Annotated in this window: 89 protein-coding genes and 1 pseudogene; 46 read left to right on the forward strand and 44 right to left on the reverse strand. The window is 71.6% G+C overall.

Features of this window, described 5'->3' with window-relative positions; translation table 11 throughout:
* Both OKJ99_RS16715 and rsgA read right to left on the reverse strand, forming a co-directional pair.
* The coding region (locus OKJ99_RS16715) for a bifunctional transcriptional activator/DNA repair enzyme AdaA (protein ID WP_326017037.1) at window positions 1-1142 on the reverse strand (1142 nt) is incomplete at its 3' end.
* 191 nt (window positions 1143-1333) lie between these two features.
* Window positions 1334-2461, reverse strand: a complete 1128-nt coding sequence (rsgA, locus tag OKJ99_RS16720) for a ribosome small subunit-dependent GTPase A (RefSeq protein WP_326017039.1) — start codon at window positions 2459-2461, stop codon at window positions 1334-1336.
* Between the two features lie 368 nt (window positions 2462-2829).
* Here rsgA and OKJ99_RS16725 point away from each other — a divergent pair, with 368 nt between their 5' ends.
* The 3 genes from OKJ99_RS16725 (at window position 2830) to OKJ99_RS16735 (ending at window position 5642) form a co-directional block, all read left to right on the forward strand.
* Window positions 2830-4767 carry a potassium channel family protein gene (locus OKJ99_RS16725; RefSeq protein WP_326017196.1) on the forward strand — a complete coding sequence of 646 codons (1938 nt, stop codon included), beginning with the start codon at window positions 2830-2832 and terminating at the stop codon, window positions 4765-4767.
* Window positions 4768-4869: 102 nt separating this feature from the next.
* Window positions 4870-5310, forward strand: coding sequence for a DUF6325 family protein (locus tag OKJ99_RS16730; protein WP_326017041.1), 441 nt, complete (start codon window positions 4870-4872; stop codon window positions 5308-5310).
* 38 nt (window positions 5311-5348) lie between these two features.
* Window positions 5349-5642 carry an SHOCT domain-containing protein gene (locus OKJ99_RS16735; RefSeq protein WP_326017043.1) on the forward strand — a complete coding sequence of 98 codons (294 nt, stop codon included), beginning with the start codon at window positions 5349-5351 and terminating at the stop codon, window positions 5640-5642.
* A 148-nt stretch (window positions 5643-5790) separates the two neighbouring features.
* On the opposite strand, the gene OKJ99_RS16740 is transcribed toward OKJ99_RS16735, so the two are convergent.
* From OKJ99_RS16740 to OKJ99_RS16760, 5 genes are all read right to left on the reverse strand, one after another.
* Window positions 5791-7506: an aldehyde dehydrogenase family protein gene (locus OKJ99_RS16740; protein ID WP_326017044.1), complete on the reverse strand. Its 1716-nt coding sequence runs from the start codon at window positions 7504-7506 to the stop codon at window positions 5791-5793.
* 102 nt (window positions 7507-7608) lie between these two features.
* Entirely contained in the window at window positions 7609-8907 is a 1299-nt protein-coding gene (locus tag OKJ99_RS16745) for an MFS transporter (RefSeq protein WP_326017045.1), read from the reverse strand.
* Window positions 8908-8989: 82 nt separating this feature from the next.
* A complete protein-coding gene (locus OKJ99_RS16750) occupies window positions 8990-9925 on the reverse strand; it encodes a TauD/TfdA dioxygenase family protein (RefSeq protein WP_326017046.1) in 936 nt (311 codons plus the stop codon).
* A gap of 219 nt (window positions 9926-10144) precedes the next feature.
* On the reverse strand, window positions 10145-10747 hold the full coding sequence (locus tag OKJ99_RS16755; RefSeq protein ID WP_326017047.1) for a TetR/AcrR family transcriptional regulator: 603 nt from the start codon (window positions 10745-10747) through the stop codon (window positions 10145-10147).
* Between the two features lie 24 nt (window positions 10748-10771).
* On the reverse strand, window positions 10772-12289 hold the full coding sequence (locus OKJ99_RS16760; protein ID WP_326017049.1) for a class I adenylate-forming enzyme family protein: 1518 nt from the start codon (window positions 12287-12289) through the stop codon (window positions 10772-10774).
* 88 nt (window positions 12290-12377) lie between these two features.
* Here OKJ99_RS16760 and OKJ99_RS16765 point away from each other — a divergent pair, with 88 nt between their 5' ends.
* Both OKJ99_RS16765 and OKJ99_RS16770 read left to right on the forward strand, forming a co-directional pair.
* Complete coding sequence (locus OKJ99_RS16765) at window positions 12378-12986, forward strand: TetR/AcrR family transcriptional regulator (RefSeq protein ID WP_326017051.1); 609 nt, start codon at window positions 12378-12380, stop codon at window positions 12984-12986.
* A gap of 26 nt (window positions 12987-13012) precedes the next feature.
* Window positions 13013-14650 carry an acyl-CoA dehydrogenase family protein gene (locus tag OKJ99_RS16770; protein WP_326017053.1) on the forward strand — a complete coding sequence of 546 codons (1638 nt, stop codon included), beginning with the start codon at window positions 13013-13015 and terminating at the stop codon, window positions 14648-14650.
* Window positions 14651-14756: 106 nt separating this feature from the next.
* On the opposite strand, the gene OKJ99_RS16775 is transcribed toward OKJ99_RS16770, so the two are convergent.
* Window positions 14757-15773 (reverse strand): TIGR00341 family protein, encoded by a 1017-nt coding sequence (locus tag OKJ99_RS16775; protein WP_326017055.1) that lies wholly within the window; start codon window positions 15771-15773, stop codon window positions 14757-14759.
* A 25-nt stretch (window positions 15774-15798) separates the two neighbouring features.
* On the reverse strand, window positions 15799-17106 hold the full coding sequence (locus tag OKJ99_RS16780; protein WP_326017057.1) for a hypothetical protein: 1308 nt from the start codon (window positions 17104-17106) through the stop codon (window positions 15799-15801).
* A 252-nt stretch (window positions 17107-17358) separates the two neighbouring features.
* Between OKJ99_RS16780 and OKJ99_RS16785 the strand changes: the two genes are divergently transcribed.
* Together OKJ99_RS16785 and OKJ99_RS16790 are read left to right on the forward strand one after the other, a co-directional pair.
* The gene (locus OKJ99_RS16785; RefSeq protein WP_326017058.1) at window positions 17359-17874 is read left to right on the forward strand and encodes a DUF6069 family protein; all 516 of its coding nucleotides are present in this window, start codon (window positions 17359-17361) and stop codon (window positions 17872-17874) included.
* A gap of 235 nt (window positions 17875-18109) precedes the next feature.
* Entirely contained in the window at window positions 18110-19276 is a 1167-nt protein-coding gene (locus OKJ99_RS16790) for an alanine--tRNA ligase-related protein (RefSeq protein ID WP_326017060.1), read from the forward strand.
* Between the two features lie 32 nt (window positions 19277-19308).
* On the opposite strand, the gene OKJ99_RS16795 is transcribed toward OKJ99_RS16790, so the two are convergent.
* Window positions 19309-19758, reverse strand: coding sequence for an Lrp/AsnC family transcriptional regulator (locus tag OKJ99_RS16795; RefSeq protein ID WP_326017062.1), 450 nt, complete (start codon window positions 19756-19758; stop codon window positions 19309-19311).
* Window positions 19759-19874: 116 nt separating this feature from the next.
* Between OKJ99_RS16795 and OKJ99_RS16800 the strand changes: the two genes are divergently transcribed.
* Window positions 19875-20915 (forward strand): asparaginase, encoded by a 1041-nt coding sequence (locus tag OKJ99_RS16800; protein ID WP_326017064.1) that lies wholly within the window; start codon window positions 19875-19877, stop codon window positions 20913-20915.
* 1 nt (window position 20916) lies between these two features.
* Here OKJ99_RS16800 and OKJ99_RS16805 read toward each other — a convergent pair whose 3' ends face one another.
* A complete protein-coding gene (locus OKJ99_RS16805) occupies window positions 20917-22239 on the reverse strand; it encodes a radical SAM protein (protein ID WP_326017066.1) in 1323 nt (440 codons plus the stop codon).
* Window positions 22240-22307: 68 nt separating this feature from the next.
* On the reverse strand, window positions 22308-22958 hold the full coding sequence (locus tag OKJ99_RS16810; RefSeq protein ID WP_326017068.1) for a pyridoxamine 5'-phosphate oxidase family protein: 651 nt from the start codon (window positions 22956-22958) through the stop codon (window positions 22308-22310).
* A 160-nt stretch (window positions 22959-23118) separates the two neighbouring features.
* On the opposite strand from OKJ99_RS16810, the gene OKJ99_RS16815 reads away from it, so the two are divergent.
* The 3 genes from OKJ99_RS16815 (at window position 23119) to OKJ99_RS16825 (ending at window position 28551) form a co-directional block, all read left to right on the forward strand.
* Window positions 23119-24369, forward strand: coding sequence for an FAD-binding protein (locus OKJ99_RS16815; protein ID WP_326017070.1), 1251 nt, complete (start codon window positions 23119-23121; stop codon window positions 24367-24369).
* 80 nt (window positions 24370-24449) lie between these two features.
* The gene (locus OKJ99_RS16820) at window positions 24450-25691 is read left to right on the forward strand and encodes an ROK family protein (RefSeq protein ID WP_326017072.1); all 1242 of its coding nucleotides are present in this window, start codon (window positions 24450-24452) and stop codon (window positions 25689-25691) included.
* A 28-nt stretch (window positions 25692-25719) separates the two neighbouring features.
* Entirely contained in the window at window positions 25720-28551 is a 2832-nt protein-coding gene (locus OKJ99_RS16825) for a glycoside hydrolase family 2 TIM barrel-domain containing protein (RefSeq protein ID WP_326017074.1), read from the forward strand.
* Between the two features lie 24 nt (window positions 28552-28575).
* Here OKJ99_RS16825 and OKJ99_RS16830 read toward each other — a convergent pair whose 3' ends face one another.
* Together OKJ99_RS16830 and OKJ99_RS16835 are read right to left on the reverse strand one after the other, a co-directional pair.
* Window positions 28576-30561: a caspase, EACC1-associated type gene (locus tag OKJ99_RS16830; protein WP_326017076.1), complete on the reverse strand. Its 1986-nt coding sequence runs from the start codon at window positions 30559-30561 to the stop codon at window positions 28576-28578.
* Window positions 30558-30932, reverse strand: coding sequence for an effector-associated constant component EACC1 (locus OKJ99_RS16835; RefSeq protein WP_326017078.1), 375 nt, complete (start codon window positions 30930-30932; stop codon window positions 30558-30560). Before OKJ99_RS16835 ends, OKJ99_RS16830 begins: the two co-directional genes overlap by 4 nt.
* A 188-nt stretch (window positions 30933-31120) precedes the next feature.
* Between OKJ99_RS16835 and OKJ99_RS16840 the strand changes: the two genes are divergently transcribed.
* Entirely contained in the window at window positions 31121-33166 is a 2046-nt protein-coding gene (locus OKJ99_RS16840) for an NAD(+) synthase (protein ID WP_326017080.1), read from the forward strand.
* Between the two features lie 96 nt (window positions 33167-33262).
* Here the strand turns inward: OKJ99_RS16840 and OKJ99_RS16845 are convergent, their stop codons facing one another.
* Complete coding sequence (locus OKJ99_RS16845) at window positions 33263-34240, reverse strand: GlxA family transcriptional regulator (RefSeq protein ID WP_326017082.1); 978 nt, start codon at window positions 34238-34240, stop codon at window positions 33263-33265.
* A gap of 70 nt (window positions 34241-34310) precedes the next feature.
* Between OKJ99_RS16845 and OKJ99_RS16850 the strand changes: the two genes are divergently transcribed.
* Window positions 34311-35303, forward strand: a complete 993-nt coding sequence (locus OKJ99_RS16850; RefSeq protein ID WP_326017084.1) for an NADP-dependent oxidoreductase — start codon at window positions 34311-34313, stop codon at window positions 35301-35303.
* Here OKJ99_RS16850 and OKJ99_RS16855 read toward each other — a convergent pair.
* Both OKJ99_RS16855 and OKJ99_RS16860 read right to left on the reverse strand, forming a co-directional pair.
* Window positions 35287-35907: a TetR/AcrR family transcriptional regulator gene (locus OKJ99_RS16855; protein ID WP_326017086.1), complete on the reverse strand. Its 621-nt coding sequence runs from the start codon at window positions 35905-35907 to the stop codon at window positions 35287-35289. The two genes, OKJ99_RS16850 and OKJ99_RS16855, sit on opposite strands and share 17 nt — an antisense overlap.
* Before the next feature lie 9 nt (window positions 35908-35916).
* Window positions 35917-37101 (reverse strand): Cmx/CmrA family chloramphenicol efflux MFS transporter, encoded by a 1185-nt coding sequence (locus OKJ99_RS16860; protein WP_326017088.1) that lies wholly within the window; start codon window positions 37099-37101, stop codon window positions 35917-35919.
* 211 nt (window positions 37102-37312) lie between these two features.
* On the opposite strand from OKJ99_RS16860, the gene mmuM reads away from it, so the two are divergent.
* Entirely contained in the window at window positions 37313-38212 is a 900-nt protein-coding gene (mmuM, locus tag OKJ99_RS16865; RefSeq protein ID WP_326017090.1) for a homocysteine S-methyltransferase, read from the forward strand.
* Here the strand turns inward: mmuM and OKJ99_RS16870 are convergent.
* Window positions 38209-38874 (reverse strand): ThuA domain-containing protein, encoded by a 666-nt coding sequence (locus OKJ99_RS16870; RefSeq protein ID WP_326017091.1) that lies wholly within the window; start codon window positions 38872-38874, stop codon window positions 38209-38211. The genes mmuM and OKJ99_RS16870 overlap by 4 nt on opposite strands.
* A 31-nt stretch (window positions 38875-38905) precedes the next feature.
* Entirely contained in the window at window positions 38906-39559 is a 654-nt protein-coding gene (locus tag OKJ99_RS16875; RefSeq protein WP_326017092.1) for a DUF4389 domain-containing protein, read from the reverse strand.
* A 98-nt stretch (window positions 39560-39657) separates the two neighbouring features.
* Between OKJ99_RS16875 and OKJ99_RS16880 the strand changes: the two genes are divergently transcribed.
* On the forward strand, window positions 39658-40035 hold the full coding sequence (locus OKJ99_RS16880; protein WP_326017093.1) for a VOC family protein: 378 nt from the start codon (window positions 39658-39660) through the stop codon (window positions 40033-40035).
* Between the two features lie 6 nt (window positions 40036-40041).
* Here the strand turns inward: OKJ99_RS16880 and OKJ99_RS16885 are convergent, their stop codons facing one another.
* Together OKJ99_RS16885 and OKJ99_RS16890 are read right to left on the reverse strand one after the other, a co-directional pair.
* Window positions 40042-40743, reverse strand: coding sequence for a helix-turn-helix transcriptional regulator (locus OKJ99_RS16885; RefSeq protein WP_326017094.1), 702 nt, complete (start codon window positions 40741-40743; stop codon window positions 40042-40044).
* The gene (locus tag OKJ99_RS16890; protein WP_326017096.1) at window positions 40740-41684 is read right to left on the reverse strand and encodes an AraC family transcriptional regulator; all 945 of its coding nucleotides are present in this window, start codon (window positions 41682-41684) and stop codon (window positions 40740-40742) included. The genes OKJ99_RS16885 and OKJ99_RS16890 overlap by 4 nt, the downstream gene beginning before the upstream one ends.
* An 80-nt stretch (window positions 41685-41764) precedes the next feature.
* On the opposite strand from OKJ99_RS16890, the gene OKJ99_RS16895 reads away from it, so the two are divergent.
* Window positions 41765-42604 (forward strand): NAD(P)H-binding protein, encoded by an 840-nt coding sequence (locus tag OKJ99_RS16895; RefSeq protein ID WP_326017097.1) that lies wholly within the window; start codon window positions 41765-41767, stop codon window positions 42602-42604.
* 9 nt (window positions 42605-42613) lie between these two features.
* Here OKJ99_RS16895 and OKJ99_RS16900 read toward each other — a convergent pair whose 3' ends face one another.
* Entirely contained in the window at window positions 42614-43780 is a 1167-nt protein-coding gene (locus OKJ99_RS16900; RefSeq protein WP_326017098.1) for a YihY/virulence factor BrkB family protein, read from the reverse strand.
* 411 nt (window positions 43781-44191) lie between these two features.
* Here OKJ99_RS16900 and OKJ99_RS16905 point away from each other — a divergent pair, with 411 nt between their 5' ends.
* The 7 genes from OKJ99_RS16905 to OKJ99_RS16935 all read left to right on the forward strand — a co-directional run bounded on the left by OKJ99_RS16905 (window position 44192) and on the right by OKJ99_RS16935 (window position 54984).
* Window positions 44192-46621 (forward strand): Pls/PosA family non-ribosomal peptide synthetase, encoded by a 2430-nt coding sequence (locus OKJ99_RS16905; protein WP_326017100.1) that lies wholly within the window; start codon window positions 44192-44194, stop codon window positions 46619-46621.
* The gene (locus OKJ99_RS16910) at window positions 46618-48693 is read left to right on the forward strand and encodes a non-ribosomal peptide synthetase (RefSeq protein WP_326017102.1); all 2076 of its coding nucleotides are present in this window, start codon (window positions 46618-46620) and stop codon (window positions 48691-48693) included. The genes OKJ99_RS16905 and OKJ99_RS16910 overlap by 4 nt, the downstream gene beginning before the upstream one ends.
* A gap of 34 nt (window positions 48694-48727) precedes the next feature.
* The gene (locus tag OKJ99_RS16915) at window positions 48728-49726 is read left to right on the forward strand and encodes a TauD/TfdA family dioxygenase (RefSeq protein ID WP_326017104.1); all 999 of its coding nucleotides are present in this window, start codon (window positions 48728-48730) and stop codon (window positions 49724-49726) included.
* Window positions 49723-50751, forward strand: a complete 1029-nt coding sequence (gene sbnB / locus OKJ99_RS16920) for a 2,3-diaminopropionate biosynthesis protein SbnB (protein WP_326017106.1) — start codon at window positions 49723-49725, stop codon at window positions 50749-50751. Before OKJ99_RS16915 ends, sbnB begins: the two co-directional genes overlap by 4 nt.
* 56 nt (window positions 50752-50807) lie before the next feature.
* On the forward strand, window positions 50808-51788 hold the full coding sequence (gene sbnA, locus OKJ99_RS16925; protein ID WP_326017108.1) for a 2,3-diaminopropionate biosynthesis protein SbnA: 981 nt from the start codon (window positions 50808-50810) through the stop codon (window positions 51786-51788).
* A 36-nt stretch (window positions 51789-51824) separates the two neighbouring features.
* Window positions 51825-53459 carry an acyl-CoA dehydrogenase family protein gene (locus OKJ99_RS16930; protein WP_326017110.1) on the forward strand — a complete coding sequence of 545 codons (1635 nt, stop codon included), beginning with the start codon at window positions 51825-51827 and terminating at the stop codon, window positions 53457-53459.
* A 232-nt stretch (window positions 53460-53691) separates the two neighbouring features.
* Window positions 53692-54984, forward strand: a complete 1293-nt coding sequence (locus OKJ99_RS16935; protein ID WP_326017112.1) for a GAF domain-containing protein — start codon at window positions 53692-53694, stop codon at window positions 54982-54984.
* A 48-nt stretch (window positions 54985-55032) separates the two neighbouring features.
* Here the strand turns inward: OKJ99_RS16935 and OKJ99_RS16940 are convergent, their stop codons facing one another.
* Both OKJ99_RS16940 and OKJ99_RS16945 read right to left on the reverse strand, forming a co-directional pair.
* A complete protein-coding gene (locus OKJ99_RS16940; protein ID WP_326017114.1) occupies window positions 55033-55758 on the reverse strand; it encodes a triose-phosphate isomerase in 726 nt (241 codons plus the stop codon).
* Between the two features lie 76 nt (window positions 55759-55834).
* Window positions 55835-56791: a sugar phosphate isomerase/epimerase family protein gene (locus OKJ99_RS16945; RefSeq protein WP_326017116.1), complete on the reverse strand. Its 957-nt coding sequence runs from the start codon at window positions 56789-56791 to the stop codon at window positions 55835-55837.
* A gap of 116 nt (window positions 56792-56907) precedes the next feature.
* Here OKJ99_RS16945 and OKJ99_RS16950 point away from each other — a divergent pair, with 116 nt between their 5' ends.
* The 8 genes from OKJ99_RS16950 to OKJ99_RS16985 all read left to right on the forward strand — a co-directional run bounded on the left by OKJ99_RS16950 (window position 56908) and on the right by OKJ99_RS16985 (window position 65289).
* Window positions 56908-57630 carry a GntR family transcriptional regulator gene (locus OKJ99_RS16950; protein ID WP_326017118.1) on the forward strand — a complete coding sequence of 241 codons (723 nt, stop codon included), beginning with the start codon at window positions 56908-56910 and terminating at the stop codon, window positions 57628-57630.
* 134 nt (window positions 57631-57764) lie between these two features.
* Window positions 57765-58739 (forward strand): tripartite tricarboxylate transporter substrate binding protein, encoded by a 975-nt coding sequence (locus OKJ99_RS16955; protein WP_326017120.1) that lies wholly within the window; start codon window positions 57765-57767, stop codon window positions 58737-58739.
* A complete protein-coding gene (locus OKJ99_RS16960; RefSeq protein WP_326017122.1) occupies window positions 58736-59278 on the forward strand; it encodes a tripartite tricarboxylate transporter TctB family protein in 543 nt (180 codons plus the stop codon). The genes OKJ99_RS16955 and OKJ99_RS16960 overlap by 4 nt, the downstream gene beginning before the upstream one ends.
* Window positions 59275-60804, forward strand: coding sequence for a tripartite tricarboxylate transporter permease (locus tag OKJ99_RS16965; RefSeq protein WP_326017124.1), 1530 nt, complete (start codon window positions 59275-59277; stop codon window positions 60802-60804). Before OKJ99_RS16960 ends, OKJ99_RS16965 begins: the two co-directional genes overlap by 4 nt.
* Window positions 60801-61787: a 4-hydroxythreonine-4-phosphate dehydrogenase PdxA gene (locus OKJ99_RS16970; protein ID WP_326017126.1), complete on the forward strand. Its 987-nt coding sequence runs from the start codon at window positions 60801-60803 to the stop codon at window positions 61785-61787. Before OKJ99_RS16965 ends, OKJ99_RS16970 begins: the two co-directional genes overlap by 4 nt.
* Before the next feature lie 106 nt (window positions 61788-61893).
* Window positions 61894-62508, forward strand: coding sequence for a DUF1266 domain-containing protein (locus tag OKJ99_RS16975; RefSeq protein ID WP_326017128.1), 615 nt, complete (start codon window positions 61894-61896; stop codon window positions 62506-62508).
* A 49-nt stretch (window positions 62509-62557) separates the two neighbouring features.
* A complete protein-coding gene (locus tag OKJ99_RS16980) occupies window positions 62558-63046 on the forward strand; it encodes a MarR family winged helix-turn-helix transcriptional regulator (protein WP_407700713.1) in 489 nt (162 codons plus the stop codon).
* A gap of 146 nt (window positions 63047-63192) precedes the next feature.
* Window positions 63193-65289 (forward strand): MMPL family transporter, encoded by a 2097-nt coding sequence (locus OKJ99_RS16985; RefSeq protein ID WP_326017131.1) that lies wholly within the window; start codon window positions 63193-63195, stop codon window positions 65287-65289.
* On the opposite strand, the gene OKJ99_RS16990 is transcribed toward OKJ99_RS16985, so the two are convergent.
* Window positions 65286-66317 carry a M4 family metallopeptidase gene (locus tag OKJ99_RS16990; RefSeq protein ID WP_326017133.1) on the reverse strand — a complete coding sequence of 344 codons (1032 nt, stop codon included), beginning with the start codon at window positions 66315-66317 and terminating at the stop codon, window positions 65286-65288. The genes OKJ99_RS16985 and OKJ99_RS16990 overlap by 4 nt on opposite strands.
* 121 nt (window positions 66318-66438) lie before the next feature.
* On the opposite strand from OKJ99_RS16990, the gene OKJ99_RS16995 reads away from it, so the two are divergent.
* From OKJ99_RS16995 to OKJ99_RS17030, 8 genes are all read left to right on the forward strand, one after another.
* Window positions 66439-67023 carry a GNAT family N-acetyltransferase gene (locus tag OKJ99_RS16995; protein WP_326017135.1) on the forward strand — a complete coding sequence of 195 codons (585 nt, stop codon included), beginning with the start codon at window positions 66439-66441 and terminating at the stop codon, window positions 67021-67023.
* Window positions 67024-67376: 353 nt separating this feature from the next.
* The gene (locus OKJ99_RS17000) at window positions 67377-69074 is read left to right on the forward strand and encodes a nitrite/sulfite reductase (RefSeq protein ID WP_326017137.1); all 1698 of its coding nucleotides are present in this window, start codon (window positions 67377-67379) and stop codon (window positions 69072-69074) included.
* A complete protein-coding gene (locus OKJ99_RS17005) occupies window positions 69071-69250 on the forward strand; it encodes a hypothetical protein (RefSeq protein ID WP_326017139.1) in 180 nt (59 codons plus the stop codon). The genes OKJ99_RS17000 and OKJ99_RS17005 overlap by 4 nt, the downstream gene beginning before the upstream one ends.
* Window positions 69247-69957, forward strand: a complete 711-nt coding sequence (locus OKJ99_RS17010; protein ID WP_326017140.1) for a phosphoadenylyl-sulfate reductase — start codon at window positions 69247-69249, stop codon at window positions 69955-69957. Before OKJ99_RS17005 ends, OKJ99_RS17010 begins: the two co-directional genes overlap by 4 nt.
* Before the next feature lie 14 nt (window positions 69958-69971).
* Window positions 69972-70538 carry an adenylyl-sulfate kinase gene (cysC, locus tag OKJ99_RS17015; protein WP_326017142.1) on the forward strand — a complete coding sequence of 189 codons (567 nt, stop codon included), beginning with the start codon at window positions 69972-69974 and terminating at the stop codon, window positions 70536-70538.
* Window positions 70535-71482, forward strand: coding sequence for a sulfate adenylyltransferase subunit CysD (cysD, locus tag OKJ99_RS17020; RefSeq protein WP_326017143.1), 948 nt, complete (start codon window positions 70535-70537; stop codon window positions 71480-71482). The genes cysC and cysD overlap by 4 nt, the downstream gene beginning before the upstream one ends.
* Window positions 71483-71484: 2 nt before the next feature.
* Window positions 71485-72837 carry a sulfate adenylyltransferase subunit 1 gene (locus OKJ99_RS17025; RefSeq protein WP_326017145.1) on the forward strand — a complete coding sequence of 451 codons (1353 nt, stop codon included), beginning with the start codon at window positions 71485-71487 and terminating at the stop codon, window positions 72835-72837.
* 69 nt (window positions 72838-72906) lie between these two features.
* Complete coding sequence (locus OKJ99_RS17030; protein WP_326017147.1) at window positions 72907-73647, forward strand: sirohydrochlorin chelatase; 741 nt, start codon at window positions 72907-72909, stop codon at window positions 73645-73647.
* A gap of 13 nt (window positions 73648-73660) precedes the next feature.
* Here OKJ99_RS17030 and OKJ99_RS17035 read toward each other — a convergent pair whose 3' ends face one another.
* Complete coding sequence (locus OKJ99_RS17035) at window positions 73661-74647, reverse strand: ArsR/SmtB family transcription factor (protein WP_326017149.1); 987 nt, start codon at window positions 74645-74647, stop codon at window positions 73661-73663.
* Between the two features lie 78 nt (window positions 74648-74725).
* Between OKJ99_RS17035 and OKJ99_RS17040 the strand changes: the two genes are divergently transcribed.
* Window positions 74726-75985 (forward strand): MFS transporter, encoded by a 1260-nt coding sequence (locus OKJ99_RS17040; protein ID WP_326017150.1) that lies wholly within the window; start codon window positions 74726-74728, stop codon window positions 75983-75985.
* A 9-nt stretch (window positions 75986-75994) separates the two neighbouring features.
* Here the strand turns inward: OKJ99_RS17040 and OKJ99_RS17045 are convergent, their stop codons facing one another.
* The 4 genes from OKJ99_RS17045 to OKJ99_RS17060 all read right to left on the reverse strand — a co-directional run bounded on the left by OKJ99_RS17045 (window position 75995) and on the right by OKJ99_RS17060 (window position 79581).
* Window positions 75995-76579 (reverse strand): TIGR03086 family metal-binding protein, encoded by a 585-nt coding sequence (locus tag OKJ99_RS17045; RefSeq protein ID WP_326017152.1) that lies wholly within the window; start codon window positions 76577-76579, stop codon window positions 75995-75997.
* A 106-nt stretch (window positions 76580-76685) separates the two neighbouring features.
* Entirely contained in the window at window positions 76686-77708 is a 1023-nt protein-coding gene (locus tag OKJ99_RS17050; RefSeq protein ID WP_326017154.1) for a ketopantoate reductase family protein, read from the reverse strand.
* 24 nt (window positions 77709-77732) lie between these two features.
* On the reverse strand, window positions 77733-78302 hold the full coding sequence (locus OKJ99_RS17055) for a DUF1697 domain-containing protein (RefSeq protein ID WP_326017156.1): 570 nt from the start codon (window positions 78300-78302) through the stop codon (window positions 77733-77735).
* Window positions 78303-78375: 73 nt separating this feature from the next.
* Entirely contained in the window at window positions 78376-79581 is a 1206-nt protein-coding gene (locus OKJ99_RS17060) for a S8 family peptidase (RefSeq protein ID WP_326017157.1), read from the reverse strand.
* 359 nt (window positions 79582-79940) lie between these two features.
* Here OKJ99_RS17060 and OKJ99_RS17065 point away from each other — a divergent pair, with 359 nt between their 5' ends.
* Window positions 79941-82214: an MMPL family transporter gene (locus OKJ99_RS17065; RefSeq protein ID WP_326017159.1), complete on the forward strand. Its 2274-nt coding sequence runs from the start codon at window positions 79941-79943 to the stop codon at window positions 82212-82214.
* 46 nt (window positions 82215-82260) lie between these two features.
* Here OKJ99_RS17065 and OKJ99_RS17070 read toward each other — a convergent pair whose 3' ends face one another.
* Window positions 82261-83337, reverse strand: coding sequence for a CDP-alcohol phosphatidyltransferase family protein (locus OKJ99_RS17070; protein ID WP_326017161.1), 1077 nt, complete (start codon window positions 83335-83337; stop codon window positions 82261-82263).
* Window positions 83338-83530: 193 nt separating this feature from the next.
* A pseudogene (gene mgt / locus OKJ99_RS17075) lies at window positions 83531-84794 on the reverse strand (macrolide-inactivating glycosyltransferase).
* 127 nt (window positions 84795-84921) lie between these two features.
* On the opposite strand from mgt, the gene OKJ99_RS17080 reads away from it, so the two are divergent.
* Entirely contained in the window at window positions 84922-85830 is a 909-nt protein-coding gene (locus tag OKJ99_RS17080) for a phosphotransferase enzyme family protein (RefSeq protein WP_326017165.1), read from the forward strand.
* A gap of 72 nt (window positions 85831-85902) precedes the next feature.
* On the opposite strand, the gene OKJ99_RS17085 is transcribed toward OKJ99_RS17080, so the two are convergent.
* The 4 genes from OKJ99_RS17085 to OKJ99_RS17100 form a co-directional block, all read right to left on the reverse strand.
* Window positions 85903-86625, reverse strand: a complete 723-nt coding sequence (locus OKJ99_RS17085) for a 3'-5' exonuclease (protein ID WP_326017167.1) — start codon at window positions 86623-86625, stop codon at window positions 85903-85905.
* Window positions 86626-86735: 110 nt separating this feature from the next.
* On the reverse strand, window positions 86736-88004 hold the full coding sequence (locus OKJ99_RS17090) for an SAV2148 family HEPN domain-containing protein (protein WP_326017169.1): 1269 nt from the start codon (window positions 88002-88004) through the stop codon (window positions 86736-86738).
* Between the two features lie 129 nt (window positions 88005-88133).
* Window positions 88134-89453, reverse strand: a complete 1320-nt coding sequence (locus tag OKJ99_RS17095; protein WP_326017171.1) for a copper amine oxidase — start codon at window positions 89451-89453, stop codon at window positions 88134-88136.
* Between the two features lie 40 nt (window positions 89454-89493).
* A complete protein-coding gene (locus tag OKJ99_RS17100) occupies window positions 89494-90279 on the reverse strand; it encodes a Tat pathway signal sequence domain protein (protein WP_326017173.1) in 786 nt (261 codons plus the stop codon).
* A 146-nt stretch (window positions 90280-90425) separates the two neighbouring features.
* Here OKJ99_RS17100 and glgX point away from each other — a divergent pair, with 146 nt between their 5' ends.
* The gene (gene glgX, locus OKJ99_RS17105) at window positions 90426-92543 is read left to right on the forward strand and encodes a glycogen debranching protein GlgX (RefSeq protein ID WP_326017175.1); all 2118 of its coding nucleotides are present in this window, start codon (window positions 90426-90428) and stop codon (window positions 92541-92543) included.
* Here the strand turns inward: glgX and OKJ99_RS17110 are convergent.
* Window positions 92518-93780, reverse strand: a complete 1263-nt coding sequence (locus OKJ99_RS17110) for an MFS transporter (protein WP_326017177.1) — start codon at window positions 93778-93780, stop codon at window positions 92518-92520. The genes glgX and OKJ99_RS17110 overlap by 26 nt on opposite strands.
* Before the next feature lie 81 nt (window positions 93781-93861).
* On the opposite strand from OKJ99_RS17110, the gene treY reads away from it, so the two are divergent.
* Window positions 93862-96333, forward strand: a complete 2472-nt coding sequence (treY, locus tag OKJ99_RS17115; protein WP_326017179.1) for a malto-oligosyltrehalose synthase — start codon at window positions 93862-93864, stop codon at window positions 96331-96333.
* Here treY and OKJ99_RS17120 read toward each other — a convergent pair.
* Window positions 96293-97543, reverse strand: a complete 1251-nt coding sequence (locus OKJ99_RS17120; protein ID WP_326017181.1) for a cytochrome P450 — start codon at window positions 97541-97543, stop codon at window positions 96293-96295. The two genes, treY and OKJ99_RS17120, sit on opposite strands and share 41 nt — an antisense overlap.
* 188 nt (window positions 97544-97731) lie before the next feature.
* On the opposite strand from OKJ99_RS17120, the gene OKJ99_RS17125 reads away from it, so the two are divergent.
* Complete coding sequence (locus tag OKJ99_RS17125) at window positions 97732-98973, forward strand: M14 family zinc carboxypeptidase (protein ID WP_326017183.1); 1242 nt, start codon at window positions 97732-97734, stop codon at window positions 98971-98973.
* A 15-nt stretch (window positions 98974-98988) separates the two neighbouring features.
* Here OKJ99_RS17125 and OKJ99_RS17130 read toward each other — a convergent pair whose 3' ends face one another.
* Entirely contained in the window at window positions 98989-99540 is a 552-nt protein-coding gene (locus OKJ99_RS17130) for a DUF1707 and FHA domain-containing protein (protein ID WP_326017185.1), read from the reverse strand.
* Between the two features lie 193 nt (window positions 99541-99733).
* Between OKJ99_RS17130 and treZ the strand changes: the two genes are divergently transcribed.
* Window positions 99734-101500 (forward strand): malto-oligosyltrehalose trehalohydrolase, encoded by a 1767-nt coding sequence (gene treZ, locus OKJ99_RS17135; protein WP_326017186.1) that lies wholly within the window; start codon window positions 99734-99736, stop codon window positions 101498-101500.
* A gap of 54 nt (window positions 101501-101554) precedes the next feature.
* Here the strand turns inward: treZ and OKJ99_RS17140 are convergent, their stop codons facing one another.
* The 5 genes from OKJ99_RS17140 to cyc2 form a co-directional block, all read right to left on the reverse strand.
* Window positions 101555-102460 (reverse strand): aminoglycoside phosphotransferase family protein, encoded by a 906-nt coding sequence (locus OKJ99_RS17140; protein ID WP_326017188.1) that lies wholly within the window; start codon window positions 102458-102460, stop codon window positions 101555-101557.
* Window positions 102461-102466: 6 nt separating this feature from the next.
* A complete protein-coding gene (locus OKJ99_RS17145; protein WP_326017189.1) occupies window positions 102467-103594 on the reverse strand; it encodes an aminopeptidase P family protein in 1128 nt (375 codons plus the stop codon).
* 144 nt (window positions 103595-103738) lie between these two features.
* Window positions 103739-104410 (reverse strand): PDZ domain-containing protein, encoded by a 672-nt coding sequence (locus tag OKJ99_RS17150; protein ID WP_326017191.1) that lies wholly within the window; start codon window positions 104408-104410, stop codon window positions 103739-103741.
* Between the two features lie 166 nt (window positions 104411-104576).
* Window positions 104577-106517, reverse strand: a complete 1941-nt coding sequence (phsA, locus tag OKJ99_RS17155) for an O-aminophenol oxidase PhsA (protein WP_326017192.1) — start codon at window positions 106515-106517, stop codon at window positions 104577-104579.
* Between the two features lie 89 nt (window positions 106518-106606).
* Window positions 106607-108847, reverse strand: coding sequence for a germacradienol/geosmin synthase Cyc2 (gene cyc2 / locus OKJ99_RS17160; RefSeq protein WP_326017194.1), 2241 nt, complete (start codon window positions 108845-108847; stop codon window positions 106607-106609).
* Window positions 108848-109112 lie beyond the last annotated feature (265 nt).

Below are 109112 nucleotides of genomic sequence, written 5' to 3' on the forward strand. Positions count from 1 at the left end.
CGCGTGGTGACGGGTGTGTCGAGGAGGTCGTCGGGGGCGGGGAACAGCCGGTCGACGGTGCCGCTGGGCGCGTCGAGCCGCTTGCCGTACCGCTCGACGAGCCGGGCGGCCTCCGCGGGCCCCGCGACCAGGCGCAGCGCCAGTTCGTCGGGGTCCGCGGCACCGGGCGAGCGCAGCCCCGGCCGGGCCGCGACCAGCGGCGCGAGCCGCGGGTCGAGGGCGAGCCGCTCGTCGATCGCGTAGGGGTCGGCGTCGAGGTCGAAGAGCCGGCGCAGCCGGCCGACGGCGGTGGTCAGATCGCGCAGATCGGTCAGCTGGAGCCGCGCGTCCAGCCACCCTCCCCGATGCTCGGCCTGCGCGCCGGGCTGGTCGTGCGTGGTCTCGTCGACGCGTACGACACCAGTGCCGTACGGGAGCCGCAGCGCGCGCCGGTAGCTGCGGGCGCCGGGCCGCCCGGTCAACTCCTCGACTCCGTCGAGGAGTTCGGAACCCAGCAGGTCGAAGACGGGGCCCGCCTGATAGGCGCCGCGATGGGCGAGGCGCAGCGGGATTCCGGCGGCCGGAGCCACGGCCCGGCGGTTGTCCGGCGCCTCGGCACGCAGCTGCGTAGGGGTGCGGGCGTACACCTCGCGGATCGTGTCGTTGAACTGCCGCACGCTCGCGAACCCCGCCGCGAACGCGATCTCCGTGACCGGCAGCGGGGTCGTCTGGAGCAGGACGCGCGCGGTGTGGGCGCGCTGGGCGCGGGCGAGTGCGACCGGGCCCGCGCCCAGCTCGGCGGTGAGCTGGCGCTGCACCTGGCGGGCGCTGTAGCCGAGCCGGGTGGCGAGCCCCCCGACGCCCTCGCGGTCGACGATGCCGTCGCCGATGAGCCGCATCGCTCGGCCCACGACGTCGGCCCGCACGTTCCAGTCGGCCGAGCCGGGTACCGCGTCTGGGCGGCAGCGGCGGCAGGCCCGGAAGCCCGAGCCCTGGGCCGCGGCGGCCGTGGCGTAGTAGCGGACGTTGTGCCGCTTCGGGGTGACCGCGGGGCAGCTCGGCCGGCAATAGATCCCGGTGGTCTCGACAGCGAAGAAGAACTCCCCGTCGAACCGCGCGTCACGGCTGCGGACGGCTTCATAACGCGTGTCTTCATCGGTCATCACGCCTCAAGTGTGCCGCGCCCCACCCCACCCAGCTGGCGGAAATCGGACGCGGCGATTCAAGCCCCCTGCGGCGAGTGAGCCAAATCAAGCCCCTGCGGCGGGTGAGCCAAATCAAGCCCCTGCGGCGATTGAGCAGCGGGGTCCGGGGCGGAGCCCCGAGACCGCAACCCCGGGGCAGGCCGAACGAGCTACCGGAGGCCACCCCGCTTAGCCTCCACCGCCGCCCGACCCTCCGCCCCCCGCTGCTTCCACACCTTCCGAATATCGGCCCGCAACCTCGCATCCGTCCGCGCCGCGAGCCGCTCGTTCTCACGCAGGAGCTTTCGGTAGCTGTCGAGACGGCGCTGGTGCAGCGAACCGTCCTCCAGCGCGGCCAGCACCGCGCACCCGGGCTCGACCGTGTGCGCGCAGTCCAGGAACCGGCAGTCCTCCGCCAGCTCCGAGATCTCCGCGAAGACCTGTCCGACGCCTGCCTCGGCGTCGTACAGGCCGACCCCACGCAGCCCCGGCGTATCGATGAGCACGCCGCCGCCCGGCAGGGCGAACAGGTTGCGGGTGGTCGTGGTGTGCCGGCCCTTGCCGTCCATGTCACGGACGGCCTGTACGTCCATCACCTCCGCGCCCATCAGCGCGTTGGCCAGCGTCGACTTCCCGGCCCCGGACTGGCCGAGCAGCACGGACGTGCCGTCGGCGACGACCGCCCGCAGCACCTCGGTGCCGTCCCCGTCGAGCGCGCTGACGGGCAGTACCTGCACGCCGGGCGCGGTCGTCTCGACGTCGGAGACGAGATACGACAGGCCGACCGGGTCCGGCACGAGGTCGGCCTTGGTGAGGACGACCAGCGGCTGCGCGCCCGATTCCCAGGCCAGGGCGAGGAACCGTTCGATCCGCCCGAGGTCGAGCTCGGCCGCGAGGGAGACCGCGATGATCGCGTGGTCCACGTTCGCGGCGAGGATCTGGCCCTCGGACCGCTTGGAGGACGTGGAGCGCACGAAGGCGGTCCGGCGCGGCAGATACGCCTGTACGTAGCGGGGGTCGGCGCCGGCCGGGTCGACGGCGGCCCAGTCGCCGGTGCAGATGACCTTCATCGGGTCGCGGGGCACGACGTACTCGGTGTCGGCGTGCACGACCCCTTCCGGTGTGACGAGGTCGCACCGCCCGCGGTCGACGCGCAGCACCCGGCCGGGCACGAGGCCGCGCTCGGCGTAGGAGGCGAACGCGTCCGCCCAGTCGGCATCCCAGCCGTAGGCATCGAGAGCGGAGGTGGTGGTGGAACCAGAAGTGGAACCAGAGGAACCAGAAGAAAGGGAAGACAAGGGGTGACCCTTCAAAGGGTGGCCCCGGCGCAGGAAGTGCGGAGAAAAGGGTGAGGTCAGCCGGTGGCCACAGAGGTGGACTTGATGAACTTCCGGATGCGGGCAGCGCCCGTCGTAACGACAGCCATCGGTCGACACCTCCTCGATCACGCACTCGGCGCACGCTCCACGGCGGCCTCGGCCACCCCTACGCCGACGACGATAACCACAGCACCCATGCACCCGCCACCGGTTTTTCACGTGGTCGACCCCGGTGTCGGTGGACGCCGCACACATCGAACACGCACCATGACACGGTGTCACTCCCCCACCAGCCCCAGCAGCCCGAACAGCCCGAGCAATCCCAACAGGCGCCCCTGCCCCGGCACATGGTCGTGTGCGGCGACGACGCGTTGGCCGAGCGGCTCGGCACCGAACTGCGCGAGCTGTACCGCACCCAGGTCACCATCGTCGTACCGTCGACGCGCGCCGCGGGCGAACCCGCGCAGGGCGGCGGCCGGATGCGGGCCGCCGCGCTGCTGAGCCGGGTGCAGGCCGCGATGGGCCGGCTCGCGCCGTCCGACGACGACTCGCTCGCCGGTCAGGCGCCACGCGTCATGGAGGCCGCGGTCCTCAGCGAGGACGTGTTGACGGAGGCGGGGGTGGCGCGGGCGGACGCGCTGGCCCTGGTGCACGACGACGACGAGACCAATATCCGCGCCGCGCTCGCGGCCCGCCGCCTCAATCCCCGCCTGCGCCTCGTCATCCGGCTCTTCGACCGGAAGCTCGGCCAGCACCTGGCCCAGCTCCTCGACCAGGCGGCGGCGCTCGCGCAGCCGGACCTCGCCGCGGAGAGCCTCGACACGTCCACCACCATCCTGTCCGACGCCGACACGGCGGCGCCCGCGCTCGCCGCGACCGCCGTGGCGGGCACCGGCAAGGTCGTGCAGGCCGACGGGCTGCTGCTGCGCGCGGTCGAGCGCGCCCCGCGCGGCCGGGGCCTGGCCCCCGCCACCCCCGGCCTGTGCACGCTCGCGATCCTCTCCTCGTCGAACAACGACCCGTCGGACACGGAGGGTTCGGACACCTCGGGCCAGGAGGAGCCGCTGCTGCTGCCGGACGACCAGGAGATCGCCGCGGCGGTCGGGCGCGGCAGCGTCGTCCTCGACACCGTCACACCGACGGAACGCGCACTGCCCCCGCGGCGCCTCGCCGCGCGGGCCCTGCCGCTCGGTTCGCTGTTCTCGCGCCGGGTGCGCTGGTCCCTGGCCGTGCTCGTCATCTGCGTACTCGGTCTCGCGCTCGCCACGTGGGCGACGACCGAGTCGAATCCGTGGCGGGCCGGCTATCTCACCATGCTCGACCTGTTCGCCATCGACGACCCGGCGATCGGCGAGCCCGCGGCCCGGCAGATCATCCAACTCCTCACCGGGTTCGCCGGGTTGCTGCTGCTGCCCGTACTCATGGCCGCGGTCCTGGAGGCGATGGGCACCTTCCGTACGGCCTCCGCGCTGCGCCGCCCGCCGCGCGGCCTGTCCGGGCACGTCGTCCTGCTCGGCCTCGGCAAGATCGGCACCCGCGTCCTGGCGCGGCTGCACGAACTCGGCGTCCCCGTCGTGTGCGTGGAGGAGAACCCGGAGGCCCGCGGCATCCCGCTCGCCCGCCGGCTGCGCGTGCCGACGGTCATCGGCGACGTACGCGACGAGGGCGTCCTGGAGGCCGCCAAGGTGTCGAGGTCGCACGCGTTCCTCGCCCTCACCAGCCTCGACACCACGAACCTGGAGGCCGCGCTCTACGCCCGCTCGGTCAAGCCGAACCTCCAGGTGAGCCTGCGCCTGTACGACGACGCCTTCGCCACCGCCGTCTACCGCACGCTGCGCGCCGCCCACCCGCGCGCCCTCACCCGCAGCCGCAGCGTCACGACCCTCGCCGCGCCCGCCTTCGCGGGGGCGATGATGGGCCGCCAGGTGCTCGGCGCGATCCCGGTCGAGCGCCGTGTGCTGCTGTTCGCCGCGCTGGACGTGGCGGGCCATCCGCACCTGGAGGGGCGTACGGTCGCCGCGTCGTTCCGGGCCGGTGCCTGGCGCGTGGTCGCCGTCGACTCCACCGCGCCCGGCGAACGGCGGACCGACCTCGGGACGGCCCCGGAGGAGGACGAGTCGGACCCGGCGCCCGGACCCGTCTGGGAGATGGACCCCGACTACGTGCTGCGGCCCACCGACCGCGTCGTCCTCGCCGCCACCCGCCGGGGCCTGGCCGAACTCCTGGACTCGCAGCCCCCGCACACCGCGTACTCCCCGCCCTCCACGTATGCGTCGCGTCAGTGAGCCGGGCCGCCGGGCCCGTTCTCGCTGTACCCTCGCCCTAGTGTCCGTTTCATCTGCTTCGTCTGTTTTATTCAGATAAGGCAATCCAGGGAAGGTACGCCCGTGGTCAGTGGCCTCAACGCCGACACCGTCGGCCCGGTGGACGTCGCCGTGCTCGCCTTCGACGGCAACCGCTTCAGCGGCGATGTCGCGCCCGCGCTGCGGGACCTGCAGAAGGACGGGACCGTACGGATCCTCGACCTGTGCTTCATCCGAAAGGCGGCCGACGGGTCCGTCGATGTCGTCGAGCTCGGCGACCCCGAGGTCACCGAGCTGTTCCAGCAGGTCGCCGACGTGCGGTTCGACCTGCTCAGCGACGAGGACCTGAAGACGGTCTCCGACAACCTTCCGGCCTCGTCCTCCGCGCTCGTCCTGGCCTGGGAGAACACCTGGGCCGCCCGCCTCGGCACGGCCGTGCGCGACTCGAACGGACAGGTGCTGATGCTGGAGCGGATCCCGAGAGAGTCCGTCGACGAGGCCATCGAAGCCCTCGCCACGGCCTGACGACACACCTACGTAAGAGAACGAAGAGGACGGTCAACATGCCGCAACGATTCGGACGACCCGGACTCCTTGGCACCATCGCCCGCACCGCGGTCATCTCCGGAACCGCCTCCGCGGTCTCGGGCCGGGTGAACCGCAGAATGGCCGATCGCGACATGCGTCGCGAGATGGACGAGCAGGCGCGGATGGCTCCGCCGATGCAGCAGGCTCCGCCGGTGGCCGGTGGGGGGGACCGGGTTTCCCAGCTTCAGGCGCTTGCGGAGTTGAAGGCGCAAGGGTTGCTCACGGATGCGGAGTTCGCGGCGGAGAAGGCGCGCGTTCTCAACGGTTGAGTGGCACCGGCCGGCCCACCGCCCCACACGGTGGACCGGCCGGAGTCTTGTTGCGGCGGTCCGCTCCTACGCCTCGGCGCTCCGCCCCGGACCCCGCTGCTCAATCGCCGCAGGGGCTTGAAATACCCGCCGCAGGGGCTTGATTTGGTCAGCCGCGCAGTGCTGACGCGAAGATGGGCGGGAGCTTGGTGAGGGACGGGGATGTCGTGTAGTCCGTGAGGCGCTTCATCGTGGTCAGGCCCGTGCGGTTCGTGACGTAGAACGGCGGGCGCGGGGAGAGCGAGGGCGAGCCGGTGAACAGGCCGCGCGGGGACGGCGCGAACGGGGCGCGCACCACCGTCTTCTCGATGTCCTCCAGCATGAACGCGTTGTGCACGAAGCCGATGCCGCTGCCGATGTCCTTGCGGGTGTTGCCGGGGAAGGCGCCCCACGGCGTGTACCCGAGCAGGAAGCCGAAGGCCGACCAGACGTTGACGCCCAGCGTGCCGTAGCGCAGCGCGGCGATCGCGTCGGCGACCGCGCCGGAGTGGGTGCGCTCCGTCTTCGGGTGGACGAGCAGCGTGGCGCCGAGGGTGCCGGGGAGCTTGTCGTTGGCGAACTCCGTGGCGGCGGCGAGGAAGTGCGGCGCGTCGGCGCCGGGGAGGCGGACCACGCCGAGGGCGCTGGCGAACACCTCGTCGGTGATCATGACGTCGTCCATGCCCTCGATCTCGGGCACGAGGACGCGGCAGGAGTCGTCGATGCCGAGCTTCTCGGCCTGCGGGTGGGCGGCCGTGACCTTGGCGACGCGGTCGGCCGCGCCCGGGTAGTAGTCGGGCCGCGGCGGCAGCTCGGCAAGGACCTTGCGGACCTCGGCGAGCAGCTTCTCCGTGCCGTCCCACTCGCGGGGCACGACGAGGAGCTGCGTGCCGATGCAGTTGTGGCCCGAGTTGTTGAGCTTGCTGGTGACGATGTGCTCGGCCTGGAAGCGGAAGTCGGCGTCGCTCCACGGGCCCGGCGTCACGATGCAGGGGCTGACGCCGCCCAGCTCGCTGGTGAACGGCTTGTCGTTGAGCGGGGTGTCCTCGGCGCGGCGCTGTTCGGCCTGCTCGTCGACGCCCCACACGATCGCGTCGTGGGTGCGCTCGCTGCCGGTGACGTGGATGGTGTCGATGTCCTCGTGCCCGGTGAGGTACGCGCCCTCGGCGGCGCCGCCGTCGACGAAGCGGACCCAGCCGCGGTCCACGTACTCGGCGAAGACCTTCTCGAAGTGCGGGCGCAGATAGGCGTTGACGGGGTTCATCTTGGCGATGACGACCTCGCCCTCCGCGTACAGCTTCTGGAGGATGTCGAGCGGGGTGATCGAGGCGACGTTGCCGGCGCCGAGCACCAGGGAGACGGTCGGCTCGGCGGCCCGCCCCCGGTACTCCCCCGCCGCGCGGTCCAGGACCTGTTCGCGGGTGGTGCCGGGCAGCGTCCACACCTGCGCGGTGAAGCCGTTGAGCAGCAGCCGGTCGGAGGTGAGGGTGGGGAAGACGTCGACGACGGTGCGGCCCTCGTGGCTGCGCACGGACTTGGGGTCGAGCGGCTCCTGCCCCGCGGCGAGGCGGCGCAGGACGTGCAGGTACGCGGTGATCGTCTGGGCCAGCGCCCACGGCGCGGTGATCCAGTCCTCGGCGGCCCACTCCGAGGTCTCGGCGTAGCCCTTGGCGGCGGACGCGTCGGCGACCATCGCGGCGGCGCCCTCGGAGATCCTCGGGAGCGTCCGCTCCAGGAGCGCTATGCGCTCGTCCAGCGGGGTCGCGGTCCAGGACGGTGCGTGCTCGCGCAGGTCGTGGACGGCCTGGTCCAGCGGTGAGGTGTCGAGTGCTGCTGCGGCGCTCACGGTCAACTCCTTGGAAACGCGGGGGGAATGGGGGGGTGGTCGTGCCGTCGATCATGTCATCCGGGGGTAACCACCGGTAAGGGCAGGCTGCGTGACGGATGCTCAGCCGGTCAACCGGGCGCGGTCGCGTTCCGGGTCGATCAGGGCGAAGGCGAGCACGGCGCCGATCGCGACGAGGACTCCCGTCACGAGCACGGCGTGCTGGTAGCCGGCGTCGCCCTGCGCGTCGACGAGGGCGCCGACGGCGGCGGGCGCGAGCAGGCCCGACACCGTGACGAGGGCGTTCATCAGGCCGAGCGCGCCGCCGCTGCGGGCGGCCGGGGCGAGTTCGGCGACGGTGGTCGCGGCCACGGTGGCGTACGAGCCGCTGAAGCCGAAGCCGAGGGCCACGAGCACCGTCTGCGCGGGCACCGAGTCGACGAACGGCGTCAGGAGGCAGCAGACGGCGCCGATCGCGAGCATGAATCCGCCGACCCAGCCGCGGGCCTTCCTGCTGACGACGCCGCGCCGCATGAGCCGGCCGGTGAGCGCGGCCTGCCCGAGCAGGACGACGGCGCCGACGGCCCAGGGCAGGACGACCAGCCTGCCCGCGGTGGACGCCGAGTAGTCCAGCGCGTTGCGCAGGTACGACGGCATCCACACCAGCATCAGCGCCACGGACCAGTAGCTCATGAAGTACGCGAGGGTCACGCCGATCCACGTACGGCTGGCGAAGATCTTCCGGTACGGGACCGTGGGCGCGGAGTCGGCGGCGGCCTTCGTGGTCGCCGTGGCGCGGGCCCGCGGGCTGTCCGCGCCGAACACCGACCACAGCACGGCCCACACCACGCCGATCCCGGCGAGCACCCACAGGGCCGAGCGCCAGCCGTGGTTCTGGATCACCCAGGACAGGCCCGGCGCGGAGATGATCACGCCGAGCGTGATGCCGATGGTGATCAGCGCGCCGGGCAGGTTCCGCTTGTCGTTGGGGAACCAGGAGAGCGTGGCCTGCTGGGCGACGGGGAAGGCCGGGCCCTCCGCGGCGCCCAGGAAGATCCGCGAGCCGATCAGGACGGCGAGTCCCCCGCCGATGGCCGCGGGCACCTGCGCCACGGACCAGAGCACGGCCATCACCAGGAGCAGCAGCTTGGGCGAGACCCGGTCCGCGGCCATCCCCACGACGATCGCGGCGACGGAGAAGAGCAGGAAGAACGCGCTGTTGGCGAGCCCGAACTGGGTGGCGCTCAGGTGCAGATCGGCGCGGATCTCGTCGGCGGCGAGGCCGAGCACGGACTTGTCCGCGAAGTTGACCATCATGAAGACCACGAGGAGCGCGGTCACCGTCCATGCGCGGGCACTGCTGCCACGTGTGACCTCGACGTCCCCAGCAGGCTGCTGGGGCAGGGTCGGTGCCGCGGTCATGGGGCCTCCAGGAGGAAAGGACAGGGGTGGTTGAGGGGCCGGCCCGCACCACAGCCGGCGGGCGGTGCGAGCCGGGACCGGCTCAGGAGAGCGGCACTCCGGCGATGGCGATGCGCTCCATGACGCGCTTGGCCGGGAAGTAGTCGTTGACCGCGTAGTGCTGGACGGCGATGTTGTCCCAGATCGCGATCGAGTCCGGCTCCCAGTGGAAGCGGATCTGGAACTCGGGGATGCGCGCCTGGAGCACGAGGATGTCGAGGAGCTCGCGGTTCTCCTCCTCGGACAAGCCCTTGATGTACCGGGTGAACGGCTCGTTCACGTACAGGGTCCTGCGGCCGCTGCGCGGGTGGCGCACCACGACGGGGTGCTCGACCTGCGGCCAGTTGGCGCGGAAGGCGGCCTTCTGCTCGTCGTTCATGAGCGCGCCCCAGCTGGCCTCCCAGTCGTGGACCGCGGTGAGGCTCTCGATCCGCTCCTTGAGGTCGTCGGGGAGGTTGTCGTACGCGGCGCCCATGTCGCACCACATCGTGTCGCCGCCCGCGGCGGGCACCTCGACGGCGCGCAGCACGGCGCCGAGCGAGGGGTTGACCATGAACGAGTGGTCGCTGTGCCAGATGTTCTTGTTGCCCGCGGCCTTGGCGTCCTTGGCGAGCCGGGACAGGCCCACGGTTCCGGTCTTCGGGAAGAACGGGTTGGGCTCCGGCTCGCCCCAGACGGCCGAGAGGGCCAGGTGGTTCTCGGCGGTGAAGCCGGCCTGCCCCCGGAAGAAGATCACCTTCCACTCCGGGAGCGCCCCGCGCAGCTCGTCGGCGAGCTCCTCGGTGATCGGCTTCGTCAGATCGACGCCGCTGAGCACGGCTCCGAAGTGCGGGGTGAGCGGTTCGACCTCGAACAGCTTGTAGGCCACCTGCTCCGCGCCCGGCGCGAGCCGGTCGAGGACGCGGCGCCCGTAGCGCATCAAGGGCTTGTCCAGGATCGGCTTGGGGTCCTCGACGGGGGCCGTCGCGACGTCGTGCATGGGGGGTCCCTCCCAACAGCGAACGCTTATTACGTAACCGGCAGTATCGATATTGAATCGCGGCGGTGCAAGGGGTCTGGGCCCATGGATTTCTGGAATGCCCCGCGGGGCTCGCGAGGCACCCGCGAGGCGCCCGCGGGCAGCGCAAAAGCCGCACCCGGCGACAACTCGCCGGGCACGTACGGGATGTGACGGAGGATCAGTGCACGCGGACGTCCGTCACGGCCGGACGTCGACCGCCCTGCCGATCAGGTCCACCACGGAATCGACCAGCTCCTTCTCCGGCGCCCGCTGCTCGGCGACGAGCCGGAAGACGAGGGACGACGCGATGAGCGTCGTGACATCGACGATCGGGACGTCGGGCCGTACGTCGCCGCGCGCGATGCCGCGCTCCAGCAGATGCCGCGTCTCGCTCGTCACCCGCGTCACGTACGCCCGGAACGCCTCGCGCCCCGCGCCCGCCTCCGCCGCCGCGCTGATCACACCGGCGAGCAGACGGCCGACGCCGGGCTGCCGGTAGGCACGCACACGTTCCATGAGGACCGCGCGCAGTTCGGCCCTGAAGTCCCCCATGTCGGGCACCGTCAGCGTCCCGACGCGGGACTCGGCGGCGGCGATGATCAGGTCCTGCTTGGTGGGCCAGCGCCGGTACATGGCCGGCTTGCTCACCCCCGCGCGGGTCGCGACGGCGTCCATGGTCAGCGCGCCCATGCCCTCCTCCGCCACCAGCTCGACGACGGCTTCGAGCACGGCCTTGGTGACATGCTCCTGGCGCGGCCGCCCCGGCCCCCTGCGCGCTTGCTGTACCTGCTCATCGGCCATGCCGAGACCCTACAGCCGCGCAGCTCAGGCCAGTTCGGCCCGCAGCACATGCTTGGTGATCTTCCCCGAGGGCGTACGCGGAAGGGCGTCACGCAGGAACAGCTCGCGCGGCACCTTGTAGCGGGCGATCCGCTCCTCCAGCCACGCGCGCATCCCGGCCTGATCGAGGCCCGCGCCCTCGCGCGGCACGACGAAGGCCACCACGGTCTCGCCCCACTGCGGGTGCGGCCGGCCGACGACGGCGACGTCGAGCACGTCCGGGTGGCCCCGCAGCGCGCCCTCGACCTCCTGCGACGCGACGTTCTCGCCGCCGGTGATGATCACGTCCTTCATCCGGTCGACGAGCGTGACATAGCCGTCGTCGTCGATCCGGCCCAGGTCACCGCTGCGGTACCAGTCCCCGGCGAACACCTCGGCGGTGGCCGCCTCGTCGTCCAGATAGCCGAGCATCCGGGTGTCGGTGCGCAGCCAGATCTCGCCGCTCTCGCCGGCCCCGGCGTCGCTCCCGTCGGGGCGTACGACGCGCAGGTCGACGCCCGGCATGCCGCCACGCCCGATCGCGCCCGCCTTGTCCGCGTGCTCGGCCGGGAGGAGCGAGGCGCCCGCGGGCCCGGTCTCGCTCATCCCGTACACCTGCTGGAAGTTCTCGGTGCCGTACGCCTTCATGAGGCGGCGCACGGTGTCCGCGTCGAGCGGGCCCGCGCCGTAGAGCCAGGCGCGGACGGACGACACGTCGTAGTCGGCGTGGTCCGGGACCGCCTGGAGCGGGGCGATGAGCGCGATGGGCGCGCCGAACAGCGCGGTGATCCGCTCGCGCTGGATGAGTTCGAGCATGCCGCGGGGCTCGTACTCGCGTTGCAGCACGACGGTGCCACCGGCGAACAGGGTGCCGAGCGTCATGTTGTTGAGCGGCGCCGCGTGCCAGATCGGCATGCAGATCAGGAAGCGCTCGTCACCGCGCATCGACATCGTCGCCGCGGAGTACGCGGCGGTCAGGGCGGCGGTGCGGTGCGAGTGGACGCAGCCTTTGGGCGTGCCCGAGGTGCCCGACGTGTAGAGGATCTCCGCCACGTCACTGTCCGGGCGCTCCTCGCCGGTCCACGGCCGCGCGGCGGCGAGCAGCGCCTCGAAGGAGTCCGCCGGCAGCTCGTCGGTCGGGGCGTCCGGGTGACTGACCAGCCATCGCACACCCGGGTCCGCGGCGGTCGCGCGCTCACCGATCTCCGCGTCGACGAGGGCGACGCGCGCACCGCAGTGCTTCAGCTGGCGCGCCACCTCGTCCGTCTGCAGCTTGTGGTTGACGGGCACGAGGGTCGCGCCCAGGGACCAGGCACCGAAGGCGGCGAAAAGGAAGGCCGGGGTGTTGTACGTCATCACGGCAAGACGGTCGCCGGGGCCGAGGCCCGCGTCGCGCAGCACGGTGGCGGCACGCCGCGCGGCGTCGCCCAACTCCCGGTAGTTCCAACGCTGTTCGCGGTAGACGACGGCTTCCTTGGTACTGCCCGAGCGAACAGCGCTGTCCAGCAGGGCACTGAGGTGCATCACGTTCTCCTGACGGCCTTGTCGATGCGGACCGAGCCGGTACGGATCGACCATGGCGGGAAACTCTGAATGATGGTTCACTGCTTGCATGGCCTACCGCAAGACCCCCGCCGAAATTCGTCGGCTCGAAGCAGCCCGCGAGCACCTGGTCGCGTGCGCCACCTCCGTCGTCGCCGAGGTGGGCTGGGCGCAGGCGTCGGTGACGGCGGTCGCCGACGCCGCCGGGATCGCGGCGGGCTCGGTCTACCAGCACTTTCCGTCGAAGGCGGCGCTCGCGGTCGAGGTGTTCCGGCGTGCCGCGGCGCGGGAGGTGACCGTGATCGGCGGGGTGCTGCAGGCGGAAGGCGACCCGGTCGGCCGCCTCCGGCGCGGGGTGGAGGTCTTCGCCCGGCGCGCCCTGGAGAACCGCGGCCTCGCGCACGCCCTGCTCGCCGCCCCCGCCGACCCCAAGGTCGCCGCCGAGCGCATCGACTACCGGCGCCGGTACCACACCCTGTTCGCCGAGGTCGTGCACGAGGGCATGGCGGCCGGCCTGCTGCCGAAGCAGAACGGCGAGATCACCGCGGCCGCGCTCACCGGCGCGATCGGCGAGGTGCTCGTCGGCCCGCTCGCCGCCCACGACGAGTCCGCCACCGGCGAGCTGATCGCCGAACTCACGGCCATGGCGCTGCGCTGCGCGGGCGCACCGGCCGCCTGAACCGCATCTCATTGGAGGAGTCCCTCATGCACTCGAATCCATCGGTGACGCACGAAGTGACCAACCAGGCACCGCCGTTGACCGGCCACGACGCCGCCGACGACGCGGTCCTCCTGGAGGGCGTCCGCCGCGAGGGCGCCGAGTGGCACATCGACGAGCTGCACCGCTTCGGCCGCTATGTGGGCAGCGAGGAGGCCCGCCTCTGGGCCGACCAGGCCAACCGGCACGAGCCCGAGCTGCGCACGCACGACCGCTACGGCAACCGCGTCGACGAGGTCGACTTCCACCCCTCGTACCACTCGCTGATGCGCGCCACGGTGGCCGCGGGCGCGGCGGGTTCGGCATGGGCGGACGAACGCCCCGGCGCGCACGTGGCCCGCGCGGGCACCTTCATGCTCGCCACGATGCTGGAGCAGGGCCACATGTGCCCGGTCTCCATGACGTACGCCGTCGTCCCCGCCCTGCGCCGCACACCCGAACTCGCCAAGGTCTACGAGCCGTTGCTGACGAGCACCGTCTACGAACCCGGCCTGCGCACCCCCGCCGACAAGCGCGGCCTGCTCGCCGGGATGGGCATGACGGAGAAGCAGGGCGGCACGGACGTGCGCGCGAACACGACGGCCGCCGTCGAGCAGCAGGACGGCACCTGGCGCCTGCGCGGCCACAAGTGGTTCACGTCGGCGCCGATGAACGACGTGTTCCTGGTCCTGGCCCAGGCCCCGGGCGGGCTGTCCTGCTTCCTGGTCCCCCGCGTCCTGCCCGACGGCTCCCGCAACACGTTCCGCATCCAGCGCCTCAAGGACAAGCTCGGCAACCGCTCGAACGCGTCCAGCGAGCCGGAGTTCGACGACACGGTGGCCTGGCTCGTCGGCGACGAGGGCAAGGGCGTGCGCACCATCATCGACATGGTGACGATGACACGCCTCGACTGCGTGCTGGGCTCGGCGGCGCACGTCCGCGAATCGCTCGCCCAGGCGGCACACCACAGCCGCCACCGCTCGGTGTTCGGCGCGAAGCTCATCGACCAGCCGTTGATGCGGAACGTCCTCGCGGACCTGGCCCTGGAGTCGGAGGCGGCGACGACGCTCGGGCTTCGCCTCGCGGGTGCCGCGGATCGCGCCCAGCGCGGGGACGCGGGCGAGCGGGCGTTCCTCCGCCTGGCCACGGCGGTGGGCAAGTACTGGGTGTGCAAGCGGCAGCCGGCGGCGGTCGCGGAAGCCCTGGAATGCCTGGGCGGCAATGGTTATGACGAGGCGTCAGGCATGCCGCGCCTCTACCGGGAGGCCCCGCTCAACGGCATCTGGGAGGGCTCAGGGAACGTCAACGCGCTCGACATGCTGCGGGCGCTGACCCGTGAGCCGGAGTCCTTGGAGGCGTTCCGGGCGGAGGTCGAGGCGGCGTCCGGTGCGGATGCCCGCCTGGACACCGCGTGGCGTGAACTCCAGGCCGAACTGGCCTCGCCCGAGGACGCGCAGCTTCGCGCTCGCCGCGTCATCGAGCGGGCGGCGCTGGTTCTTCAGGGCTCGCTTTTGGTGCGGCACGCTCCGGGCGCGGTGGCCGACGCGTTCTGTGCGAGCCGGCTGGCCGGGGACCGGGGGTTGGCCTTCGGCACGCTTCCGCCTGCGGCGGGCTTCGGGGCGATTCTGGAGCGGTTGCCGTCCTGACCACGGGCCCCGGGGTTGCGCCCCCGGGGCTCCGCCCCGGACCCCGCTGCTCAATCGCCGCAGGGGCTTGATTTGCCCACCCACCTTGAGCGTCAGGTGCGTATCGCTACGCCCCCTTCACCTCGCACGTCACGCCCCCGGCCGCACACCAATGCGTACGCCCGCCCACGAGGTGGAGCTCCAGGTCCGCGTCGGACATGCCGTTCCGGTCGAGCGCGGTGCGCAGCACCGTCGGCGCCGGCTGCGGCGGCAGGCCCAGGACGCCGATCACCACCACCCCTTGCCGCGCCTCCACGGACGCGATCTGCCACTTCCCCATCGCCGCCCACTGCTCGGCGACCGGCCGCGCGTCCGCCGCGAGGATCCGGTCCCGCCACACCGACACCGTTCCCGTGGTCAGCGGCACCGCGATCAGCACCAGGACCCCGACCACCGCCACCAACGTACGACCGTGGAACTCCCCCACGTACCGCTCGGACTCCCGGGCCGCGCCCCGGATCCCGTACACGAGGAACACCACCGTCCCGGTCGCCACGATCGCGGCGACGTTCGTGGCGAACAGCAGCCCCGCCTCGAACGCGTCGTGGAACCGGCCCACCGTGATCAGCAGCCCCGTGACGGCCAGCGGCGGCACCAGCGAGATGGCGATCGCGACGCCCGGCAGCGTGTCGGAGATGTCCGCGCGGACCAGCGCGAACGCGCCCACCGTGCCCGTGGCGAGCGCGGCCAGCAGGTCGATGAGGCGTGGGCTGATCCTCGACGACACCTGCGAGTTCGACGCGAATTCGTCGGGCGGCGCCGCGATCCACCCCAGCAGCATCCCGATCGCCACCACCGCGAGCGCCCCGCCGAGGACGAGCAGCACGCACCGTACGACCTGGGAGCGGTCCGCGAGGACCAGGGCGAGCGCGCTGCCGAGGATCGGCGTCATCAGCGGGGCGACGATCATCGCGCCGATCACCGTGGCCGTCGAGTCGCCCACCACGCCCGCGGCCGCGATCACCGAGGCCAGCACGAGCAGACCCCAGAACCGGGTCGAGCCGGGGCTCTTCCACGAGCGCTCGATGAACAGGGTGTCCGCCATGCGCCGGACCGTGGCCGCGTCGACCTTCCCCATCGTCATCGTCATCACCGTTCCCGTTCCCGCCTCAGACGGTGGTCGGCGTGGGCGGGCCGTCCCCGACCCCCTCCGCCGCCAGGAACTCCACCACCGCCAGCAGGAACAGCAGGCACAGGGCGATCCCGACGACCACCCACCCGGTCGGGTACGACCACAGCAGGTAGACGAGGAGCGCGCCCGCGAGCAGGATCCAGACGATCCACGTCCGGTAGTGCCGCACGAACGGCCCGACGGGCCCGGTGCGGAACCCGGCCCGGTCCGCGGTGAGCCGCGTGGCGTCGATGCCGGAGATCCACAGCCCGCGCACCACGCCTGCCCGCTTGCCGCGCCCGGTGAGCCACGCGGCGAGCGCGACGATCACGCCGAGCGCGACCACCATGCGGACCATGGTGAACAGGAAGTGCGTCATGGTGTCGTAGACCGCGGCGGCCGCGTCCTGCGAGACGCTCGCGGGCAGCCGGTCGAGGTAGACGACGCGGAAGACGCGGAGCCCGATGCCGAGCAGACCGCAGCTCACGGCGACCGCGAGCGCGGTGGCCACGAGCGACCTGCGGCGGCGTACGGAGAGCAGCACGCCCGCGGCGACGAGGACGAGGGCGATGACCGGCAACCAGTTGCCCATCACCTGGAGCAGCCGCAGATACGTCTTGGCCTTGCCGATGTTGTCGTTCGTGACGAGCGTGAAGTCGGTGTGGACCTCGGGGATCCGGCCCGCGACGGTGAGGCCCGAGTCGACGAGGCGCTGCTTCACCTGCTCGACGAGCGGCCCGAGATCGAGGGTGACGGTGTCGCCCTCGACCTTGACCGAACCGCCTCCGCTGCCGGTCAGCGCCTTCATCAGGGAGCTGTGGGCCGTGCGGTTGGTCTGCTTCCAGATGTTCTCGAAGGCGTCGGAGGCGACGACCGCCTGCGCCTTGTCCTGGACGAAGCTGCGAACCGCGCCCTCCAGGGAGTCACCCAGCTTGCCCAGGGACTTCTCGACGAGCGGCCGGTCCTTGGTGGGCACTTCGGACAGCAGGGACTGGAGGTCGATCCGGGTCATGATCTCGTTCGTGGCCCGGGTCGCGACGGCCTTCTGGATGTCGGGGTTCGACGCGAGCGGGGCGACGGTCGCCACATAGCGGTCGGTGTCGCCGACCGTGTCGGCGGCCCACGACGCGACGATGCCGAGCGGCGCGAGGATGCAGCCGATCACGATGAGCACGACGGCGAGGAACGACCGCCCCCGGTGGCGCCGGTCCCCTCCGCGCTCGGCCTCCAGCTCGGCCACCCGGCCCCGCAGTCGCGCGAGTTCGGCCTGCTCGGCAGGCCCCAAGGGCGCCGTGTCCTCCGCCACCGTTGCCTCCTTGTCGGCACGCCCGCGGCGCGCTGTGTCGAATGCCAGGGGAACCGCCGCGGCGCCGACGGGCGAGACGGACGACGCCAGACGGGTGATGAAGTCCCCCGCATTGCCGAGGACTTCGTGCCGGACGAGCGGAAGGCTGGACGAAATCAGCCGAAATGCGGGGAATGTGGGGTCGGGTGATACTGCACCGACAGCAACGGGCCAGGCAGGCCGCTCCCGGCAACCCGATCGGAAAGCCTCATCGTGGAACCACAGAACTCGCCCTACGGCCAGCAGTCCTACGGCCAGAACTACGGCCAGTCCTACGGCCCGCCCGAACCCGGCTACGCGCCCGAGCCGCAGCCCCGCCTCGACGCCGGAAAGCTGTGGGCTGGTGGGCTGATGACCGCCGTGATCGCCGCCCTCACGGCGGTGGTCGCGCTCCTCCTCGTACGGGGTGTGCTCGACGTCCCGGTGTTCGCGCCGGAGGGCGACGGCCTGATGGGCAACGCGACCACCGGGGCGCTCGCGGGCGGCGCCGCGGTGGCGGCGCTCGTCGCGACCGCGCTCCTCAACCTGCTGATCGTGGCGACCCCGCGGCCCGAGCGCTTCTTCGCCTGGATCATCGGTCTCGCGACGGCGGTCATGGTGCTGCTCCCGTTCACGACCGGCCTGACGTGGCAGGCGAAGCTCGGCACCGCGGGGGTGTACCTCGTGATCGGCATCGCCATCGGTTCCCTGCTGTCCTCCGTGGCGAGGGGCGCGGTGCGCCGCTACTGACCGGCCCCGGAAAATGCCTGGCCCCCGCGGGACGGGCCGCGTTATCCTCGGCCTCATGAACGTCATGGGGCACCGCACGACCACCGCGACCGCGCGAGCGACCAGCTCGCCGGTTGCCGCCGCCTGACGTACCCACCTCTTCCACCGGCGACCGGAAACGGCCGCCGGTTTTTCCGTTGTCACCCAGCGCTCCGCCCGGCCGCTTCCGGTGCCTCCCTCACCAAGGAGTCACCCCATGCGCACCGACGACGTCATCCGTACGTTCACCGAGTTCTACGAGGACCGCGGCCACCGCCGCATCACCGGTTCGACGCTGCTGCCGCCGCCCGGCGACCCGGTCCTGTTCACCACCTCCGGGATGCACCCGCTCACCCCGTACCTGGAGGGCCGCCCCCATCCGCTGGGCCGGCGGCTCGTCAACGTACAGCGGTGTCTGCGGACCACGGATCTGGAGGAGGTCGGCGACCCCACGCACCTGACGGTCTTCGAGATGCTCGGCACCTGGTCACTCGGTGACTACGAGGGGCCGCGGAGCCTGGAGTGGGGGTACGAGCTGCTCACCGAGGGCTTCGGCATCGACCCGCGGATGCTGTACGTGACCGTGTTCGGCGGCGACGAGCAGACCGGGCCCGACACGGGTTCCCGCGACATGTGGGAGCGGCTCGGGGTGCCGGTCGAGGAGACCGTCGAGGACAACTGGTGGTCCAACGGGCCGACCGGGCCGTGCGGTCCCGACTCGGAGATCTTCCTGTGGACCGGTGACACACCCCCGCAGTCGACGCCGACCAAGGACGAGCGCTGGGTGGAGGTGTGGAACCACGTGACGATGCGTTACCGGCGCCTCGACGACGGCTCGTTGGTGCCGCTCCCCCAGCGCAACGTCGACACCGGGCTCGGACTTGAGCGGCTTTCGTCGCTGTTGCAGGGGCGGTCGTCCGTCTTCGAGTGTGATGTGTTCGATCCTTGGCGGCGGCTGCTGCCGGGCCTGTGGCCGCTGGACGAGCCGTCGTTCCGGGTGGTCGGCGACCATCTGCGCTCGTCCGTCGTGGTCGTCGGCGACGGGGTGCGGCCGTCGAACACCGGGCGCGGGTACGTGCTGCGCCGGCTGATCCGGCGGGTGCTGACCGTGCTGCGCCGCGAGGAACCGACCCGCACGCTCGGGGACCTGCCGGTCGAGCTGATCCGGCACACCCTGGACCACTTCCGCCAGGACGTCGACCCGTCGTACGTCCGTCAGGTGCTGCTCGACGAGGAGCTGCGCTTCGACCGGCTCCTGGAGCGCGGCAGGAAGGTGCTGTCGCGGCCGCGCTTCTCGGGCCCGCTGGGCGAGGACGACCTGCACTATCTGCACGACACCCACGGGCTGCCGCGCGAGCTGGTGCTGAGCCTGCGGGAGCAGTAGGACCGAGCCGAAGGGGCTGTCTCCCGGATCGCCTAGACCGGCAGTCCCTTCGGTTCCTTGACGCGCTTCATGATGATCTGCGAGTTCACCTCGGTGACCCCGTCGAGCGCGGTGAGCCGCTCGATCCACAGGCGTTCGTACGCGGCGAGGTCGGCGACCGCGATGCGCAGCAGGCAGCCGGGGCTACCAAAGAGGCGGTAGGCCTCGACGACGTCGGGGATGTCCTGGAGCGCGTGCTCGAAGGCCTCGACGGAGGCGCGGTCGCGGCGCACCTCGATGGAGACGAGGACCTCGAAGCCGCGGCCGACGGCGTCCGGGTCGACGATCGCGCGATAGCCCTGGATGACGCCGTCCTTCTCCAGCTGACGCACGCGGCGCATGCACGGGGAGGCGCTGAGCCCGACGCGTGCGGCCAGGTCCTGATTGCTCAGGCGGCCGTCCTCCTGGAGCTCACGCAAGATATGCAGGTCGATCCGGTCCATGGCGCAATCATGCCCCACGGTTTCCGCGATCATCGGCCAGGATTCGCAATCCGATTGCGCAGATCACGATTTATCCTTGCTGTAGCTCGAACATACGCTCCCACAAGGCAGGTCACATGGCACGCATCACCCTCATCAGCACCGGCGGCACCATCGCCAGCCGTTGGCAGGGCACCGGCTACGCCGCCGACGCCGGTGGGGACACGGTGCTGGCGTCGGCCGCGCTGCCCGAGGGGGTCGAGGTGACCGTCGTCGACCTGTTCAACGTGAACAGCTCGCGGATGACGACGGAGCTCCAGCTGACACTGCTGCGCACGGTGCGCGAGGTCCTCGCCGACCCGGCCGTCGACGGCATCGTGGTCACGCACGGCACGGACACCCTGGAGGAGTCCGCGTTCCTGCTCGACCTGCACCACGACGACCCGCGCCCGGTCGTCTTCACCGGCGCCCAGAAGCCGCTCGGCCAGGCCGAGGGCGACGGCCCGGGGAACATGTACGACGCGCTCCAGGTCGCCGCGAACGTACGGGACCTGGGCGTGCTCATCGCCTTCGACGGGAAGGTGCACGCGGCCCGCGGCACCGTGAAGACGCAGACCCTCGCGGCCGACGCCTTCGCCGACCCGTCCGCGGGACCGCTCGGCCGGCTCGGCTTCGGCCGCGTCGACCTGCGCCACAAGCCGCGCCGCCCGGCCCCGCTGCCGCAGCCGGGGGCCGGCGCGGTGATATCTGAGGTCCCCCGCGTCGACATCGTCATGCACCACTCCGACGCCGACGCCACGCTCTTCGACGCCGCCGTCGCCGCGGGCGCGCGCGGCATCGTGCTCGTCGCCACGGGCGCGGGGAACGCGACGCCGGAACTGGTCGACGCGGTGTCCTCCGCCGTACGCCGCGGAGTCCTCGTCGCCGTTTCTACGCGCGTATCCGCGGGCCCGCTCGCCGAGATCTACACCGGTGGCGGCGCCGTGGACCTGGTCGCCGCGGGCGCCGTGCTCAGCGGCACGCTGCGCGCGGGCCAGACCCGGATCGCCGTCCTGGCCGCGCTGCTCGCGGACGTCTCCCCCGCCGCCCGTCCCGACCTGCTCGGCCGTCTGATCGACGCGCCGAGCGCGCTGCCCGCCGCCGGTACGGACACATCCGGCGAGCAGGCAGCCGCGTAACTCAGAACTCCATGGCCTCTTCGTTGGGCGCGAGGCTGTCCATGAACGAGCTGACCGAGAACACGGCCCGGCCCGCGCCGGCCGGACCGTATCCGGGAGGCGAGGAGAGCCCGTACTCGTCCATGGTCGAGCGGTAGGCGTCGAGCAGCCGGATGTGGTACTCCAGCGGCGCCCCGTTCGGGTTCTCCTTGCCGAGCGGCGTCGTCGGCTCGGGGCACCACGTGGTGAAGCGCGGCGTGATGCCGTTCGACATGAAGAAGCGCAGGCCCTCGGTGGTGGAGGCGATGGCCTCGTCGACGGTCTTGAAGCCGAACGGCTCGGCCATCTCGACGCCCGCGACGAAGTTCGGGATCACGTTGCGCGCGCCGAAGACGTCACGCGATTCGAGGATCCGCTTGTGCCACTCGTCGCGGCCGACGTAGCGCTCCTTGCCGGGGCAGTACATCTTGAACAGGTACTCGTCCCACACCTCGAAGTTGGGGTGGTAGATCTGCACGCCGTAGTCCTTGAAGCGCTGCACATCGTCCTTGGGCAGCGCCTGGGCGACGACCTTGCCGATCCAGCGGTCCGGGAAGTACTCCTCGATGGCCTTGGCGTACCGGCCGTAGAAGTCCGCCTCGTCCAGGCCCTGGACCTTCGTCGTGATCGCGCCGCCGGTGAGCGTGTACGCCTTGGACGCCTTCGCGGTGTCGTACTTGTCGATGATCTCCAGGGCCTCGAGGACCTCGTCGACGTCCTTCACGCCCGTGTACGGCCGCCCGGCCGCCTTGTGCTGGCGCCAGTTGTGGTTGATGTCGCAGTACTGGCACTCCTCCTTGGCGCCGAAGTACTGGCAGACCCGGAACGCGGTCAGGTAGATCAGGTAGCCCCACTGGATCGTGGGCGCCACCTCCATGACCGACTTCCCGTTGGAGAGCTTGTGCCGGTAGTACTCCGGCATCGGCGGCACGCCCACGTCGGAGATGCGCTTGCCGTCGAGGTACAGGCCGAGCATGCCGTCCTCGTTCGCGGCGACCCGGTACGGGGACTTCGGGTTCACGCGGACCGAGACGACCGTGCGGCGCAGGTCGTAGGGGCCGCCTGTGAGGACGATCTCCTCGGGCGGGCGGCGCAGCGCGGCCTCGCCCAGCTCGGGGAGCGTGCCGTGGTCGAACGAGAAGATGAAGTACGACTTCGGCTTGACCTCGCCGTCCTCGTTGTCACTGAGCGCGGACGCGTCGAAGGCGACGCCGCCACGCAGCAGGTCCTCCTTGAAGACAGCTTCCTTCGGAACGTGCGGGAAGCGCTCCATCAGGTCCTCTACCAGCGCCGTACGGCTCTGCATCCCGTTACTCCTCGACCTTCTGCTGTTCTACGGTTCCGACTCCTCACGGTACGCCCCGGCGTGGCCGGTCAGCCTTGCCGGGTCCCCGCTCGGGCCACGACATGGGCGGGCGCGGTGATGCCGGTGGGCAGCAGCGGATCGGCCGTGGGAGCGCCCCAGCGGGCGTTCAGCGGCAGGGTCCCGGCCCAGAGGCCGAGCTCCGCGTCCGCCGACGCCCCGTCGTCGGGCGCGCCGGACCGGATCTTCACGGAGGCCTCTTCGAGGGAGAGCGAGAGGAGCGTGGTGGCGGCGAGTTCCTTGCGGTTCGGCTGCCGCGCGTACGTCCACTGGCCGGGGGTCGCGTGCTCGGTGAGGCGGCGCAGGCCCTCCAGCTTCTCGGCCTCGTCGGTGATCATGCGCGGCACCCCGTGCACCATGGCGCTGCGGTAGTTCACACCGTGCTCGAAGACGGAGCGGGCGAGGACGAGACCGTCCACGTGGGTCACCGTCACGCACACCGCCGCGTTCGGGTCGGCCGCGAGGCTGCGGCTGGCCACGGACCCGTGCACGTACAGCCGCCGCTCGTCACGTCCGTAGACGGTCGGTACGACGACGGGGGCGCCGTCGACCATGACCCCGAGATGACACACGAAGCCCGCGTCGAGGATCGCTTCCAGGTCGGCGCGGGGGTGCTGCCGCAGGTGCCGGTGTGTGGTGCGGTGGTCGTCGGTGTACGTCATGCGCAGGCACGGTACTCCCGTGGGGTCACCCGTAGTTCGGCGGTACCCGTCAGGTTGCGGACTCGGGGCTCCGCCCCGGACCCCGCTGCTCAATCGCCGCAGGGGCTTGGATGGTCGTGGTCCAATTCTCGGCAATCCGCTCCTGAAGAGAGGCCTCCCCATGTCAGGTGTCACCAATTGGGCCCGCAACATCACCTTCGCCGCTGACCGGTTGCACCGGCCCGCCACCGTCGACGAGTTGCGCAAGGCCGTCGCCACGAGCGGGCACATACGGGTGCTCGGCAGCGGCCACTCGTTCAACCGGATCGCCGACGTGGACGCGGAGCGCGGCGGCGCGCTCGTGTCGCTCGGCGCGCTGCCGAGCCGGATCGACGTCGACACCGCGGAGCGCACCGTCCGGGTCGGCGGCGGTGTGCGCTACGCCGAGCTGGCCGCCGCGCTGCACGGGCACGGACTCGCGCTGCCCAATATGGCCTCGCTGCCGCACATCTCCGTCGCCGGCTCGGTGGCCACCGGCACGCACGGCTCGGGCAATGGCAACCGGTCACTGGCCGAGGCCGTGCGGGCCGTGGAGATCCTCACCGGGGACGGGGAACTGGTCACGCTCGCGCGCGGGGATGCCGGTTTCGAGGGCGCGGTCGTCTCGCTGGGCGCGCTCGGTGTGGTGCTGTCACTGACGCTGGACGTGGAGCCGTCCTTCGATGTCGCGCAGCACGTATTCCGTGAACTCCCCTTCCAGGGGCTCGACTTCGCGGCCGTGTCGTCCGCCGCGTACAGCGTGAGTCTGTTCACCGACTGGCGCGGGCCGCGCTTCGACCAGGTGTGGGTGAAGCGGCGGATGCCGGACGCGCTGGACTTCCCGTGGGCCGAGGCCGCCGTCGAGGCGCAGCACCCGGTGCCGGGGATGTCCGCCGTGCACTGCACCGAGCAGTTCGGGGTGCCGGGGCCCTGGCACGAGCGACTGCCGCACTTCCGGGCCGAGTTCACGCCCAGCAGCGGCGACGAGCTCCAGTCGGAGTATCTGCTGCCGCGCGAGCACACCGTGGCCGCCCTCGCCGCCCTCGACGCGGTGCGCGACCGGATCGCCCCGGTGGTCCAGGTCTGCGAGGTGCGCACGGTCGCCGCCGACACGCAGTGGCTGAGCCCCGCGTACGGCCGGGACACGGTCGCGTTCCACTTCACGTGGGTCGCGGACACGGAGCGGGTGCTCCCGGTCGTCTCGCTGGTGGAGGACCGACTGCGGGAGTTCGGGCCGCGGCCGCACTGGGGGAAGGTGTTCACGGCGGATCCGGCGCGCGTCGCCGAGCGGTATCCGCATGCGGCGGACTTCGTCGCACTGGCCGAACGTCTTGACCCGGAAGGGAAGTTCAGCAATGCGTTCGTGCGCGGGCTGCTGCCGCGCGGCGCGTGAGAAGGGTGCGTGACGCGACTTCGGAAGGCCCTTTCTCCAACCCCTTGTCGAAGTCCGTGCGGCGCTCCTAGCCTGACGGCATGAAGCGCATGTCCCGCGACATACGGACGGCGAACCGGTACGAGGTGCTGCGCCGCTGCCTCGACCGACCCGCCGTCTCCCGGCAGGAGTTGGCCGCGGAGACGGGCCTCAGCTCGGCCACCGTCGGCACGCTCGTCGGGGAACTGCTCGACCTGGGGATCCTGGTCACGGGCGGCTTCGTGGACTCGGCGGGCGGGCGGCCGCGCGGCCTCGTCTCGGTCGACGCGGGCCATGGCTCGCTCGTCGGCGTGGACGTCGCGGAGACGTACGTACACGCCGAGCGGTTCGATCTGAACCTGCGGGTCGTCGCCCGCGCCGACCGCGAACTGCGGCCCGGCGCGCACGAACCCGCGCACGTGGTCGCCGTGATCGCGGACACGGTCCGGGCCGTCCTCGACGCCGACACCGGCGGGCCCGTGCTCGGCGCCGGCGTCTGCATGCCGGGGCTCGTCGACCGGCAGGGCGGCATCAGCGTGTACGCCCCGAACTGGGGCTGGCACGAAGCGGTACCGCTGCGCGAACTCCTCGCCCAACACCTCGACGTGCCCCTGTACCTGGACAATCCGCTGCGCGCTTCCACCGTCGCCGAGCTGTGGTTCGGGGCGGCGCGCGGGCGGGACGACGCGGTCGTGGTCAACCTCGGCACCGGTGTCGGCGCCGGTCTCGCGCTCGGCGGCACGCTGCATCGGGGTGTCAGCAACAGCGCGGGCGAGTGGGGACACACCACGCTGGTTCTCGACGGGCGGCCGTGCCACTGCGGTGACCGGGGGTGCGTGGAGGCGTACGTGGGGGCGCCCGGCATCATGCGCAACTTGCGGGAGCTGCACCCCGGTTCGCCGCTCCTCCACCCCGACGACCAGACCGCCACCATCGAGGCGATCGGGCGGGCCGCCGCGGAGGGCTCCGCCGAGGCGCTCGATGTGGTGCGGGAGACCGCGCGGTATCTCGGGCCCGCCGTCGCCGATCTCGTCAATCTGCTCAACCCCGAAGTCGTCGTGCTCAGCAGTTGGGTCGCGGCGGCGTTGGGCGGTCCCCTGGTGAGCGAGGTACGCGGGGTGGTGGGGCGGCATGCGCTCGCGGGGCCGTTCGCCGCGGCGGAGATCGTTCTTTCGCCGGTTCCTACGGATCCGGTGAGTCTTGGCGCGGCGACGTTTGCGCTGGAGGGGTTCTTGGGCCGCAACGGGGTTGACGCCACGGGGCTCCGCCCCGGACCCCGCGCCTCAATCGCCGGCGGGGCTTGAATGTGCCGATTTCGACGTAAGGAGCTCCATGCCCACGTCCATCGACTACGTAACCGACCCCTCCCCCGGCCACGGCGCTCTCCCGCCCCGCGCCTGGTACGCCGACTCGTCCGCCAACTCGGTTTCCCTCAATGGGACTTGGGACTTCCGGTTGTCCGCGACGGCCGATGCGCACGACGATTCCTTCGCCTCCCCTGCGTACGACGCCGACGGCTGGAGCAGCGTCTCCGTGCCCGGGCACTGGGTGATGCAGGGGGACGGCGCGTTCGGGGCGCCGGCGTATACGAACGTCCTCTACCCGTTCCCCGTCGACCCGCCGCGCGTCCCCGACGAGAACCCGACCGGGGATCACCTGCGCGTCTTCGATCTGCCCGGTGACTGGCCCGGTGACGGCTCGGCCGTGGTCCGATTCGACGGGGTGGAGTCCTGCGCGAGGGTGTGGCTGAACGGCACGGAGCTCGGGGAGTTCAAGGGGAGCCGGCTGCCGCACGAGTTCGAGGTCGGCCATCTCCTCGCCCCCACCGGCAACGTGCTCGCGGTCCGTGTGCACCAGTGGTCCGCGGGGTCGTACCTGGAGGACCAGGACCAGTGGTGGCTGCCGGGCATCTTCCGCGACGTGACACTCCTGCACCGCCCCACCGGCGGCGTCCGGGACTTCTTCACCCACGCCTCGTACGAGCACACCACCGGGCTCGGCACACTCCGCGTCGACAGCGATGTGGCGGGACGGATCACCGTGCCCGAGCTGGGTGTTGACGTCCCGACCGGGGAGCCGGTGACGGTCGCCGTCGAGCCGTGGACGGCCGAGACGCCGCGGCTGTACGACGGCGAGCTCGCGACGGCCGGTGAGCGGGTGCCGCTGCGGATCGGCTTCCGTACCGTGGAGCTGTCCGACGGCCTCATCAAGGTCAACGGCACGCCGATCCTCTTCAAGGGCGTCAACCGGCACGAGTGGCACCCGGAGCACGGCCGCGCGCTCGACCTCGAAACCATGCGCCGCGACGTCGAGTTGATGAAGGCCCACAACATCAACGCCGTCCGCACCTCCCACTACCCGCCGCACCCGGCGTTCCTCGCCCTCTGCGACGAATACGGGCTGTGGGTCATCGACGAGTGCGACCTGGAGACCCACGGCTTCGTCGAGCAGGGCTGGCGCGACAACCCGGTCGACGACGAGCGCTGGACCCCGGCGCTGCTCGACCGGGCCGCCCGTACGGTCGAGCGCGACAAGAACCATCCGTCCATCGTTCTGTGGTCCCTCGGCAATGAGGCGGGCACCGGGCGCGGGCTCACCGCCATGGCCGAGTGGATCCGCGCGCGCGACCCCGAGCGCCTCGTGCACTACGAGGGCGACATCAACTGCCGTGACACCGACGTCTATTCACGCATGTACGCCGATCACGCCGAGGTCGAGCGGATCGGCCAGGGGGTCGACGGCGGCCCGGAGAAGCGACGCCGGCTGCCCTTCATCCAGTGCGAGTACGCGCACGCCATGGGCAACGGCCCCGGCGGACTCGCCGACTACCAGCGGCTGTTCGAGAAGTACGAGCGTCTCCAGGGCGGGTTCGTCTGGGAGTGGATCGACCACGGCGTCGCCGACGAGCGCCATGGGTACGCGTACGGCGGCGACTTCGGCGAGGAGCTGCACGACGGGAACTTCGTCTGCGACGGGCTGCTGTTCCCGGACCGGACGCCGTCGCCGGGGCTCATCGAGTTCAAGAAGGTGATCGAGCCCGTACGGATCGCCGTCGACGGGGCGGCCGGGACCGTGCAGGTCACCAACCGCTACGACTTCCGCGACCTGTCCCACCTGGCCTTCGACTGGACGTACGAGGTGGAGGGCGAGGCCGTGGAGCGCGGCACGCTCACCGTGCCCCCGCTCTCCCCCGGCGAGACCGCGGACGTGAAGCTGTCGGCGCCCGCCACGAGCGACGGGTACTGGACGGTCCGGGCGCTGGACGGCGACGGCCGGGAGGTGGCGTGGGGTCAGAATAGTGTCGCAGTTGTACGTAACACTGCGACACTTTTCGGAGGGCACACCTCGCCGGCCGACGGTGTGATCACGCTCGGCCCGGCCACCTTCGACGCCCGCACCGGGGACCTGCGCGCCATCGGCGACGTGACACTCGCCTCGGCTCCCCGCCTCGACGTATGGCGGGCCCCCACGGACAACGACGACGGCGCGAGCTGGCAGAGCGGCGAGCGGCTCGGCCTGCTGTGGCGGAAGTTCGGCCTGCACCGTATGCAACACCGCGTGGACGGCGTGGAGTTGGACGGCGCCGCGCTGACCGTCCGTACGCGGGTCGGCCCGGCCAGCCGTGACATCGGCCTGCGCGCGAACTACCGCTGGACGGCCGACGAGCGGCGGCTGCGGCTGACCGTGTCCGTCGCGCCGGAGGGCGACTGGCGGATCCCGCTGCCCCGGCTCGGCGTCCGACTCGGGCTCCCCGTCGGGGACTTGGGCGTGCGCTGGTTCGGCGGCGGCCCCGGCGAGGCGTACCCGGACACGCGCGATGCGGCGCGGCTCGGCCGCTGGGAGTCGGACGTGGCCGCCCTGCACACCCCGTACGTACGACCGCAGGAGAACGGGGCGCGGGCCGACGTCCGCTGGGCGGAGCTCGGCGGCCTGCGCATCGAGGGCGAGCCCGCCTACGCCCTCACGGCCCGCCGCTGGACGACACAGCAGCTCGACGCGGCCACCCACCGCACGGACCTGACGCCCGGCGACACCCTGTGGGTGCACCTCGACCACTCACAGCAGGGCATCGGCACGCAGTCGTGCGGCCCTGGCGTGCTCCCGCAGTACCGGCTGACGCCCGGCCCGGCCGAATTCTCGTTCACCTTCGAGCAGTTGGCGTAGTACGGCCCCGACCCCCGCCTCCTCTCACAGCTTGACGGCGAAGGAGTAGAGGCGGGTGGTCTGCTCCTTGTTGCGGTTGTCGTCCGACACGAGGAGCAGGTGCCTGCGGCCCTTGTAGTGGCCGGTGGTGATGGTGTCGCCGAGGGCCATGCCCTCGGCGTTGTCCAGGAGCGGGTTCGACTGGGTGTTCCCGTCGGCGTTCACCTCGCCCGGACTGCCCGCGGGGCACCGGGCGAGGTCGAAGAGGGCCCGGCTCGTGACGTAGACGTCGGCGGGCGCCCCGTACAGCTGCTTCGTGTCGGTCACGTTCTGGGCGTCGGCGAGTGCGAGGTCCTTGACGTGGATCGCGTTCCCCAGACCGCCCACGTACTGCCGTTCCAGGGCGAGCAGCCGGGTCTCGGACACGGCGACGAGGTCCGCGAGGCCGAGCCCCTCGTCGCCCCGGTAGGCGTACTGGACGTCGGGTTCGAAGCGGCCGTCGGCGTGCCGCTCGTAGCGCTGGATGCGCAGGAGGTTGCGGCCGCGTTCGTCACCGTCGGCGGCGAGCGGCGTCTCCAGCGCGACGAACAGGTACCTGTCGCCCGGCGACAGGGTCATGGACTCGATGGTGCGACCGGCCGTCGCGGAGCCCTTCGGGTAGATCTCGAACGCCTTGGGCAGCGGCAGCGGGTCACCCTTCTGGCGGCCCGTGCGCAGGTCGAAGCGGCGGATGGAGGGGCCCGTCTCGCCGGCGACGAGCGCCGTCCGCCCGCCCTTCTCCACGGCGATGGCCTCGGCGTCGAACCAGTCGCCGAGCGAGGCGCCCTCGGCCGTGCGCAGGGTGCGCGCCCGCTGCGCCCGCGGGGCCAGTTCACCGGGCGAGCGGAGTTCGATCGGGAAGATCCGCGTGGAGTCGTTGTCGGCCACCGCGTAGACCCGCTCCGGGTCGTCGGGCGCGTACGCGAGGCCGGAGAGACCCGCCACCGGCTCGTTGTCGACCTCGTCCTTGTCGAGCGCGTCCGAGTGGTCGAGCAGGGCCGCGCGGGGCGAGCACGCGCCGCGTGCCTCGTGGTGGGCGGGCTTGTCCAGCTTGTGCTCGACGTACGGGGCGCCGAATCCGGCGGTGAGCCCGAGCGCGAGGCCGACCGCGATGCCGATGGCCAGGGCGCGCCCCCTGTTCGGCGGCGGCGACGGGGCGGCGGGCGGGGCGGGGGCGGGCCTGCGGGCGGCGTTGCGTACGAAGGCGTACTCACCGAGCCCGTTCTCGTCCGTGGACAGCGGGGCCGACGCGTCGCTCCCCTCCTGCCGTGCCGCCCACTCCTCGACCCGCGTACGCACCCGCTCGAAGACGTCCTTCAGGCGCATCGACTCGCCCGCGTCGGCGTCGCCCTGCTCGAGTACCTCCACCAGAGCGCCCGTGAACACCGAGCAGTGTTCCGGGTCGGGGGCGTGCGAGGCGCGGTTGTGCGGCGACGAGGCCATCAGATAGAGGCCCTTGAGGTCGCGGACGGAACGGGCGGCGACCTCGCCTCCGCTCTCGCCCCCGGACATCGAGCCGTCGCGCGTCCACTGGGCGCTGTAGCAGCAGTCCAGGATGAGCACGGTCCTGGGCGCGGGCGAGCGGCTGATGGCCTTGCGTACGTACTTGGTGTCGACGCAGGTCTCCGGCTGCCCCCGCTCCGTGTCGGGCAGCGTCAGGAACAGCCGGTTGTCCTCGCCGTCGCGCATGCCGTGGCCCGCGTAGTAGACGATCAGCGTGTCCTCGGCCGCGAGCTTTCCCGCGGCCTCGATCGCGGCGGTCACCTGGCGGGCCGCGACCGGATTGTGGAGCACCTCGACCCGGTCGGTCTCGAAGCCGCCGATGTCCGGGTCGAGCAGCACCGCCTTCAGCTGCTCCAGGTTGCGCTCGACGCTGTCGAGGCGCTCCATCGTCGCGTGCCGGTAGTCGTTGACACCGATGAGCAGACACGCGGACTTCTTCGGGTCGACGCGATGCGGGTCGCCGCCCTCGCCGGGCACGACCTCCGTCATCGGGGGTCTCCGTCGTCACCCTCGTCCGCACGCCCGCCCTCACGCAGTCCGATGTCGCGCAGCAGCCCGCCGATCCGCTCGACGTCCTCGCCCCGCACGACGAACGTCAGCTCGCCCTCGTGCCCGCGGCTGCGCCACCAGCCGCGGACGCTGTGCGTCACCTCGATCGCCAGGGACGCCGCGCCGCACGCGACCCCGAACCATTCGAGCAGGTCACCCATCGCACCGGGCCGGTCCTGGTACGCGCCTTCAATGCGCACCCCCGCGGACCGCAGCTGGTCGTCCTCCTCCAGCCAGTCCCGCAGCAACCGCAACTCTTTGTCGCCCACTTCGCCCGCTTCGCCCTGCGGGGCCGAGAACCTGATCTCCACGCTTCCCCCTGTCCGCGTGCTCCCCGTGCACGTCGCGAAGACGCTCGCACAACTCCCGTAGCGCGTACGGGAATCACAGGGAAGTCTCCCCGAACGAGAACCCACCGGAACCACTTCGCTCACGCCACGATCGGAATGTGGCCAAGCCCCGCCGCGCATGCCCCCGCCCCGGTTGACATCATGGACAGGTGAACTTCCGGTCGATCTACAGTCACGGTTTCGCGCGGGTCGCCGCGTGCACCGGCCACGCCGCCATCGCCGACCCGCGCACCAACGCGGAGGCCGTCCTGCGCCAGGGCCGCCGCTGCGCGGAGGACGGTGTCGCCGTCGCCCTCTTCCCCGAGATGGCCCTGTGCGGCTACTCCATCGAGGACCTGGTGCTCCAGGACCCGGTCCTGGACGAGGTGGAGGGGGCGCTGGCCGACATCGTCACCGGCTCCGCGGACCTCCTCCCGGTCCTCGTCGTCGGCGCGCCGCTGCGCCACCGCAACCGCATCTACAACTGCGCGGTCGTGGTGCACCGCGGCCGCATCCTGGGTGTCGCCCCCAAGTCGTACCTCCCCACGTACCGCGAGTTCTACGAGAAGCGGCAGATCGCGGCGGGCGACGACGAGCGCGGCGGCACGATCCGGATCGGGGGCGCGGACATCCCCTTCGGCACGGACCTCCTCTTCGCGGCCGAGGACGTCGCAGGTCTTGTCCTGCACGCGGAGATCTGCGAGGACATGTGGGTCCCGGTGCCGCCCAGCGCGGAGGCCGCCCTCGCCGGCGCGACCGTCCTCCTCAACCTCTCCGGCAGCCCCATCACGGTCGGCCGCGCCGAGGACCGCAAGCTGCTGTGCCGCTCGGCCTCGGCCCGCTGCCTGAGCGCGTACGTCTACGCGGCGGCAGGAGCGGGAGAGTCGACGACCGACCTCTCGTGGGACGGCCAGACCATGATCTACGAGAACGGCACGCTGCTCGCCGAGACGGACCGCTTCCCGCTCGGTGACCAGCACGCCGTCGCCGACATCGACCTGGACCTGCTGCGCCAGGAGCGCCAGCGGATGGGCACGTTCGACGACAACCGCCGCACGCACGCGGGCCGGACCGCGGGCTTCCGCCGTGTGGACTTCCGCCTGGACCCGCCCACGAGCACCGACCTGGGGCTGCGCCGCCGCGTCGAGCGCTTCCCCTTCGTCCCGGCCGACGCCGAGCGCCTCGCCCAGGACTGCTACGAGGCGTACAACATCCAGGTCTCCGGCCTGATGCAGCGGCTCGGAGCGATCGGCGGCCCCAAGGTCGTCATCGGCGTCTCCGGCGGCCTCGACTCCACGCACGCCCTGATCGTCGCGGCCCGCGCGATGGACCGTGCGGGCCGCCCCCGCACCGACATCCTGGCCTTCACGATGCCGGGCTTCGCGACGGGCGACCACACCAAAAACAACGCGCACGCGCTCATGAAGTCCCTCGGCGTCACAGCCGCCGAACTGGACATCACTGACACCGCACGCCTGATGCTCCGCGAAATGAACCACCCCTTCGCGGACGGCGAGCCGGCGTACGACGTCACCTTCGAGAACGTCCAGGCGGGCCTGCGCACCGACTACCTGTTCCGGCTCGCCAACCAGCGCGGCGGCATCGTCCTCGGCACCGGCGACCTGTCCGAGCTGGCGCTCGGCTGGTGCACGTACGGCGTCGGCGACCAGATGAGCCACTACAACGTCAACGGCGGCGTGCCCAAGACGCTCATCCAGCACCTCATCCGCTGGGTCGTGAGCAGCGACCAGTTCGGCGACGAGGCCGGGCGGATCCTCACCGCGATCCTCGACACGGAGATCAGCCCCGAGCTGGTCCCCGGCGAGGAGCTGCAGTCCACCGAGTCGAAGATCGGCCCGTACGCGCTGCACGACTTCACGCTCTACTACGTGCTGCGGCACGGCTTCCGCCCCTCCAAGATCGCGTTCCTGGCGTGGCACGCCTGGCGCGACGTGGAGGCGGGCGCCTGGCCGCCCGGCTTCCCCGAGGACGAGCGCGGCGCGTACAGCCTCGGCGAGATCCGGCACTGGCTGGAGTACTTCTGCCGCCGCTTCTTCCAGTTCGCGCAGTTCAAGCGGTCCGCGATGCCGAACGGCCCGAAGGTGTCGGCCGGCGGTTCGCTCTCGCCGCGCGGCGACTGGCGCGCCCCGTCGGACGGCAACGCACGGGTGTGGCTGAGGGATCTGGAGCGGTGGGAGTGGCCGGAGGGGGCGTAGTCCCGGGGGACTCCTGGGGACTGTGACGTCTGACCACGGAAATATCGTGGCTGGGCGTCACAGTCCCCCGCTCACCCCGCCCCGCTCACCCACCCCTCACCCCACGCCCACCGGGCCCGCCCGGAATGTGCGGCGGTACGCCTGTGGCGTGACGCCGATCGTGGCGTGCAGGTGCTGGCGCAGGGACGTGCCGGTGGCGAAGCCGACCTCCGCCGCGATGCGGTCCACCGGGAGGTCCGTGGATTCCAGGAGGTGGCGGGCCCTGTGCACGCGCTGGAGGATCAGCCAGCGGCCGGGGCTCGTGCCCGTCTCCTCCTGGAAGCGGCGGGCGAACGTGCGCGGGCTCATCCGGGCGTGCGTGGCCCACTCCCGTAGCGCTAGCGGCTGGTCGAGGCGCTCCAGGGCCCAGGCGCGGGCGGGGGCGGTGCCGCTCTCGCCCTCCTCGGGGACGGGCTGCTCGATGTACTGGGCCTGGCCGCCCTCGCGCCACGGCGGGACGACGCAGCACTTGGCCACGAAGTTGGCGAGCGCGCTGCCGTGGTCGGAGCGCACCAGGTGCAGGCAGACGTCGAGGCCGGAGGCCGCGCCCGCGGACGTCAGTACGTCGCCGTCCTCGACGAACAGCACGTCCGGGTCCAGGGCGACGTGCGGGAACATCCGGCGGAAGCGGTCCGCGAGCGCCCAGTGCGTGGTGGCGCGCCGGCCGTCGAGCATCCCGGCCTCGGCGAGCGCGAAGGCGCCCGTGCAGATGGAGACGGTGCGGGTGCCGGGCCGGATCCGGGCGAGCGCGGCCCGTTCGGCGGCGGGCAGCGGGTCGGCGATGCGGGCCATGTCGTACGGCGGGACGATCACGGTGTCCGCGGTCTCCAGCGCCTCCGGGCCGTGCGCGACGGTGATCGTGAAGTCGGCGTCCGTGCGGACGGTGCGGTTCGGTGTCGCGGCGCAGGTCACGACCTCGTAGGCATCTCCCGCCGAGCCGAAGACGCGCTTCGGGATGCCGAGCTCGAAGGGGTAGACCCCGTCGAGCGCGAGCACGACCACGCGGTGCGGTGAGCTTTCGGGCATTCCCCTCATGGCACGATTCTATCGCCGGATGGCAATCTTGCCATTGTCCGTGTCGGTCCCGGGGGCGCAGGCTGGTCCCATGAGCGACGACAAGAGCACCGTGACCCCCACCGTGAACCCCACCGCGACCGCCACCATGAAGGCCATCAGCCAGGACACCCTCGGGGCGCCCGAGGTGCTCCAGGAGGTCGAGGTTCCGCGACCGAAGCCGGGCATCGGGCAGATCGTGGTCGCCGTGCACGCGGCGGGCCTCAACCCGACCGACTACAAGCACCGCGCATCCGGGATGTTCCTGGGCAAGCCGCCGTTCGTGCTCGGCTGGGACGTCTCCGGGGTCGTCGAGGAGGTGGGGCTCGGCGTCGCCCTGTTCCAGCCGGGCGACGAGGTGTTCGGCATGCTGCCGTATCCGTACGGGGCCGGTTCGCACGCCGAGTACGTGGCCGGGCCCGCCCGCGCCTTCGTACCGAAGCCCGCGGGGCTGAGCCATGTCGAGGCGGGTGCGCTGCCGCTCGTCGGACTCACCGCCTGGCAGGCCCTCGTCGACGTCGCCCAAGTGGGGCCGGGACAGCGGGTGTTGATCCAGGCTGCCGCTGGTGGCGTGGGGCATGTGGCGGTGCAGATCGCCAAGGCGCGCGGCGCGTACGTCATCGGGACGGCGTCGGCCGCCAAGCACGAGTTCGTACGGGGGCTGGGCGCCGACGAGGTCATCGACTACCGCACCGTCGATGTCGCGGCCGAGGTCCGCGACATCGACGTCGTCCTCGACACCCTCGGCGGCGAGGACCGGCTGCGCTCCCTTGACGTGCTGAAGCCGGGTGGCATTCTCGTCTCGCTGCTGCCGGTTCAGTTCGATGAAGTGACCGCGCGTGCCCGTGAGTTGGGAGTGCGGGCCATCGCCATGCTGGTCGAGCACGATCAGGCGGGGATGCGCGCCGTCGCCGAACTCGTCGAGTCGGGCGGGCTCACGGTGCACGTGGCGGACACGTACCCCCTGGCCGAGGCCGCCAAGGCGCACGCGGAGGGTGACACCGGGCGGGTGACAGGGAAGCTCGTGCTCACGGTGCGGCCGTAGCCTCGGTCCGCTCCACGGGTGCGCTCAGTGTGGCCAGCGTGGCCCGGATCGTCGACAGGAGGGTGCGGCGGTCCTGGGCCCGGCTGAGCACCCGTAGGCCGTAGTACGCGCTCTGCACCTGGCGGGCCAGGGTGCGCGTGTCGATGTCCGAGCGGAACTCGCCCGCGCCCTGCCCCGCCGCGACGACCGTACGGATCGCGCCTTCGACCCGGTCGAAGGTGCGGCGCACGACCTGCTTGACGTCGGGGTCGTGCGCCGCCGCCTCGATCGCGGCGTTGATAGCGAAGCAGCCGTGCGGATCCGCCTCTGCGGCCGCGAGGTCGGTGTCGACGGCGTGCACCATCAGGGCGCGCAGCCGCCGGCCCGCCGAACCGGGCCCGGCCAGGATCTCCATCTGCTCGGCGGTGGCGGTGTCGTGGTAGCGCTCCAGGGCGCGCAGGTACAGCTGCCGCTTGCCGCCGAAGGTGTTGTAGAGGCTGGAGGGGCCGAGCCCGGTGCTGTCGCACAGGTCGCGCGTGGACGTCCCCTCGTACCCGTGCCGCCAGAACGTGCCCATCGCCGCGCCGATGACCCGCTCCTCGTCGAACTGCCGTGGCCTCGCCATACCGCAAGACTACGAGTTTTGGAGTACTGGTACAAAACTCCGGGTGCGCTCAAGGCGCGCCGCCCACACCACGCCCAGCAGGCCCACCGCCGCGAGCGCCGCCCCCACCCACGCCACGGACGCGTAGCCGAGGCCCGCGTCGATCGCGAGCCCGCCGAGGAGCGGGGCGAGGGTGTTGCCCACGTTGAACGCCGCCGTGTTGGTGGCGCCGACGAGGGTGGGCGCGGCGGGCGCGAGCGTGAACACGCGGGACTGGAGGGCCGGATTGGTGACGTACCCGGCCACGCCGAGCGCGAAGACGAGGGCGACGACCACGACCGCCGTGTGCGCGGCCACCGCGAGCAGCGCCGAGATCACGGCGAGGGCGGCGAGCCCCCAGCCGAGCGTGGCCAGTGGGGCGGCGTGCGCGGTGCGGCCGCCGATAACGAGGCCGAGCAGTCCGCCCGCGCCGAAGAGCGCGAGCAGCACGGGCACCGCGGCGTCGCGGATCCCGGTGACGCCGGTGAGCAGGGACGCCAAGTAGCTGAAGGTCACGATGACCGCGCCGAAGGTGAAGGCGGTGATGGCGTAGGAGAGCCAGAGGGCGGGGCGGGCCATGCCGCGCAGTTCCGCCCGGACCGAGCGGGCCCCCTCGACGCCCTTCGCGCCCCGGTCGGCCGGCAGCGCGAGGAGCGTGCAGACCGCGCTGACCACGGTCGCGGCGGCCACCGCCCAGAACGCGGCGCGCCAACTGGCGTGCTGGCTCAGGACGGTTCCGGCGGGGACGCCCACGATCGTGGCGAGGGTGAGGCCGCCCGCGACCATGGCGACCGCGCGGCTCTTGGCGCTCGCGGGCACCAGGGTGACCGCGGTGGCGACGGCGACGGCCCAGAACCCGGCGTAGGCGAGGGCGCCGATCACCCGGGTCGCGAAGAGCAGGCCGTAGCCGGGGGCGAGCGCGCCGACGACATGTGCCGCCACGAACACCACCTGGAGCCCGACGAGTGTGGCACGGCGCGGCAGGCGCAGCGTCGCCACGGCGAGCAGCGGGGCACCGACGACCATGCCGAGCGCGAAGGCCGAGATGAGCAGCCCCGCGTCGGGGATGGAGACACCCAGGTCGGCGGCCATGCCAGGGAGCAGCCCGGAGAGCATGAACTCGGACGTGCCCTGCGTGAAGATGCCGAGGCCCAGGACGTAGACGGCGAGTGGCACGGGTCCCCTCCCCTTTCCGTTTCCGATTCCGTTTCGCTTCTTCGTGTGCGTGCGTTCCGAGGTTTTGGAGCGTGCGCTTCATAACTGGAGCGACGGCGACCCGTCGACTCCACCCGCATGACGCTAGCACGTTGTGAAGCGCACGCTCCAAAACCTTCCGCCGGGCCACGGCGCCCGCCCGGACGACCACTCGTCCATTACCGTCGGCACCATGTTCAGCAGCACAGACGCCCCCGCCGCCCGCCCCCTCGTCCTCGACGGCGGGCTGTCCAATCAGCTGGAGGCCGCCGGGCACGATCTGAGTGACGAGCTGTGGTCGGCCCGGTTGCTCGCCGAGGAGCCGGGGGCGATCGTCGCGGCGCATCGGGCGTACTACGAGGCGGGGGCGGATGTCGCCATCACGGCCAGCTATCAGGCCACCTTCGAGGGGTTCGCGCGGCACGGGATCGGGCGGGCGCGGGCTGCCGAACTCATGCGGTCGAGTGTGGAGTTGGCGCGGGAGGCGGGCCGGGAGGCCGACGTTCAGCGGCCGCTGTGGGTGGCCGCGTCTGCGGGGCCCTACGGGGCGATGCTCGCCGACGGGTCCGAGTACCGGGGGCGGTACGGGCTGAGCGAGGAGGAGTTGTACGCGTTTCATCGGCCGCGGCTTGAGGTGCTGGCTGGGGCCGTGCCCGATGTGTTCGCCCTGGAGACCGTGCCCGATGCGGACGAGGCGCGGGCGCTGGTGCGGGCCGTGCGGGGGCTCGGGGTGCCTGCCTGGCTCTCGTACAGCGTGGAGGGGGTACGTACGCGTGCGGGGCAGCCGCTGGAAGAGGCGTTCGAGGTGGCTGCCGGTGCCGAGGAGGTCGTCGCGGTCGGTGTCAACTGCTGTGCCCCGCGGGATGTTGAGGCCGCTGTGCGTCTCGCCGTCCGTGTCACCGGCAAGCCCGTCGTCGTCTATCCCAACAGCGGTGAGGAGTGGGACGCCGAGGCGCGCGCCTGGGCGGGCCGTGCCACGTTCACGCCGGACCAGGTGACCGCGTGGCGGGACGCCGGGGCGCGACTGATCGGCGGCTGCTGCCGCGTCGGGCCGGGGGCCGTGGCGGGGATCGCGGCGGCGCTCGGCCGTTAGGGACCCCGGCGCGCCGTCCAGTGGATGGCGCCGGACAGGTGTGCGCGGAAGGCCGGGGCGTCGTAGGCCTCGGTGGCGTGGCCCAGGGATGTGTAGAACATCCGGCCCGGTCCCGGTGTCGCCGGGTCCCTGCACCACACCAGTGGGTGGTCGCCGCCCATGGTCGCCCCCTCGTACGAGGATTCGTCGGCGTACGCGAGGAGCCGTACCGTCGGATCCTCGCGCGGGTCGGAGCGGAAGTCGTACCACTCGTCGGTGAACTCCCAGTGGGACGGCAGGTGTTGGGTCGCCGGGTGGTCGTGGTCGGCGATCCGGACGCGGCCCGGCTGGTACGCGGGGTGCCGGTCGAAGCGTGCTGCCAGCAGGTCCCCGTAGTACGGCCACCCGTACTCCGTGCACGCCGCCGCGTGTACGCCGACGAAGCCGCCGCCCCCGTCCACGTACGCCGCGAGCCGCTCGCGTCCGGCGGGGGTGAGGACGTCGCCGCTGGTGGAGAGGAAGACGACCGCGTCGGGGCGGGCGTCGAGGGCCCGTTCGAACTCGGCCGGGTCCTCGGTGTGCCGCACGGCGAAGCCGAGCGCGCGCAGGGTCCGGACGGCGCCCGGGATGGAGTCGTGGCGGTAGTCGGTGGTGCGGGTGTACACGAGCGTCGCGACGGGCATGCCCGGATGCTACGACGGGTGTCCCGGGAGGCTAGTAGGGCTCGCGCTCACCCTGGTCGAGGCGGAACGGCGGGTACGTGTCCGTCATCAGCCCTCCGTACGCCGCCACCCGCGCCGCCCAGCGGTGCAGGCCGATGTTGAGGTCGTACATGCCGCGCGGGTACGTACCGGTGAAGAGGACGGCGACGGCCGCGTAGAACGTGAGCAGTCCCGCGACGCCGCCCGTCGAGCCGGAGCCGCCCACGAGCAGCGACACGATCAGCCACTGGGGCAGCACGAGCAGCCACCACTTCACCAGGACCAGGCCGCGCGAGAGCCGCTCGGGGTAGGCGACGTCGAGGCGGGCCGGGTAGTCGGGGGCGGGGCCGAGCGTGAACGGCGGGTAGCGGTCGGTGCCGAGGGTTCCGTACGAGTAGTAGCCGACGCGCCAGGCCCAGCGCAGCACGCCGACGTTGAAGTCGAAGAGGAGCCGCGGGTAGCGGGTCGTGAACAGGATCGCGAACAGGGCGACGAGGGTGGTGAGGGCCGAGCCCACGAAGAGCAGGGCGAGGACGAGGTAGTGCGGCAGCGCGAGCAGCCACTTCACCAGCCACAGCCATCGGGAGACGGCGGGGTCGTAATCGGCTTCCAGAGTGACCGGGCTCGTGGGTCGCGCGGTCGCTACGAGGGTCTCGTTGTCGGCCATATGCCTCGTGTACGGCGGTTTCGGGCCGTCCGCAAGGAGGAGGGGCGGTGTCCGTTTCGTACAAGACCGGGACCTGCGCCGCTGCCTACCGTGAACCCATGAACGAGACCCGTATCCGTATGGACGCCATCGGCGTCGCCACCACCGACCTGGCCGCCACGCTGGCCTTCTACCGTCGCCTCGGCCTCACTTTCCCCGAGGGTGCCGAGCAACTCCCGCACGTGGAAGCGGAGTTGGCGGGCGGCATCCGGCTGATGTTCGACCCGGACCCCGGTGCGGGGGAGCGTGGCCGGGGCCGCGTGGGCCTCGCGTTCCACTGCGGGGACGCCGCGGGGGTCGACGCCGCGTACGAGGGGCTGACCGGGGCGGGGCACCGCGGCGAGGCGAAGCCGTGGGACGCGCCGTGGGGGCAGCGGTACGCCGTCGTGCTGGACCCGGACGGGAACCAGGTGGACCTGTTCGCGCCTCTCGCGTGAACCGTCCTACCTGAGTAGCAGTCGCCCGAGTGTCGTACCCGTCAACTCCCTTACGTCGCGCGCCAGATGGGCCTGGTCCGTGTATCCGGCGCGGGCCGCCGCCTCCGCGAACGGGACGTCGGCGCGGGCGAGCGCCAGGGCCCGTTGCAGGCGCAGGACGCGGGCCAGGGTCTTGGGACCGTAGCCGAACGCGGCCAGCGAGCGGCGGTGCAGGGTGCGGGCGCCGAGGCCCGTCTCTTCGGCGACGGCCGTGACGGTGCGGCCCGCGTCGAGCGCCTGTGCCACATGGGTGAGCAGCGGGTCGGGCGGGCCCGCGGCGTGGGCGAGGCGGGCCGCCAGGGCCTCCAGCTCGACCGCGGGGTCGGCCGCCGCGTCCAGGCGCTCGGTCAGCCGCCGGGCCTCGCCTCCGCGCCACAGGTCCGCCAATTCGGCGCGGGTGTCGCGGAGTTCGTGTGCCGGGACGCCGAGGTAGCCGGGTGCCGTGCCGGGCGCGAAGCGGATGCCCGCGTAGCGGCGGCCCGCGCCGGGGCCTGTGGGGTGGGCGCGGGTGTCGGGTCCTGCGACGAAGAGGCGGCCCTCGTTCCAGATCAGGTCCATGCAGCCGTCGGGCAGGACCGGGGCGGCCTCTCCCCCGTCGCGCGCCACCGTCCGGGTCCACACCGTCGCTCCGGGCACCCGCGCCGCCCGCTCCTCGTAGCTCCCGGTCATGCCCGGTACTCCTGCGGGCTCAGCCCGTACTCCCGCTTGAACGCGGTGGACAGGGCGAACGCACTGCCGTACCCGACGCGCCGGGCGATCGCCGCGACCGTCGCCCCGCCCTCGCGCAGCAGGTCCGCGGCGAGCGCGAGGCGCCAGCCGGTCAGGTACGCCATCGGGGGCTCGCCCACCAGCTCCGTGAAGCGGCGGGCGAGCGCGGCCCGCGAGACCCCGGCGCGCTCGGCGAGCCCGACGACGGTCCAGGGGTGGGCGGGGTCGTCCTGGATCAGCCGCAGCGCGCGGCCCACGACCGGGTCGCCCATCGCCCGGTACCAGGCGGGCGCGTCGGCCTCGGGCCGCGAGAACCAGGCGCGCAGCGAGGCGATCAGCAGCAGGTCGAGGAGGCGGTCGAGGACGACGTCCTGGCCGGGCTCGTCGCGCACGATCTCCTCGGCGAGCAGTGGGGTGAACGGGCAGCGCCACACCTCGGCGGGCAGCACGAGCAGCGCGGGCAGCGCGTCGAGCAGCCGCCCGGTCAGTTCGCCGCGCAGCTGGTACGTGCCGATGAGCATCTTGGCCGGGGCGTCCGGGGACTCGCCCCACTGCCGTACGCCGAGGTCCTTGTAGCGGCCGGCGTGCGCGGGGCCCAGCGGGCGGCACTCCTGCCCTGGCCCGATCTCGGCGCGCGGCTCGGTGGCCGGGTCGTCGCAGCACACGTACGGGTCCGGGCCGCGGGCGACGGCGATGTCGCCGGGCCGGATGTGCCGCGGCTTGTCCGCCCCACCGGTCCCGCCGCCCTCCGGCAGGATCCACGCCTCGCCCTCCACCATGACCATCACGGAGAGCGGTGCCCCGTCGGCGATCCGCACGGCCCACGGCGGCTCGAAGCAGGCCCGGATCATGAAGGCCCCGCGCGCCCTCGGCCCTTCGAGGAGCCCTGCGAGTACGTCCATGAAATCAGCGTAGACGGACGCGTATGGCGGTGAGCGGCTCGGCGATGTCGGTGGGTGGCGCGCGGCAGTTGAGTGGAGGGATGACACAGACGGAGCGGAACACAGGGACGGTGCTGGTGACCGGGGCCACCGGTCGTACGGGGCGTCGGGTCGCCGACGCGGCGCGTGCCGCAGGGCTGAGCGTGCGGGCGGCCTCCCGGTCGGGCGCGGTGCGGTTCGACTGGGAGGAGCCCGGGACCTGGGACGAGGCGCTGCGCGGCGCCGACGGGGCGTATCTGGCCTTCCCCACGGACATCGGGGCGCCGGACGCCGCGGACCTGGTGGGCGCGCTGGCGCGGCGGGCGGTGGAGCTGGGGGTGCGGCGGCTGGTGCTGCTGTCGGCGCGCGGCGAGGAACAGGCGCTGCCGGCCGAGGAGGCACTGCGGGGGTCGGGGGCGCAGTGGACCGTGCTGCGGTGCGCCTGGTTCCAGCAGAACTTCAGCGAGGGCCCGCTCGCGGACCAGGTGCGCGGCGGGGAACTGGCGTTCGCGGCGCCGGAGGCGCTGCGCGAGCCGTTCATCGACGCGACGGACATCGCGGAGGTCGCGGTGGCGGTGCTGCGCGAGCCGTCGGGGCGGTACGCGGGCGAGGTCCTGGATCTCACCGGGCCCGCGCTGCTGACGTGGGGCGAGGCGCTCGCGGCCGTCGCGGCGGCCACGGGGACCGAGAAGCGGTACGTGCCGTTGCCCGACTACGGGGCGACGCTGCGCGGGTTCGGGGTGCCGGAGGAGGAAGTGGCGTTCCTGGTGGAGCTGTTCGCGACGCTGCTCGACGGGCGGAACGCCTCGGTCACCGGTGACGTGCGGCGGGTGCTCGGGCGCGAACCGCGCACGTTCGCGGAGTTCGCGGAGCGGGAGGCGGCGGCCGGCGCCTGGAAGTGAGCGCCCCGGTCAGTCCTCCTCGTGCCCCGCCCCGTCCCCGTACTTGCGGGCGTGCGTGCGCAGCCGGGACGTGACGTCCTCCGGTGGCAGGAACTTCGACCAGCGCTCCGGGAATTCGGACGGCATGCCCGGGTCGTCGCCGTCGTCCGGGTCCTCGGGGTCCTCGTGGTCGTCCGGGAAGCCCAGTGCGGCCGCCCGCGCCAACTGCTCGGTGGCGGCCGCCCTGCGCACCCGCTCGTTCGCGGCGCGCGCCGCCGCCGTCGCGACCGACGGCCAGACGCGGTCGATCGCGGCGTTCACCGCGGCGCCGACGAGGACCGCGAACGCCGAGACGCCGATCCACAGCAGCACGGCGACGGGCGCGGCGAGGGAGCCGTAGATGGTCGGGCCCTCGATGGTGTTGGTGAGGTAGAGGCGCAGCAGGAAGCTGCCGGGGATCCACATCGCGAGCGACACGAGGGCGCCCGGCACGTCCTCGATCCACGGTGAGCGCACCGGCACGGACACGTGGTACAGCGTCGTGAGGAACGCGATGGACAGGACGAGGACCACGGGCCAGTAGAAGATCTCGACGAGGGACTGGGACCAGGGCACGAGGCCGATCACCGCGTCCGGCCCCGCGATCATCAGCGGCAGCGCTATCGCGCCGACGACGAGCCCCACCAGGAAGAGCAGGAAGGCGAGCAGCCGCGTCTTCACGATGCCGCGTACGCCGTCGAGGCCGTACATGACGGTCACCGTGTCGACGAACGTCGACACCGCGCGCGAGCCCGACCAGAGCGAGAGCAGGAAGCCGATGGAGATGACGTCGGGCCTGCCGCCCTTGATGACGTCGTCCAAAATCGGTTCTGCGATCTCCTTCACGCCCTGGTCGGTGAGGACCGTGCGGGAGGCCTCCAGGATGTTGTCGCGGACACCCGCGATGGTGTCGGCGCCCGTCCACGTGTCGACGTACGCGAGCAGGCCCACCAGGGACAGCAGCAGCGGCGGGACCGACAGGAGCGTGAAGAACGCCGCCTCGGCCGCGAGGCCCAGGATGCGGTACTCCATGCACGAGTTGACGGTGTCCTTCAGGAGCAGCCAGACCGTCTTCCGTTTTGAGACGTTGTGATAGAGAACACGCGCCCGGTGAAGACGTCCGGACGGCGGTCGGGGGGATTCACTTGCTGGCTGCACGCCCCCAAGGTATCCGTCACCTGCTCCGACACTCATCCCCGGCACCGGCACGGCCCCGCCGCCGAGGTGTCCGGCCCTCGATGGCCCGATTGGTTCGCGCCTCACCGTGGAACCGAACCGAGTAATTGAACCGTCTCTTGCTTGACTTCCCCGGCGAGCCGCACAAAAAGATCGGCCGACCGGCATGTGCGCGTCAGAAACAGGCAATCGGATATCGCCAATGCTTGACGTGCGCTTGAACCGTTCATGGAACTCTCGAAACAATGCCGAATTGTATGCGGTGCGCTCAGCGGGGGACAACAGAGCGCATGTGGCTAGGTGGAAACAGGGGGTCGCGGGCCATGCCCGTTCGCCAGAGAAACACCTTTCCCGTGCAGCGGAAACCATGCCAATAATTCACGAGGAGCTGCTGTGGCGAATGGCACGGAGGACGTACTTGCCGAGGTTCTGGCGGGTGTGGTCCGGGTGGAGCATGTACCCCCTGACAGTCATTTCTTCGACGATTTATGTGCCAACTCCCTCGTGATGGCGCACTTTTGCGCGCGGGTACGCAAACGGGAGGATCTCCCGTCCGTGTCCATGCGGGACGTCTACGGGTACCCGACGATCCGCTCGCTCGCCGCGGCGCTCGACGCCGCCCCGGTCGCCGCGGCGGCCCCGCCGAAGCCACCACCATCGGCGCCGCGGCCAGGCAGCACGCCCCGCTATCTCCTCTGCGGGGCACTGCAGTTCCTGGTGTTCGCCGCGTACTGCGCGGGCGTCGGGGTCGCCACCGCCCGCGGCTACGAGTGGGTGTCGACGGGCAGCGGCTTCCTTGAGGTGTACGCGCGTTCCGCGGTCTTCGGCGGCGCCGTGTTCGCGGGCGCGTGTGTCGTGCCCATCCTCGCCAAGTGGCTGCTCGTGGGCCGCTGGCGGGAGACCGAGTTCCCGGTGTGGAGCCTCGCCTACGTCCGCTTCTGGACCGTGAAGGCGCTGCTGCACGCCAACCCGATGGTGCTGTTCGTCGGCAGCCCGCTGTACGTGCAGTACTTGCGGCTGCTGGGCGCGCGCATCGGCCCGAACGTGACGATCCTGTCCCGAGTCGTGCCCGTCTGCACCGACCTGCTGACGATCGGCGCCGACACCGTGGTACGCAAGGAGGCCCACTTTCTGGGGTACCGGGCGGCGGCCGGGCGCATCCGCACCGGCCCGGTGACGCTCGGCCAAGGCGTCTTCGTGGGCGAGAAGACCGTCCTCGACATCGGCACCGCGCTGGGCGACGGCTCCCAACTCGGCCATGCCTCCGCCCTGTACGACGGAGCGTCCGTGCCGGCCGGGGAGCACTGGCACGGCTCCCCCGCCGAACCCACCGACGTCGAGTACGTCCGCGTGCCACCGGCCCGCACATCCGCGCCGCGCCGCGCCGCCTTCGGGCTCGCGGGGCTCGCCCAACTGCTCTTCGTATACACACCGCTCGCGGTGGGAGGCGGCTTTCTGGCGCTGACGGAACTGCCCGCGCTGGACGTCCTGTTGGCTCCGGACTCGCAGGATCTGGGCTCCGTCGCGTTCTACGGTGAGGCGCTCGGCCTGTCCCTCGCCGGGTTCCTGGCGTTCGTCGCGCTGGGGTTCGCCGCCGTGGCGCTGCTGCCGCGCGCGCTGTGGCCGCTGCTGCGCCCGGACCGCACGTATCCGCTGTACGGCTTCCACTACGGCGTGCAGCGCGCCGTCGCCCGGATGACCAACATCAAGTTCTTCAAGTGGCTGGCAGGCGACAGCTCGTACATCGTCGGCTATCTGCGGTCCATCGGCTACGACCTGTCGCACGTGGAGCAGACGGGCTCGAACTTCGGTACGGAGATGCAGCACGAGACCCCGTACCTGGCGACGGTGGGCAGCGGCACGATGGTCGCCGACGGGCTCTCGATCCTGAACGCGGAGTTCTCGGCGACCTCGTTCCGCCTGTCACGCGCGACGATCGGGGCACACAGCTTCCTCGGCAACCACATCGCCTACCCGGCCGGCGGCCGCACCGGCGAGAACGTGCTGCTCGCCACCAAGGTGATGGTGCCGCTCGACGGCGAGGTACGCAGCGGTGTCGGCCTGCTCGGCTCGCCGCCGTTCGAGATCCCGCGCTCGGTGGAGCGTGACAGCGGCTTCGACCACCTCAGGCAGGGCGCGGAGTTCCGACGCCGCCTCGCCGCGAAGAATCGCTACAACCTGCGCACGATGGCCCTGTTCCTGTTCGTGCGGTGGCTGCACTGGTTCCTGCTGTCGGTCATCGCGTTCGGCGCGCTCGACCTGTACGGCGGGGCGGGCGCGGTGGGCGGGCTGCTGATCGGGGCGGCGATGGTCGCCGGGCTCGCGTTCAGCACCTGCTACTACGTGTTCGTGGAGCGGCTGATCTGCCGCTTCCGGCCTCTCGCACCCCAGTTGTGCTCGATCTACGACCCGTACTTCCGGTGGCACGAGCGGCTGTGGAAGGTGCCGGACAACCATCTCGTGGTGCTCAACGGGACTCCGTTCAAGAACGTGGTGTGGCGGCTGCTCGGAGTGCGGCTCGGGCGCCGGGTCTTCGACGACGGGGCCAGCATCACCGAGCGCACGCTGACGACGATCGGCGACGACAGCACGCTCGGCGCGCACTCCAAGATCCAGGCCCATTCGCAGGAGGACGGCACCTTCAAGTCCGACCGGATCACGATCGGTTCCGGCTGCACGCTCGGCACCGGCGCCCTGGCGCACTACGGGGTCCAGATGGGCGACGGCGCCGTGCTCGCCCCGGACTCCTTCCTGATGAAGGGCGAACAGATGCCGGCGGGCGCCGCCTGGGGCGGCAATCCGGCGGTGGAGAGGCAGTCATGACGGACTTTCAATGGACCCGCACCCCTGTCCCCGGCACCGCGGTGCACGAAGTACCGCTCCCCGTGGGCCTGTCGGTGACCGAGACCGCGCTCGACGCGGCCCGCGCGCGTGTGCTCGACGCCCTGTCCGCCGGACCCGACGACTCGCCGTTCCAGGTGAGCCGCAAGGAGGAGCACGCCCTGCGGCTGCACTACCGCACCGATGCCCTCGACGCGGAGGCGGCGGCCCGCGTAGCGGGCTACCACCTTGCCGCTCTGACCGGGCCGCCACGCCGGAGCCTGCTCTCCGACGGCGAACTCCGTTACCAGTTCGAGGAGTTGGCGGGCCCCCGGCGCGCGCTGCCGGACCGGCGGGTGCACGAGCTGTTCGAGGAGCAAGTGGCCGCCCACCCGGACGCCCCGGCCATCGCGGACGAGCGTCAGGAGTGGACGTACGCCGAGCTCAACTCCCGGGCCAATCAGGTCGGCCGGGCGCTGCTCGCGCGCGGACTGGGAGCCGAGCAGGTGGTCGCCGTCGTCATGGAGCGCGGCCTCGACTGGGCGGCCGCCGTCCTCGGCGTCCTGAAGGCGGGCGGGGTGTATCTGCCGGTCGAGCCGCACTTCCCGGCCGAGCGCGTCGCGACCATGCTCACCCGGGCCGACTGCCGGCTCGTCGTCGCCGACCGGGACGGCAGCCTGTCCGTGGCGGACGCCTGTGCGCAGGGCCACCCGGACACCGACCTCGGCGTCCGGGTCACGGCGGACCAACTCGCCTACCTCTACTTCACATCGGGCTCCACCGGCGAGCCGAAGGGCGCCCTGTGCGAGCACGCCGGGTTCGTCAACCACGTGCTCGCCAAGGTCGACGACCTCGGGATCGGCGCGGGCGACGTGGTCGCGCAGACGGCGCCGCAGTGCTTCGACATCTCCCTGTGGCAGCTGGTGTCCGCCCTCACCGTCGGTGGCCGCACCCTCGTCGTCGGACAGGAGTCGATCCTCGACGTCGCCCGGTTCGTGGACACGATCGAGCGGGGGCGGGTGAACGTGCTCCAGGTGGTGCCGTCCTATCTGGAGGCCGTGCTCTCCGAGTTGGCGCGGCGGCCCCGCCCGCTGCCCGAGCTGCGCTGTGTGTCGGTGACCGGGGAGGCCGTGAAGGCGGAGCTGGTGCGCCGCTGGTTCGCGGCGCGGCCCGGGGTACGGCTGGTCAACGCGTACGGGCTCACGGAGACGTCCGACGACACCAACCACGAGGTGCTGGACCGCCCGCCGGACGGCGACCGGGTGCCGCTCGGTCCGCCGATCGCGAATGTGCGCGTCTATGTCGTCGACGAGGATCTGCTGCCGGTCCCGCTGGGCGCGCCCGGCGAGATCGTCTTCTCCGGGGTGTGCGTCGGGCGCGGTTACGTCAACGACCCGGAGCGCACGAAGGCCGCGTTCACCGAGGACCCGTACCGGCCCGGCGACCGCCTGTACCGCAGCGGCGACCACGGGCGCTGGCGGCCCGACGGAAAGCTGGAGTTCCTCGGGCGCAGGGACGGCCAGGTCAAGATCCGCGGCTTCCGCGTCGAGCTCGGCGAGGTCGAGAACGCGCTGCTGCGGGTGGCCGGGGTCCGGGACGCGGCGGTGGTCGTGGTGCGGGGCGCGCAGCTGGCGGCGTTCTGCACCGGGCCCAGGACCGTGGACGTACGGGAGCCGGCGGCCGCCGCGCTGCCCGCGTACATGGTGCCGTCGGTCGTGCACTGGCGCGAGCGGCTGCCGCTGACCGCCAACGGCAAGACGGACCGCCGCGCCCTGACCGCACTCGCCGAGCAGTTGGACGCGGGTACCGACCCTCCTCGTACGCAGGCCGAGCGCCGGCTCGCCGCGCTCTGGGCCGAGGTACTCGGCGTGCCGGCCGAACGCGTCGGCCGCCACGACCACTTCTTCGACCTCGGCGGCAGCTCACTGGCCGCCGTGAAGCTGGCGGTCGCCCTGGACCGGGCGGTCACCCTCAAGGACGTCACGCGCCGTCCGGTCCTCGCGGACCTGGCCGAGCTGCTCGACGACCGGGCCCAGGGAACCACCACAGCCACCACACCTACCAAAGCGACCTGAGTCACCGGACTCACAGGAAAGGAAGCGCACCCGCATGTCGCTCTCGACTCCGTCCCCTGACATCGAACTCTCCACCGACAGCCCGCCGTTGGTGTACGCCGACTGCGCGGGCGACCCGGAGGGCTGGACCGCACAGCACCGCGAGGCGGTGCACGCCGTCGTCGCCGAGCACGGCTGCGCCGTCGTACGCGGCCTCGGTCTCATGGATCCGGGCGTCACCGCCGCCGTCTTCAAGCAGGCGGCGGGCACCCTGATGCCCGACCGGGAACCGTTCGCGCCGCGCCGCACCTACCCGGACGGGGTGTACTCGGCCACCAAGTGGCCGCCCAACCAACTGATGTGCATGCACCACGAGTTGAGCTACTGCCTGGAGTTCCCTGGCCTGTTGCAGTTCGCCTGCCTGGAGGCCGCCGCGAGCGGTGGCGCGACCGGGCTCGCCGACGCGGGGGCCGTCCTGCGCGCGCTGCCCGAACCGCTCGCCGAGCGGTTCGGGCGGGAGGGCTGGATCCTCACCCGGACGTACCACGAGGAGATCGGCGCGTCCGTTGCCGAGGCGTTCGGTACCGACGACCGGGACGCCGTCGCCGCGTACTGCCGCGCCCACGCCATCGGCTTCAGTTGGCACGAGGACGGTTCGCTGCGCACCCGGCAGCGGCGCAGCGCCATCGTCCGCCACCCGCGCGACGGTTCCCCCACCTGGTTCAACCAGATCGCGTTCCTGAACGAATGGACGATGGAGCCGGAGGTCCGCGAGTACCTCGTCGACGAGTACGGGCCCGACGGACTGCCCTTCAACACCCTGCACGGCAACGGCGATCCGATCGACGAGGACGTGGTGCGCACCCTGAACGAGGTGTACGCGGCGCACACCGTACGCACCCGCTGGCACACGGGCGACCTGCTGCTCGTCGACAACATCCGCACCGCGCACAGCCGGGAGCCGTTCGAGGGGCCGCGCGAAATGCTCGTGGCGCTCGCAGGTCCGGTGCGCCTCGCCGACTGCGCCCCGACCGTCGAGGCGGCCGCCGGATGACCGCCACCGCGCCACGGTTCGCCGTAATCCCCGGCGAGCAGGTCGAACAGACACTACGGGGACGGGAGTTGGAGATCGGCGAGCTGATCGAGGCGGTGTACCGGCTGCACGGGGCGGGCGACACCGTGAACCCGCCCTCGTACTTCCTGCGGTTCCCGGACCGGCCGAACGCGCGGATCATCGCGCTGCCCGCCTCGCTCGGCGGCCCGCTGCGCACGGACGGCCTCAAGTGGATCTCCAGCTTCCCGGAGAACACCCGCTCGGGCCTGCCACGCGCCTCCGCCGTGCTGATCCTCAACGATCCGGACACCGGCTATCCGTATGCGTGCCTGGAGAGCTCACTGATCAGCGCCACGCGTACGGCGTCGTCCGCGGCCCTCGCGGCCGACCGGCTCAGCCAGGGCCGGGACCGTCCCCGGCGGGTCGGCTTCATCGGCACCGGACTGATCGCGCGGCACATTCACACCCATCTCGTCGCGACGGGCTGGGAGTTCGAGGCGACGGGTGTGCACGATGTGTCGGCGGACAGCGCCGCCGGGTTCCTCGGCTATCTGGAGCGGGCGGGCACCAAGGGCCCCATCACGGCGCACGACAGCGCCGAACGCCTCATCCGCACCAGCGACTTGGTGGTTTTCGCCACGGTCGCGGGGAAGCCACACGTCCACGACGCGTCCTGGTTCGAACACCATCCACTGGTGCTTCATGTGTCGCTGCGCGATCTCGCACCCGAGATCCTGCTCGACAGTGCGAACTATGTGGACGACATCGAGCACTGCCTCAAGGCGGACACGTCGCCGCATCTGGCCGAACAGCTCACCGGTGCACGGGACTTCATCGACGGCACGCTCGACGACGTACTGACCGGGCGGGTCGCCGTGCCGGACGACAGGACCGTGGTGTTCTCACCGTTCGGTCTCGGGGTACTCGATCTGGCCGTCGGGCGCCACGTCCACGACGAACTGGCCCGGCGCGGTCATCTGCGCGTCGTGGACGGCTTCTTCCACGAACTGCGAAGGCACGGCTGAAAGGGCGGGGGACATGGGGTACGGGGGACACAAGACGGAGGGGGGCGGCACACGTCATGCCAGTTATTGACGATCCCGCACAGTTCAACGAGGAGGGGCTCTACGTAGACCTGCGGACCGCGCTGGATCTGCCGCTCTTCCTCAAGTGCGAAGGGTTCAACTTCGCGGGGTCCATCAAGCTGAAGGCGGCCACCGAGATGGTCGACGCCGCCGAACGCGACGGTCTGCTGCGGCCCGGCAGCGTCCTCATCGAGTCGTCGTCGGGGAATCTGGGCCTCGCGCTCAGCATCATCGCCGCGCACCGCGGATACGGGTTCCTGTGCGTGACCGACGACCGCTGCAACCAGCCGACGATCCGGCTGATGGAGGCGCTCGGCAGCCGGGTGCACGTGGTGCGCGAACCGGCGGCGCACGGCGGTCTGCTGGCCGCGCGACTGGCGTATGTACGGGCACTGTGCGCGGCCGACGACCGGTACGTGTGGCTCGACCAGCACAGCAACCACCACAATTGGCGGGCCCATTTCCGCACCACGGCCCCGGCCATCGCCCACCGCTTCCCGCGCCTTGACGTGCTGTTCGTCGGGGCGGGGACGACGGGCACCCTGATGGGATGTGCCCGCTGGTTCTGGCAGTGGCGGCGCCCGGTGCGCATCGTCGCCGTCGACAGCGTCGGCTCGGTGAGCTTCGGCGGCCCCGCCGGGCGCCGGCTCATCCCGGGCCTCGGCGCCGGCGTGCGGCCACCGATGCTCGACACCTCGTACGTCGACGACGTGGTGCACGTCGAGGAGTCGGACGCGCTGCGGGTGTGCCGCACCCTCGCGAGCCGGGGCTTCCTGTTCGGCGGGTCGACCGGCACGGTGGTCAGCGGGGCGGGGCAGTGGCTGGCGCGGCACGGGCGGCGCGGACTCACGGCGGTGGCGATCGCCCCTGACCTCGGCGAACGCTACCTCGACACCGTGTACCGTCCGGGCTGGCCACCCGAGGACCCCGCGCGGGCGGAACGCGACCACGGAGCCGCCATGGCGCGCAGCGGGTGACGCACCCCGTCGCCTTCGCGGGTAGGTTCGGCAGACATGGCAGGCAGCACGCACAGCGTCACCAACCAGGTCCCTCCGCTCGTCGGATACGACGTCTTCTCCGCCGACCAGGCCCTGACACAGGGCCTGAAGCGGCATCTGGACCCGGGGCTTCTGGACGAGACCCTCGCGGACCTCACCCTTCTCGGCCGCACCGCCGGTTCGACGCAGGCTCAGGAGTGGGGCCGGCTCGCGAACGAGAACCCGCCACGGCTCCGCACCCACGACCGCTACGGCCACCGGATCGACGAGGTGGAGTTCCATCCGGCGTGGCACCGGCTCCTGGGCAAGGGGGTGTCGGCGGGGCTCACGTCGGCGTGGACGCGGCCGGGAGGTCATCTGCGGCGCGCCGCCGCGTTCCTGGTGTGGTCGCAGGTGGAGGCGGGGCACCTGTGCCCGCTGTCGATGACGCACGCGGCGGTGCCCGCGCTGCGCGCGGAGCCGGAACTCGCCGCCGTGTGGGAGCCCCTCCTGACGTCCACGGTCTACGACTCAGGGCTGCGCCCCTCGGGGCAGAAGGCCGGAGCGCTCTTCGGCATGGCGATGACGGAGAAGCAGGGCGGCAGCGACGTACGGGCCAATACGACGCGGGCCGTACCGCTGTCGGAGGCCGGGACGTACGCGCTCACCGGTCACAAGTGGTTCTGCAGCGCGCCGATGTCGGACGGCTTCCTGGTACTGGCACGGACGGATGCGGGCCCCACGTGTTTTCTCGTCCCCCGCGTTCTGGAGGACGGAACACGCAACCCCTTCGCCCTGCAACGCCTGAAGGACAAGCTGGGCAACCGGTCGAACGCGTCGGCCGAGGTCGAGTTCGACGGGACGTGGGCGCGCCGGGTCGGCGAGGAGGGGCGCGGGGTGCGCACCATCATCGAGATGGTGGCGGCGACCCGGCTCGACTGCGTGCTCGGCTCCGCCGCCCTGATGCGGCAGGCGGTGGCGCAGGCGACCCACCACGTCGCGCACCGGGAGGCGTTCGGCGCGAAGCTGGCCGACCAGCCGCTGATGAGCAACGTCACGGCGGATCTGGCCCTGGAGTCGGAGGCCGCGACGACGCTCGCGCTGCGGCTCGCGGCGGCGTACGACGACGGGGGCGAGCAGGAGCGGGCCTTCCTGCGGATCGCGGTGCCCGCGGCCAAGTACTGGGTGACGAAGCGCTGTACGCCGCTGGTGGCGGAGGCCCTCGAATGCCTCGGCGGCAACGGGTACGTGGAGGAGTCCGGCATGCCGCGGCTGCTGCGCGAGTCACCGCTGAACTCGATCTGGGAGGGCGCGGGCAACGTACAGGCCCTGGATGTCCTGCGGGCGTTGCAGCGGGAGCCGCAGGCGCTCAACGCGTTCCTGATCGAGGTCGGCAAGGCGCGCGGCGCCGATCACCGGCTCGACGCGGCGGTGAAGGATCTGCTGACCGAACTCGGCGACCTGGACGGCATCGAGGCGCGGGCGCGCCGGCTCGTGGAGCGGATCGCGCTGGTTCTCCAGGGTTCGCTGCTCGTGCGGTACGCCCCCGATGACGTGGCGGACGCGTTCTGCGCGGCGCGGTTCGGCGGCGACAGGGGCGCGGGCTTCGGAACGCTGCCGCACACGCTGGACCTGGCGGCACTGGCGGAACGGGCCCGCCCGCAGATCTGAGCCCCCGAACGCTGACGCGGGGATGGTGCTGCGCCGACACGGCACCATCCCCGCTCATCAGGCCCCAAGAGGAGCTCGAACACCGCCGCGGCGGCGTTGTTCCCATCTTCAAACTCCGCACGGCTGTTCACCAGGGTTGCAGGGGGTTGCAACGTTCCTCGGGAAGGCCCAACCTTGCCGGGGCTCTCAGGTGCAGGATGGGCACATCTCCCCACAACCGAGGAACCGCCGCATGAACAAGGACTCCACGCTCGACCTCGCGCGGCTGGCCGCCATGGACGTGACGCACTCGTCCCGACTGCTCAAGGGGGTACGTGAGGCGACCCTCTCGGGGCTGCGGCCGCGGGTGCGACCGCGCCCGGTGATCGGCGACTCCTGGCAGCGGATGCTGCGGGACGGCGTCGACCCTGATTACGACGTCCACTCCGGGGTGCTCACCGCGGAGCAGTTGGAGGAGAAGCGCCAGGCCTCGCCGCTGGTGCCGCTCCTGCCGATGCTGCGCGAGGCGTTGGTGACGGTCGCGGACGCCACGCAGCACATCATGGTGATCAGCGACGCGGACGGTCGCATCCTGTGGCGCGAGGGGCATCACGGCGTCCTGCGCATGGCCGACAGGCTCGGCCTGACACTCGGCGCGCACTACGCGGAGGACGTCGTCGGCACGAACGGCATAGGCACACCGCTGGTGACCCGCCGCCCCGTGCAGGTCTTCTCCGCCGAGCACTTCGTGCAGTCGCTGCACCCGTGGATGTGCACGGGTGCCCCGGTGAAGGACCCGCGTGACGGGCGGCTGCTCGGCGTCGTCGACATCAGCGGTCCGCTGGACACGATGCATCCGGCGACGTTGCCGTGGGTGTACTCGGTCGCGCAGCTCGCCGAGGCCCGGCTGCGCGAACAGTGGCAGGGGGGCCTGGAGCGGCTGCGTTCGGTGGCCGCTCCGGTCCTCGCCCGGATGAGCGGGCGGGCGCTCGCGGTCGACCCGTTCGGCTGGACGGCGGCGGTCACCGGGATGCCGCCGGTGGACCGGGTGGCGCTGCCCAAGTCCCTCGCGGAGGGCTGCTGCTGGGTCCCGGCGCTCGGTGCTTGCAGCGTGACGCCGTTGCCCGGGGGCTGGCTCCTGATGGTGGACGAGGAGCCCCGGACGCTCGGCGCGACCCGTATCGCGCTCGACGTGCGCCGCCCGCGCCGCTGGTCCTTGGAGGTGTCGGGCGCGGCGGCCACCTGGACCCATGAACTGAGCCCGCGGCACGCCGAGTTGCTGTACGTCCTGGCGCTGCACCCGGCGGGCCGCAGCGCGTCCGCGCTGGCCGAGGACCTGTTCGGCGACCCGACCCGTACGGTGACGGTGCGCGCCGAGATGTCCCGCGTCCGCCGCTACCTCGGCCCCCTCCTCGCCCACCGCCCGTACCGCTTCGCGGACGACGCGGACGTGGCCGTGCTGCTGCCGGACGACCCGCGGGACCTGCTTCCGCACTCGGTGGCGCCCGCGGTGGTGGCGGCTCGGGCGGCCGGGTCGGGACTGTGACGCGAAGAGGACTGTGACGCCGGCCCACGATTCCGTCGTGGGCCGGCGTCACAGTCCCAACGCCACCAAATCCAAGAACGCATCCACATCCCAAGCCGCCCGCCCCACGAACAACCCCTGCACCCCCGGAAGCTCAAGCAGCCACGGCGCGTTCCTCAGGTCGACCGACCCCCCGTACAGCACGGCGCGCGCGGGGAGTTCGGCGAGGGCCGCGAGGGCGGGGGCGATCTCCTCGGGGCGGGGCGGGCGGCCGTGTTCGCCGATCGCCCAGACCGGTTCGTAGGCGAGCAGCACCGCGCCCGGGTCCGACTGCCCTTCGAGCGCCGCCTCGGCCTGTGCGCGTACGACGTCGGCACCGCGTCCCGCGTCCCTGGCCGCCGCGGACTCGCCGACGCAGACCAGCGGGGTGAGGCCGTGGCGCAGGGCCGCCGCCGTCTTGAGGCGGACCGTGTCGTCGGTCTCGGCGAAGTGGGCGCGCCGCTCCGAGTGTCCGATCTCGACGAGCCGGGCGCCCGCGTCGGCGGCCTGCGGCACCGAGATCTCGCCGGTCCAGGCGCCCTCGTCGTCCCAGTGGGCGTTCTGTACGCCGGTCAGGACGGGCGAGCCGGGGCCGAGGGTGTCGGCGACGACGGAGACGGCGGTCGCCGACGGGATCAGGAAGGGTTGCACGCCGTCGATGCCGTCGCCGACCGCGGCCCGCACGCGTGCCGCGTAACTCGCGGCCTCGGAACGGGTCTTGGTCATCTTGAAGCTGGTCCCGATCCAGCGGCTCACGCGCTGTCCTCCTGCTCGTACGTGGTGATGGCGGCGGGCGAGCCGCCGGGGGCGTCGATCGGCGGTGCCGTCCGGGTCACCCCCCGAGGCGGATGCCCAGGACGCGGCGCAGGTAGTCGCGGTTGGCCGCGGAGATGCCGAGGCCGTCGCCGCCGTAGTGCTCGACGCAGATCGGGCCGTCGAAGCCGCACTCCAGGGCCATGGCGAGGGCGCGCCGGTAGTCGATCAGGCCGCCTTCGCAGGGGGCGGGGTGGGTGAAGTAGGCGCCGGTGGCCAGGTCGTGGTCGCGGTAATAGTTCTTGATGTGCCAGTAGTTGGTGTGCGGGAGGGTCTTGCGCAGCATGGACTGCCAGTCCTCGATCGGGCGGTGCAGCCGGATGAGGTTGCCGATGTCGGGGTTGAGGCCGACGCTCGGCAGGTCGATGTCCGTGACGAGGGCGACCGCGCTGTCGGCGGTGCCGAGGTAGGTGTCCTCGTACATTTCGAGCGAGAGGCGTATGCCGTGCCGGGCGGCGCGTTCGCCGAGTTCGCGCAGGCGGGTGACCGCGAGGTTCCAGGTGCGGGTGTCGTCGGCCGGGTCGGTGGCACCCTGTTCGTGCCAGAACCACAGTGCCTGGTGCTGGCTCTCCGTCAATTCCCGGTGCAGGCCCACTGATACGACCCCGATGCCGAGGTCGGCCGCCGCGTCGATGGTGCGCAGGAGGTACGCGAGGTGGGCGCGGGCCGCGTCCTCGTCGGGGTCGATGACGCTGCGGCGGATCGCGGAGATGGCGGTGACGCCGAGGCCGGATTCCTTGAGTGTGCGGGCGAGTTCGGATCTGCGGTCGGCGTCGAGGTCGCCGGGGCGGACCCAGCTGTCGGTGAGGTCGACGTGGTCGAATCCCTCGCCCGCGACCTCGCCGAATACCGAACTCCACTGCTGCGCGGGTGCGTTGTGGGCGTCGGGGAACTGGAGGAGGGCGGCTCCGATGGGCCAGTCACGGGCCAGGCGGAACGGCGGTGCGGGTGGGGCGACTTGTGCGGTGCGGGGCATGGGCGACTCCCTCGTCGAGTACACACCGGCGATCCCTTTGAATCGTAGACCCTATAGGATCTATTCCGTCTGCGACAGACTGTCCGCACCTCCCCTCGGATAACCTGGACGGCGAGATGAGCCCGAAGAGCACACACCCGCAGAGCTCCAACTCCCCCCTCGTGGCACGCCGCGCGCTGCGCGACGGGGTCTACGACGCGATCCTGGAGAAGCTGCTCGACGGCTCGACGCCGCCCGGCTCCTCGCTCGGCATCGACTCGCTCGCCCGCGAGCTCGGTGTCTCGCCGACTCCCGTGCGCGAGGCCCTCGTTCAGATGGAGCACACGGGCCTGGTCAACCGGGTCGCGCTCAAGGGTTACAAGGTGGCGCCGCCGCTCTCCCCCGAGCAGGTCACCGAACTCTTCGACGCCCGCATCATGTTGGAGCTCGGCGCGGTGGAGCGGGCCGTCGCGCACACCGAGGACCTGGTGCCCGAACTGCGTGCCGCGCATGCCCGGCACGTGCTCGCGGCGCACCGCGTGCGCAAGCTGCGCGGCGGGGACGCGACCGCCACCGACAACTCCGACCTGCGCGAGTACTTCGCCGCCGACTGGGCGTTCCACCTGCTGATCATTCAGGCGGCGCGGAACCGGTTCATGGCAGCGATGGCCGAGTCGCTGAGCGCACATGTGCACCGGATGCGGCAGACCGTCGACCACGGCACGTTCGACATCGACCAGGCCATCGCCGAGCACACCGCGATCCTCGCCGCGTTCGAGTCCGGCGACCCCGAGGCGCCGGCCCGCGCGATGCGCACGCATCTGGAGGGTGTCGAGCGGCGTTCGCTCGACGACGCGTAGCGGCGGAGCGACTCCGGGGATCAACTTCCGTCCGCGTGGCGGCAATTCACGCATGCCTCTTGTCATCGCTCCTTCGGCGCACCTACGGTCACGGCCATATCCCATAGGATCTCGGATCCGCAGGAAGGTCGACGATGACGTCACCACTGCGTGCGGTACGCCGCCTCGCCGGAGCCACGGCATTGGTCACCGCACTCACCTCGTGCACCTTGCTCAACGCCACCCCAGAGGTGCCGAAGGACTGGCACCCGCGCGGTTCGGTCTCCGCTCTCGTCGCGTTCGCGCCGGGCGGCGGCAGCGACCGCTCGGCGCGCGTGATGGCCCAGGGGCTGAACGAGCTCGACGGCGGCTACCACGTCAACGTCGAGAACAAGGAAGGCGGTTCGGGCGCCGTCGGCTGGGCCGGCTTCCTCGCCGAGGAGGGGAACGGCAACGCCCTGCTCGTCGCGGAGGGCGCCCTCAACACGCTCCCGCTGGTCTACGACGTGCCGTTCACGTACAAGTCGTTCACGCCGCTGATGATGTTCGCGCAGGACTCCCGGATCGTCGTGGCCCGCAAGGACTCCCCGTACAAAACCTGCCCGGACGTGGCGCGGGCCGCGCGCGAGAAGCGTGTCGTCACCGGGTCCAGCGGCAAGACGGGCGCGGACGCGCTGGTGATCGGCAAGTTCAAGAAGCAGGGCGGGAAGTTCGGGGTCGTGCCCTACGGGTCGACCGGCGAGGTGCTGACCGGGCTGCTCGGCAAGCAGATCGACATCGCGCCCTCCAGCGCCTCGTCGGCGAAGCCGTATCTGCAGAGCGGTGACATGAAGGCGCTGTGCACCATGACCGCGAAGCGCTACGACGATCCGGTCCTCGGCAAGGTCCCGACCGCCAAGGAGCAGGGACTCGACGCCGAAGTCACCCTGTGGCGCGGGGTGTTCGCGCCAGCCGGGATCGACGACGTACAGCGCAGGTACTGGATCAGGTCGCTGGAGCGGGCCATGAGGTCGAAGGCGTACCACGAGTACCTGAAGGCCGACATGCTCACGCCCGCGCACCGCAGCGGCCCGGAGTTCGCCGCGTATCTCAAGCGGTACGACGCCCGGGTGAAGGAGGACCTCAAGTGACTCAAGCGACCACTCCCACTCCTTCAAGGGCGCGCCGCCCGGTCCTCCTCGCGTACGGCGCGCTGACCGCGCTCGGCACCCTGTTCTTCGCGGGCTCCTTCGCCTACCCGTGGACGCAGCCGGAGGACGGCACCATCGGCGCGGGCGTGATGCCACGCACGGCGGGCCTGCTGCTCGCCGTCCTCGGACTGCTGCTGATGCGTCAGGAACTGCGTACGGGCTCGGTGTTGGAGGGCGACGGACATGTCGAGGAGGCAGCCGAGATCGGCGCCGATGAGGCGCGGCGGGTCCGCACGAAGCTGATCGTGGTCGTGGTGACGATGGTGGTCACCGCGCTGCTCGTGCCGTTCCTCGGGCTGCTGCCCGCGCTGACCCTGATGACCCTGTTCCTCACGGCAGTGGTGGAGCGCCAGCCGCTCGCGCGCAGTGTGCTCGTGGCGGCTCTCGTGTTCGCGGTGTCCTATCTGCTGTTCATCACGATCCTCAGCATTCCGCTGCCGTTCGGTCTCTTCGACCCCGCCGTCTGGAGCCAGCTGTGATCGACCATCTCGTCACCGGATTCGGTGCCGCGCTCAGCCCGGAGAATGTGCTCTGGTGCTTCGTCGGTGTGCTGCTCGGCACCGTCATCGGGATTCTGCCGGGGCTCGGCTCGGCGACCGGCGTGGCCATTCTCATCCCCGTCACGCTCACCTTCTCGCCGCTCACCGCGCTGATCATGCTGGCGGGTATCTACCACGGTGCCCAGTTCGGGGCCACGATCACCGCGATCCTCATCGCCACACCCGGCGAGGCGTCCTCGGTGGTCAGCACCCTCGACGGCTATCGGATGGCGCGGGCCGGGAGAGCCGGGCCCGCGCTCGCCATCTCGGCGCTCGGCGCGTTCGTCTCGGCGATGGTGTCGCTGGTCGCGCTGATGGCGGTGGCCCCGTTCTTCGCGAACCTGGCGCTCGACTTCGGGCCGCCGGAGATGCTCGCCGTGATGATCCTGGGCCTGTGCACGATCGTCGTCTTCTCGGGCCGCAATCTGCTGCTCGGCATGGCGCTCGGCCTCACCGGGGTGCTCATCGGCTGCGTCGGCGTGGACGGCGGCAGCGGCACGCCCCGCTACACGTTCGGGCAGATCGACCTGTTCGGCGGCATCCCGTTCGTCGAGGTCATGATCGGCCTCTTCGCGATCGGCGAGCTGCTCAACCAGCTGCACATCGGCATGGCCGAGCCGATCCGCGCCCGCTTCCGCGATCTCCTCCTCACCAAGGAGGACCTCAAGCGCGCGGCCGCCCCGACCGCGCGCGGCACCGTCCTCGGCTTCCTCCTCGGCTGCCTGCCGGGCGCGGGCACGACGCTCGCCTCGTTCATGGCGTACGGGGCGGAGAAGCGGTTCTCCCGCAACCGCAAGGAACTCGGCACGGGCGCCATCGAGGGCGTCGTCGCCCCGGACGCGGCCACGAACTCCGCCTCCAACGCCAACTTCGTGCCGACCCTCGTCCTCGGCGTCCCCGGCGGCGCGACGACGGCGGTCCTGCTCGGCGCGTTCCTCGTCTACGGCATCCAGCCGGGCCCGCTGCTCTTCGAGAACCAGCCGGAGCTGGTGTGGGGCCTGCTGGTCTCCTTCTTCATCGGCAACCTCCTGCTACTGATCCTCAACCTGCCGCTCGCGCCGGTCTTCGCCCAACTCCTGCGCGTGCGCTACGCGTTCCTGTACCCGCTGATCATCGTGACCTCGCTGATCGGCGCGTACTCGGTGAAGAACAGCATGTTCAGCATCTGGATCGTGCTGTTCTTCGGACTCGTCGGCTACGCGATGAAGCGGCTGAACTTCCCCGTGGCCCCGCTCGTCCTCGGCCTGGTCATCGGCCCGCTGTTCGAGAAGGCGCTGGTGCAGACGTCGGCCCTCTCGGGCGAGGACTCAGCTCTCATCCTGCGCAGCCCGGCCGCGGTGACGATCCTGGCGCTCGCCGTGGTGCTGGTGGCAGGTCCGCCGGTGACCCGCAGGCTGCGCCGCGCCCGTACCGCCACCGAGGCCGCCGAGGCCCCCGCACCCAAGACCCCGGAGAAGACACCATGAGTACGCATCTTGTCGAGCAGTCCCCCGAACTCCCCCGCGTGGCCGTCACGTTCGGCGACCCGGCCGGGATCGGGCCCGAGCTGGTCGCCCGCCTCCTCGCCGACCCGAAGACCCGCGAATCCGCCGACCTCGTCCTCCTCGCCGACGAGGAGGAGCTGCACTCGGCGGGCGAGGACGCGGGCGTGGACCTGGACTGGGCACGGGAGTTGCTGCACCCCGGCCCCGCGCCCGAACGCCCGGGCGGCGGCTTCCAGCGCAAGGCGGCGACGGCGGAGGGCGGGCGCTGGGCGCTCGACCGCCTGCGGACCGGGCTCGACCTGGCGCGCACGGGCGAGGTCGGCGCGATACTGTTCGCCCCGCTCAACAAGTCCTCGCTGCATCTGGCCGGGATGACGCAGAGCGATGAACTGCGGTGGTTCGAGGAGGAGTTGGGCGTCGACTCCTTCACCTCCGAGCTGAACGTGGTGCCCGGCCTGTGGACCGCGCGCGTCACCTCGCACGTCTCCATCGCGGACGTCGCCGCCGGGATCACCTACGAGCGGGTGACGGCCGCGGGCCGGCTCCTGGACCGGGTGCTGCGCGGCGCGGGCGTCGATGCGCCCCGCATCGGGGTGTGCGCGCTCAATCCGCACGCGGGCGAGAACGGCCACTTCGGCCGCCACGAACTCGACATCATCACGCCCGCGATCACCGGCCTGCGCGAGGCGGGTCTCGACCTGAGCGGCCCCTTCCCCTCCGACACAATCTTCCTGAAGGCGCGCGCCGGGGAGTTCGACGGGGTGCTGACGATGTACCACGACCAGGGGCAGATCGCGATGAAGCTGATGGGCTTCGACGGGGGTGTGACCATCGCGGGCGGGCTGCCGATTCCGATCTGTACGCCTGCGCATGGCACTGCGTTTGACCTGGTGGGGCGGGGGGCTGCGAATACGGGGTCTGTGCGGAATGCGTTCGAGCTGGCGGTGCGGTTGGCGCGGCGGTGATTTTGTTGCGGTCGGGCGGGCCTACGTTGCGGGGCTCTGCCCCGGGCCCCGCTGCTCAATCGCCGCAGGGGCTTAAATACCCACGCCTTCGGTACAGTCCGCGCCCATGGTCTTCACACTCATCAAGCCGAGGACACAGCGCGTATATCGGACGCCCCTCACCCCGCACCAGCTCTGGATGGTGTCGCTGAGCGCCCCCGTGCGGCCGGGCAAGGGCGCGTCGCGCACCACGCTCTACCCGTTCACCCGCGTCGACGACGACAAGGCGCGGCGTCTGCTGGCCGGGCAGTGGGAGACCGGTACGCGCGACGAACTGCTCGGGCGGCTCGGCACGCTGGCGCGGTCCGGGTTCCGGGAGCGGGCCCGCGCCCGGCTCGGCGTGGAGCCGCTGGCCTGGGACATCGCCCTGTACGCGGACGCCGCGCGGTGCGGCTTCGCCGCCGGGCTGCTCTCCGAGGCGGACGCGTGGAACCTGCTGAAGAACGTGGTGCCGCAGGTGGCGCGCACGTACAACACGTGGCAGGAGTACGCCGACCACTACCTCCTCGGCCTCTCGGTCTGGCGCGAGGGCGCGCAGGGGACGCCCTCCGAGTCGCTGCTCGCCCCGCGGGACGTCGCGGACGCGCACGTGAAGTCCCTGCTCGACCCGGCGAACCGCAAGAGCCCGTGGCGCCGGGCGCCGCTGGACGTCATCCGCCGCCCCGACCTGCGGCCCGAGTAAGCTGGCGCACCCTCGTACAGATTCAAGTGGAAGAGAAGTCGTGGTGGGCGTGGGTGGACAGACCGGGGAGACCGGCGAAGGGGCCGCGTCCGCGCCGTCGGACCTCCGGCATCTCGGGGTGGAGCTGCGCCGCCTCAACGGGGAGATCGCGCGCGTGGTGCACAGCTTCGCCACCGGCCAGGGCCTGCACCCGACGGACGTACATGCGCTCGCCGTCGTCCTGGACTCCACGGAACCCGTCACCCCGAGCGTGCTGCGCCGCCGCCTCGGCCTGACGTCGGGCGCGGTGAGCGCCTGCGTGGACCGGCTTGAGCGCGCCGGTCATCTGCGGCGGGTGCGGGAGAGCGTGGACCGGCGGGTGGTGCACCTGCAGTACGTGCCGGGGGCGCAGGCGCAGGCGCGCAAGTACTTCGGGCCGCTCGCCGAGGCGGCCGACCGGGTGCGCGGCGAGTTCAGCGCGGCGGAACTGGACGTGGTGGTGCGGTTCCTGGGGTCGCTGAACGAGGAGCTCGCCGCGGTGAAGAGCCCTCGGGCGTAGGCCCTGCCGGGCCCCACCGGACCCTACCGGCCGCATCCAGGGGCCCGGCTCCGAGAGAAGGAACGACGTATGCCACCATCCCAGTTAACTCAATCATTGAGATACTTTCTGATTGAGATTGTCCGGCCGCCTTCCTTGGGAGACCCATGCCCCGCACCCACCGACGCGCCCGCTGGCTCGTGCCGATCGTCCTGCTCTTCGGCTGGCTCGCCATCGGCGGCACGCTCGGTCCGTACGCCGGAAAGCTCGGCGAGGTCGCCACCAACGACCAGGCGGCCTTCCTGCCGCGCAACGCGGAGTCCACCCGCGTGCTCGACGCGCAGCGCGCCTTCAGCGAGGACGAGACGCTCCCCGCGGTGGTCGTGTGGACCGCCGACGGCGGGGGCCGCATAGCCGACGGCCAACAGGCCGCCGCCACCCGCGCGTTGACCGCGCTGAAGGTCGAGCCCGGCATCGTGGGACAGGCCTCGCCCGCCCTGCCGTCGGACGACGGCGAGGCCCTCCAGGGGGTCGTGCAGCTCCGCCCCGACCTGGGGGACGAACTCGCCCCGACGCTCGACGTGATCGAGTCCGCGGCGTCCAAGGTGCCGGGCACGACGGTCGCCGTCGCGGGCCCCGCGGCGAGCCAGGCCGATCTGTCCGACGCCTTCGCCGGGATCGACGGGCTGCTCCTGTCGGTCGCGCTGGTGGCGGTCCTGGTGATCCTGATCCTGGTCTACCGCAGCGTGCTGCTCCCCTTCGTGATCATCATCGGGGCGGTGCTCGCCCTCGGCGCCGCCTGCGCCGTCGTCTACGCCCTGGCCGACCACGACGTCGTACGCGTCGACGGCCAGGTGCAGGGCATCCTGTCGATCCTGGTCATCGGCGCCGCGACCGACTACGCGCTGTTGCTCACCGCCCGCTATCGCGAGGAACTCGCCTCGGGCACCCACCGGTTCGCCGCGATGCGGGCCGCGCTGCGCCGCTCCTCCGGGGCGATCGTGGCCAGCGCCGCCACCGTCGCCCTCGGCCTGCTCGCCCTGCTGCTCAGCGACCTCACCAACAACCGGGCGCTCGGCCCGGTCGGCGCCATCGGCATCGCCTGCGCCGTCCTGAGCACCCTCACGTTCCTGCCCGCCGCCCTGGTGCTGCTGGGCGGCGCCGCGTACTGGCCCGCGAAGGTGCGGACCGATGACGGCTCGGGCGCGGGGCACGGCGTGTGGCGGCGGGTCGCGCGGGCGGTGGAGCGGGCGCCGCGCAAGATCTGGGCGATCGCCCTCGCCGGCCTGCTGGCGTGCGCGGCCTTCGCCCCCGCCCTCGACTCCAAGGGCGTTCCGCTCGACGAGATCTTCGTCAACGACGCACCCTCGGTCGCCGCGCAGGCCACGTTGGCCGGGCACTTCCCCGGCGGCTCCGGCAACCCGGCCCGGGTGATCGCGGACGCGGGGCACCAGGACGAGGTCGTCGCGCGGGCCGAGAAGGTCGACGGTGTCGCGGGCGCCGCCGTCCTCGACGCGCAGGGGCGGCCCGGCGGCGGTCCCGCCCGCGTTGTGGACGGCAAGGTGCGCGTCGACGTGACGCTGAAGGACCCGGCCGACAGCGACGCCGCCAAGGACACGGCCGTCCGGCTCCGCACGACCCTGCACGCCATCGACGGAGCCGACGCCCTCGTCGGCGGCTACACCGCGCAGCAGTACGACACCCAGCACACCGCCGAACGCGACCGCACGCTGATCGTTCCCGTGGTCCTCGCCATCATCCTGGTGATCCTCATCGGGCTGCTGCGTTCGCTGATGATGCCGCTGATCCTGGTGGCGACGGTGGCGCTCAACTTCGTTGCGACGCTGGGCATTTCGGCGCTTGTCTTTGAGCACGTGTTCGGCTTCAGCGGTACCGACGCGTCCGTGCCGCTGTACGGGTTCGTGTTCCTGGTCGCGCTCGGCGTGGACTACAACATCTTCCTGATGTCGAGGGCCCGCGAGGAGTCCCTGGAGCACGGGGTGCGGGACGGGATCCTGCGGGCGCTCGTCGCGACGGGCGGCGTGATCACGTCGGCCGGTGTCGTGCTGGCCGCGACGTTCGCCGCGCTCGGCGTGATCCCGCTCGCCTTCCTGGTGCAGATCGCGTTCATCGTGGCCTTCGGTGTCCTGCTCGACACCCTGGTCGTACGCTCGCTCCTGGTCCCGGCGCTGGTCCGGGACATCGGCCCGAAGTCCTGGTGGCCCGGGCGCCTCGGCCGGGACCGGAGCGGCGACAGGTCCTAGCTTCCGGGGATCCCCCGGTCCGCGAAGGCCTTGCGCACCGCGGTCTCCGCCCCCGCCCCGTACATCTCCCGCGCCGTCGCGACCGTCGCCTTCGCCGCCGCGGAGAAGCCGGTGTCGGGGGCGAAGTCGAACTGGGCGTTCACGATGATCCGGTCGGCCGTGCGGGCTCCGAGGGCGCGGCGGATGTCGTACAGGGCGCGCGACCAGATCTCGCCGTCGGCGTGCACCTCGCCCACCCGGTCCGCGTACGTCTTGTCGGTGTCGACGCGGCGCAGGCAGTGCGGGGTCGAGGACGTGTACGAGACGGAGTCCCAGTCGGCGACACACGCCAGGTCCGTCCGCATCGGCCAGCCGTACCGGGCGTCGGCGGCGGCGCCGACCTCCACGGCGAGGTAGTCGCCGAACGCCTCGCCGATGGAGCCGGCCTCCAACGAGGTGCCGAAGCCGGGGACTTGGGCGTTGTGCACGGCGTGCCCGTACTCGTGCACGACGACCTCCGCGTCCTCCGCATCGTCGACGCCGCCCTTGCCGAAGCGGATCTCGGCCTTCTTGTCGGTGAAGAAGGAGTTATCGGCGCCCCACTGGTTGATGCGGACGGGCTGGGCCCGGTCGTTGGCGCCGGGCAGTTCGCTGCCGAAGCCGAGGGACTGCAGGTACTCCTGCGCCTCGTTGACCCAGAAGTAGGCCATCACCTGCTCGAACTGGTCGTCGTGGCGGGTGTAGGCACCGGCGTCGGCGACCTTGGCGGCCGCTCCGGTCTCCGATCTGATGACCGCCCACTTTCCGGACAGTCCCCCGCTCCCGTCGAGATTGCGCAGCGCGGCCGTCGCGTACTGGGCGGTCGGGACCGCCGTCGCGGAGTCCTTGGCGTCGGTGAGGGACTGGTCGCCCGAGGACTGGACCGGGTTGACCATGAAGATCCGGGCCTGTGCCGTCGCGGGCGCCGCGAGGGCGGGGGTCGCGAGCGTGGCGAGGGCGACGGTGAGGGTGGCAGCGGCGAGCGCACCACGGGAGAGACGACGTGACATCGGTACAACCTCCGGCTGGGCTGGTACGGATGCGGGGGGTGGCACTGCTACGCGCTGCCGGATCTTCCCGCATCCCGAACGGCCTTGGCCAGAGCGCGTCGGCCGTGATCCGATGAGCCGCATGAGCAGCAACACCCTCACCGTCACCACGTGGTCGCTGGAGCAGACCGCGCCCTCCGACCTGCGTCCCGCGACCCCGCCCGAGGGCGACGGCGTGCGCATCGCCCGCGCCGAGATCCCCTCCCCGGAGTTCAGCCGGTTCCTGTACGCGTCCGTGGGCAGCGACATCCGCTGGCTCGACCGGCTCGGCTGGACCTACGCGCAGTGGCAGGAGCAGCTGTCGCGTCCGGGTGCCGAGACCTGGGTCGCGTACGACAAGGGCACGCCCGCCGGTTACGTGGAGCTGGACGCGCAGGACGACGGTGCGGTGGAGGTCGTCTACTTCGGCCTGATCCCGGCGTTCCGCGGGCGCCGGATCGGCGGCCACCTGCTGTCGTACGCGGTCGCGCGCGCCTGGGACCTGGCCGAGCGGTGGCCGGGGCGGACGCCCACGAAGCGGGTGTGGCTGCACACCTGCAGCAAGGACGGCGAGCACGCGATGGCCAACTACGAGCGGCGTGGCTTCAAGGTGTTCCACACGTCGACCGAGGAGGAGCCGGACCTTCCGACCGCGGGCCCCTGGCCAGGGGCCTTTCCCGCCGCCTGAGCGCGTCCCGCCCGCCCGTCGAGCCACTCCTCAGCACTGTGACAGCACTGTGACCGGCACCACTATTGTCCGCGATTCGAGACGATCTCGTCCAGATCGCGGACAATGGTGGACCGGGCCCAAAGTCCCGTGACACGCTTTCGTCATGTCTACAGCTGGAACCGCCTTGGTGAGTCGACGTCACGTCGACTTCGGCCGCATGTCCAGCGCCATCTGTCCGGCGCGCTGATCTCTCCAGCTCCGCCGATCCCCCGCCATATCTGACCTCCTGCGCACCGCCGCGCCTCTTGCGCGAAGTGTGCAGGTCAGAGCCGCATAAAGCCGTCTAAGCCCTGCCTGAAGGACGATTCTCCATGGCTGCCACCCCGGATACGCCTACCCCTGTCACGCCCCGCCGCAAGGTGAGCCGTCACCGTGGCGAGGGCCAGTGGGCCGTGGGCCACTTCACTCCGCTCAACGGCAACGAGCAGTTCAAGAAGGACGACGACGGTCTCAATGTACGGACACGTATTGAGACGATCTACTCCAAGCGCGGCTTCGACTCCATCGACCCCCAGGACCTGCGCGGACGCATGCGGTGGTGGGGTCTCTACACCCAGCGCAAGCCCGGCATCGACGGCGGCAAGACGGCCGTCCTGGAGCCGGAGGAGCTGGACGACGAGTACTTCATGCTGCGGGTGCGGGTGGACGGCGGCCGGCTGACCGTGTCGCAGCTGCGGGCGATCGGCGAGGTGTCCGAGCAGTACGCGCGCGGCACCGCCGACATCACCGACCGGCAGAACATCCAGCTGCACTGGATCCGCATCGAGGACGTTCCGGCGATCTGGGAGAAGCTGGAGGCCGTGGGCCTGTCCACGACCGAGGCGTGCGGCGACTGCCCCCGAGTGATCATCGGCTCCCCGGTGGCCGGCATCGCCGCCGACGAGATCATCGACGGCACCCCCGCCGTGGACGAGATCCACGACCGCTACATCGGCAACAAGGAATTCTCCAACCTGCCGCGCAAGTTCAAGACCGCGATCTCGGGCTCCCCTGTCCAGGATGTGGTCCACGAGATCAACGACATCGCCTTCGTCGGCGTCGAGCACCCGGAGCACGGCCCCGGCTTCGACCTCTGGGTCGGCGGCGGCCTGTCCACCAACCCCAAGCTCGCGCAGCGCCTCGGCGCCTGGGTGCCGCTCGACGAGGTCCCGGACGTCTGGGCCGGCGTGGTCGGCATCTTCCGCGACTACGGCTACCGCCGCCTGCGCACCCGCGCCCGTCTGAAGTTCCTGATGGCCGACTGGGGCCCGGAGAAGTTCCGCCAGATCCTGGAGGACGAGTACCTGAAGCGGAAGCTGGTGGACGGGCCCGCCCCCGCGGAGCCCTCGCAGAAGTGGCGCGACCACATCGGCGTCCACCAGCAGAAGGACGGCCGCTTCTACGTCGGCTTCGCGCCGCGCGTCGGCCGGGTCGACGGCACCACGCTCGCCAAGATCGCCGAACTGGCCGGCGAGCACGGCTCGGACCGGCTGCGCACCACCGTCGAGCAGAAGATGATCATCCTCGATGTCACCGAGGACCAGATCGACTCGCTCGTCGCCGGCCTGGAGGCCCTGGACTTCCAGGTCAAGCCCTCGCCGTTCCGGCGCGGCACGATGGCCTGCACCGGCATCGAGTTCTGCAAGCTCGCGATCGTCGAGACCAAGGCCCGCGGCTCGGAGCTGATCGACGAGCTGGAGAAGCGCCTCCCGCAGTTCGAGGAGCCGCTGACCATCAACCTCAACGGCTGCCCGAACGCCTGCGCCCGTATCCAGGTGGCGGACATCGGTCTCAAGGGTCAGCTGGTCCTCGACGGTGACGGCAACCAGGTCGAGGGCTACCAGGTGCACCTCGGTGGCGCGCTCGGCCTGGAGGCCGGGTTCGGCCGCAAGGTGCGCGGCCTGAAGGTCACGTCGGCCGAACTGCCGGACTACATCGAGCGCGTCCTCAAGAACTACGAGGCGGAGCGCGAGGACGGCGAGCGGTTCGCGACCTGGGCGGCCCGTGCGTCAGCGGAGGCCCTCTCATGAGTGAGCGCGCGGCCCCGTTCTACTGCCCGTACTGCGGCGACGAGGACCTTCGCCCCGGCGAAGAGGGCCACGGCGCCTGGGAATGCGCGGCCTGCAACCGAGCCTTCACGTTGAAGTTCCGTGGGCTGCTCGCCCGCGGGGTTCAGCGCAACGACGGTGGAGGGGAACAGATATGACCACGGCTCAAGCCCCCACGGACACGGACGAGTTGAAGGCGCTCGCCGAACAGGCCGGGCGTGACCTGGAGGACGCCTCCCCGCTGGAGATCCTCCAGTGGGCGACGAACACCTTCGGCAAGAAGTTCTGCGTGACCTCGTCCATGGAGGACGCGGTCGTCGCCCACCTCGCCTCCCGCGCGATGCCCGGTGTGGACGTCGTGTTCCTCGACACCGGCTACCACTTCGAGGAGACGATCGGCACGCGCGACGCCGTCGAGGCCGTGATGGACGTCAACGTCATCACGCTCACCCCGCGGCAGACGGTCGCCGAGCAGGACGCCGAGTTCGGCCCGAAGCTGCACGACCGCGACCCCGACCTGTGCTGCGCGATGCGCAAGGTCAAGCCCCTGGAAGAGGGTCTTGCCGCGTACGCCGCGTGGGCCACGGGCCTGCGCCGCGACGAGTCCCCGACCCGCGCGAACACCCCGGTCGTCGGCTGGGACGAGAAGCGGCAGAAGGTCAAGGTCTCGCCGATCGCCCGCTGGACGCAGGACGACGTCGACGCCTACGTCGCCGAGCACGGGGTGCTCACCAACCCGCTCCTGATGGACGGCTACGGCTCCGTGGGCTGCGCCCCGTGCACCCGCCGCCTCCTGGAGGGCGAGGACGCGCGCGCCGGACGGTGGGCGGGCCAGGCCAAGACCGAGTGCGGACTGCACGGCTAGGCGGGCCTGAACTCATGAACGAACCACGGACTTTGGAGAACCAAGTGACCGGAGCCACCATCTGGCTCACGGGTCTGCCGAGCGCCGGCAAGACCACCATCGCGTACGAGCTGGCGAACACGCTGCGCGCCGAGGGCCGCAAGGCCGAGGTGCTGGACGGCGACGAGATCCGCGAGTACCTCTCGGCGGGCCTCGGCTTCAGCCGGGAGGACCGGCACACGAACGTGCAGCGCATCGGCTACGTCGCCGAACTCCTGGCCCGTAACGGCGTGTTGGCGCTCGTCCCGGTCATCGCGCCGTACGCGGACAGCCGCGAGGCCGTCCGCAAGCGCCACCAGACCGGCGGCACCGGATACCTGGAGGTGCACGTGGCCACGCCCGTGGACGTCTGCTCCGTACGCGATGTGAAGGGCCTGTACGCCAAGCAGGCCGCCGGTGAGCTGTCAGGCCTCACCGGGGTCGACGACCCGTACGAGGCACCCGAATCGCCCGACCTGCGCATCGACTCGCAGAACCAGACCGTGCAGGAGTCCGCGGCAGCGCTCCGTGCGCTGCTCACCGAGAGGGGTCTCGCCGCATGACGACCGTAGCTTCTTCCGTCTCCGAGGGCTCCGAGGAGACCGACAGCCCTTACGCGCTGAGCCACTTGGACGCCCTTGAGTCCGAGGCGGTGCACATCTTCCGCGAGGTGGCGGGCGAGTTCGAGCGGCCGGTGATTCTCTTCTCCGGCGGCAAGGACTCCATCGTCATGCTGCACCTGGCGCTGAAGGCGTTCGCCCCGGCCGCGATCCCCTTCTCGCTTCTGCACGTGGACACCGGGCACAACTTCCCCGAGGTACTCGACTACCGCGACCGCGCCGTCGAGAAGCACGGGCTTCGCCTGCACGTCGCCTCCGTGCAGGAGTACATCGACGCGGGCAAGCTGCGCGAGCGTCCGGACGGGACCCGTAACCCGCTCCAGACCGTGCCGCTGACCGAGAAGATCCAGCTGGAGAAGTTCGACGCCGTCTTCGGCGGCGGCCGCCGCGACGAGGAGAAGGCCCGCGCCAAGGAGCGCGTGTTCTCCCTGCGCGACGAGTTCTCGCAGTGGGACCCGCGCCGTCAGCGCCCCGAGCTGTGGCAGCTCTACAACGGCAAGCACGCCCCCGGCGAGCACGTCCGCGTCTTCCCGCTGTCCAACTGGACCGAGCTGGACGTGTGGCAGTACATCGCCCGCGAGAACATCGAACTGCCGCAGATCTACTACGCGCACGAGCGCCCGGTCTTCAAGCGCAGCGGCATGTGGCTGACCGCCGGCGAGTGGGGCGGCCCGAAGGACGACGAGACGGTCGAGACGCGGCAGGTCCGCTACCGCACCGTCGGCGACATGTCCTGCACCGGCGCCGTCGACTCGGACGCCACGACCATCGACAAGGTCATCGCGGAGATCGCCGTGTCCCGGCTCACCGAGCGGGGCGCCACCCGCGCCGACGACAAGATGTCCGAGGCCGCGATGGAAGACCGCAAGCGCGAAGGGTACTTCTAGACATGAGCACCACCACCTCCGCCGCCGCCGAAGAGCTGGCCGGGCTTTCGGCGACGACCCTGCTGCGGTTCGCCACGGCCGGTTCGGTCGACGACGGCAAGTCCACGCTCGTCGGCCGCCTGCTGCACGACTCCAAGTCGGTCCTCACCGACCAGCTGGAGGCCGTCGAGCTCGCCTCGCGTTCGCGCGGCGCGGCCGAGCCGGACCTCGCGCTGCTCACCGACGGCCTGCGCGCCGAGCGCGAGCAGGGCATCACGATCGACGTCGCCTACCGCTACTTCGCGACCCCGCGCCGCCGCTTCATCCTCGCGGACACCCCGGGCCACGTGCAGTACACGCGGAACATGGTGACCGGCGCCTCCACCGCCGACCTCGCCGTGGTCCTGGTCGACGCCCGCAACGGCGTCATCGAGCAGACCCGCCGGCACGCCGCCGTCGCCGCGCTGCTGCGCGTCCCGCACGTCGTCCTCGCCGTCAACAAGATGGACCTCGTCGACTTCGAGGAGACGGTCTTCGCGAAGATCGCCGAGGAATTCACCGCGTACGCGGGCCAGTTGGGCGTGCCGGAGATCACCGCCATCCCGATCTCGGCGCTCACCGGCGACAACGTCGTGGAGCCGTCCGCCAACATGGACTGGTACGGCGGCCCGACGGTCCTTGAGCACCTGGAGACGGTGCCGGTCAGCCACGACCTCACCAGCTGCCACGCGCGGCTGCCCGTCCAGTACGTGATCCGCCCGCAGACCGCCGAGCACCCGGACTACCGGGGCTACGCGGGTCAGATCGCGGCCGGTACGTTCCGGGTCGGCGAGTCCGTGACCGTGCTGCCGTCCGGCCGCACGTCGAAGGTCGTCGGAATCGACCTCCTCGGCAAGGAGGTCGACGTCGCCTGGACGCCGCAGTCGATCACCCTCCGCCTGGAGGACGACATCGACATCTCGCGCGGCGACCTGATCGTGCCGAGCCATGACGCGCCCGCCACCTCGCAGGACATCGAGGCGACGGTGTGCCACGTGGCCGACACCCCGCTCACCGTCGGCCAGCGGGTGCTGCTCAAGCACACCACCCGTACGGTCAAGGCGATCGTCAAGGAGATCCCGTCGCGGCTCACGCTCGACGACCTCTCCCAGCACCCGGAGCCGGGGCAGCTCGTCGCCAACGACATCGGCCGGGTGAAGGTCCGGCTCGCCGAGGCGCTCGCCATCGACTCCTACGCGGACTCGCGGCGCACGGGCTCGTTCCTGCTGATCGACCCGTCGGACGGCACGACGCTCGCGGCCGGCATGGCCGGCGAGTCCTTCGCCTCGGCCGATGACCCCAAGTCCCTCGTGGACGAGGAGGGTTGGGACTTCTGATCCCGACGGTCCCGGGGGCCGGGGCAGTGCCCCGCGCCCCCGGCCCCCTCGTCAGGAACTGAGCGCATCATGAACTCCGCACCCGTTCTCCTCGTCATAGCCCACGGCAGCCGCGACCCGCGCCATGCCGCGACCGTGCACGCCCTCATGGGCGAGGTGCGGGCGCAGCGCCCCGGCGTGCGGGTGGAGACGGCGTTCCTGGAATTCAACGTCCCTTCCGTACAAGAGGTGTTGGAGTCGCTGGCAGCGGACGGTGTGCGCGATGTGGTGGCACTCCCCCTCCTGCTGACCCGCGCCTTCCACGCGAAGACGGACATCCCCGCGGTGCTGCGCGAGGCGCCGCGCGGCGTGCGGATCCGTCAGGCGGAGGTCCTGGGCCCCGACCCGCTCCTGGTGTCGGCCCTCGAACGACGCCTCTACGAGGCGGGGTTGCACCCCGCCGACAAGCCCACGACCGGGGTCGTCCTGGCCTCGGCGGGCTCCTCCGACCCGGAGGCGATCGCAGTGATCGCTGAAATCGCGCGGGAGTGGCGGCACACCGGTTGGTGCGCCGTGCGGCCTGCGTTCGCCTCCGCATCCCTGCCGCGCACGGAGGACGCCGTGCGCGAACTGCGGGCGCTCGGCTGCGAACGGGTGGCGGTCGCCCCCTATGTCCTCGCGCCGGGCCGGCTCCCCGACCGGATCGTGTCCGGCGCGGCCGATGCCGATGTACTCGCCGATGTGCTGGGACCCGCGCCGGAGGTGGCGCGGGTACTGGCCGAACGCTACGAGACCGCGCTCGTAAGGGAGTTGGTGGCGGTCGGCGCCTGAGCCGCCGCTCGGCTCAGCCGCACAGCCGCTCACCCAACTCACTGCGCACATAGCGCACGCTCCGGCCGCTGCGGGTGCGCAGCAACAGCCCGGCGTCGTACAGGATCGACAGGTGCTGGCTGACCGCGCCCGGTGTGACGGCGAGGCGGTGGGCGAGTTCCGTGGTGGACGCCGGTTCCCCGAGGAGCCGCAGGATGCGGGCGCGGGCCGCGCCGAGCAGTCGGGTCAGGGCCTCGCTGGTCGCCGGGGGCGGGGCCTCGGAGATGGTGGCCCGGCCACGGGCCGGATAGCTGAGCAGGGGCGGCAGTTCGGGGTCGATCATCGTGTGGGCGCCGTGGCAGAAGAGCGTGGGGACGAGGACGAGCCCGCGACCCTCGATACGTATGTCGGCCCCGGGCCAGGTGTGCAGGCTGTCGGTCTGGACGAGGGTGAGCACGTCGCCGTCCCAGGAGAGCCGCCGGTCGAGACTGGTGAACAGGCCACCCACGCCCGCGTCCGCGAGCACCTTGCCGCGGTAGGTGAGGTCGGCCTCCAGGACGGACTGCACGCGCGGCCACCAGTCCGGGGCGAGGCACTCGTGCCAGTAGGCCTCCAGCGCGTCGGCGATACGGTGGCGGAACGCGGCCGGGTCGGCGAGCCCCTCGCGCAGCACCTGCGGCAGACGGCCCGTCACCGTGTCGTAGGCGGCGGTGAATTCGGACTCCAGGGTCTCGGGCGGCACGCCACGGATCCGGGCGAGCTGCCCGGCGAGCGCGGGGCGCGGGCGCTCCGGGCGCGGGGTGAGGTAGTCCGGCAGCCACAGATGCGGTGCGACGAGGGCGCCGAGCAGTTCGGTGTCGAGGCGCCGGAAGGCCGGGGCCAGTCGGCGCAGCCAGGGCCGCTGGTGCGGGTAGCGGGCGGGGTCGCGCCAGCAGCGCAGCGAGTACACGGCCTCTTGGAGGGGCGAGTACGCGAAGGACGTACGGGCGAGGTCGCCCACGACGAACCGGAACTCGATCACGGCGTCGGCCCTCCTCCCACCCTTTAGCGCCACGCTAAAGAAATGTCGTGGCGCCCGGAACCCCGCTTCCCTGTGGCCATGACCACTTCACCACCCCGCCCCACCGGTCCCACCACGCGTTTCGCCGGAATGCTGCCCACCGTGCCGGTGCTGCGCCGACTGTCCCTGCTCACGCTCCTCAACGCGTTCGGACGCGGCCTGTTCTTCCCGGTCAGCGTCCTGTACTTCACCCGGTTCGTGGGCCTGAGCGCCACCTCGGTGGGTGTGGGCCTGACCGTGGCCGGGGTGTTCGGGCTCGCGGCGGGGGTGCCGGCCGGGCGGGCCTCGGACCGGTGGGGGCGGCGTCCGGTGCTGACCGGGCTGTGGATCGGGTGCGGCGTGGGGCTCGTGGCGTACACGCTGATCGACAGTTACGTCTCGTTCCTGCTGACGGCGGTCTGTTACGCCACGCTGAGCCAGGGCAGCATGGGCGTGCGCAACGCGTTGTACGCGGATGTGCTGCCCCCTGGGGAGCGCGTCGAGGGCCGGGCGCATCTGCGGATGGTCACCAATGTGGGCATGGGCGTGGGCGGCGCGTTCGGGGCGCTGGCGCTGCAGCTCGACAGCCGGTCCGGCTACACGGCGCTGATCCTCGTCGACGCGCTGGCGTTCGTCGGGTCCGCGGTGCTGGTGCACCGGCTGCCGGGCGGCGCGGGGCGGCGTCCTGTGGCCGACACCCCGGCCGAGAGCCGGTGGCGGGCGGTGCGCGATCTGCCGTTTCTTGCGGTGACCTTCCTGAATGCCGTACTGGCCCTGCAGTACGGCCTGTTGGAGGTCGGTCTGCCGCTGTGGATCGCCCAGCACACCGAGGCGCCGCGGTGGACGGCGGCGCTCGTCATGGTGCTCAACTGTGTGCTGGTGGCGCTGCTCCAGGTGCGGGTGACGCGCGGCGTTGAGGATCTGCCGGGTGCGGTGAAGGCGATGCGCCGCTCGGGTCTGCTGCTCGCCGTGTCCTGCGCGTTCTTCGCCTTCTCGGCCGGAGCTTCCCCTCTGTGGGCGCTGGGGATCCTGGTGGTCGGCGCGGTGGTGCAGGTGCTCGCCGAGGTGGTGCAGGCCGCGGGTGGCCGGACCGTCGGGTACGGGCTTGCGGACGCGCGGGCACAGGGCGTCTACCAGGGCGTCTTCAACTCCGGTCAGGCCGCGGCGACGATGGCCGCGCCGGCCCTCGTGACGGTCACCGCGATTCAGCACGGGACGGCGGGCTGGGCCGTGCTCGGGGCGCTGTTCGTGGTGGCGGGGATCGCGGTGGGTCCCGCCGTGCGGTGGGCACGGCGGGACGGGCAGTGGCGCGGCGAGTGAGCCGTGCCGTCAGCGCGGGTCGCGGCCGCTGAGGGCCAGCGCCCGTGCGTACACCGGCGCGTCGTCCGCCATGTCGACGGGGGCGGCGAAGCCCTCGTACTGGCGGTACAGCTCGGCGTTCGCCTCCACGACCTGGAGGAGCAGGGCCGCCGCGCCGTCCGAGACGCGGAATTCCTGGCCGGTTGCGCGGGCCACGTCCCAGCCGTGCAGGACGAGTTCGGCCCACAGCAGCGCGGCGACCTCGGGGGCGGGCTGCTGGGCGAAGCCGAGGTCGATCTCGCCCTCCCAGACGGCGGGGTCGGCCCAGGCGGCGACGGCCCGGTCGAGGTCGGCGGCGTACGTCGCCGCCCAGTCCTCGTCGGCCGTGAGGTCGCGCGCGGTCAGCTCCTCGGGCATCTTGGTGCGCAGCGCCCGGTGTTCCATGCCGTGCGAGGTGTACACGGTCCAGTGGTTCACAAGCGTCCGCACGTCCCAGCCGCCGCAGCCCGAGGCCGCGTCGAGCCGATCGGGCTTGACGCCGGCCGCGACGCGGGCGCCCTCGGCGGCGCTTTCGGTGAGGTACGGGTACACGGTGTCCATGCGGAGTTCGTTCATGCCGATGACGCTACGGCGACCGGTACCCGCGCCTCTTGAACAAACGCGACAGGGCAGGTGTGCTCGGAAAAGTGTCGCAGTTATACGTACAACTGCGACACCAAACTCAGTCGACGATGGCCGCGCAGCGCGCGTCCACCGCCGCGACCAGCTCCGCCACGCTCGTCTCCCCCGCCGAACGCCCCTCGCGCGCCGCCTCGTCGGCGAGCTCCTGGAGGACGTCGTTGATCGGCGTCGGCACCCCGTGCAGGCGGCCGAGCAGGGCGATCTCGCCGTTGAGGTAGTCGGCCTCGATGCTGCCCGCGCCGCGCTGGAGGGACTGCCAGGAGGAGCCGCCGCCGCGCGGAGAGCTGTCGAAGGGCTCGAAGGTGATCTTGTCGGCGCGGGTCGCCTTCTCCTCGTCCTGGCTCGCGTACGCGACACCGGCGGCGTCGAGCACCGCCTCGCCCTCGGCGCGCGCCCGGCGGAACAGGGCGATGCCCTCCTCGCTGGTGAGCACGCCGGAGACCGCCTCGATCGAATTGGCCAGGTTGGCGAGGAGCTTGGCGTACTTCCAGCGCATGACGTCGTCGACGACGGGCGCTTCGAGGAGCCCCTTCTCCAGGTCGGCGGAGATCGCCCGCGCGGTCTCGTCGCTTCCGGACGGGTAGCGGCCGAGGTGCAGCATGCCGGAGAGCGGGGCGCCCGGGGCGCGGACGACGCCCGGCTCGACGAACGTGGCGGGCAGCCACACGCACATCCCGTACACCCGCTGGAAGGTGCGCAGGGCGAGCCGCTCGCTCTCCACGCCGTTCTGCGCGCAGACCAGTGGCAGGCGGAGCGCCGCGGTGCCGCCGCCCTCGACGGGGCGCGGCCCCCACGCGGCGAGCGCCGCCGCACTGTCCTGGGTCTTCACGGCGAGGATCAGCACGTCGTCGGCGCGCAGCGTGCCGAGCGCCTCGGGCCCTGCCACGACCGGGAGTTGATGGGTGTGGGGCCCGTCGGGTGTCTCGACGCGCAGCCCCTTGTCGCGCAGCGCCTCGTACTGGCTGCCGCGCGCGACGAGCACGACGTCACCGTGCCCCGCCTGCGCGAGCCGCCCACCGATGACGCCGCCGACCGCTCCTGCTCCGATGATTACGTAGCGCATACACCGACCTTTTCACGGACGCGCTCACCGTGGGGCGGTGAGCTCCACCAGTTTCGTCACGGTGTTCCAGTTGCGACTCGTCGCGATCAGGCCCTTGTTGAGCGCCGGGCGGGACAGCTGGGCCCCGAGCTTCGAGACGCCCAGGCCCTGGGGAGCGTAGAGATAGAGGGCGCGGTCGCCGACGCGGAAGTCCTCGGGTGCGTACGCGGCCGGGTCCACGGCGGCGAACCGCTCGGCGGTGACGGGCCGGGAGAAGTACGTGACGTGCAGCTGCTTGGCCTCCAGTTCGGCGGCCGGGAACGGGCAGGCGTCCATGACCGCCTTCAGGTAGGCGTGGCCGCGCACGAGGACGTCGACGGTGAAGCCGAACTCGTCGGCGATCGCCTTGGTGAGCGTGGCCGCGAGGGAGTCCTCGTCGCCGCCGTCGGGCGCGGTGAAGGCGACGTTGCCGCTCTGGAGGTAGGTGCGTACGTCGGCGAGGCCCAGGCTCTCGATCACCGGCCGCAGCCCGGCCATCGGCACCTTCTTGTTGCCGCCCACGTTGATGCCGCGCAGCAGCGCGGCGTAGCCCTCGATCGTCGTCCCCTGAGTCATGGGCACACGATAAGGCGGCCGCCGTTCCCCGTGGGGGTGGGCACGGCGGCCGCCGGTCATCGAGCCGGAACGTTTACTCGACGACCTTCAGGAGCTTGTTCGCGGTGCCGTCGGACGCGTTCTTGATGGCGTCCGGGGTGGCCCCGTCGGTGAGCGCCTTGGCGACGTCGGCCGGGGCGGCGTCCTTGTGCCCGGCCAGGTAGACGGCGGCCGCGCCGACGACGTGCGGTGTCGCCATCGACGTACCGGAGATGGTGTTGGTGGCGTCGTCCCCGGTGTTCCAGTCGGACGTGATGTCCGATCCAGGCGCGTAGATGTCGACGACGGAGCCGTAGTTGGAGAAGTCCGACTGCTCGTCGTCCTTCGTGGAGGAGGCGACCGTGATGGCCTCCGGGACCCGGGCGGGGCTGGACTGCGCGGCGTCCGTCGACTCGTTGCCCGCCGCCACCGCGTAGGTGACACCGGAGTCGATGGACTTCTTGACCGCCGCGTCGAGCGCCTCGTCCACGCCGCCGCCGAGCGACATGTTGGCGACGGAGGGGCCCTGGTGGTTCTCGGTCACCCAGTCGATGCCCGCGACGACCTGCTCGGTGGTGCCAGAGCCCTGGTCGTCGAGGACGCGGACGGCGACGATCTTCGCCTTCTTGGCGACACCGTGCGCCTCACCGGCGATGGTGCCGGCGACGTGCGTACCGTGCCCGTTGCCGTCGTCGGCGCTGTCGTCGTTGTCGACGGCGTCGAAGCCGTGGGAGGCGCGGCCACCGAAGTCCTTGTGGCTGATCCGGACCCCGGTGTCGATGACGTACGCGGTCGCGCCCTCGCCGGCGCTGTCCGGGTACGTGTACTTGCCGTCGCCCGCGGTGTCCGCCTGGTCGATGCGGTCCAGGCCCCACGACGGCGGGTTGTCCTGGGTGGCGTCGATGTGGAACTTCTTGTTCTGGACGACCTTCGACACGGAGCCGTCGGCGGCGAGCTGCTTCGCCTCGGTGTCCGAGAGGCCGCTCGCCGAGAAGCCGTTGACGGCGGAGCCGTAGTTCCGCTTGAGCGTGCCGCCGTAGCTCTTGGCCAGGTCCTTCTTCGCGGAGGCGTTCGCCTTCTGGTCGAGCAGCACGATGTAGCTGCCGGACACGGCGCCCTTGGCGTCCTGCCCGTAGACCTTGCCCTCGGCGGGGGCCGCGGTGGCGGAGAAGCCGCCGAACATGGTGACGCCCACTGCTGTAGCTGCCGTGGCTATCGCCGCGGTGAGCTTCATCGTGCGCGCATGCTGGTTTGTTGCCATGAAGAGGGGTCTCCTCAGTGCTGTGGGGGGAATGCCAGCGCCCCAGGACGAACCTTCGCGAAGGTTGTCAATTTCCGGAAGATGTCCGGGGGTTGAGACGAAACCCTGACCGATTGACGCGGTCAGATCAAGGCCTACATGAACCTGTGACGTGCTCAACAAGGTTTCGTAATAACAAATCGGGCGGTTCCCGGAGGTTCGGATCAAGGTCCACCGGTTCATACCTCGGCGCCTCAACCCCCGATAGATGTAGGGGACTCGGGTCATCCTGCGCGCGGACCCGGGCCGCCCGTACTTCACCGAACAGCACGACGAACCGGACTTATCCCGCCCATACCTTCGATTCCGGAGGTGACGTGATGGCGAGGAACGGGGAACGGCGGGAGCACCGGGTGCGCGGGGTCGCGGCGCGGGCCGGCGGCTGGAGCGCCCGGCACAGGTGGGCCGCGGTGGGAATCTGGGTGCTCTTCGTCGTGGTGGCGATGGGCCTCGGGTCCTTCGCGGGGCGCGTGGACGTCTCGGAGGACGACCAGCTCAAGGGCGAGACGAGCCAGGCCGCAAGCATCATCGACGACGCGGGCGTCGACGAACCGGCGGGCGAGACCGTGCTCGTCCAGAGCAGGAACGGCGGGCTACGGGCCACCGCGCCGGAGTTCAGGGCCGCGGTGGCCGACGTGGTGAAGGCCATCGAGGGCACGGGCGAGGTGACCGCCGTGCGCTCGCCGTACTCCGCCGACACCCGGACCGTCTCGAAGGACGGCCGCACCGCGCTCGTCCAGTTCGACATGCGGGGCGACCCCGACACCGCGGCCGACCGGGTCGAGCCGGTCCAGAAGGCCGTCGCGGGCGTCGCGGACGACCATGACGCGCTGCGGATCGAGGAGATCGGCGCCGCGAGCATGAACAAGACCTTCGACGACGCGTTCGGCGACGACTTCCAGCGCGCCGAGTACTCGGCGGTGCCGGTCGCGCTCGGCATCCTGCTGATCGCGTTCGGCGCGCTCGTCGCGGCGCTGCTCCCGGTGGCGCTCGCCGTCACGGCGATCATGGCGACGATGGGCCTGATGGGCCTCGTCAGCCATCTTCAGCCGATGAGCGAGACCGCCAACTCGGTGATGCTCCTTGTGGGCCTCGCGGTCGGCGTCGACTACTGCCTGTTCTATCTGCGGCGCGAGCGCGAGGAGCGGATGAAGGGGCACGATCCGCAGACGGCGCTGCGGGTCGCGGCGGCCACCAGCGGCCGGGCGATCATCGTCTCCGGGGTCACGGTGTGCGTGGCGATGGCGGGCATGATGTTCACCGGGCTCGCCGAGTTCCAGGCGATGGGCCTCGCCTCGCTGATGGTGGTGGCGGTCGCGATGGTGGGATCCGTGACCGTGCTTCCGGCGCTGCTCTCGCTGCTCGGGGAGCGGGTGGAGAAGGGACGGATCCCGTTCCTGCACCCGACGAAGCGGCGGGGCAACGGCAACGGTGAGGACGGCAGCCGGTTCTGGAGCCGGGTGCTGACCGTCGTGCTCGCGCGGCCCGCCGTCTCCGTCGTCGTCGCGCTCGGCGCGCTGCTCGCGATCGCCGCGCCCGCGCTCGGCATGAAGACCCAGAACCTCACCCTGGACCAGGAGTTCGGCGACTCGCTGCCGATCGTGGCGACGTACGACCGGGTCAACGCGGCGTTCCCCGGCGGCTCGGACCCGGCCGAGGTGGTCGTGAAGGCCGACGACATCAACGCCGCGAACGTGCGCGCCGCCCTCGCGGACTTCCGCGCACGGGCCGTGAGTTCGGGCGCCTCACGCGGCCCCGTCGAGGTCACCGTGCACCGGGACGGGAACGTGGCGATCATCGACGTACCGCTCGTGGGCGGATCCGATCAGGACAAGGCCGAGAAGAGCCTGGCGCTGCTGCGCGACGAGGTGCGGCCCGCCACGTTCGGCGAGGTCGACGGCGTCGAGGCGCCGATCACCGGGCAGGTCGCGGGGTCGAAGGACTTCAACGACCAGATCGTCGGTTCCGTCGTCCCGGTCTTCGCGTTCGTCGTCGCGTTCGCGTTCCTGCTGATGCTGCTCTCGTTCCGCTCACTGACGATCGCGATCACCTCGATCGCGCTCAACCTGCTGTCGGTGGGCGCCGCCTACGGGATCCTCGTCGCCGTCTTCCAGCACGGCTGGGGCGCCTCGCTGGTCGGCGCGGAGGGGGTGGGCGCCATCATCACGTGGCTGCCGCTGTTCCTGTTCGTGATCCTGTTCGGCCTGTCGATGGACTACCACGTGTTCGTGGTGTCCCGGATCAAGGAGGCGCGCCTTCAGGGGCGTACGAACCTCGACGCGATCCGGCACGGCGTCGTCACCACCGCGGGCGTGGTCACCAGCGCGGCCGTCATCATGGTCGCCGTGTTCAGCATCTTCGGGACGCTGTCCATGCAGTCCATGAAGCAGATGGGCGTGGGCCTCGCGGCCGCGATCCTGATCGACGCGACCGTCATCCGCGGTGTGCTGCTCCCGGCCGTGATGGCGCTGCTCGGGGAGCGCAACTGGTATCTGCCGAAGTGGCTGCACCGGCTGCCGGACCTGACGCACGACGAGGCGGGCATCGAGCCCGCCCCGGTCCCGCGCGAGGGCGGCGAGGAGCTGCGCGTCTGACGCCGCGCCCCGGTCCCGCGGACCCACGGCCTGTTCACCGCTCGCGTCACGCGGCGGTGGACAGGCCGTTCCCGCCGATGCCGTCCTTCTCCGTACCGTCCTTCTCCGTACCGTCCTGCTCCAGAGCGTCCTGCTCCAGCGCGTCCTTCTCCGCGGCGTCCTTCTCGAAGGCCTCCAGCGTGCGGCCGAAGTCGCGCGTGGACAGCAGCAGCTTGTAGACGATGGCGAGTTCGAAGACGAGCAGCAGCGCGCCGGCCACGACGGTCGCCCCGATCACCTGGTCGAGCAGCGGGCCGACGATGAAGACGGCCATCTGGAACTCGATGCCGCTCACCAGGTGCGTACGGATCCGGTGGCGCAGCAGGAAGGACCGGAAGCGCAGATAGACGGGGAAGCGGCTGCGGAACTCCTGGTGCAGGTCGACGACCTTGGGGCGCGGCGCCGGCTCCACGGTCTCCGACTGCGCCTCCGACCCGGTGTGCTCCGCGTCCTCGGCGTCGGCGGCCGCGCCGTTGAGGTCCTGCTCGATGTCCGCGGACGGGTTGGCCCGCAGCAGGTCCTCCATGAAGGCGACGTCGTCCGCGTTCTGCGCGCGACGGGCCGCCCGCATCCGGGCCTTGATCTGCTTGCGCATCGTGTGCCGAGTCTTGAAGATCTCCAGCGAGTTGATGTAGCGCAGCCCGTCGAGGAAGACGACGGCCACGGCGAGCCAGACGTAGATCAGGTCGCCGGTGCGCTGGAACTGGCCGCCCATCAGCGCCACGGCACAGGCCATGACGCGGACGCGGTCGAAGATGTAGTCGAGCCAGGCGCCGAACACGGAGCCCTGCCCGGTCAGCCGGGCGACCTTGCCGTCCATGCAGTCGAGCACGAAGCTCAGGTGGTAGATGAGGGCTCCGGCGATCAGCCAGCGCCAGTCCCCCATCGCGAAACAGCCGGCGGCCCCGAGCCCCAGGATCAGGGCTCCCCAAGTGATCTGGTTCGGGGTGATGCGCGTCCAGCGCGCCGTGACCCGTACGAGAGGTGTCGCGATCGGGTCGACGAGAAGCACGGTCCACCACGCGTCACGCTTTTTCTGGGTGGTGCGCCGCACTTCGGGCAACGACGGTATGTCTCGGGGCATGAGGCGCGCCAGCTTTCTTTGTTCAAAAGTAGGTTCACCTCACAGTAAGAATCCGTTCTCACCAAGTTCAAGAACGTACGAACGCAACCTTTACTGGGGGGTATTGGTCGTACGTGACAGGCGATTCAATTTCGTTATCTGTTACGCACACGCTTTTCACGGAACGGTGGAACCGTTCCGTGAAAAATCGCGTCTACAGCACCGCCTCGATGAGATCGGCCGCCTGCCGTGTTCCGCCCTCGTCGGCCATGTCCTGCTGAAGCGCGGCGAGGCGGCGCGCCACCTCCGGGTCGTCGACCAGCGCGAGGACGGCCTCGCGGAGCGTCTCCGCGTTCGCCTCCTCCATGGGTACGTGCCGGGCGACGCCGAGGCCCTGGAGCATGTCGGCGTTGCCGAACTGGTCGACGGCCTGCGGCACGGCGACCATCGGCGTCGCGGTGGCCAGGCCTTCCTGGCTGCCGCCCGCGCCGGCGTGCGTGATGAAGGCGTCGGCCTTCTTGAGGATCGCCAGCTGCGGCACCCACTGACGCACCTCTACGTTGCCGGGGACCGCCCCGAGGTCATCGGCGGTGACATGCTTGCCGACCTGGAGCACGACATGCCAGCCCGGCAGATCGCCGAACGCCTTCACGCACTCCCGGTAGAAATCCGGCTGCTTGGTGAACGACGAGCCGAGCGACACCAGCAGCACGCGCTCGGCGTCGGCGGGGCGCTCCCAGTCGCCCTGCGCGGACCGGTCACCCTGGCAGGCGCCGACGAAGGTGTTCTTCTTCTCGTCGACCCGGTCGGCATTCGGCTGGAGCGCCTTCGGAATGAGAACGAGGGTGCGGTCGTAGACGCCCCAGAATTCGTCGGCGTTCTTCGGTACGCCGGACTCCTTGAGCCATGCGTCGAACTTCTCGTAGTAGGCCTGACCGCGCGGCGTCTTCCGGGGCTCCTCCCACATCGGCTTCGCGACCTCGTCCGCGTACCCCTCCCACGCGACGAGGTTCGGCGAGAGCGTCACCGCGGGCACACCCCAGCGGTGGGCGAGGACGCCCGCCGGGTACGAGGTGATGTCGTGGATGACGAGGTCGGGGACGCCGACCCCTTCCTCCCCCGCGCCGTCCCCCTCGTACGCGGCGATGAGTTGGGGCAGCGCCTGGATCGCGTCGTTCAGGAACGGCTCCACGTTGTCGAGCAGCGTCGTCCCCCACGCCGCCGGGTCGTCGTCGGGACCGGGGAGCGTGGTGCGGTAGAGGACCGGCTCGGCACCGGTCTCGGCGATCTTCTCCTCGAACAGGTGCGGAATCGCGTACGTGACGCGGTGCCCACGGGCGACGAGCTCCCGGATCACTTCGAGACTCGGGTTCACGTGCCCGTGGGCGGCGATGGAGAACATGGCGATATGGGCACGTTTGCCGTGGTTCGGGTTCGTCATGCCCCCCACCGTAAGCGAGACGAGACGTCTCGTGCAACTGTTTTTGTGCGGCCCTGGACCTGGCGGGTCAACGAGCACCCTGCGGCCCATCCACCGAAATTCCGGTGCGAGACTGACCCCGTACCAGGTGAGACGCGGGGCCGCGGGGACGCAGGAGGCACAGCATGGACGAGGCACGGGCACGGGAAGTGCTGGCGCAGGCGGATGTCGTGGACGGCACCGTCGGCACCGCCGGGACAGCGGGTGCCGCGGGTGCGGCGGAGTTGCTCGCGCTCGGAGAGAACGCGGTGTTCGCCGCCGGCGACCTGGTCGTCAAGGTCGGGCGCAGCATCGAGCACGGCGGTGCCGAACTCCTCGACCGCGCCCGCCGGGAACTCGCCATCGCCTCCTATCTCGCCGACCACGACGTCCCCGCGGTGCGCGCCGCGAAGGACGAGGCGCTCCTGGTGGACGGGCACCCGGTGACCGTGTGGCACCGCATCCCGGCGGCCGTCCGCCCTGCCGAGCCGCGCGATCTGGCGGAGCTGCTCGGGCTCGTGCACGCGCTGCCGGTGCCGACCGGGTTCGAGCTGCCGCGGCGGGAACTGCTCGGCGGGGTCGAGCGCTGGCTGCGGCTCGCGGGCGACGCGATCGACCCGGCCGACGCGGACTATCTGCGCGAGCGGCGGGACGGGTTCGCGGCCGCCGCGGCGGCGCTGACCCCGCATCTGCCGGTCGGGCCGATCCACGGTGACGCCCTGCCGCGCAATGTGCACATCGGGCCCGAGGGACCCGTTCTCGTCGATCTCGAGACGTTCTCCTCCGATCTGCGGGAGCACGATCTGGTCGTCATGGCCCTGTCGCGGGACCGGTACGGGCTGCCGGCCGACGCGTACGACGGCTTCGTGTCCGCGTACGGGTGGGACGTACGGGAGTGGGAGGGGTGTGCGGTGCTGCGCGGGGCGCGGGAGACGGCGTCCTGCGCATGGGTTTCGCAGCATGCGCCGTCCAACCCGAAGGCGTTGGCGGAGTTCCGGCGGCGGGTCGCTTCGCTCCGGGACGGGGATCCTGCGGTGCGGTGGTATCCGTTCTGAGGTCGTCGTGCCTGCTCTGAGGTCGTCGTGCCTGCGGCAGGCTCGGGGGCTTCGCCCCCGGACCCCCACTCCTCAAACGCCGGAGGGGCTGGTTATGCGCATCGGCCACACCGTGTCGATCACCGCGTCCGGATTGCCCTTCCTGCGCAGGAAGTTCTGGAAGTCGGCCGCCGACTCGGCGTACCACTCCACCTGTCTGCGATGCAGCTCGGCCACGCCGAGCTGCGCGACCTTCGCGTGCCGCTCGCCTATCGCACGGGCGAGCAGCGCCGCCGCCAGGGCGTCCGCCGAGGCGTCGTGCGCGGCGTCGAGCGGGACGCCGTACTCGGTGCAGACCGCTTCAAGGTTGCGCTTGCCCCGTCGGTAGCGGTCGACGCTGCGGTCGATCGTGTACGGGTCGACGACCGGTGCAGGATCCACCCCCGCGAGGCGCTCGCGCAGGGACGGCAGCCCGTGCCTGGCGAGCTCGGCGGAGAGCAGGGTGAGGTCGAACGTCGCGTTGTACGCGACCACGGGCACGCCCGTGCGCCAATAGCCCACCAGGATCTCGGCGAGGGCGTCGGCGACCCGGTCGGCCGGCTCGCCCTCGGCGGTCGCCCGCTCGTTGGTGACACCGTGCACCGCGATCGCTTCCTCGGGGATCGGCACTCCGGGGTCGGCCAGCCATTGCCGGTACCCGAGGACCGCGCCGTCCTTCACCTCTATGACGGCGGCGGTGACGATGCGTGCCTCGCACGGATCGGTCCCGGTCGTCTCCAGGTCGAAGCCGATCAGCAGCTCGCGGTGCCAGCCCATGGCAGCCCCCTTCTCGTGGTGCGTTCCCCCAGTGACCACCACCTTCGCACGCCCCACTGACAATCCCGCCGGGCACCCGGCAGGGCCCGGCCGAGGCCCGGCAGGGGCCGCTACGACACCGGCCGCGCGTCCGCCCAGGCCTGCTCGAATTCGTCGCGGTACGTCACGAAAAGGCCGTTCTCCCCGGTATCCGCCGACGCGCTCGCCTTGACGACGCGCCCCCCGCCGCGCAGTACGAGGACCGGCGCCTCCATCCCCCGCGTCCTGCGCAGATAGGACTGGACGACCGCGATGCCGTCCGAACCGTCGCCGTCGACGAGGTAGGCGTTGAAGCGCGGCGTCTCGTCGAAGACGCGGACCTCGAAGGCGTCGGGGTCCTTGAGGCGGGCCCGCACCCGGCGCATGTGCAGGATGTTCATCTCGACGGAGCGGCTCAACTCGCCCCGTTTGAGCCCCAGTTCCCTTTCGCGCCGTTTGACCGCACTGGACGCCGGGTTGAGGAAGAGGAGCCGTATGCGACAGCCCGACTCGGCGAGGCGGACCAGGCGGCGGCCCGAGAAGTTCTGCGCGAGCAGGTTGAGGCCTATGCCGATGGCGTCCAGTCGCCGCGCCCCGCCGAAGAGGTCCTCCGCCGGGAACTGGCGCAGCAGCCTGACCCGGTCCGGGTGCACCCCCACCACGTCCGCGTACCGGTCGCCGACCAGGTCCTCGACGGCGTCGACGGGCAGTCGGCGGGCCGAGGGGATGTCGGAGCCGGCGCCGAGCATGTCCAGGAGCCGGGAGGAGGCGCGCTCGGCTTGGGCGAGGACCGTCTCCGAGAGGGCGCGGTTGCGGGAGACCACGTTGCGCGTGACCTCCAGCTCGTCCAGGGCGAGCTCGACGTCGCGGCGGTCGTCGAAGTACGGCTCGAAGCACGGCCAGTGCTGCACCATCAGCTCGCGCAGCTGCGGCAGGGTCAGGAACGACAGCACGTTGTCGTCGGCCGGGTCGAGGAGATAGCCCTTGCGGCGGCTGACCTCGCGCACGGCGACGGCCCGCTGCACCCACTCCTGCCCGGCGGGTCCGGCCGCCGCGACCACCCAGTCCTCGCCGTGCACCGGCACGTAGACGGGGCGGAGCACGGCGGCGACGACGGCGCGCAGCCGCTGCTCCACCAGGTTCAGCCAGATATAGGCCCGCCCGGCGCGTTGCGCGCGCGTACGGACCTCGCGCCAGGCGTCGGCCCCCCAGTCCAGTTCCGGTCCGATCTGGGACGAGACGTCCATAGGCCTGGCCAGTGACACCGCTCCGGGCGGGATCTCCGTGGAGGCTGCCTCCTGGCTGTCCTGGCCCTCGCGACCGTCGTCACCAGGGGGCAGCTCCAGCCCTCCCGAGCTCACCCGCTCCGCACCGCCTTCCGCTCCCCCGAGTTGTCGTGCACGAACCTGTGGACCACTTCCCCCAGCAACGATCAAGGAAGGGTACTCCGGGAGCGGGTGGCGATGCAGCCGGATGAAGCCGCTGGTTTCTCAACTACCGTTTCGGGGAACCCCGTTCTGCCCCGCGAGGTCGGCGGGAGTGAGCGGATTCATAGCGGTCACGTCCCTGGGGGCCAGGGAAAAGCCCTGCCAGTGCACGGGCATGGGCTGCTGGTCCTCGTCACGGGCGATGTGGTGGAACCCGATGTTGACCCAGGTGATCGGGTGCTTGAGCGTCTGACCGTTCACCCACTTGTTGACGCTCGTGCCACCGCAGTTCGCCGCCGGATTGTCGCTCGCGTACTGCTCGCACTTCTTGTACTCGGTGAAGTAGACGTCGTGCTTGGTGAAGGCGCGTCCGGGGAACTTGTTGGAGCGGCCCGGGACGAACTCGTACGACCTCGGGTGGTTGTCCTTGTTCTTGCCCGCGGTGGAGACCACGCGCCACCACCGCATGTCCTTTATGTCGCCCGCGAGTTCCTTGGTGACGGGGGTGCGGGTCGTCTTCGTCTTGGGCGATCCGTCCCCCTGTGGCGGCGTCACCTTGGAGTCGTACTGCTCGACCTTGGCCTTGGGGGAGCCGTCCAGGCCGAAGTTGAGCCTCCAGAAGACGTTGTGGTTGTGGCTCTCGGCGTAGGCGCTCGCGCCCTTGCCGATGGGCCAGCCCTTGCCGTCGGTGCCGTCGTAGTCGTACGGGGAGAGGCTGCCGGTGGCGCCCACATTGGACGTGATGGTGCCGTCGGAGGCGAAGCGCCACTCGGTGATGTACTCGTACCAGGACGCCTTGTTGACCGTGTAGACGAGCAGGTCCTTGCCCTGGGCGCTGAAGACCTTGCCGCTGCCTCCGGTCGAGTCGTCGTCACTCAGCCGGTACGCGTGCCCACGCGCACGCGTGGTCGTGCACAGCCCCTTCACGTTGCCCATGTCGGGGACCTTGACGGTCTTGATGGTGCCGCCGGGACACTCGCCCGGCTTCAGGTTCTGCAGAGCCTGCCCGAAGTCGGTGCCGGTGACGTCGTCGTACTCGGCCTCCCCGTCGTCGTAGGGGACATGGACCTGTGCGAGCCGTGCGCTGGTGAGGACGCGGATCGGCTGGGCCTCACCCTTGGGCTGGTAGCTGACGTCGTCAAGGACGAGCCCCGACAGCGTGTTGTAGTGCCAGCACATGCGCCAGGTGGTGCCGCCGTCGAGGGTCTGCTCGATGCGGTACGCGTCCGAGCAGGCAGGCGCGGCGGCCCGGGGCGCCTGTGGCGGGGCGGCCGTGGCGGCGGGTGCGGTGGCGAAGAGGCCGGCGAGCAGCGCGGTGACCGCGAGACCCGCGACCGCGAGTGCGGGCCTTTTGCGGGCGCGCGGAACTCTGTTGACGTGCATACGGAAGCGCTCCTTCATGGAGGAGAGGTCGGCGAGGTCCTCAGCCGAGGCGGGAGACGGTGCGGGCGCTCAGGTCGACGACGAGGGCGCGGGTGTCGATCCACGGCCCGTTGACGACCTTGGTGATGACACGCAGGCAGCGGTGCTCGCCGCACTCCTTGAGGCCGGCGGGGATGTTCGCGACGGTCTTCTTGCGGAACACCATGCCGCTCAGCTGCAGTTGGTCCGGCTTCGCGAGCTGCTTGCCGGTGGCGTCCTTGTAGTCGCCCTTTACGTCGGCGCCCAGTGGATCCGCGATCAACAGCTGGGCCGCCTCTGTCAGTTCGTCCCGACTGGGCGGCGGCTGCACGCCCTGGTCGGTCCTGCTGTCCTCGACCTTCCCCGTGTCGAGGTTCACCGTCTTCGTGACGACGGAGTCGCTCTTGTAGTCGTAGTACACGACGTCGGCACGGCGTTCGCCTGCGGCGGCGCCGCTGAGTCCGGGGTCGACCTCTGTCAGGTTCGTCGACAGGTGCTGGGGGCCTCGGTCGCCCTCCACGTCCCGCGCGTCCATCCGTAGGCCGTTGCCCGCCGTCGCCAGCTTCTCGGCGCGCTCCGTCTCGGCGTCCGTGAGCGGATCGCGCCCCACCCCCTTCGCGTCCTCGGCCGGCGCCGGCTCCACGGTTCCCTCCGGGGCCACCGCGTCCTGCCGTGCGGCCCCCGCCCTGCTCATGCCGCTCCCGCCGTCATCCGGCAGTGTCACGCCGACCGCGACGGCACCGCCCGCCACCGCGAGCGCCACCACCGCCATCAGCTTCCCGAGATGGCGTCTTACAGTTGTGCGCACATCTTCCCCCAACTTCCCCGGCAGCCCCGGTCGAGGACTGCCGGTCCGACATGGTCGTCGTGTTAGAGCCCTCCAACTCCCGTGTGGTTGCCTCACTTTCGGGCAGAGAGTGTGCGATGTCGCTCGGGGAAGGAAGAGTCGTCAGCATGCAGGTCTGGCCTGGACAGGCGTTTCCACTGGGTGCCGCGTACGACGGTGCCGGGACGAACTTCGCGGTCTTCTCGGAGGCCGCCGACCGTATGGAGCTGTGCCTGTTGCACGACGACGGCTCGGAGACCGCGGTGGAGCTGCGGGAGGCCGACGCCTTCGTGAGGCACGCGTATCTGCCGGGGATCATGCCGGGGCAGCGCTACGGGTACCGGGCGCACGGCCCGTACGAGCCCGCGCGCGGCCTGCGCTGCAACTCGGCGAAGCTGCTGCTCGACCCGTACGCGCGCGCCATCAGCGGGCGGATCGACTGGAACGAGTCGGTGTACGGCTATCCGTTCGACGCGCCGGACGAGCGCAACGATCTGGACTCGGCGCCGCACACGATGGCGTCGGTGGTGGTCAATCCGTACTTCGACTGGGGTGACGACCGGTTGCCGCGCACGGAGTACCACGAGACGGTGCTCTACGAGGCGCATGTGAAGGGCCTGACGATGCGGCATCCTTCGCTGCCCGAGGAGTTGCGCGGCACGTACGCGGCGCTCGCCCATCCGGCGGTCATCGATCACCTGACGGAACTGGGTGTCACCGCGCTGGAGTTGATGCCGGTGCACCAGTTCGTCAATGACCACCGCCTGGTCGAGATGGGGCTGAACAACTACTGGGGCTACAACACGATCGGCTTCTTCGCCCCGCACAACATGTATGCGTCGTGGGGCGACCGCGGCGAGCAGGTGCTGGAGTTCAAGTCCGCGGTGCGGGCGCTGCACCAGGCGGGCATCGAGGTCATTCTGGACGTGGTCTACAACCACACGGCCGAGGGCAACCATCTGGGTCCGACGCTGTCCTTCAAGGGCCTCGACAATCCCTCCTACTACAGGCTGACCGACGACCCGCGTTACTACATGGACACCACGGGGACGGGAAACTCGCTCCTGATGCGGTCCCCGCACGTCCTCCAGATGATCATGGATTCGCTGCGCTACTGGGTCGAGGAGATGCACGTCGACGGGTTCCGCTTCGACCTGGCGGCCACCCTGGCCCGGCAGTTCCACGAGGTGGACCGCCTGTCGTCGTTCTTCGACCTGGTGCAGCAGGACCCGGTGGTCTCCCGCGTGAAGCTGATCGCGGAGCCCTGGGACGTCGGCGAGGGCGGCTACCAGGTGGGGAACTTCCCGCCCTTGTGGACCGAGTGGAACGGCAAGTACCGGGACACCGTGCGGGACTTGTGGCGCGGCGAGCCGCGCACACTCGCCGAGTTCGCGGGCCGGCTGACCGGCTCGTCGGACCTCTACCAGGACGACGGACGCCGCCCGCTCGCCTCCATAAACTTCGTCACCTGCCACGACGGTTTCACCCTGCGCGATCTGGTGTCGTACAACGACAAGCACAACGACGCCAACGGGGAGGGCAATCGCGACGGCGAGAGCCACAACCGGTCCTGGAACTGCGGCGCCGAGGGCGAGAGCGACGACACGGCGGTGCTCGACCTGCGGGCCCGCCAAATGCGCAATTTCATCGCTACGTTGATGCTGTCGCAGGGCGTCCCGATGCTCAGCCACGGCGACGAGTTCGGACGCACCCAGGGCGGCAACAACAACGCCTACTGCCAGGACAACGAGGTGGCGTGGGTGCGCTGGGCCGACTCCGACGCCGCACCGGATCCGTTCCTGGAGTTCACGCGCGCGATGGTGCGGCTGCGCCGCGATCACCCGGTGTTCCGCAGGCGGCGCTTCTTCCACGGCCGCCCGGTCGAGGGCACGCACGACGACCTGTCGGACATCGCGTGGTTCACCCCGGAGGGCGAGGAGATGGCGCAGCGGGACTGGGGCGTGGCGCAGGCCCGTGCCCTGTCCGTGTTCCTCAACGGCAACGCGATCTCGGAGCCCGGCGCGCGCGGCGAGCGCATTCAGGACGACTCGTTCCTGCTGCTGTTCAACGCATCGCCGCAGCCCAGGGAGTTCGTGGTCCCGGTCGACCACGGGCGCCAGTGGCAGACCGTCGTCGACACGGCGCTGACCGAGGGCCTTTCGGCGGGCGAGGGTCCGAAGGTGCAGGCCGGCGACCGGGTCACCTTGCAGGGCCGCAGCCTCACGGTGTTGCAACGGCCGGCGTAGCCGTCTCGCCGGCCGCCTGGAGGGGCCGTACGCGCAGTGCGACGAGGAAGGCGAGCCCGGCGGCCAGGCTGCCCACCGCGAAGGCGGCAGCGGCCCCGTGGGCCTGCGCGAGACGGCCTGCCACGGCGAGCGTGACGGCCTGTCCGCCGACGAACGCGCTCACCGCGGCCGTCATGCCCTCGCCGAGCCGTTCGCGCGGCACGGCCTGCTCGGTGAGCCCGAACCCGGTGATCAGGTTCGGGGCGAACAGGGCGCCGAAGACGGTCACCGCGACGTACAGGAGCGCCATGGAGTGCGTGACGATCAGCGGGAGCGACAGGAGGGCGGCGGCCGCGGTGGCGACGCGCCAGCGGGCCCGCAGCGTGAACCGGGCGGGCACCGCCGCCATGGACAGGCCGACGACGGCGCTCATGACGCCCATGGCGGCGTAGACGAGCCCCGCCTGGTCGCTGTGTCCCAACTCCTCGGTGAGCGCGGTGATTCCGGCGCCGCAGCCGCCGAGCAGGATGCCGAGGAGGACGAGCCCGACGCGCACCACCTTGACCTGGCGCGGCAGCCGTGGCCGGTCCGCCCGCGCGCGTGGCCGCGTACCGGCCGGGGCGGGCGGCACCGCCGTGGCGGTCGGGTGCAGCGCGAACGCGGTGCCGCAGACCGCGACGAGGAGCGCGGCCGCGCCGAACGCGTAGGCGGGGTGCGCCACCACGGAGGCGACTCCGATGAGCGCGGGGCCGAGGACGAAGCTGAGCTCGTCCATGGTGGACTCCAGAGATAGCACGGCGTTCACCACCCGTTCGTCGCCGCCCTCACGCCGCACGAGCGCGACGCCACGGGCACGCGCGAGCGGCCCGATGCCGGGGACGGTGGCGCCCGCGAGGACACCGAGCGCGATCAGCGCCGCCGTCGGCAGGCCCGCGAGGGCGCCCAGCGTGTAGGCGGCGATCGTGAGCCCGTTGAGCAGCGCGAGGGCGAGGACGACGGGGCGCTGGCCGCGCCGGTCCGCGAGCCTCCCGACGAAGGGCCCCATGGCCACCTGGCCGAGCGCGAGGGCGCAGGCGACGACGCCTCCGGTGGCGAGGGAGCCACTGGTGCGGGTCACCAGGAGGACGCTGCCGAACTGGATCACCGCGACCGGCAGCCGCCCGAGGAACGACACGACGGGCAGCGGGCGCCCCGTCGCCGCGAGCACCCTGCGGTACGCGTCGAGCGTTCCACCGGCCTTGTTGGATGTACCAGGCATCGTCCGACGTTAACGAGGCACGCGTGCGCGCATGCATGCGGTGATGACACGAAAGGCGGCGGCGCGGGTACGTAGGTTCGCATGACGCCTCAAGCCCCGATGCCGCCCGCGACGCCGACACCGACGACCCCCACGGCGACGTACCGGCTCCAGCTGCAACCGGACTTCGGGTTCGCCGCGGCGGCGGCTGCGGTCCCGTATCTGGCCTCCTTGGGGGTCTCCCATCTGCATCTGTCGCCGGTCCTGGAGGCGGTGCCGGGTTCGACGCACGGCTACGACGTGGTGGACCACACGCGCGTGCGCGCCGAGCTGGGCGGCGAGGAGGGCCTGCGGGACCTCGCCCGGACGGCGCGCGGGCACGGTCTGGGCCTGGTCGTGGACCTGGTGCCCAACCACATGGCGGCGGCCGTGTCGCACAACCGGCCACTGCGCGACATGTTGCGCGACGGCCCCTCGTCTCCGTATGCGCGCTGGTTCGACGTCGACTGGGAGGCGCAGGACGGCCGGGTGCTGCTGCCGGTCCTGGGCCGCCATATAGGCGAGGAATTACCGCACTTGAAGGCGGACGGCGACGTACTGCGCTACTACGAGCACGCGTTTCCGGTGCGCGAGGGCACCGCGGGCCTGCCGCTCCCCCGGCTGCTCGACGCCCAGTGGTACCGCCTCGCCTGGTGGCGTCTCGCCCGCACCGAGCTCAACTACCGGCGTTTCTTCACGATTTCGGATCTGATCGCCGTACGGGTGGAGGTTCCGGAGGTCTTCGAGGCGACGCACGGCACGCTGCTCGCGCTGCTGCGCGAGGGCGTCGTCGACGGGCTGCGGATCGACCACCCCGACGGGCTCGCGGACCCGGGCGCCTATTTGCAGCGCCTGAGCGAGGCGGCCGGTGGCCGGTGGACCGTCGTCGAGAAGATCCTGGAGGACGAGGAACGGCTGCCCGCCGCGTGGCCGGTGGCCGGCACCACCGGGTACGACGCGCTGCGGCACATCGACGGGCTGTTCACTGACCCGGCGGGGGCCGACGAACTCCTGGGTCTGTTCCGCCGGTTCACGGGGGTCGCGGCGGACCGGGGCGGGCACTGGCCGGCGACCGTGCGGCGCGCCGCGCACCGCGTCGTCACGCACGAACTGGCCACCGAGGTGGACCGGCTGACGCGGGAGGCCACCGCGCTGTGCGCCGAGGAGCCGGAGCTGCGCGACCACGCCCCCTGGGCGCTGCGTACGGCCCTGTGCGAGCTTCTGGTGCGGGTTCCGGTGTACCGGCCCTACGCGGCCGGGGGCGCGGCCCCTGAGACGGTTCTGACGGCATCCGCGGCGCGCGAGGCGAAGGCCGCGTTCGCGGTTCCTGAGGAGGCCCGCGCGGTCGACGCCGTACGGGAGTTGGCGCTGGGTCGGCGCGGCGTGGGCCCCGCGCACGCGGAGTTCCGCGCACGGTTCGCGCAGACCGCGTCGGCGCTGCGCGCCAAGTCGGTGGAGGACACGGCGTTCTACCGGTTCACACCGCTCCTGTCGGCCCTGGAGGTGGGCGGCTCGCCCGGGGACCCCGCCGTGTCCGTGGAGGCGTTCCACGCGTACTGCACGCGCGTGCAGCGCGACTGGCCCTATACGTCGACGGTCCTGACGACGCACGACACGAAGCGCAGCGCCGACGTGCGGGCCGGTGTCTGCGTCCTGACGCAGTGCCCCGAGCGGTGGGAGGCCCTCCTCGCGGAGGTCACCGGGCGGACCGCGCGCGGCGGCGGCGCGAGCGCGCCCGACCCGCAACTGGCGTGGGCCGCCTGGCAGACCGTGGCCGGGCTCGGCCCCGCCGAACCGGCGCGGCTGCGGCGCGCGATGCTCAAGCACGCGCGCGAGGCGGGCCTGTTCACGACGTGGACGGAGCAGAACGAGGACTACGAACGCGCGGTGGAGGACTTCGTGGCGTCCGGCCCGTGCGGCCCGCCGGGCAACGAGGTGCTGCGCTTCATGGACGGCGTCGAGCCCCATGTGCGCGCGAACATCCTGGGCGCGGCCCTCCTCCACCTCACGATGCCGGGCGTACCGGACCTCTACCAGGGCACGGAGCACGAGTACCGCGCCCTGGTGGACCCGGACAACCGTGCGCCCGCCCGGCTCGCCCCCATGGAGCACAGCACCAAGGCGGAACTCACCAGGTGCGCGCTGCGCCTGCGCCGCGCGCACCCCGAGTGGTTCGGCGGCGCGGCCACCTACGAGCCGTTGCCCGCCGAGGGCCCCGGCGAGGCGCACTGCGTCGCCTACGCGCGCTCGGGCCGCGTGGTCGTGGCGACGACCCGGCTCTCCTTGCGGCTCGCGGACGCCGGCGGATGGCGCTCGACCCGGCTCGCGCTCCCCGAGGGCGAGTGGGTCGACCTGCTCGCCCCGGAGCAGCGATTCACTGGGCACGCGCGCGTGGCGGCGCTCTTCGCGCATCTCCCTGTGGCGCTCCTCGTCCGCGCCGGCGATGACGATGACGATGACGATGACGATGACGAGGGCAAGGATCTACGGGCCCTCACCGCAGACGTACCACCAGCGCCGCCGGGGACCGCGTGAGCAGGCCCTCGTGGGCGGGCCTGAAGCCCGGCGCCCACGCCATCGACGGCAGCGCCGCCAGCAGGGCGCGCAGCCCCGCGTCGGCGGTGAGCCGGGCGAGTTGGATGCCCGGGCAGCGGTGCCGCCCGGTGCCGTGGGCCAGCTGCCCGGGAGCCGCGCGGAACAGGTCGTAGCGGTCGGGGTCGGCGAACCGGGCCGCGTCCCTGCCCGCCGCTCCCACCAGGCACGCGACCGTGGCGCCCGCCGGTATCGTGCCGCCGCTCACCGGGACCGGCGCGAGCGCCCTGCGCAGGACGACGTGCGCGGCGGGGTCGCGGCGCAGCGACTCGGCCCAGGCGGCGTCGACGAGTTCGGGGCGGGCCCGTACCAGCGCCAACTGCTCGGGGTGGTCGAGGAGGTTGGCGAGAAGCGCGGCGAGGGCCCGGGCGGTGGCGTCCCCACCGGCACCGAGGAGCGTCGCGGCCAGCCCGCAGACGGTGTCGTCGGACAGCGGCCGCCCGTCGGCCCGCGCGGCGCACAGGGCGCCCAGGAGGTCGTCCTTCGGGTGCGCGCGGCGGCGGGCGATCTGCGGGCGCAGGAAGGCGTCCATGGCCGCGGGGGCGCCGCCCAGGTGGGTGAGCCCCGCGCGGCACAGGTCGGCGACGTGGGCGGTGGCCTCGTAGGGCAGGCCCAGCGCGCGGACGACGGCCGCCGCGGGCAGCCAGTGGCAGAACTCCTCGACCAGGTCGGCCTCGTGGCGTCGGGCGAGGCGGCACGCGAGTACGTAGGCGGTGCGTTCGACGCTCGCCTTCAGGGCGGCCAACGCGCGTCCTTGGAGGGCCGGGGCGAGGAGCGCACGCTGGTCGGCGTGCGTGTCCGCTTCGAGGTGGGTGAAGGTGCGGCCGGGCGGCGGAGCGACCAGCCGGGGGTCGGCGAGCGCCGTGCGCACGTCCACGTAGCGGCTGAGGAGCCACGCTCCGAAGGGCTCGTCGAGGTGCAGCGGGCGGGTGGCCCGCAGGGTGCGGTACAGCGGGAACGGATCGTGGGCGGTCCGCGGCGAGGCGAGACTCGGGAGTTGCGTCGCGGCCCCCGCGCGCGGGTAGGAGCCCGGTGCGTAGGGATACGAGACCGGTCCGGAAGGGCACAGCACCGCGGGACTCCACTCTGTACCGGGGCGCGCACCGGTCGCTGCGCGCGGCTCTTCCCAGCGCACCACCGAGGCCTTCGTCACGCAGCCTCCGTTCCACCGTACGAGTGACAGCGGTGACTCAGGGTGACGCAGGGGTCTGACCTGCGCGGGGCCGCGGTGGCGTGAACTCTCCCCTGCCGAGCGGCCCGGGGCCGCTGTATAGGCCTTCTTGACACATGGAGCGGAGCATGGGGTACTGCGGATTGCTGACGCCGGGAGCACCAACGGGGGTGAGTCACCTGACGGAGCAGCGGTACCCCACCTCGGCCGAGTTGGTCCAGTCAGCGCGGGAGCTGACGTCTCACCGCCCTGACCTGTGTCACCTACGCCAGGTCGGGACGTCGCGTGGGGGGCGCCCCCTGCATCTGCTGTCCATAGGGCACGACCGGCGCGCCGTCCTCATCGTGGCGGGGGCTCATGCCAACGAACCCACGGGTGGCCCCACGGCGCTGCACCTGGCCGAAAAGGCGCTCTTCGACCGGGAGTTGCGCACCGACCGATCGTGGCACTTCCTGCTGTGCGCGGACCCGGACGGCGCGGCCCTGCACAACGCTCCGGAGCCGCACTCGCTGCTCGACTACCACCGGGGCTTCTTCAGGCCCACGGGCGCGGAGCAGCCGGAGTGGTCGCCGTCCGTGCTGCCCCCTGACCGGCTCCCTCCGGAGACGAAGACCCTGGTCGGCTTGATCGACGAGGTGCGGCCCTACCTCCAGGTGTCCCTGCACGGCACCGAACTGGGCGGCAGCTGGGTGCAGTTGACGCGGGACATACCGGGGCTCGCCGAGCCCTTCGCCAAGTCGGCCGCCGAACTGCACATACCGGTGGAGACCGGGGCGTCGGACGCGGCGGGCTGGCCGACGTCGGGGCGCGGTGTCCACGTGATGCCGGACCTGGACGCGCAGGCCGCGTTCCCGAGCCTGCCCGACGACGCCCGCCTGTCGACGTGGCACCACGCGCACCGCTACGGCGGCTCCACGGCGATCGTGGAGGTCCCGATGTGGGCCAGCGACCTGGTGGACGACCCGGCCCCGCACCCCGCGCCCGAGCGGGCGCTGCGGCGCCTGTCGGCCCGGCTGAGCCGCGACACCCGGCTCGTGGAGGAGATCCTCACGGAGGCCATGCCCCGGCTCCCGGACACCGGCGGGCCGCTCCTCGGTGCGGCCTGCTGGGCCCTGGGCCTGGTGCCGGGGCTCGCGGACGACTGGGTCCAACCGCCGCCGCCGGGCGCCACGATGGCGTACGTCGGCAGCATCGACGCGTTCGCGCGGCGGCTTCCGCTGCGGGCCGCGGCGATGCTCCTGCGGGTCCTGGAGGAGGCCGACGACCTGGCGGCGCCCCGCCTCGACGCCCTCGTCACACGGTGGTGCGAGGTGTACGCCGAGCGGTTCGGGGCGCGGTGGATACCGGTGGCCCACCAGATCGAGCATCAGGCGCGGACGACGGTGGCGGCGGTGCGGCACGCGCCCGGGTGAGCGCGCGGCCCGGGGTCAGTCGACGGACAGCCGGAACGCCATGCGCCCGAAGGCGACGTGATCGCCGTCCCGGACGACCGCCGCGCCGATCACCCTGCGCCCGTTCACCGACGTGCCGTTGGTCGAGCCGAGGTCGCGCAGCACCCACACGCCGGCCTGCCGGCTCAGCTCGGCGTGCACCCGCGAGACCGTGTCGTGGCTCAGCCGCAGCCCGTTGGCCGGGTCGCGGCCGATGCGCAGCGGGTACGGGGACGCGGCCGGCGGCAGGAGCAGCTTCGGCAGCCGCTCCACGGTCCACGCCCTGCGCAGCCGCACGGTGAACCCGGAGACCGCCCCCACGGTGCCGAACAGCGCCCGCGACCAGCGGCTCTCCTGGTGCAGATCGGCGGTGAGCCGGTCGAGGTCCTCGGTCCTGCGGGCGGCGAACACCAGCTCCATGCGGCGCACGAACGTGTCGTGCGAGAGCCGGCCGAGTGCGACGCCGTCCCTGAGCACCTTCAGCGCACGGTCCCGCTCGGCGTCGGAGAGCCGAGCCGGGTGCGTGTGGTGTTCAAAAGAGGACGTCACAAGGGGAATTGTCGGGCAGCGGAGGCCGAAGTGTCCAGAAAACCGGGAGTGTGGGCGAGCGGTCCGCGGCACTCGACTTCGTGTGACGCATGCCCCAGCGCGGCAAAACGGCCCCGCGTCGATCACAACTGACGCACCATGGGAATCATCCGTCACTGTCGGCAGGCATCCGGTCACGAGGGGGAACGGTCCCGTGCAGTTCGAGGTGTGGGCACCACAGGCCGAGCAGGTAACGCTCCACATACGGGGCGCCGAAGATGAACAGGGCACCACGCGCGCGTTGTCCCGCGACCCGTACCGGGGCGAGGGCTGGTGGTCAGGGCAGACCGAGGCCGTGGACGGCACGCGGTACGGGTTCGCGATCGACGGCGGGCCCGTGCTGCCCGACCCGCGCTCGCGGCGGCAGCCCGAGGGCCCGGACGGGCTGAGCGCGGTCGTCGATCACAAGCGGTACGAGTGGCGCTCGAGCGGGCCGGGACGCGGGCTCGTCGGAGCGGTTCTGTACGAGCTCCATGTGGGCACGTACACGAAGGAGGGCACGCTCGACGCCGCCGCGGGGCGGCTCGGCGACCTCGCCGACCTGGGTGTCACGCACGTGGAGTTGATGCCGCTGTGCCCCATGCCCGGTCGGCACGGCTGGGGGTACGACGGGGTCGCCCCGTGGGCGGTGCACGAACCGTACGGCGGGCCCGAGGCGCTGAAGCGTTTTGTCGACAGCGCGCACGACCACGGCCTCGGTGTCGTGCTCGACGTCGTGCACAACCACCTGGGCCCTTCCGGCAACCATCTGCCCGCGTTCGGCCCGTACTTCACCGACACCCACCACACGCCGTGGGGCAGCGCGATCAACTTGGACGCGCCCGGCTCCGACGAGGTGCGCGCGTACCTGATCGGCAGCGCGCTCGCCTGGCTGCGCGACTACCGGATCGACGGGCTGCGGCTCGACGCGGTCCACGAACTCCACGACCGGCGCGCCCTGCCGTTCCTGGAGGAGCTCTCGGCGGCCGTGGACGCGCTCGCCGAAGAGCTCGGCCGGCCGCTGTTCCTGATCGGCGAGTCCGACCTCGGCGACCCGCGCGTCATCACCCCGCGCTCCGCGGGCGGTCTCGGACTGCACGCGCAGTGGAACGACGACGTGCACCACTCCGTGCACGCGGCCGTCACCGGTGAACGGCGCGGCTACTACGGGGACTTCGCACGGCAGCCGATGGCCGCGCTCGCCAAGACGCTCACGCACGGCTTCTTCCACGACGGCACGTACTCGACGTTCCGCGGCCGCCACCACGGTCGCCCGCTGGACCGCAGCGCCGTCCCCGCGCACCGGCTGCTCGCCTACACGCAGACCCACGACCAGGTCGGCAACCGGGCGCAGGGCGAGCGCCTCGGCGCGCTCGTCGGCCCCGGGCTGCTCGCGTGCGCGGCGACGCTGGTGCTCACCGGTCCTTTCACGCCGATGCTGTTCATGGGCGAGGAGTGGGCGGCGAGCACGCCCTGGCAGTACTTCACCGACCACACCGACGCCGCTCTCGCCGACGCCGTGCGCAAGGGCAGGCGGCGGGAGTTCGCGGCGCACGGCTGGGCCGAGGCGGACGTCCCGGATCCGCAGGACCCGGCCACCCGTGAGCGCTCCTGCCTGAACTGGGAAGAGCGCGAAACGGGCCACCACGCGCGCGTGCTCGCCTGGTACCGCGAACTCATCGCCCTGCGCCGGGCCCGCCCCGACCTCCAGGAACCCGATCTGGCCGCGGTCAAGGTCGCGTACGACGAGCGGGCACGGTGGATCGCCTACCGGCGCGGCGATCTTCGGGTGGCGGTGAACCTGTCGGACGTACCGGTGTCGATTCCGCTGGGGCGGCCGGTGGCACGGCTGCTCGCCGCGTGGGAACCGGTGGAACTGCCGGGCAGGGACGGGGTGCTGACGGTCCCGGCGGAGTCCTGCGTGATCGCGGTGGCGCCGTGACGCCGTGACGCCCTAAGGGCGGACGGGAGCGGGCAGTAGCGACGGGAGGCGGGCTCAGCCCTCCGACACCAGCTCCAGCAGGATCGCCTCCCATGCCCGCTCCGCCTGCACCCGCAGCAGGCCCACGGGGCTGTCGTCGGCGCCGTACAGCCGGTCCCCGAGCCGCACCAGGACATCGCACCGGGCCAGCCACAGCCCCCGCAGGCACGACCGCGGTCCGTACCCCGCCAGCGTCGCGGAGCGGACCGCGGCACGCGCGCCCACCGCGATCGTGAGCCCGGCGATGTCCTCCGCCGCGTCGCCGACGACCGCGTCGGCCCAGTCGAGGACGCCGCGCACCCGGCCGTCCGCCGACACGGTCAGATGCTCGCCCTTGAGGTCGTGGTGGACGAGCACGGTGTCGGGCTGCGGGACGAGCTGCGCGACGGCCCGCGCGGCGAGCTGGTCGAGCCGCTCGGCCTCGAACTCGCCGTCCGCGTCGAGCTTCTGGGCCGCGGCGGCGGCCTCACGGCGCAGGCTCTCCAGCGAGCGCGGCGGCACCTTCGGCACCCCGATCGGCCCGGTCCGCGCGACCGGCACCGCCCGCAGCCCCGCGAGCAGCCCGGCGAGATCCTCCTCGCCGGCCGCGGTGACGTCCCTGACCTCGGCGGACTCCCCGGGCAGCCGCTGGTCGAGGGTGCAGGCGAGGCCGGGCGCCCACTCCCCCACCGCGACGGACGCGGGCACGGCGACCGGGACGTGCGGGCGTACGAGATCACGCAGGCGCAGCTCCCGCCGCAGCCGCGCGGACATCGCCGGGTCGGTGGCCAGGCGCAGCACGTGCGCCTTGCCCACCCACCACGTGGAGTGCTCGCCGCCCTCGGTGACGGGGCGTACCTGCGGAGCGCGGCCGTCCGGAAGCATCGCCTCCAGGACGCGGCGCACGGCGTCGGCAGTGGGCTGCCGTGGCGTCGACGGCATGGCCGCTCAGCCCACGATCGCCATCTCGCGCGCCGTCGCGTTGAGGCGTCGGCCGCCGTCCTCGGTGACGGTCACGATGTCCTCGACGCGGACGCCGAACCGGCCCGGCAGGTAGACGCCGGGTTCGACGGAGAAGCACATGCCCGGCACCAGCTCCTGCTTCTCGCCCTCGATCATGTAGGGCGGTTCGTGGGTGGTGACGCCGATGCCGTGCCCGGTGCGGTGGATGAAGTACTCGCCGTACCCGGCGTCCGTGATGACCTTGCGGGCGACCCGGTCGACGTCCTGGCAGGCGATGCCGGGACGCACCGCGTCGCAGGCCGCGGTCTGCGCCTCCCGGACGATGTCGTGCACCTTGCGCTCCTCGTCCGTCGGCTCGCCGACGTGCACGGTACGGGTGGTGTCGGAGCCGTAGCCGTGCTTGAGGCCGCCGAAGTCGAGCACCACCATGTCGCCGTCCTGGATGACGCGGTCGCTCGCCTCGTGGTGCGGGTTGGCGCCGTTCGGGCCCGAGCCGACGACGGTGAAGTCGACCTGCGAGTGCCCGAACCGCTTGAGCAGTCCGGCGAGTTCACGCGCGATGTCGTTCTCCTTGCGGCCCGCGAAGGCGAGCTTCTTGATCTCCTCGTACGTGGCGTCCGCCGCGGCGCCCGCGGCGGCGAGGCGCTCCAGTTCGGCGGCGTCCTTCACGCCGCGCAGCATCGGCAGGGCCTCGGTGAGCGAGACGTACGAGGTCTCGGGCAGGGTCTTCTGCAGGCCGAGCAGATGCATCGCCCAGGCGTTGTCGCTCACCCCGAAGCGGCCCGTCACGTCGAGCAGCGGGGCGGTGACGTCGTACGGGTTCTTGCCGTCGGTCCAGTCGCGCAGCGTCATCGCGTCGGCGCCGGCGGCCTTGGCGGCGTCGGGCGCCTCCAGGGTCGGCACGACGAGCGTGGGCTCCTGGTCGGCCGCGAGCACGAGGAGCGTGAGCCGCTCGGTGTCGGCCGGCACGTGGTAGCCGGTGAGCCATACGAGGTCGGGGCCCGGCGCGACCAGCACCCCTGCGAGTCCCGCGGCGGCGGCGGACTGAGCGGCACGGTCCATGCGGGCCTTGTAGTCGGCGGCGGTGAAGGGCGCGGGTGTACCGGTCGTCATGTCCTGGCCTTTCGTACGGGTAGGCGCTCATCGGCGTGGGCGTCGTACGGGCAGCCATCCTGCCCGGCGGCGCGGGGCGGCGCGAGACCGACCTCTGCCCATGATTTCAGGCGCCGTGGGCGGGGCGCGCGGCGAACGCGGGCCTCACGTGAGCACCCCCGGTGTGACCGCCAGCTTCTGCAGCTCCCCGTTCGCGTGCCGGACCGTGATCACGACCTGCCGTCCCGGTCTGTTGTCCGCCACGTCGGCCACGTGCGCCGCCAGGTCGAGCGCGGAGCCGACGCGCCGGCCGCCGAGGCCCACCAGGACGTCGCCGCGAACCAGGCCGCCCGTGTAGCCGGGGCCCGGGATGTGCACGGCGACGACGAGCGCGCCCGACGCCTTGGGGGCGTCGACGACCTCCACGCCGAGCCCGCCCCTCGACAGGAGCGACAGCGGCGACAGGGGCGACGCGGGCGGCGTGGGCGCTGTGGTGGGTCCCGGCGTGGGCGCGCTGCTGCTCGGTGGCGGGGCCGCGGGCCGTGCCGCGGGTGGGGCCTGCCGCTTCAGTTCGGCGAGCTTGCTCATGCCGATGACCGTGGCTCCCACGGTGCCGAGGCCGATGCCCGCCAACACGAGCACGACCGCGCACAGCAGCCCGCACAGCACGCTGCACAGGCGCCTGCCGCGCCGCCGGGCGGCGTGCGGCCTGCCGGGCCTCGACGCCGCCGCGGGCCTCGTCAGCGGGTCGCCCGGCGGCTCCGGCCCCGACGTCGTGGTCGATGTCCGGCCCCCGGATCCCGGCATCGACTTGGGACGCAACGCAGTCTGTTCCACGGGTCGCCCGCCTCCGGTCCCTGGCTCACTCGGCCACGGCCAGAGCCCTACCCTCCGCGCACGCCCCCGACGATCCACGAACGAGTGAGAGTGCCGGGGCCGGCTCGAACGCCGGCACCCGGCACCCCGTGCACCTCCCGAATCGGCCGATCAGCCGATCAGCTGATCAGCCGGTGTGACCCCCGTGGCCACCGCCGTGCCCGGCCCCGTGGTCGAACTTCAGGGCTTCCTTCGGAAGCACCACGAAGGGCCGCATCATGCCCATGTCCTCGTGCTCCAGGAGGTGACAGTGGTACATGAACCGGCCGTACGCCCCGTCGAACTTCCCCATGACGCGCAGCATCTGCCCTGGCAGGGCGCGGAACACGTCCTTGTACCCCTGCTCGTTGGGCGGCAGCGGGATCACCGAGTTCGGGTCGAACGCGACCGGCTTGACCGTGCCGCCCACCTTCACGTCGAACCCGGAGGCGTCGTACACGTCCCGGCCGAGTATCTGGAAGTCGGCGAGGTGGATGTGCATCGGGTGCACGACCGGCGGGTTCACCGCGAGGTTGAGGAAGCTCCACTGCTCGTGGGTGCCCTCGCCGATGGTGAAGCCGAGCCCGTCGTTGAAGGTCCGGGCGATACGCCGGTACGTCTTCAACTCACCCTTGTCGTTGATGAGTTGAATGACACCTTCGCTGGGGACCTGGACGCCCTCGGCTCCCGCCGCGCCCTCCGTGTCGGCGGTGACCTCCGCCATCTCCCAGATCTCCGGGTGTCCGCCGCCGCCCTTGGTCGCGGGCGGCGTCAGGACGATCAGCCGGTGCCCGTGCTCGATGTCGTGCGTGAGCCTCCGGAAGGACCCGGACAGCACCTCGGGCAGCACGAACGGCTCCGGGTCACCGCCCTCGCCGACCCGGAACTCCATGACGTGCGGGTAGCGCACATCGCCGGGTACGTCCGGCTCGCCGGGCGCCTCATTGCGGCCCTTGTCGACCAGGCGCACCCGCTTGCCCGCCAGCGACGCGAAGTCGATGAGCAGGTCCATGCGCTCGGCGGGCGCGACGGGCAGCGTCGGCAGCGCGTCGTCGAAGTCGATCGGGACGGGCCGCGGCAGCAGTCCGCCGTCACTGCCGATCTGGTGCACGACGCCGGGCAGCGGGTCGCCGTCCTCGTCGATGAGCACCAGGTTGTAGATCCGCGCGTTCGACGCGTTCACCAGGCGGAAGCGGTACCAGCCCGCGTCCACCTGCGCGTAGGGCCAGATCCGCCCGTTGACCGTCGTGTACGGGCCGCTGAACGGGATGGAGACGGGCTTGCCCGTCTCCTCGTTCGCCGGGTCGACGATCACGGTCTTGTGCAGCAGCCTGCCGTTGAGCCTGCCGTCCTCGTCCGTGTCCAGGTTCCGGTCGGCGAGCAGCAGCGGTATCTCCCGCTCCCCGGAGGGGAGCCCCAGGGCGTCCTCCTCGTCGTCCCGGACCAGGTATGTCCCGTAGAGGCCCGCGTACACGTTCCACCTGGTGATGTTCATGGCGTGGTCGTGGTACCACCACTGCACCGCCTGGTGGTCGTTCGGGTACTCGGAGAGCTGGGCGTCGCCGAAGCCCACCGCGTTGTCCGCCCAGCCGTCGTTGCCGCCGCCGGTCTGCGCGCCGTGCAGGTGCGTCACGGTCCAGGCGGGCAGCGCGGCCACGTCCTCGTTCGCCGGGACGCCGCCGCGGCCGGGCTGTGTGGTCGGCGGGGGCGGCGGGTCCTGCCCCGGCTCGGTCGGCGGATTGGGCACCTCCACCGACGTCACCGGGTACTCGCTGCCCTTCGGAATGCGGTTCGTCCAGGCGATGCGGACGCGCTGCCCGCGCCGCACCTCGATCGTCGGGCCCGGCACCGTCCCCTCGTAGCCCCACATCAGTGTCGGTGGGAGCTGCGGGTGCAGCCGCTGCCACGTGGGCCGCAGCGCGATCTCCGTTTCCTGTCGGACGTCATCGGAGTCGGGCCGCAGTACCGGCGGCACCGTCAACGGCGCCACGTAAGGCGCCAGTTCCCCCACGGCGGCCGCGGCGATCTCGCTCGCGGCCTCCTCGACCCCGGTGAGTTTGTCCGTGATGCGCTCGAAGATTTCGGTCATGAAAAGAACACCCCCGTGTGTTCTCACATCGTCCCCGTTGCACGGCCGCGAACGGCCGGCCTGTCGCGGCCATGAACGGCCGTCTCACCTCACAAGACGGCTGACGCCCCAGCGAAGTTCCCCGAAGCGCCCAATCCGGACGTGCAGTTCTTGAAACCAAGCGGAACCGGAGGCGCCGGAACGCGGCCGGGGACGAAGCCGTGGGCGCGGCGGGCGAGCCAGTCGTCGCGGTAACGGTCCACGTTCGCATGCCAGTGGAGAATGCCCACCATCCAGTTCCGCAGGTCCTCGACATAGCCGTCGAGGGCCGTGCGCGCCTCGCGGTCGAGGCCGAAGTCCTCGTAAAGGACGGGCAGTTCGTGCTCGACGATGTGCTCGAACTGCCGCATGCGCTGCGTCATGAGGTCGTTCACGATGCCGAGGGCCGTCGGGTAGTCCGCACCGAAGAAGTTCTGCACGACCAGGATCGCGTTGTGGATCTCGCCCTCGTACTCGATCTCCTTCTGGTACGAGTACACGTCGTTGAGCAGCATCGCGTAGTCGATCGCCGAGTTCTCCAGGGCGCGCACCGGGCCCGTGCGGTAGATCTCGGGCGGCACGGCGGGCCCGTGGCCCGTTCGGCACAGGCTCAGGGTGAGGTCGGAGCCGAAGGTGGCGCGGCGCATCTCCAGGTAGTCGACCGGATCGGGGATGCGGTTCTGCAGCTGGTTGGCGACCTCCCACACCCAGCTCTCCGTCATGACCTCGACGGCGTCCTTCAGGGTGCGGCGCTGCTCCGGGGTCATGTCGGCCGTGGTGCGCCGCCACAGGTCGGCGAGGCCGCGCTCCATGGCGTTGGCCGGCGGCGGGATCTCCTCGCCGTTCACGGGCATGCAGTCGGCGAGCCGCGCGGTGCAGAGTGTGGCGGCGGCCGGGTCGCGGCGGTGCCCGAAGATCAGCGGGTAGTAGTCGTCCCCGTAGGTGCCCCAGGCGAGCCACTGGGAGCTGAGGTCGAGCGCCTCCGGTGAGCCGTCCGGGTCGAGTCCCGCCGCGCACAACGGCAGGTCGTAGGCGCGGAGTTTGTCCTCGTCCCAGACGCCCTCCCCCAGGATGCCCATGCGGTGCGTCCAGGGGAGCAGCCGCGCGCGGGCCCCGTCGAGCTCCGGGTTGAGGCTCAGGGCGAACGGCATGTAGATGTCGGGGATCAGGGAGGGGCCGACCTTCTGGAACGGCACGTGCGTGTACGCGCGTAGGCGCTCGGCACCGATGCCGTCGAGCAGCGCCCGTACGTCCGTGGAGCCGGCCCCGAGGCCGCTCGGCCCGCCCAGGGGCGGGCCCGACCGCGCGGCGGCCTCCTTGTTCATGTAGCGGCTCGACCGCATGTGCCACTCGTGGCCGCCGGACTGCCAGTCCTGCAGCCCGCGCGTGTACGCGGCGACCGCGGCTACCTGGTCGGGCGTGAGGCCCTTCGCCACGGAGAGTGCGGGCACTTCGGTCAGCGCGGTGTGCTCGAACTGGTGCAGCCGCGAGGTCAGCACGTCGTTGACGGCCTCCGCCGCCTCCTGTGTCGTGCAGCCGAAGAAGGTCTCCAACACCAGGACCCCGTTGGAGAGTTCCCCCTCGTCCCTGACCTCCCTCTCGTAGGAGAAGAGGTCGTTGCGCAGATGCACGGCGTCGGCGAACGTCTCCATGAGGACGCGCAGGGGCCTCGACCGCGCGACGGATGTCGGGACTTCGGCGGTCGCGTACTCCACCAGGCCCGCCGACCAGGGGGCGCCGCCCACCTTGCGGCGCATCTCGATGTACTCGACGGGGTTGGCGATCCGCCCCTCGTTGATGTTGGACAGCTCCCACATCGACTCGTTCAGGAGGTGCTCGGTCGACTCCGCGAAGCGGCGCCGCCAGTCCATCGACATGGCGGGCACGGTGCGCCGCCACAGGTCGATGAGGCCCGCCTCGACCGGGTTCTCCGGCTCGGGCACGGGGGTGTCGAGCTCCATCGGCATGAACAGCGGCAGCCGGTCCAGGTGCGCCTTGCCGGCCGTCCGGTCGTTCGTGCGCTTGTACATGTCCAGGAAGTGGTCGTCGAAGAAGAAGACCCACACGTACCAGTCGGTGATCAAGGAGAGCGCCGGGCCGTCGCAGTCGGGGTGCGTGTACGCGCACAACAGGCCGTAGTCGTGCGCGTCGAGGTCCCCCTGGTCCCAGACACCGCTGCCCTCCAGCATCCCCATCTCGCGGGCCCACACCGTGGAGTGGGCCCGCGCCTCGTCCAGGTGCGGATTGAGCCGGGCCTGGTACGGCATGTAGAAGCGCGGCAGACGGAAGGGCTGCGTGGACTCGTATGTCATGGGCGCCGCCCTACCCGTGGCCGTCAACCGGCATCCACGGGGCGGAACATGATCGTCCCATCGCGTGAACCGGGATTGTTCGACGTACGTTCTGGGAAACGCACGCCCGTTGCCCGTACGAAACGAAGGACCTACGTTGCGCATCAGGACCACGTCGACCGCCGCCCGCTGCCTGGTCACCCTGGGCGCTGCCACCGCGCTCGCCCTCGGCGGGGCGGCCCTCCCGGCGTCCGCGGCCCCCGCCCCGGCCCCCGCCCCGGCCGCC

The organism is Streptomyces endophyticus (assembly GCF_035798155.1).
GTDB lineage: Bacteria > Actinomycetota > Actinomycetes > Streptomycetales > Streptomycetaceae > Streptomyces > Streptomyces endophyticus.

Coding starts and splice junctions, on each gene's coding strand:
- glgX (WP_326017175.1), top strand. CDS start 90,426: ATGCAGGTCTGGCCTGGACAGGCGTTTCCACTGGGTGCCGCGTACGAC.
- OKJ99_RS16825 (WP_326017074.1), top strand. CDS start 25,720: ATGCCCACGTCCATCGACTACGTAACCGACCCCTCCCCCGGCCACGGC.
- OKJ99_RS16820 (WP_326017072.1), top strand. CDS start 24,450: ATGAAGCGCATGTCCCGCGACATACGGACGGCGAACCGGTACGAGGTG.
- OKJ99_RS17080 (WP_326017165.1), top strand. CDS start 84,922: ATGGACGAGGCACGGGCACGGGAAGTGCTGGCGCAGGCGGATGTCGTG.
- OKJ99_RS16970 (WP_326017126.1), top strand. CDS start 60,801: ATGAGTACGCATCTTGTCGAGCAGTCCCCCGAACTCCCCCGCGTGGCC.
- OKJ99_RS17010 (WP_326017140.1), top strand. CDS start 69,247: ATGACCACGGCTCAAGCCCCCACGGACACGGACGAGTTGAAGGCGCTC.
- OKJ99_RS16880 (WP_326017093.1), top strand. CDS start 39,658: ATGAACGAGACCCGTATCCGTATGGACGCCATCGGCGTCGCCACCACC.
- OKJ99_RS17030 (WP_326017147.1), top strand. CDS start 72,907: ATGAACTCCGCACCCGTTCTCCTCGTCATAGCCCACGGCAGCCGCGAC.
- OKJ99_RS17005 (WP_326017139.1), top strand. CDS start 69,071: ATGAGTGAGCGCGCGGCCCCGTTCTACTGCCCGTACTGCGGCGACGAG.
- OKJ99_RS16890 (WP_326017096.1), bottom strand. CDS start 41,684: ATGGACGTACTCGCAGGGCTCCTCGAAGGGCCGAGGGCGCGCGGGGCC.
- sbnA (WP_326017108.1), top strand. CDS start 50,808: ATGCCAGTTATTGACGATCCCGCACAGTTCAACGAGGAGGGGCTCTAC.
- OKJ99_RS16990 (WP_326017133.1), bottom strand. CDS start 66,317: ATGTCACGTCGTCTCTCCCGTGGTGCGCTCGCCGCTGCCACCCTCACC.
- OKJ99_RS16950 (WP_326017118.1), top strand. CDS start 56,908: ATGAGCCCGAAGAGCACACACCCGCAGAGCTCCAACTCCCCCCTCGTG.
- mmuM (WP_326017090.1), top strand. CDS start 37,313: ATGTTCAGCAGCACAGACGCCCCCGCCGCCCGCCCCCTCGTCCTCGAC.
- OKJ99_RS17000 (WP_326017137.1), top strand. CDS start 67,377: ATGGCTGCCACCCCGGATACGCCTACCCCTGTCACGCCCCGCCGCAAG.
- OKJ99_RS17040 (WP_326017150.1), top strand. CDS start 74,726: ATGACCACTTCACCACCCCGCCCCACCGGTCCCACCACGCGTTTCGCC.
- OKJ99_RS17045 (WP_326017152.1), bottom strand. CDS start 76,579: ATGAACGAACTCCGCATGGACACCGTGTACCCGTACCTCACCGAAAGC.
- OKJ99_RS16735 (WP_326017043.1), top strand. CDS start 5,349: ATGCCGCAACGATTCGGACGACCCGGACTCCTTGGCACCATCGCCCGC.
- OKJ99_RS16975 (WP_326017128.1), top strand. CDS start 61,894: ATGGTCTTCACACTCATCAAGCCGAGGACACAGCGCGTATATCGGACG.
- OKJ99_RS16885 (WP_326017094.1), bottom strand. CDS start 40,743: ATGACCGGGAGCTACGAGGAGCGGGCGGCGCGGGTGCCCGGAGCGACG.
- OKJ99_RS16955 (WP_326017120.1), top strand. CDS start 57,765: ATGACGTCACCACTGCGTGCGGTACGCCGCCTCGCCGGAGCCACGGCA.
- OKJ99_RS17025 (WP_326017145.1), top strand. CDS start 71,485: ATGAGCACCACCACCTCCGCCGCCGCCGAAGAGCTGGCCGGGCTTTCG.
- OKJ99_RS16815 (WP_326017070.1), top strand. CDS start 23,119: ATGTCAGGTGTCACCAATTGGGCCCGCAACATCACCTTCGCCGCTGAC.
- OKJ99_RS17065 (WP_326017159.1), top strand. CDS start 79,941: ATGGCGAGGAACGGGGAACGGCGGGAGCACCGGGTGCGCGGGGTCGCG.
- OKJ99_RS16745 (WP_326017045.1), bottom strand. CDS start 8,907: ATGACCGCGGCACCGACCCTGCCCCAGCAGCCTGCTGGGGACGTCGAG.
- OKJ99_RS16870 (WP_326017091.1), bottom strand. CDS start 38,874: ATGCCCGTCGCGACGCTCGTGTACACCCGCACCACCGACTACCGCCAC.
- OKJ99_RS16850 (WP_326017084.1), top strand. CDS start 34,311: ATGAGCGACGACAAGAGCACCGTGACCCCCACCGTGAACCCCACCGCG.
- OKJ99_RS16915 (WP_326017104.1), top strand. CDS start 48,728: ATGTCGCTCTCGACTCCGTCCCCTGACATCGAACTCTCCACCGACAGC.
- OKJ99_RS17060 (WP_326017157.1), bottom strand. CDS start 79,581: ATGGCAACAAACCAGCATGCGCGCACGATGAAGCTCACCGCGGCGATA.
- OKJ99_RS16895 (WP_326017097.1), top strand. CDS start 41,765: ATGACACAGACGGAGCGGAACACAGGGACGGTGCTGGTGACCGGGGCC.
- OKJ99_RS16810 (WP_326017068.1), bottom strand. CDS start 22,958: ATGACGTACACCGACGACCACCGCACCACACACCGGCACCTGCGGCAG.
- OKJ99_RS16770 (WP_326017053.1), top strand. CDS start 13,013: ATGCACTCGAATCCATCGGTGACGCACGAAGTGACCAACCAGGCACCG.
- OKJ99_RS16800 (WP_326017064.1), top strand. CDS start 19,875: ATGGCACGCATCACCCTCATCAGCACCGGCGGCACCATCGCCAGCCGT.
- OKJ99_RS17085 (WP_326017167.1), bottom strand. CDS start 86,625: ATGGGCTGGCACCGCGAGCTGCTGATCGGCTTCGACCTGGAGACGACC.
- OKJ99_RS16995 (WP_326017135.1), top strand. CDS start 66,439: ATGAGCAGCAACACCCTCACCGTCACCACGTGGTCGCTGGAGCAGACC.
- OKJ99_RS16765 (WP_326017051.1), top strand. CDS start 12,378: ATGGCCTACCGCAAGACCCCCGCCGAAATTCGTCGGCTCGAAGCAGCC.
- OKJ99_RS16775 (WP_326017055.1), bottom strand. CDS start 15,773: ATGACGATGGGGAAGGTCGACGCGGCCACGGTCCGGCGCATGGCGGAC.
- cysD (WP_326017143.1), top strand. CDS start 70,535: ATGACGACCGTAGCTTCTTCCGTCTCCGAGGGCTCCGAGGAGACCGAC.
- OKJ99_RS16830 (WP_326017076.1), bottom strand. CDS start 30,561: ATGACGGAGGTCGTGCCCGGCGAGGGCGGCGACCCGCATCGCGTCGAC.
- OKJ99_RS16760 (WP_326017049.1), bottom strand. CDS start 12,289: ATGCACCTCAGTGCCCTGCTGGACAGCGCTGTTCGCTCGGGCAGTACC.
- OKJ99_RS16790 (WP_326017060.1), top strand. CDS start 18,110: ATGCGCACCGACGACGTCATCCGTACGTTCACCGAGTTCTACGAGGAC.
- phsA (WP_326017192.1), bottom strand. CDS start 106,517: ATGACCGAAATCTTCGAGCGCATCACGGACAAACTCACCGGGGTCGAG.
- OKJ99_RS16755 (WP_326017047.1), bottom strand. CDS start 10,747: ATGGCCGATGAGCAGGTACAGCAAGCGCGCAGGGGGCCGGGGCGGCCG.
- cyc2 (WP_326017194.1), bottom strand. CDS start 108,847: ATGACATACGAGTCCACGCAGCCCTTCCGTCTGCCGCGCTTCTACATG.
- OKJ99_RS17050 (WP_326017154.1), bottom strand. CDS start 77,708: ATGCGCTACGTAATCATCGGAGCAGGAGCGGTCGGCGGCGTCATCGGT.
- OKJ99_RS16875 (WP_326017092.1), bottom strand. CDS start 39,559: ATGGCCGACAACGAGACCCTCGTAGCGACCGCGCGACCCACGAGCCCG.
- OKJ99_RS16985 (WP_326017131.1), top strand. CDS start 63,193: ATGCCCCGCACCCACCGACGCGCCCGCTGGCTCGTGCCGATCGTCCTG.
- OKJ99_RS16910 (WP_326017102.1), top strand. CDS start 46,618: ATGACGGACTTTCAATGGACCCGCACCCCTGTCCCCGGCACCGCGGTG.
- OKJ99_RS16930 (WP_326017110.1), top strand. CDS start 51,825: ATGGCAGGCAGCACGCACAGCGTCACCAACCAGGTCCCTCCGCTCGTC.
- OKJ99_RS17110 (WP_326017177.1), bottom strand. CDS start 93,780: ATGCCTGGTACATCCAACAAGGCCGGTGGAACGCTCGACGCGTACCGC.
- OKJ99_RS16845 (WP_326017082.1), bottom strand. CDS start 34,240: ATGAGGGGAATGCCCGAAAGCTCACCGCACCGCGTGGTCGTGCTCGCG.
- cysC (WP_326017142.1), top strand. CDS start 69,972: ATGAACGAACCACGGACTTTGGAGAACCAAGTGACCGGAGCCACCATC.
- OKJ99_RS16725 (WP_326017196.1), top strand. CDS start 2,830: ATGGTCGTGTGCGGCGACGACGCGTTGGCCGAGCGGCTCGGCACCGAA.
- OKJ99_RS16795 (WP_326017062.1), bottom strand. CDS start 19,758: ATGGACCGGATCGACCTGCATATCTTGCGTGAGCTCCAGGAGGACGGC.
- OKJ99_RS17145 (WP_326017189.1), bottom strand. CDS start 103,594: ATGACGACCGGTACACCCGCGCCCTTCACCGCCGCCGACTACAAGGCC.
- OKJ99_RS16935 (WP_326017112.1), top strand. CDS start 53,692: ATGAACAAGGACTCCACGCTCGACCTCGCGCGGCTGGCCGCCATGGAC.
- OKJ99_RS17095 (WP_326017171.1), bottom strand. CDS start 89,453: ATGCACGTCAACAGAGTTCCGCGCGCCCGCAAAAGGCCCGCACTCGCG.
- OKJ99_RS16805 (WP_326017066.1), bottom strand. CDS start 22,239: ATGCAGAGCCGTACGGCGCTGGTAGAGGACCTGATGGAGCGCTTCCCG.
- treY (WP_326017179.1), top strand. CDS start 93,862: ATGACGCCTCAAGCCCCGATGCCGCCCGCGACGCCGACACCGACGACC.
- OKJ99_RS16945 (WP_326017116.1), bottom strand. CDS start 56,791: ATGCCCCGCACCGCACAAGTCGCCCCACCCGCACCGCCGTTCCGCCTG.
- OKJ99_RS17055 (WP_326017156.1), bottom strand. CDS start 78,302: ATGACTCAGGGGACGACGATCGAGGGCTACGCCGCGCTGCTGCGCGGC.
- OKJ99_RS17070 (WP_326017161.1), bottom strand. CDS start 83,337: ATGCCCCGAGACATACCGTCGTTGCCCGAAGTGCGGCGCACCACCCAG.
- OKJ99_RS17140 (WP_326017188.1), bottom strand. CDS start 102,460: ATGCCGTCGACGCCACGGCAGCCCACTGCCGACGCCGTGCGCCGCGTC.
- OKJ99_RS16855 (WP_326017086.1), bottom strand. CDS start 35,907: ATGGCGAGGCCACGGCAGTTCGACGAGGAGCGGGTCATCGGCGCGGCG.
- OKJ99_RS16750 (WP_326017046.1), bottom strand. CDS start 9,925: ATGCACGACGTCGCGACGGCCCCCGTCGAGGACCCCAAGCCGATCCTG.
- sbnB (WP_326017106.1), top strand. CDS start 49,723: ATGACCGCCACCGCGCCACGGTTCGCCGTAATCCCCGGCGAGCAGGTC.